This is a genomic window from uncultured Sulfitobacter sp., from assembly GCF_947497275.1.
GTDB lineage: Bacteria > Pseudomonadota > Alphaproteobacteria > Rhodobacterales > Rhodobacteraceae > Sulfitobacter.
In genome coordinates this window covers 1-110,159 of sequence record NZ_CANMFS010000011.1, presented here as the reverse complement: position 1 = coordinate 110,159, position 110,159 = coordinate 1, and the positions used below count along the sequence as shown (strand labels likewise).

Below are 110,159 nucleotides of genomic sequence, written 5' to 3'. Positions count from 1 at the left end.
GACCGAAGAGCGGTTCGGCATCACGCCGGATTGGGTGGCAGCGGATACGGCATACGGGTCTTCTAACAATCTTGTGTGGCTGACGCTAAAGCGGCAAATCCTCCCGTTCATCCCTGTCGTTGACCATTCAAAGCGCAAGGATGGCACTTGGTCACGATCCGACTTCACCTGGGACGATGACAATGACCAGTACATCTGCCCAGAAGGCAAAGAGCTTCGTCATACCCGGCGGAACTACGCGGACCCCGCCCGAAATGCTCCAGGCTTGAAAGCGAAGAACTACGGCGCTCTCAAATCCGATTGCCAGAACTGCCCGTCAAAAGCCAAATGCTGCCCCAACACAGACGCCCGTCGTATCCGCCGCGAGGAATACGAAATTGTTCGGGACTTCGCGCGGTACTGCGTTGCTTCGGAATACAACCCGACGGCCCAGAAGCGCCGAAAGAAGGTCGAGATGCTGTTCGCACACCTCAAACGCATCCTCGGCTTGGGCAGGCTAGGATTGCGAGGCCCATGCGGCGTTCAAGATGAATTTACACTCGCTGCCACCGCCCAAAATCTCCGGAAACTGACAAAACTCAAGCCACTGATGCCCGCCACCGGCTAAAAGCAGCACCAAGCACCGGTCGTCCAACAAAGTCAGCATATTAACTCAACGCCCAACGTCAAAACCAACGGCTTTTTTAACAAAATCGGCCGTCTCCAGCCCTTCGGCGTGGCGGGCATATTGATCGCCCGCTTTGCCACCCAGCCATTTAATTTTGCCGAGAGGGACACCCTCTCGGCGCTCTCCCGGTTTTCCGGCTTCAGCTCAGCCGCGCGTTTGTTGTGACGCGCAGCTGAGTTGAAGCCTTTTGCTTTGGCTTTCCCCGCTGGCGTCGTTTTCACACGCCACAGGAGGCCACTTTGTATCACCATCCCCAACCCTTTTCGGCAGCGGAAGATCACCCCTCGCTTCAACGCGGCGATGTCGTGCTATTCCGCTTTCCTCTCAACAACAAGAACGCCGGACCCGGCGTCCCCAAACGGCGACCGTGTCTGGTACTCAGCACCTTTAGCAGCGGCGGCGACCGCTTTGTCGAGATCGCCTATGGCACCTCGGCGGACACGCGGACCAATCGCAGCTACGAAGTCATCGTCAATCACCCCACCTCGCGTGAGGAGGCGGGGCCGACGAAGCCCACGCGATTTGTCGGCGCACGCCGCATCATCGTGCACGTCAATCACAGCGGTTTTGATGGTCAGGCCGATGGCCCGGAGATCATCGGCAAGCTGGACGCCCCCCTTTTGGAGCGACTGAATGCTGTCCGGGCCCGCATTGAAGCAGAGGCGGACATCGTTGCGCACCACCGCGAAGAAAAGAGCGCGGAACAGGCGCGATGGGAACACGAAGCGCGCGGTTTCCGGTAAGGAACCGCGCTTTCGCGTCCCACACACCAACTCAAATCAAGACAAGGAAAAAACCTATGGAAATGCCATTCAAATCCACCAATGAGATCACCGCTATGGCCGCGTCGTGCTTCCCAGTTGCACGGGCCGCAGCAATCGGGATCGAGCAGGACGTGCTCGAACTCGTTGCCCCAAAGGCAAAGCGTGACGCCAAAGCCCTTCTGTCCACCCTGCACCGTGGCGCGATCTTCGAGAAAGGCGTTCTTGTGATGCTGCACGAGCTGGTCGGTGTTCTGGATGCCCAGATCCTCGAAGGGACTTATGTGGAGACCTACTACGACCACAGCCCCGAGAATGCTTCGAATGAGTGCAGCTGGAGCAAGGAGCGGCTGACGCCAGAAGCCGACCGTCTCGCCAACGCTGTGGCCGTCCTCTTCGAGCTTTATGCAACCCTCGCCGGCGGTGCACGACATCCTGAGTGCCGAGAAGGCCCTGGAAGGGCTGCGCAGCGCCGCCTGACGGAACACGCGGGCCGGAACACCCGTGTCAGGGCGCGCTGATGATACTTCTGCTGCTACAGATGTCGGCGCGTCCGCAAACAGAAGGCCCGTGCAGGTCATCCCCGCACGGGCCCGTCAATCACACACAGAGCACGGTCTCGCCGGTCTGTCGGTTTTCGGTGTCCACAGCCGAAGGAGAAGCCCATGGCCCTCACGAACTTGATCGATCTCATCGCCGAAGTTGCCGCCAAGCGCGCAGCCCGGGAGGCCAACTCGAAGGCGGACTGCACTGAATGTGGCTGCGGTAACCGTATTTTTGGCGAGACTGGACAAACCTGCTGCCAGGCGCAAGACTTCCACGCGCTCCGCCCCATAGAAAGTTTCGAATGCTTCACTCCACCCAGCCTATCCGCGTTGCGATCTATGCACGCTACTCGACAGATCTGCAGAACCCGACATCGATCGATGACCAGGTGCGCCAGTGCCGACAGCACGCGGACCGACAGGATGGCTGGACCGTGGTGAAAGTGTTTCAAGATGTGGCGATCAGCGGCGCGACGCGCGGTCGTGCGGGTTTGGAGGCGTTGGAGAACTTCATCGCCGAAGGCGGTTGCGACATCGTCCTATTCGAACACCTCGACAGGTTGGCGCGCGACCTTGAAGTGTTGATGCTTTTCTACAAACGGGCACAGCACGCCGACGTGGAGATGCACCAGCTTCATCGAGACAAGCTGGGTATCTTTGACATCGGGATTCTCGGCACTTTCGCCCAGCTGTTCTTGGAAGAACTGTCACACAAGACCCGTCGCGGCCTCATCGGCCGTGCAGAAGCCGGCAAGAACACCGGAGGGAGAGCCTACGGCTATCGTTCGAAAGCGCTGCCTCAGCGCGACGGTAAGTCAGATGGCAGTGTCATGGAGATCGAGCCCGAAGAGGCCGCCATTGTCCACCGGATCTTTACAGAATACGCAGCTGGCAAGTCCCCGCGCCAGATCGCTGCCGATCTTAATGCGGCTTCCGTCCCTGCACCACGTGGGCGTGGCGCAGGAAGTGGTCACTGGAAGGCCAACACGATCTACGGCCACCGGGCGAGAGGCACGGGTATTCTTAGCAACGAACTCTACATTGGGCAGCACATCTGGAACCGGCAACGCTATTCCAAACACCCTGAGACTGGCAAACGCGTTTCCAAGCCCAACCCGCCCAAAGACTGGCTGATCACAGAGAAGCCCGAACTGAGGATCATCGATGAGGCCCTCTGGAGCAGGGTCAAGGAACGCCAAGAGGGAATTGACGGACAACGCACACAGGCCGAAGCCAAGGGCGCTCCGGAGCCGGTGCCGCGCAAACTGCGCGCAGACGGAAGTATCTGCTTTCAGGGTTGCTGAGCTGCGGCCAATGCGGTGGCAACCTTACCGTTGCGGGCAAAGGGGCCCGGCGGTGCTACTACTGCGCCAACCATAAGGAGAAGGGCAGGTCTGTCTGCACAGGCATGCCCGGCCTTTCCGAGACCGATGCAGCCGAAAGCATCCTGAGCGGCCTGCGCACAGGCCTGATGCAGGATGCCGCCTATGAGGATTTCCGGAAGAAGTTTGTCGAAAAGATCCATGCCCAAGAGCACGAGACCGGTGAGGCCCTGCGCCGGCACGATGACCGGATCCGGGAGACGGAGAAGACCCACGCCAATTTGGTGCGCGCGGTCGAGGGCGGCACCTTTTCAGAGGCACTGATCGAACGGCTGAATGCGGTGGATACAGAACTGAAGGCACTGCGGGCCGAGCGGGAAGCACTTGTTCCCACTCCCATCGACCTGCCGGAAGACCTGCCCGCCCTCTACAGAAGCTACGTGGCTGATCTCGCAAGCACGCTATCGGATGAGGTAGTTGCCGGTTCAGCGGCTGACGAACTCCACACATTGATCGACACGGTGGTGGTGAACTGGGACGAGCAGAAGGAACATCATGAGCTCGAGATCCAAGGTAAGCTGCTGGAACTGTTGAGCTTTGGGAACAGCAAAAAGGCCGCAACCCTTTCGGGTGCGGCCTGTTCGCTAAAGCTGGTTGCGGGAGCTCGATTTGGACACTGTTTCACAGGCTTGAGAGAGACCCGAATTATACGGTAACTTCTTACCTGCTTCTCACCAACCCAAGGTCAATCCATAGCGGCCCTTCATGCAGTTTGTTGCGAACAGCCCTATCCCGACATTCGCTGGGTCCGATGACATTGCTGGATCGCACCATTCAATTCTTAATCACTAAGTTGGATCTGACATAGTCGGCAAATGTTTACCAAAATAGCCAATGCATATTTTCCGTCCTGCATAGTCAGGGAGAATATGCATCCGTCTTGCATCTGGAAAGTTCTTTACATGAGCTTCAAAACTGGCTGTCTCAAGGGTTGGATGGCTGAACCGTCTTCTCCGCGCAAATTTCCGATTGCCCATAGTCACACCACTTTCACCAGAAATATCCAGCTCAGTATTCTGTGACAATTCATCCAAGGAACCGGAGATCTCGATCCCTTCATTCAACTTTCTCAGCACATCAATTATCTGACTCTGGTATTGAGATACTTCACCCGACTTTTTCAGGGTTTTTAGGACCTCTCTATTAAACTGAATGTTTGGAAAGTTTTTGTTTTCCAACTCCTTTAAGTCATTGAAAAATTTTACATTTCCCTCCCTAATGCCACGAATCTTATCGAGGAATGGCTCGATGTGGCAAACTTTGCAGATATTTTCTATCTTATGTTGAAGAGTTAATTCTTTCCCCGCCTCCGCATACATTTCTGTAATTTCTAAAATCACTTTTCGCCAACGTTCATGTGAGCTGAAGCTTATACTTGTTGCTCCCTTGACTGAAGCAAAGCCAAGAGCATCGGTTGCTATGGCATCGTCCTCCTTCAAAACATAAATTCTATCCCCAATAACTTTTTCAGCTTCTGAGTTAAGTGGGCAAGCTACCTTAGTCATCAAGTTTTTAATTTTCCGACGCTCCTCCTGATCCAATCTGCTATTGAGCCATTCCCCGAAACTAAATTGTTCGGAGTAAATGAGTGCGCTCCAATGGCCTTCCGCCCCAGCCGCACGATCAAGTGAAACTTGCGCATCATTTGCCCTTTGTAAAATGGCAAAGAATTCTTTTAGGTGATCGCCAGGATCAGAATCTGGTGGGAACGGTAAAGAGGCATCATTAAATATTAGGCGCTCAGGCATATTCAATCCTTCAACAGTGCATCCAGACTCTTTTCCCACTCATCAAAGAATCCTGGGGGCCAATATTCAACTCTGCCATCGTTGGTAATAGGTATGGAATAAACGACAGATTTGTGCTGATAGCTGTCTTGGTCGCGCGTAAGGAAGAATGTCTGTATGCTATCTTGCTGAATGACGTTAGATTTTATCGCGTTGCGAACACCGTTAAAAACGTGGTCACTGTGGGTTTCGACAAATATTTGCACACCGTTTTGCGCAGCTATTGAAATCAACTTGCCCATCAGAGACTGTCCTCCTGGATGCAGATGAGATTCTGGATTCTCAATCATCAAAATATCACCACTCCGAGCAGCCAATATAGCAAGCATGACCGGCAGAACATAAGTCAGACCGAAACCAACATTCTCGGGTCTAAATTGTTTAGTCATTTCCGTGGCAGTGGCGAATTGATAGTGTAGACTTGCTTGGTTTATCTCGGGTATTAGCTTTGCAATAACTTTTGTTCCCGGTGTTATTTCTGACATCCAAGCATTTAAGTTATCCATTATTGAATCAGTCGCGGCAGCCGAATGCCTCAGCGCAGAGATGGAAATCTTTCTGTTGCCATTTACGGAGAGAAAGTGCGCTGTATATTCTCCTTTGATACCTAAAGACCGATTTTGATTTACCGCATAATCAGAAACTTCATAGGTCGTTTTAGGGCTAATACGATCTGCCGATAAGTATTGGAACTGCGGAGTGAATAGAGCAGTTTCGAAAGGTGTTCCTGAAGTCTCGCTTGCTTCATTATCCAGAGGCTGCATGTCAGACGCCTCCGAGTATGCGAACTGGAGTTTCAATTCATGGTCTGACCACTCTACGTGAATCGAAATTGCCTCCTTTTCGGCACCAACGTAAAGCAAGTCCTTTCCAGTCCCAATCTGAGTATACGCCCCAGCAAGAGAGATCCCCTTGCCAGGTAGCAAGTGGCTGTCAAACGACTGCCGAAGCAGTAGTAAAGATTGAAAAATAGAAGATTTTCCGGCCCCATTTAGCCCGGAGAATAGATTGAGGTTTTCAAGGTCAAAAACTTTATCTTCAATTGACTTGAAGTTTGTTAGAGTCAACCGCTCAATCACACCAATTGCTCCGATATGAAATCATGAATAAATCCCTCTATTCGTTCAAATCTGTTGGTTACGTGGGTAGTGCTGCTGGTTGAGCGACTAATTGTTTCGTTAAACATATCATCCATCAATAGATTTCTAAACTCATCTTGGAACTGATCCTTATTGATTAAGAGCAGTTCTTGATCATCGTAACTTAGCCGCGCCAAAGAAACAGAGAGTGCTTCAAAGAGGGGCTTGTTGACCAACTTTTTCCCACCAACAAGAGACTTTCTGAAAGCGTCCTCTCCAAACAACTCATCAGCTATTTCCATAGAAACCAAAAAACTACCTTCAAGCTCTCTGAGATTTGCATCAGTCATTTCGGAAAGCTTGATCATAGCCGTATCAAGGAATCTTGGCAGAGATGATCGATACTCTTCTAGTCCAAAAATCATAAATGCCATGTGCCTTAGCACCAGCTCTTGCTGCACCATTCGATTATTTTTACGTCCAACCACCTGAATAAAAATATCGTTATTGACAATTCTTGAAAGAAATTTTGAAGCTGCACCTGAATTCGCAGATTGACTCATAGCATGACGAATTTCTTGAGGTGTGAGCTTCAACCCACCAGTGTTGATCCGATTAAACAAAGAATACTTCATCTCCAACGGCGTTCCAGGCTTAATCAAATATACTGAGGTTTGAAACTCCTCAATACGACGCGTGAGTGGGCGTGGAAGGTCATCATACGAGTATCCTTCGTATTCAGTTAAAAACTCCAAGTTTGTTAATTTCAACGTCTTCTTAAGAACGAAGTTATTGATGGCCGATAGTCGCTGCAGGCCATCTACCACTTGCCATTTATCGTCATCGATTGCGTCAAAGTAGAATGCGGGTATGGGGAGCCGAATTAATATGGACTCGATCAATCGGCTTTGCGCTTGTTTAGTCCATAGATCTCCTGACCTTTGAAAATCGGGCAGAAGATCGATTTCTTCGTGCTCTAGTCTTGTGATTAGAGCGCTAAGATTCGGGGTTGTTATCGATACGTCAACTTTCTTTGGATCGAATGGCTCATCTCTAACGAAACTTTCATCGTCTTGATCAATATCTTCCGATTCAAAATCATCTGCCTCAATCTGATCTTTATTGTTCACCATATCGTTTTCCTCAAACGGCACAAAAGTGCTCCTATGTGGTTCAGTCACTTTCCGCCAACAGTAAAGTCACTACCTGTTATCGGAGGCTACATCAATGTGGTGCAAGTTAAAGCTCGCCCCCTTTAATAGGAAGAATTCTTCTATGTTACTCTTTCGGGCAAGGCTACTTTCTCGCCCGTAACGAAGGTCCGCGTCCCGCCCTTCGTGTTGATGGTTTCTATTCAGGTATAGCTTGCGCTCCGTTCCAAGAGCAGTCTTCCAGAGCGCTTCAACCGCCCAGCTCCGGCCTGTCATCTTGCATCTCCGGTGCGTGGCTATCCTGCGTCCTTTTCGACAACTTGACAACAAGCCTTGTGAAGCCCTTGATCAGCTTGCGGATCGGCGAAGACACCTCTGCTCGGCCTGCACCTGCCATGCGGGAGACGATGTCCGGCCATTGAGGTATCTTAAGCTTGCCATCAACAATCTCAGCCTCGCCGGTTTCGACAGCCTCGAAAATTTCCGCCATGGCCTCAACCGCTTCGGTCAATTCTGCTTCACGATGCGAGAGCTTATTTTCTTTTTCGACAAGTTTTTTCACCCTGATTTCTTGGGCCTTTTTAACTTCAAGCTTGGTCCCGCGAAGCGATGCGCGTTCCTTTTCAAGGGCTTTATTGGCTGCTTCGGTCTCAGTTTCATGTAACGCTTCCCGCTGCACCAAATCAGTTTCTGCCGAAGCAAGTTGGTTCGCCCTTGCCCTAAGTTCGGCTTCCCGTATCGCCTGCTCTTTACGATGCCTTTCCAGCTGCGCGGCTTCCTTTGCCATCCGCTTTGCCTGCTTTTTCTCAGCAGCGTATTCCTTGGTTGATTTACGCGCCAAACGTGGCCCGATACGGAGCAAACCACAGGGCTTGCCAACAAACTTATAATAATCATCTTGCAGCTTTTTCATCGCGTTGACGTAAACTTTGTTGACGGCAGGGCGCCCACGTTCTTTGCGCGCCTCGTTCAAATGCACCTTGTTCTGTGCCGTCCATTCAGTGGTCAGCGCCGCGTTACAGACGTTAATTTCCTCACATTCCGCCTCCCAAGTTGCCACAGCGACCGCATGGTGGGCATCGTTCTTTTTCTGTGTGGTGCGGTTCTTAGACGGGCGGGGTTTCTTTGGCTTTTTCGGGCGCTTGGCCAAATCAGGCTTCGGCATTGACACGATTGCATCCGAAGCATTCTCCTCCCGATGCCGCGCCGCCGCTACCTTCCCGGCATGCAGCTTGTTTGCGTCCAGCTTGGGGTCTGCCGTGTTCATCGCCAAAATATGAATATGCACATGCCCTTCGTCGAGGTGCAGCACCGATGTAAAATCGATGCCATCAGGCATCCGAGTTTGAAAATCTGCCAGAACACGCACCCCCCAAGTGTTGAGACTATCCCGGTGTGCATCTTGATCCGCCAAGAACTCCGCTGATGTCAGCGGATGTGAATGGATCTCGGTATAAAGCGTGGCCGCGTCTTTGCGCAGGCCGCGATTGTATGTGTTGCCATTTTTGAGGGTAACGGTCTCTGTGATACCCGCGAGCAACCGTGCGCGTTTTTCACGAAACTCTGCAATTGTGAGTGTTCCGTGCAATTGCTTTGGCGGCAGTGGGTTTTCAACATGCTCCGAATAGATCGGATCACGTGACGCTTCGCCCTCAACCTGTGCCGCACAGTTGAAATGATCTTTTGAGCCTTTAACAGATTTGGGTTGCTCACTGTATGTCTCGATGTGTATGAATTGATAGGCCATGGCGTGTCCTTTTTATGATACCCATGGACAATCACTTATGGTCTATCGCTGAAACTCAGAGAGGGTTTCTGATGGTAGGCTGCATTATCACGTGGATAACTTTCAATCCTATCCGCCTGAAAATATGCACTAAAATTTATCCCCTTCCTTTCCCCCCCCCTTGCAACACGCACCTTATCTTCGCTCTTAAGCCACCACCTTTCCACCACCCCGACCTCAAAACCTTAATCGGTTCCTGCTGCTGGCCTTGCTTGCAAGGACTGCCTCACTTCCTCGCGTGCCCCTCTTAACCACGCGCCAAAACATGCGTGGAACCACGCATCTAGGCCGGGCCAATGGCACGGCAAAGAACGCTAAACGAATATGAAAAACGGTATTCGTCTTCGACCAAATTTGTTATATTTGATTGTCGTATCTTCTGTGTGCCCGCTGCTGATACAGCAGACGGGAAAGCTATGCATAGAGACAGACTATAGGTAGCTAAAGCTATCTGGTCTGCCCCTAACGCCGGGGAGGCGCTCCATCACCTTCGGTAATTGCGCAGATCATGCCTTGGGGGCCTGATCCTTGCTTTGGTGCAGCCCTTCGGAGCTGGATTTTACCCTCTTGCATCTGTCGCGAGCATGCGGATATGATTCGAGGCATGAACGCACACCTTTCCATTCGAATTAGTCGCATAGGCTCATAAGACCCTTTCCGGGTCCATGACGCCTGCTGCTCTCTAATCGAATGCTGCCCCTTACGGGGCGAATGAAAGGCCCTCCCAAATGACCACCTCTACCGTTCCCGCCCGTTTCCTCGGGTGTGACTTGCCCACATCGCCAGAGGATTCCGTCGATAAGGTCCGTGATCGTCTGATGCGCAGCCAGCAAGTCCGCTCAGTGCGGCGGCCCGCTGCGCCCGCGAACACAGCAACACCGGATTGTCTGGACGCTCTTCTCGATGATCCGCTCGATACGCCACCAAGCAATACCTCTACGGCCCGTCCATCTTCCGATGGGACATCGAGCCGCGCGATCACTTGGAGCCGCCGCTACATGCGCCGCCGCGCGGCGAGCCTTGAGCGATTGTGCCATTTCAAACCCGACGACCGCGATTCACTGCTTGCAGCCGCCTGCGGTGCCCGTGCCGTTGGCGTGGTTGACCGTGACCGAATGGAAGAGCGGATCGCAGAGCTCCACGCGATCTATCCTTGGCTGGCTTCGGCCTCCACGGCGGTCATGAAGCATATGCGGCTGCGCACCTTTACCGGACCCGCGCCTTTGCATACGCCGCCGCTGATCCTCCTTGGACCGCCCGGCATCGCAAAATCAAGCTGGGCGCGTGATCTTGCTCAGGTGTTCAATGTGCCATCGGTTGATATCGACGTGGGCTCAAGTAACGGCGCGACCTTTTCTGTGTCCGGCGTTGAGCGCGGTTGGGGCTCCGCCACGCCCGGTCGCGTAGTGAGGACCATGCTGCGCGAGCGTCTGGCGAACCCGCTGGTGATCCTCGACGAGATCGACAAAATCCCGGAACAGGTGACGACCAGCGGCGGCGGCAAACTGCCCGGCGCTTTTGAAGTGTTGAAAAGCATGATCGAGCCGACCACGGCCCGTGCATGGTCCTGCCCGTTTTACCAACTCCCATTCGACCTCACGCGAGTAAGCTGGATCATGACCACGAATTCAATCGACCGGATGCCCGCTGCCTTTCTGGATCGCTGCAAGGTCATCCGCCTGGAAACCCCCAACTTTAACCATCTGGCTGCCGCCGGACGTCAACTATTGCGTGACAGCTTGCCAGAAGATCAACGCGAACTCGGAAACGCTCTATTCTGTGAGGCGCTGCACAAGCTTGAGAAAAAGCATGTTCGCGTTTCTCTGCGACAGGTCGAACGGATGGCTAAAACTGTGGTCGAAGGTCTGAGCAGCCCGATGCTGATGTAAGCTTATATGAAGGCCGTATTTTCGGGGTTGGAAGGGAATTGTCCAACCCCGCGCTCAGATGGGTATTCCAGCGAATCATTCGATACCTTTATTGGACGAAAAATATGGATTTTTCTGGAGTGCGAAAATCAACGATTTGTTATGGCGATTATTTTGCTTCAGGTCCGCGTCAGAAGAATTGGGCAAAAAATTTGGCATCCGGCTTATCCACATATTCAACGCCTAAATACCTGTATTTCATAAATTTTCGCTAAGCTAGGAGCCACCTCATGCTTTATCTTCAACTTCAGGCAGCCGGATCAAATCCGGGCACAAAACATATCATTTTAAACCGTCCTGCGCATGGCTGGAACGGACAGGAGACCTCGGCCGATGGCACGAGAACGGAAGAGACATACATGCGAAAGGGAGGTGCCAAATGCATCGCCTCTTGCCGTGTCTTCCGACCATGGCATAGGCGGGCAGCGGGAACATTTCTTCGCCATGATCCGGGCTCTAGCCCGCGAAGCCGCCAGAGCCGATCACGAAACAGGCCTAGATAATACACCTGACTCGAAGCATTTTACCAATTAAGCTACATTTCAGGAGTGGATATTCCCATGACACAACCTCTTCGTGCCGTAATCTATGCCCGTTTTTCGACTGACATGCAGCGTGACGCGTCCATTGACGATCAAATCCGCTCTTGTCGTGAGCATGCCAAACGACAGGGTTTGCACGTGGTCGAGGTTTATGCCGACAAGGCGATCTCCGGTGCCAGCCTAATGCGCAGTGGCATACAGAAGCTGTTGCGGGATGCACACGGCAACGCCTTTGATGTCGTATTGTCAGAAGCTCTTGACCGCCTGTCCCGCAATCAAGCGGATATCGCGGCGATCTATCAGAAGCTGCAGTTTCGAGGCGTCATGATCGAGACTGTAAGCGAAGGCATGATCTCGGAAATGCATATCGGCCTGAAGGGCACAATGAACTCTTTGTTCATTAAAGACCTCGCGGTCAAAACTCATCGTGGCCTCAAGGGCCGTGCCCTTGCTGGAAAATCAGCTGGAGGGAAGGCCTACGGCTATCAGAATGTCGTTCATTATGACCCCAGCGGTGAGCCGATCAGGGGGGACCGCAAGATCGACCCTGTCGAGGCAGAAGTGGTGCATCGCATATTCACCGATTACGCATCGGGCCTTTCCCCGCGCAAGATCGCGGAAACCTTGAACGGTGAAGGCATTGCTGGGCCAACAGGACGTGGCTGGGGCACATCGACCTTGCACGGCAACCGCGAACGCGGCACCGGCATTCTAAACAACGAGCTCTACATCGGGCGGCAGATCTGGAACAGATTGGCTTATGTGAAGGACCCCGAGACAGGCAAGCGCGTGTCACGGCTCAATCCAGAGGCCGACTGGGTGATCACCGAGGTTCCGGAGCTGCGGATCATCGACGATGCCCTTTGGGACGCGGTAAGAGCCAGACAGGGGACCATGAAGGTAAAGAATACGGACGTTCCAATCTGGGACAGGCGCAGGCCCCGGACCCTGTTCTCTGGCCTGATGGCCTGTGGGTGCTGCGGCGGCGGGTTCTCGAAGGTAAACAAAAATAGCTTTGGCTGCTCGACAGCCCGCAACAAAGGCAAGGCCTATTGCACTAATATGGCTATGATCTCACAGGTCGAACTGGAGGAACTTGTCCTCAACGCCTTGCAAGACAACTTGATGGATGAAGATGCCCTGAAGGTGTTTTGCCAAGAATACGCCAAAGAGCGCAACCGCCTGCAAGCGACAGCATCGCAAAACCGTAGTGCGTTGGAAAAGGAGCTGGCTAAGACAAAGGCAGACCATGCAAAGCTGGTCGATGCCATCATCGCAGGCGTGCCCGCCGATCAGGTGAAGGACAAGATGATCGCGTTGGATGCCCGCCGGATCGAGCTTGAGGCGTTAACGGACCGTGATCCGGCCCCGTCGCCCATCCGGATACACCCGAAACTGGCAGAGACTACCGCGACAAGGTCGCTACGTTGATCCGGCAACTTCAAGAGCCCGACGGCATGCTGGAGGCAAAAGACGCATTGCGCGGCCTGATCGACCGCATCGTGCTTCAGCCAGAAAAGCCCGACGGCAAACTCGCGATACATCTCGAAGGCGCATTGGCGCAGCTACTGATCCTGAGTCTGGGGTCCAAAAGCAATCAAGGCCCGAGAAGTAAATCTCAGGCCATTGATAACATTGACGAATTATTGTTGGTTGCGGGAGTAGGATTTGAACCTACGACCTTCAGGTTATGAGCCTGACGAGCTACCGGGCTGCTCCATCCCGCGCCAATGTCGTGCTGATACCGCTTGAATTCACGGGCCGCAACCCCGAATTGGCGTTTTTTTCCTTCCCTGATCGGCGAGGCTACAGTTTTGATGCTCGCCAACGGTAGAGAAAACAGCGAACCTGCCGCAAGGGTGTATAATACGGACCGGGCTGTTCGCTTTTTTGTTCAGTGGATTGTAATAAGGCGGCACGGACAAGTCTCTGTAAATGTTCCACGACCCGATTGGATATTGCGGCGGAAGTCTGGCTGAAAAGAGCGATCTCTTCCAAGCCGCGCGGTATCGCGGACCCCGGTGTTCATCACATCTGATGAACATAAGTCCCCGGTGCGTCGCAAAGTGGGGGCAGGCCTGCTTGGGGGGCGCCTGTCTTTGGGGGGGCTATGCGCGATCCGGACTGCGCGGCCAACCATTTTGCGTAGTCCGGCCACCAGGAGCCGTCTGTCGGATCGGCATCCGCTAACCACGGATCTGGACCTTTATAGTGCGCGCCGACCCGTCGGTTGGCGATACGGTAGTGTCGGTTGGCATGTCCGGGTTCGCTGATGATGCCCCCGTTGTGGCCACCTTTCGTCAGCACGAATGTAAGGTCACAGTCGGTGAACAGAGCGGTTTTGTAGACCGATCGCCAGGGTGCGATGTGATCCGCCTCTGTTGCGATCACGAACAGGGGGGCCGCAATGTCTTTCAGGGCGATCACCCGCCCCTCGACGGCGAAACGACCCGCGGTCAGGCGGTTTTCCAGAAACAGACCGCGCAGATATTCGGAATGCATGCGTGCGGGCATTCGGGTCGTGTCGCCGTTCCAGACCCCGATGTCAGTCGGCAGATCAGGTTTGTTCAGATAATAGCGGTTGACCGCACGAGTGTAGATCAGGTCTTCGGCACGGATCGACGCGAACGTGCGCGCCATTTGCGGTCGGTCGAGATACCCTTGTTCCCACATCATATCCTCGACGAATGCCACCTGGCTTTCATCGACAAAGAGCAGGAGTTCGCCGGCTTCGGCAAAATCGACCTGTGCTGCCATTAGCGTGATCGACGCAAGCCGCTCGTCGCAGTCCCTTGCCATCGTTGCCGCCGTGATGGCCAACAGCGTACCGCCAAGGCAATAGCCGTTCGCATGGATTTTCTCGCCCGGCACAATCGTCTCTATCGCATTCAGAGCCGCGAGAATGCCCGATTTGCGGTAATCTTCGAGAGACAGCTCCGCCTGGTCTGCCTTCGGATTGCACCAAGAGATCATGAAGACGGTAAAGCCTTGGGATACCAGATAATTAACCATCGAATTCTGTGCAGAAAGATCCAAAATATAGTACTTCATGATCCATGCAGGTACGAACAGGACGGGTTCCGGATGCACGGTTTCCGTTTGCGGTGTGTACTGGATAAGCTCGAATAGCGCGTTGCGGAATACCACGCTGCCCTTGGTACGGGCGAGGTCCGTACCGATCCGGTATCCTTCCGGCGCCGGTTTATGTGCCTGCGTTAGGGTTTGGATCATGTCGTCCGCGAAAACGCTGGCTCCTTCGATAAGGTTCTTTCCACCTGTCTTGACGGACTGGTCGATGATTTCAGGATTCAACCATGGAAAATTGGAGGGGGAGAGTAAATCCAAGCCCTGGCGCACCTGAAACTGCATCCGGTCGGCGTCCTGTTTGCGCAAGCCGCGCATGTTCTGCGTTGCATGAAACCACCAGTCCTGCGTGGCAAGGAAACTTTGCTGCCACAGGTTGAATGGTGTTTTGCCCCATAGCGGATGCACGAATCGGTGATCGTAGTGGCGCGGAGAGAAAGGCGCGTTCACCTCCTTGTCGGTAGTCGCACCGGCAGCGTAGGCCAGCAACTTTAACGCGTTCGCCTGCGCGCGCTCGGTCAGTTCCAGTTGGCGCCCGGGGGACCGGGCGAGGTGCAGCGCCCAGTCGCTCCACGCTTCGAACACCGAATGCGGAGAGATGCCACCGGTCAGACGCGCCATCGCGGCGCGCATCGCGCGGTCAAGGTTCTCGTGGGTGGGCGCGACCGGCGCGGCATCCTCCGCCGGTTGCGGACCGGGGATCACCACGGGAAGCGATCTGTCTGCAGCGGTTCTTTTTTCGGTCTTTTGATCGGTATTCATCTGTCGGCAGCACCTTTGCAAAACGCATTTCCCGGATCAGTAGCAGGAAAGAAGTGCCGCGCATTTGATCCACATCACGGGATTTCGACAAAGCTGGCGTGCCCGTTCAGGTCAGGGTTGCTTGCCCGTACGCGTTTTTGCAATGGCTGCGGACCCAGTTCAGTGCACCGTGGATCTTCTGCGGCATTCCCTTGCGTGCAGCGTGCGTCGCCGAGGCTTGCGGCATGTCCACTCAGACGAATTTTTCGAATGTGTTCGGTCGAAGCTATCCGCTCAGATCCACCTATGCAGAGATGATCGCCCGGTAGGAGCACCATCTTGGCGACGACGGTGTGCCGGCGCTGGTGGCTCGAAGGTAGACGTATCGGCCCGACGACAACAGAGTTGCACATTCCTTCGAATGACGTGGGCCTTGGGTAATGTCGCGGCGCTGCGACGTCGCCGCAGGTGGTCGGCTTCGCTGGGTATTGTCGCAAATCCTTTCCGGAGCCAAGTCCTGCTGACCCCGTTACGCCACGCACTCAAGGGCCGATTCTCGCCCCGTCCTCTTGACTTCAAGGGCTGTGCGCGGTGTAGCTGCGCGCAACATTTGCCCAACGAAAGGGACCGCCATGCACGCCTACCGAAGCCAGACCTGCGCCGAACTCAACGCCGATAACGTGGGGGATAGCGTTCGCCTGTCGGGGTGGGTCCACCGCGTACGCGACCACGGCGGCGTCCTGTTCATCGACCTGCGCGATCATTACGGCATGACGCAACTGATCTGCGACCCGGATTCCCCGGCCTTCGCCGAGGTCGAAAAGGTCCGCGCCGAATGGTGTATCCGCATCGACGGTACGGTCAAGGCGCGCGCGCCCGAGCTGGTCAACGCGAAAATCCCGACTGGCGAGATCGAGGTGTTCATCCGCGAGATTGAGGTGCTCGGCCACGCTAGGGAATTGCCTTTGCAGGTGTTCGGCGATCAGGAATACCCCGAGGAAACGCGCCTACGCTATCGTTACCTTGATCTGCGCCGGGAGAAGATGCAGGACAACATGATCCTGCGCTCCGACGTGGTCGCGTCGATCCGCAAGCGGATGTGGGATCAGAAGTTCCGCGAATTTCAGACACCGATCATCACCGCGTCGTCGCCCGAAGGCGCGCGTGACTTTCTGGTGCCCTCGCGCCTGCATCCCGGCAAATTCTACGCCCTGCCGCAAGCGCCGCAGCAGTTCAAACAGTTGCTGATGGTGTCGGGGTTCGACAAATATTTCCAGATCGCGCCCTGCTTCCGCGACGAAGACCCGCGCGCCGACCGCTCGCCGACGGATTTCTACCAGCTCGACATGGAGATGTCCTTTGTCACACAACAGGATGTCTTTGACACGATCCAGCCGGTCATCGGCGGCATCTTCGAGGAATTCGGCGGCGGTCGAAAAGTCGATCAGGAGTGGGAGCAGATCTCCTACAAGGATGCGGCCCTTTGGTACGGCTCCGACAAGCCCGATCTGCGCAACCCAATCAAGATGCAGGTCGTGTCCGATCACTTCGCGGGCTCCGGTTTTGCCATCTTCGCCAAGCTGCTGGAGCAGGACGGCACGGAAATCCGCGCGATCCCCGCGCCGACCGGCGGCAGCCGCAAGTTTTGCGACCGCATGAACGCATTCGCCCAGAAGGAAGGGCTGCCCGGCATGGGATATATCTTCTGGCGCGATCAGGGCGAAGGGATGGAGGCGGCAGGACCGCTGGCCAAGAACATCGGTCCCGAGCGCACCGAAGCGATCCGCCAGCAACTGGGCCTTGGCGTGGGCGATGCGGCGTTTTTCCTCGGCGGCAAGCCGAAAGCGTTCGAAAGCGTTGCGGGCCGCGCGCGCAATGTCATCGGGGAAGAGCTTGGCCTTACCGACAAGGACCGGTTCGCCTTTGCCTGGATCGTCGATTTTCCGATTTACGAGAAAGACGAAGAAACCGGCAAGATTGATTTCGAACACAACCCATTCTCGATGCCCCAAGGCGGCATGGAAGCCCTTCAGGGCGATCCGCTTGAGGTTTTGGGATACCAGTACGATCTGGCCTGCAACGGGTACGAGCTGGTGTCTGGTGCGATCCGGAACCACAAGCCCGAGATTATGTTCAAGGCCTTTGAGATCGCCGGATACGGCGAGGATGAGGTGCGCAAGCGGTTCGGTGGCATGGTAAATGCGTTCCAATACGGGGCCCCGCCCCACGGCGGCTGCGCGGCAGGCATCGACCGGATCGTCATGCTGCTCGCGAACGAGCAGAACATCCGTGAAGTCATCCTGTTCCCGATGAACCAGCGCGCCGAAGATCTGATGATGAACGCGCCGTCCGAGCCTGCGTCGGATCAGCTGATGGAATTGGGCTTGCGGGTGATCCCGCAAGATTGACGCATACAAGTCTGATTTAAAAAGCGCCGCAGGAAACTGCGGCGCTTTTGTTTTGGCAAACAGAATTCAATCTTCGAGACTGTCTTTCCTCTTTTCGTCGATCAAGGTGCGCTCTTCCTTCTTGCGTGCCTCGAACCGTTTGGCAAAACCTTCGATCTCACCTTCGTCAATGACCTGGCGCGCACGTTCGAAGACCTCGTTTTCTTCTTCGTCGATATGATGCTCGTAATCGTGCTTGAGCGTGTTGAACCGGTCCAGCCAGTCGGATGATGACATGTCCATGTCGTTCAGCTCTTCCATCAGATCATCGAGTTGCTGATGTTCGTGCACCGAGTGACGCGCCGCATCCTGGCCCCAGGTCTCTGAAATGAGTTTGGAATAGAATGTCTCCTCCTCCGCTGCTGCGTGAGATTTGACATCGTGGTAAAATTCGTCCCACTTCTTGCGCCGCGCATCGCTGTCGCCGTTCGTGTCGGCGATGGCATTCAACAGGTCCCGGTGTGTATCGTGATCGGCTTTGATCGCATCGTAAATGGAAGGCATGATCGAGGCTCCTTTGCCGTGAAATATACGAGCCTAACACGCGGGTTCGCACTGCGGTTCCCGGCGGGTCGCGGGCGGTTGCCAAATTACGCGCCGCCGCCTCCGGCGTTCTGGATAAACGGCTCCTGCGTGGTCAGAAACCTGTCGATGTTACTCCCCAAGTCCATGTCCCCGTCCTGACGCTGCCGATCGGTGTGAATGCCAGATCGACGACCGCGGCTGTCAACACGACCCAATCCACGACTGCCGCAGCGGGAGGCATCTTTGAAGAATGTGGTAAGGCGTTGACGCATCTGGGGACTGCCCTTTTTTGCTCTCCCAAGAGCTACCGGCGAAGTGTGGCAAGGGGGGCCGTTTAGTGTCTCCAGTGTCATGTGATTGACCGCGACCATTCGAGGCTTGGCCTCGGCACCCGCGCGGCCTATCACTTAATCATGAAAACGCTAACCCCTTCCGGTGCCCCCATTGGTGCAACCGTCAAAGACTGGACCCCGCCGCCACTGCCGAACTGGGGTGCGCGGTCCGGACGGTTCGCGGCGTTGGAGCGGCTGGATGCCGATGCACACGCGGCGCTTCTGTATCGTGCCTTTGCCGGGGCGGATGCTGTTTGGGATTACATGCCCGACGGACCGTTTTCTTCGGCGGCGCAGTTCTACCGCTGGGTGCGGGACGTCGCGACGCGCGAGGATCAGACGTTCTACGCAATCCGAAACCTGCAAACCGACAGGTTCGAAGGTATGGCAAGCTACCTGCGGATGAACCCGCAGGCGGGATCGATCGAGGTCGGCAACATCAGCTTCAGCCCCGCATTACAGCGCACCCCCGCCGCGACAGAAGCGATATTCCTGATGATGGAGTGGGTGTTCGAAGCAGGCTACCGTCGCTTTGAATGGAAGTGCAACGCGTTGAACGCGCCTTCGCGCCGCGCGGCAGAACGCTTTGGCTTCAGCTACGAAGGAGTGTTCCGGCAAGCGACCGTCGTCAAGGGGCGCAGCCGGGATACCGCATGGTTTGCCATAATCGACGCGGAATGGCCGGCGCTCAAGGAAGCCTATACGGCATGGCTGTTACCGGCGAATTTCGATTCCGCGGGCCAGCAACACGAGCGGCTGGGCGATATGACCAGCCTCGTGCGCGCGGCAAGTGATCCAAGCCTGTAAGGCCCTGCAATCAGATCGCGACCTTGCCCGTGAGGCGTTCCTGTATCAACCCCGCGATTTGCGCTGTTTCGGATCCTGCCGCTTCTCCTGCGGCACGTCTGCGCGCCAGCGCCTTTGCCGCGTCCGCCATGCTTTCGTCATTCGCCGACCGCGCGACACCGCCGAGAAACTGCGCGATGTAATCGAGCGTCGCATCATCGGGCGGGCTGTCGAGCATTTCTGCGGCATGGGTGATGTCGTCGTGATACGCAATCCGTTCCGGCGCGATCTCATCGTCGACCACCATGCGCAGTCCTTTGGGTTGCCGATCCGCAGGCAGCTTGGCCAACACCATCTGCTGGAAAACCGCAAGGGAGGTGATGGGTTTCGCCAAGAACCCCTGCGCACCGGCCGCAAGTGCGTCAGCTTCGCGTTCAGGCTCGCCGGACGTTGCCAGAAGGATGCTTTCAGACCCTTCGACATCGCGCAACTCGGCGATGAGGTCCGCGCCGTTACCGTCGGGCAACCCCATGTCGACCAACACGACCGAAGGGCGGTACACCTGCAGATGACGCCGCGCGGAGCGGATGCAATCGGCCCGCCGCACGCGCGCACCTGATCGCAAACATAAGAGGCGCACCGCTTCGCAGGCATAGCGGCTGTCCTCGACAACGAGGACGGTGAGGCCCAGAAGCGGGCGCGCGGCGGTCGGTGTCGGGTATTTGGCCGAGAAGGGGTCAGGCGTGTCCATGAGAGTTCTCCGATTCCTGTGCTGTCTGCCGACAATGGGCCACGCATGGCTAACGACGGGTTAATGCGCCGCATTGCCCTTGGACGCGCGCCGTCGCATAAGGGGGCGCAAATCAGCCAGAGAGGAAACCCCATGATTGGACGTCTGAACCATGTAGCCATTGCCGTTCCCGATCTGGAGGCCGCCGCCGACCAGTACCGCAATGCGCTGGGCGCGAACGTGGGTGCGCCGCAAGACGAACCCGATCACGGTGTCACGGTCATTTTCATCGAATTGCCCAATACCAAGATCGAGCTTTTGTACCCACTGGGCGACGATTCGCCCATCAAAGGCTTTCTGGAGAAGAACCCATCGGGTGGGATCCACCACATTTGCTATGAGGTCGAAGACATCATCGCCGCGCGCGACCATCTTAAAACCACCGGCGCACGGGTTCTTGGTACCGGCGAGCCCAAGATCGGCGCACATGGCAAACCGGTTCTGTTCTTGCATCCCAAAGACTTCAACGGCGCGCTCGTCGAGCTTGAACAGGTCTGAGCGATGGGGCTGACATCCGCAATCGTTCTTTTCGCCGTCGTATGGTTCCTGACGTTCTTCATCGCGCTGCCGATCCGCGTCAAGACGCAGGGTGATCTGAAAGACATCGTGCCGGGCACCCATGCGGGCGCGCCCGAACACCATCATCTGAAGAAAAAGGCGATCTGGACGACCATCGTCGCGATCCTGATCTGGGGGTTCTTCGTGACGGTGATCCTGTCGGGCTGGATCAGCGTGGATGATCTGGAGAACTGGATGGGGCGGGGCGCCCCTGCGGCAGCATCTGGTACAGGTGGGTAAAGGTCGCCGCCCCCAGGATCGGCACCACCAAGTTGAGAAGCGGCACCGACAACGGAATCGCCATCAGCGTTCCCGCCGCCCAGATCGTCAGGGCGTGTTTACGACGTAGCTCTCTTGCACGGGTGCGACCCACCCGGCGCATCGCAGCCAGCGTGTAATACTCCCGGCCCAGAAGATAACCGTTGATCGCCCAGAAAATGAAAAGCGCCACGGGCGCGAACACCAGATACAGTATCAGAGCGAGGATATTGACGCCTACGATCACGCCCAGAAAATTCACCGAATCGCGCAGCGCCTCCCAGAATGGGGTGCGCGGACCTTGGGGGATCGCCGGGTAATGCACCGCCTCTACCGCATCGGCCACATCGTCGAGAAACAATGACGTGATGGCAGATGCAACCGGTACCATCAGAAACACCGACAACACCATCAGGACCAGTGCCGCGCCCCAGCTGAACACATCGTCGAGCCAGTTAATCTCTCCCACCAGCGGCAGCGACGCGGTGTCGCCCGCCAGCCAGTCGATCAGCCAGATCAGACCCGCTGACGCCCCCACCAAAAGCGCCAGTGCAAGGCCCACGCCCACAAGCAGGACGCGGGTAAAGCGCGGATCGCCGATCTGTCCGATCGTCAGGCCAAAGGCACGGAAAATTGTCGTCAAAGCCATGTGGTGATCGCATCAATGTCGGGGCGCGGGCGTTCTGGCGGCGCAGAGGTTTCGGTGCCGATGTGGATGATCCCTGCGACACGTTCGTTCGGCGCGAGGGCAAAGGCCTGCGCGACGAAACTGCGATCATGGCTTGGCCATCCGCTGAGCCAGTTGGCTCCCCAGCCCGCCGCAAGCGCCGCGTTGAGCAGCGCGAGACAGACAGCGCCGGCGGAGTAGGTCTGCTCGATCGCGGGAATTTTCGGCGAGGCGCGCTGCACTTCGATCACTGCAACGGCAAGATTGCCCTGATCGAACTGCGTGCGGCCCTTCGTGATCTGCTCGGCATCGAGATCAAGAGCCGTGCCCCGCGCCGTGGCCAGATCCGCAAGCTGTGCCATCGCGGCCCGGTCGATGACGATAAATCGCCACGGCTCCAGTTTGCCATGATCGGGCGTGCGCGCGGCGGCTTCGAGCAGCATCATCAGTGTATCGCGGTCCGGCACCGGCATGGTCAGTGTTTTCGCCGGCCGCGAGCGGCGGGTTTGCAGGAACTTCAGGGCGTCGGGATTGGGTACGGGCATCGGTTACAGTCTTGCCTCCTGTGCCATCTCATCGATCATCCGGGCGTGAAACGCGCCGAGGCGGGAATTGGGTTGGCGTCTGGCAAATCCCACAGCCATCGGATCTTGAGCGTGGGCGGTGCTGCCCGACAGTGCTTCGATCGCCGCGTGTCCGCAGAACGGCACGTAGACTTCGGAATACCCTCCCTCGTGCACCAGCACGAGCTTCCCGTCGCACAAACGTGCTGCGGCGTCTTTCAGGCGCTCCGTCATTCGGCGGTAGGTATCGGCAGTGGCCAGCATCGAGCTGAGCGGATCGGAGCAAGCCGCATCATATCCGCAGGCGACGATAATGATATCGGGCCGGAACGCTTCGAGCTGCGGCACGACGATGCTGTCGATGGCGTGCAGGTATCCGGCGTGGCCGAGCCCGGCAGGCAATGGCAGATTAAGGTTGTATCCCTCGCCCGCGCCGTGCCCGCGATCGTGCAGCGCGCCGGTATCCAGCGGATAGTTCCCCTCCTGATGCAGGGAAATGGTCAGCACATCGTCGCGGCCATAAAATACGGCTTCGGTGCCGTTACCGTGATGCACGTCCCAATCGACGACGGCGGCGCGTAGGATGTGGCCCTCGGCGCGCGCCGCCTCGATGGCGATGGCAATGTTGGCGAGCAGACAAAACCCCATCGGTGCGTCCGGTTCGCAATGATGACCGGGCGGACGGCTCAGCGCATAGGCGTTCTCCAGAGACCCTTCCGCCACAGCACGGACCGCAGCGGCGCACAGACCCGCAGACAGCGCGGCGATCTCGTATCCGCCCTGTGCGAACGGCGCGTGATGTCCCAGCTCACCGCCACCGGAGTCCGATGCCGCCTTGAACGCATCGAGGTAGGATGCGGGGTGCACACGCAGCAGCTCGTCGCGGCTGGCAGGATCGGCGCTGCGCATCTCCAGATCGCGCGATAGGCCGGTCACGTCCATCAGGTTTTTCAAGCGGCGCTTCGTTTCGGGACTTTCGGGCAAACCGCCCGCCGCGAGCGGCTGCACCAGCCCCCCTAACGGCAGCGTGAAGGCATAATTGCCGCCAGCGTGCCAGAAGGTCCGTTCGTCCCAGAAAAACCCGGTGCTCATGCTGCGTCCCCTCGTGTTGGCGTCCCAATGCGCAAGATGGGGGTGCGGCCCCTGTTTGTCTATGGCGGCGCCTGTCTCAGCCAACCATCCCGACGATGTCATAGGTTTTCCGCAGGATCGGAGCGGCGATTTCCCGTGCCTGTCCGGCACCTTTGGCAAGGATCCGGTCGATCTCCGACTGGTCGGCCATCAGGTCGGACATCCGCGCGCCGATCGGCGCCAATTTGGCGACGGCCAATTCCGCGAGTGCGGGCTTGAACGTGCCGAACTGCTGCCCGCCGACATCTGCCAGCACTTGCGCGACTGTCTGTTCGTTCAGCCCGGCGTAGATGTTCACCAGATTGCGCGCCTCTGGCCGGTCCTTCAGCCCCTCTTCCTCGGAGGGCAGGGCGTCGGGATCAGTCTTGGCCTTGCGGATCTTTCTGGCGATGGTGTCGGCATCGTCGGTCATGTTGATGCGACTGGCGTCCGAGGGATCGGACTTCGACATCTTCTTGGACCCGTCGCGCAGCGACATCACCCGCGTCGCCGCCCCTTCGATCACGGGCTCCGTGAGCGGAAAGAAATCGACACCGTAATCGTGATTGAACTTGGTCGCGATGTCGCGGGTCAGCTCCAGATGCTGCTTCTGGTCCTCGCCCACAGGTACATGAGTCGCGTGATAGATCAGGATATCGGCGGCCATCAGCGCAGGGTATGCGAAAAGACCCAAAGACGCCGCCTCGGCGTTCTTGCCCGCCTTGTCCTTCCACTGCGTCATGCGTCCCATCCAGCCCATGCGCGCGACGCAGTTGAAGATCCACGCCAGTTGCGCGTGCTCAGGGACCTGGCTCTGGTTGATCAGGATCGATTTGTCGGGATTGATGCCGGCGGCGATGAACCCGGCGGCAAGCTCGCGCGTGTTGTGGCGCAGGGTCGCAGGGTCCAGCAGCTTGGCCGTGATCGCGTGCAGGTCGACCATGCAATAGACGGTCTCGAAGTCGCCCTGGTCCTGCATGTCGACGAATCGCTTGATCGCCCCGAGATAGTTGCCAAGCGTCAGACCGCCGGACGGCTGGATGCCGGAAAATACGCGCGGCGTGAATTGTGTCTCGGTCATGGGGGGCTCCGATGGGGCTGGATATATCGTTGCGATGGGCTTACCCATGGCGCCAGCGAGCGTCAACCGACCCCATCAGTGAAAGCATCCCCCGCCTGTGTCAGACCGATCTCCGGACCCATCCTTCGAGCCGCCCTTCAACACTCTTCCTCCGGTCTTGCTTGCCCTCTTCGTGATCATGGCGGGGATCGAGGGCACGCTGTCCCTTGCCGAAGGCGGTCTGGTCGGCGGTCCTGCGGCAATCGGCTGGCGTCTGGCGCTGGTGCGCGACTGGGGCTTTTCGGGTCAGATCTTCGATGCGATGTGGGCGCAAGGGTATTTCCCCGCTGAACACCTGCTGCGCTTTATCACCTATCCGTTCATCCATCTCAGCTTTACCCACGCGCTGATCGCGATCGTGCTAATGCTCGCGCTGGGCAAGATGGCCGCCGAGGTGATGGGACAGCTTGCCATGCTGGCGCTTTTCTTCGTCTCGGGGATCGGCGGCGCGCTTGCCTATGCGCTGCTGCTGAACGATCCGGTCTGGCTGGTCGGTGCGTACCCCTCCGTTTACGGGCTGATCGGCGGCTACAGCTTTGTTCTGTGGCGCAAACAGGCGGACACCGGCGGGCCGCAATGGCAGGCGTTCAGCCTGATCGCCTTGCTGATGGGGCTGCAACTGATCTGGAGCCTGTTCGCCAGCGTCGGCAACGGTTGGGTGGCCGAACTTGCCGGGTTCTTCTGCGGCTTTTTGCTCAGCTTTGTCTGCGCGCCGGGTGCCTGGGCGCGCATCCTGTCGCGCCTGCGGCCGCGCTAGCGACGCAGGGCGCGGCGGAACTCGGACAACTGGAACGCGCCCAGCATCTGGCCGCTGCCAAAGTAGGCGACCGCGCCCAACAGCAACAGGATCAGCAGGCCAAAGCTGCGCCACCACGCGAGCGCCAGCAGCGTGTTGAGCTGTACGTTGAAGAACCACAGCACCGCACCCATGATTGCGCTGGCCAGCAGGATACGCCAGATCCGCTTGTGAAACCGCGCATCGAACCTCACCGCATCGCCGTAGCGCCGCGCTCCGATGGCCAGCATTGCAAACATCGCCCATCCTGCCAGCGTCGCCGCGATCGCGGGGGCCAACCAGCCGACGATGGGTGCGAGACCCACGGCGAGGCCTGCGTTCACCACCATCGCGGCAAGCGCGAAATAGAACGGCCTGCGTGTGTCCTCGCGCGCGAAATACACCGGTTGCAGGATCTTTTGGAGAACAAAGGCGGGCAGCCCGAGGCCGTAGATCATCACCGCCGTCGCGATCGCGGCACTGTCATCCACCGATGCCGCGCCGCGCTGGAACAGAACGGACACCAACGTCAGCGGGATCACCACGAGCGCCACCGCCGAGGGGATCGTCAATGCCAGCGACACCTCCGCGGCCCGGCTGAGCGCGGTTTGCGCGCCGCTGTCGTCGCCCGCGCGCAGGCGCCGCGACAAATCCGGCAGCAAGACGATGCCGACCGCGATGCCAACGACGCCCAGCGGCAGCTGGTACAACCGGTCCGCGGCAAAAAGCCAGCTTACGGCCTTGTCATATTGCGAGGCGACAAGCTGGCCCACTACCAGGTTGATCTGCATGACACCGGAGGCCATGGCGGCGGGCAGGGCGATGACCACCAGATCGCGCATCTGACGATTCCACCGTGGCATCTTCGGCCGCAAACTGAACCCCGCCGCCGACACGGCCCGCCACGTCAGCGTCAGCTGGGCGATGCCGGCAACCGGGATCGCCCAGACCAGCCAGAGGATCGCGGGGCCGCCGGTGACATTTGCGATGACCAGTGCCGAGATGACGAATATGTTGAGCAGGACAGGGGCCGCCGCCGCGACGGCAAAGCGTCCCGTGGCATTGAGGATCCCCGAGAACAGCGCCGAAAGCGACATGAACAGGATGTACGGGAACACGATCCGCCCGAAACCCACGGTCAGATCAAAGCGTTCATCGCCGCTGAACCCTTCCGCCGTGGCCCAGACCAGCGCAGGCATGAAAATCATGCCAAGCCCCGTCAGCAATAAAACGACGAAGAACAGCCCGCTGAGCGCATCGCGCGCGAAGGCTTCCGGATGCTCTCCGCCTTCAAGGCGCTTGGAGAACATCGGAACAAAGGCGGCGTTGAACGCCCCTTCGGCAAAAAAGCGGCGGAACATGTTGGGCAGCCGGAATGCGGCGACGAAGGCGTCCATCAGCGGCCCCGGACCGATCAGCGACAGGATCATCACCTCGCGCACGAAGCCCAGAACCCGGCTGAGCAGGGTCCAGCCGCCGACCGTAAAAAAGCCGCTCATCAATCGGATCGGTTTCATCTCATGCGCGCCTTTTCTGCTTTGCGCATTGGCTAGCGATTGCCGCAACGGCGCGCAATTGCATTCTGTGCGCAGCCTGCGGCGCCCATCGGGCGTCTCGCCGGTTTCGTCATCGTCCTGCCGGGGCAAATAGGCAAGCTCTTCCTTATGTTAGGAGGCGGACACTTGACAGCGTGCAAACCGATCACTCTGTCTTTTGAGCGCCGGGTTCCAGCGCAATTCCCCTTGACGTAAACGCCAAAAGCCCGAGGCAGACCAGACCGCCGATGCAATAGACCGCAAGGATCCGCTGAAGGTCTTCGGTAGGCAACAGCCCCGCCCGCGCTGCACCGCTTGCCGCGAAAATCAAGGTGGCCGCAAAGGCCAGCTTGCCCGCGAGGCTTTGCAGCGAAAGATATGTCGCACGGCTGCTGTCGGTCAAAAGCGGCTGAATCCGGGCGGTAATGAACGGCGTCGCAAGTGAATCCGGTACCATCCGCAAAAAAAGTATACCGATCGCCAGTACCGATGTCGTCATGGCAAGTGTACCGGCCAGTCCGATCTGCAGGGCGAATGCCCCCAGCAGGATCAGCGGAAGACCGGCAGCCTTGCGCAGCCGCACCGCGACAACAGAGGCCGCGGCGGACACCAGCATCATCACGCTCGTCACCGCACCGCTGACCAGCGGGGTTTGCGCGCCCAGACCCACATCTTCGAGCGCACGCAGAATAAACGGCTGCCCGAAGATGAAGGGCAGATGGCTGAACCCGTACATCAGCACCGCCAGCGCGAAAAGCCACGCCAGCACCGGATGGCGAAGGGCCGCACGCAGCGTGCGCAGCAACTCCGGCAGGCTTTGCGCTTCGTCGGTGGTGTGGCGTTCCGGCTCTACCATGCGCCATGTGAGCGCGACGGCGATGCCGAAGGCGGCGGCGGATGCAAAGAAAGGCGCGGCAGGAAACCACATCGCCAGCGCGCCGCCACTGACGGCGGACATGGCGAATCCCGCCAGCGAAAACCGCCAGACGCGCACTTCCTGCGCTTCGACCTCTCTGGCGCGCCCCGCTGCGGTAAGGGATTCGAACATCAGCGAGGTATCGGTGCCGGATTTGAACGCAGTGCTCGCGCCCAAAAGCGACTGACCCAGTGCGAAAACCGCGAAACTGCCGCCAAATGCGATGGCAAGGCACCCCAGCACCCCGAACGCCGCCGAGATCACAAGCGTGCGCCTGCGACCGACCCTGTCGGAGAAATAACCTGACGGGACTTCGAGAACGGTGGTCGAGATGTCGTAGACTGAATAGAGAAAGATCGCTTCTGCGCCAGACAAATTGGCCTGAAAATACAAAAACCAGATCGCCTGCCAGAACAGCAGGCTGTCGAACAGCCGGTACCACGGGATCAGCCTGATGTTTCTCTCGACGCGCACGCGCTTTTTCCTTCGGCGGGAAACGCTGACCCTAGGCGGATTTTACGTGCCCGCAAAGGTGTTTCGCCGATGCCTGTGCAGGCGATCTCCCCCGCCGGCGCGCAGACACACAGACTGCGCATGACTGACGGGATCACAACCTGCATCGCCTGGCCGGTTCTCAGGTGTCGGCCCGTTCGGCCCCTTCGGTGATCGCCTTGCGCAGCCGCTTTTCAAGCAATCGTTGCTTGGTTTCTGAATAGTATTTCAGCCCGAACATGTCCTTGACGTAGAAGGTGTCGACAACCTGCTCGCCATAGGTGGCGATCACGGCGTTTGCAATATAGACGTTGGCCCCTGCCAAGGCGCGCGCCAGATCATACAGCAATCCGGGCCGGTCACGGGTGTCCACCTCGATGATGGTATAGATTTCGGATCCGTCGTTGTCGAAACTGATCGCAGTCGGAACGCGGAACGCTTTCTCGCGCTTCTTGACCTTGTCGCGGCTTTTCAGGGCGTCTCGGGCGACGACCTCGCCGCGCAGGGTCTTCTTGATCATCTGGCGCAGCCGGGGCAGGCGGGAGGCCTCATAGGCGTTACCTTCGGCGTCCTGTATCCAGAACGCGTCGGTCACATATCCGTCCTTGGTGGTGTAGCTGCGCGCATCGACCACATTCGCGCCGACCAGGGCCAATGCGCCGGCGAGCCGTGAAAAGATACCGGGATGATCGGCCATAACGAAACACGCGCGCGTCGCGTCACGCTCTTCGTCGGGGTGCAGATCGATCAGTATCGCGTCCTCCGTCACTTTGCGCAGCATGTTCGCAAAAGCCACATGCGCGGTAACGTGCATCCCCTGCCAATACGGATCGTAGTGCCGCGACGTTTCGGCCTTGAGCTGTTTCTTGGACCAGTCGTGCAGGGCCACGCGCAGGGCCTTTTTCGCCTCCGTCCCCCGATTCTGACGGTTGAGATCCTCAAGACCGGTTTTCAGCCCGCGCTCGGTCTGGCGGTAAAGGCCGCGGATGAGGGTGGCCTTCCAGTTGTTCCAGGTGTTCGGCCCGACGCCGCGGATGTCGCAGACCGTCAGGACGCACAAGAGATCCAGCCGCTTGACCGTCTTCACCGCCTTGGCGAAATCGCGCACCGTGCGCGGGTCCGCGATGTCGCGTTTCTGCGCCATGTCCGACATCAGCAAGTGATAGCGTACCAGCCATTCGACCGTGTCTACCTCGTCTTGCTTGAGCCCCAGACGCGGCGCGACCTTGCGGGCGATCTGAGCACCGAGGATCGAGTGGTCTTCGCGCCGGCCCTTGCCGATGTCGTGCAGCAACAGCGCCACATACAGCACCCTGCGGTTGACGCCACGCTGCAAAATGGAAGAGGCGACAGGCAGCTCCTCGTCCAGCTCGTGTTTTTCGATCCGTGCCAGGTTGGCGATCGTCTGAATGGTGTGCTCGTCCACCGTATAACTGTGATACATGTTGAACTGCATCATCGCGACGATCGGTTCGAATTCGGGGATAAAAGCGGCCAGAACGCCCAATTCGTTCATCCGGCGCAAAGCACGTTCGGGGTTGCCGTGTTTGAGCAGAAGATCGAGAAACATGCGCTGCGCGTCGGGCGTGTTGCGAAAGGTATCGTCGATCAGATGCAGGTTCGCCTTTACCGTGCGCATTGCATCGGGGTGGATCAACATGCCCGTGCGCAGGGCTTCCTCGAACAGGTGCAGCAGGTTGAGCGGTTCCGACAGGAACACGGCCTCATCCGCAATGGCGATGCGGTTGTGCACCACGACATAGCCGTCCTTGATGCGCGGCTTGCGGCGAAAGATCCGCTCCAACAACGGCTCGGATTTGACGTGCATGTCTTCCAGCTTGGTCAGGAAGATGCGAGTCAGATCGCCCACGGCGGTCGCATGGCGGAAATAGGCCTGCATGAACACTTCGACGGCACGACGGCCATCGCGATCCTTGTACCCCATGGCTTCGGCCACGGAGACCTGCATGTCGAATGTCAGCTGTTCGGAAGCGCGTTTCGTCAGCAGATGCAAATGACCCCGCACCGCCCATAGAAAATTTTCCGCGTCCTTGAATGTCTCGTATTCGTCGGCGCGAAAAACGCCCTTGCCCACCAGATCGGCTGAATGTTCGACACCGTGGATATATTTGCCGATCCAGAACAGCGATTGCAGGTCACGCAATCCACCCTTCCCCTCCTTGACGTTCGGCTCCACCACATAGCGCTGGTCGTACTTGAGGTGCCGGTTGTCGCGCTCGTTCAGCTTTGCTTCGATGAAGTCATGTCCCGAACCGCTGAACAGATCCCGCTTGAGCGTTTCGTCCAAGCGTAACGCGAGGTCACGGTCGCCGCAAACATAGCGGTGCTCCAACAGGGCGGTCTGGATCGTGAAATCCTCGCCGCCCAAGCGCACGCAGTCGCGGATGGTTCGGCTCGAATGGCCGACCTTGAGCTTCAGATCCCACAGGATATAGAGCATCGCCTCGATCACGTTCTCAGCCCAGGGCGTCATCTTGTTGGGCGTCAGAAACAGCAGATCCACATCGGAAAACGGCGCCATTTCTCCGCGGCCATAGCCGCCCACTCCAAGCACGCTCAGCGTTTCGTGCGGGCCGTTTTCTGCGGGCGGGTAGAGATAGCGGGTCACGGCGTCCAGAACCACTTTGACCATCCCGTCGGTCAGGTAGGTATAGGACGCCGTCATGGCCGTGGCGTCGAACGGATTCTGGGCAAAGTTCGCGGCAATCGTCTGACGCCCGCGGCTTTGGGCGGTTCTCAGGATGCGGACGATTTCAGATTGCAGCGCATCGGGCGCATCCCGGGCGGCCTTCGAAATCTGCGCCGCTGCATCGTCACGGTCGAGGATATCGGTCGGATTGGATAGCAGACGCGGCTCAAGTGCCGCGTCTGTATCACGTGATTCGTTGGGAGTGGTCACTTTCGTGCTCAGAAGCCCGCGCCGCCAAAGGCTTTTGGCGCGCCTTCCAGCAAAACGACCCGGTTGTTCTGAACGGCGGCGACGGCAAGGCCGCGCTCATTCGTGCCGTTCGGTCGCAGCCGGAAGATGCCGCTCGCGCCCCGAAATCCTGCATTTTGGGTCAAGGCACCGGCCGTGAGCGCGGTCGCTTTCCCGCTTTTGACCAACGATCCGATCGCCGCAATACCGTCAAAGGCCAGTCCGGCAATATCGAGTGGGCGGTCGCCGTAGGCCGCGTTGTAACGCTGCGCGAAAGCGGCGCTCGCGCCGGGATCAGGCAAGGCAAACCACCCGCCCTGGATGCCCGGCAAGGCCAATGTCTGTGGGGGAATGTCCCAGCGGCTCAGACCGATGTACTGTGTCGAGGCCGCTGTCACACCGGCGGTGGGCAACAGGTTGGCAAACAGGGGCAACGCAGTGGCCGAATTGGCCGTCAGGAACAGTGCGTTCGCGCCGCTGGCGTCCATGGTGGCCTTGACGCGCGGAATGGCCGCCTGCACGGATTCTTGGCTAAGCGCATAATCGACGGAGCCCGCAAGCGTCGCGCCGTTCGCAGCGATGGCCTGCTGGATCGCGTTGCGTCCCAGCTGTCCGCCGATGTCGTTCGCATGCACCACGACAATCTTGTCCTTGCCGGCACGTTTGGCATAGCGCACCAGCCGGTTTGCGGTATTGTCGAATGTCGGCCCAAGCACGAAGACGTTGCCGCCCGCGATGGTGGTATTGTTGGAGAACGACAGCACGTTGACCCCGGATGCCGCAACCGCCACGCCGGCGGCGTTCGCCGCCTCGCCGTAGACCGGGCCGAGAATGATCTTGGCCCCATCCGCGACCGCCTGCGACGCAGCATTCGCTGCCGTTGCAGCCTGACCAGCCGTGCCGTACACGCGCAGGTCGATCTGCACTCCGCCCAGATCCCGGATCGCCAGCCGCGCCGCGTTCTCAAGGTTCTGTGCCAGCAGATTGTCGGACGCGGAACCGCCACGCGGTACCAGAAGGGCGACAGGCACCGGCGCGCTCGTGTCGATCCGGGGTCCGCCACCGCCACCGGCCATCATGGCGGGATCGCACGCCGCGAGAAACAGGGCCGCGACAGGCAGCAAGGCGATCCGCAAAGGCTTTCGGATGGCGCGTAGGATGGCAAACATGGTAACGGTTCTCCCCAATCAAGATGCGGTGCAGATACCGCAAGTACCGAGGCAATCATACCCTTCGAAAAAGGCGGGTCCAGCGTTGAATGTGAATAAGCAGAAGTTAGCGCCCGGCATTACCTTCGTCGGGGTGCCCATCGGTACAGCCCGCGACATCACGCTGCGCGCGCTCGACGTGCTGGCAAGCGCCGATATCCTTGCCGCCGAAGACACCCGCACCTTGCGCAAGCTGATGGACATTCACGGCGTCCCGCTGGAAGGACGCAAGGTTATCGCCCTGCACGACCACAGCAAAGCAGGCGTTGTGGAGCGTCTCATTGATGCGGTGCGCGAGGGTCAGTCCGTGGCCTATGCCTCCGAGGCTGGCATGCCGCTGATCGCCGATCCGGGGTTCGAACTGTCGCGCGCCGCGGCACAGGCTGGCGTGCCCGTCACCTGCGCGCCCGGTCCATCCGCAGTTCTGACGGCGCTGGCGCTGGGCGGGCTGCCGACGGATGCCTTTCACTTCGCGGGATTTCTGCCGAACGCGAAGGCCGCGCGTCTTGCCTCCCTCGCGGCGCTGCGCGAAATCCGCGCGACGCTGGTATTCTACGAATCGCCAAACCGCCTGGGCGCGATGCTGCGCGATGCGGCTGCGGCGCTGGGCGAGGACCGCACCGGTGCCGTGTGCAGGGAGCTGACGAAGAAATTCGAGGAGGTCCGGCGCGGCACGCTGGCGGAACTCGCCAAACACTACGCCACACAAAAGCCCAAAGGCGAGATCGTCGTGCTGATCGACCGCGGGGATTTACCGACTGTTAACGAAGGGGATCTAACCTCTGATCTGAAATCGGCTTTGACGGAGATGTCGATGCGCGATGCGGTCGACATGGTGGCCCAAGTGCATGCACTGCCGCGCAGGCAGGTCTATCAAACGGCGCTCGCGCTGAGCCAGGAACAGAAATGAGGGTCAATGTCCGTACAAAGTGCAAGACGCGACAAGGGTGCCATGGCCTTTCACGCAGGTCTCGCCGCAGAAGGGGGTATCGCACGGGACTATGCGCATCGCGGGTTCGCGCCGGTCAGCCGCCGATGGCGCGGACAAGCGGGTGAAATTGATTTGATTGTGCGCAATGGCGACGGTTTCATCTTCGTCGAGGTCAAACAAAGCCGTGCCTTCGAGGATGCCGCGCACAGTCTTGGCCGCGCACAGATGCGACGCATCTATGCCTGCGCCGAAGAGTTTTTAAGCACGCAACCGCAAGGCGCCCTGACGGAGGCGCGTTTTGATGTCGCGCTGGTGAACGGGCAGGGTGCGTTCCAGATCATTGAAAACGCCTTCGGCCACGGCTGAGGCATTGCGTTGGATCGTTTGCTTTGCCATCAAGATGGCAACAGCAAGGATACGCACATGAAAATCGCCTTTCAGATGGACCCGATCGGGGCCGTGGACATCAACGCCGACAGCAGTTTCCGCCTCGCCGAAGAAGCCCAGTCGCGCGGCCATTCGCTTTTCTTTTATACGCCGGATCATCTGGCCTATCAGGAAGGACGGATCACGGCGCGCGGTCACGATATGACCGTCCAACGTGTCGAGGGCACACCCGCCGTATTGGGAGAATTGCGCGAGGTCGATCTGGCGGATTTCGACGTCGTATGGTTGCGGCAGGATCCACCGTTTGACATGCATTATATTACATCGACGCATCTGCTCGATATGATTTCAGAGACAACGCTGGTGGTGAATGATCCATTCTGGGTCCGCAACTATCCCGAAAAACTGTTGGTGCTCCGGTTTCCCGACCTGACGCCGCCGACCACCATCGCGCGTGATCTCGGCACGATCCGCGCGTTTAAGGAAAAGCACGGCGATGTCATTCTCAAACCGCTCTACGGCAACGGTGGCGCGGGCGTGTTCAAGCTGACCACCGATGACCGCAACCTCAGTTCCCTGCATGAGCTGTTTACCGGCTTTTCGCGCGAACCGCTGATCGTGCAGAAATTTCTTCCTGCCGTGTCCAAGGGCGACAAGCGCGTGATCCTTGTCGACGGAGAGGCCATCGGCGCGATCAACCGCGTGCCTGCAGCGGGCGAGACGCGGTCGAACATGCACGTCGGCGGCCGGCCCGAAAAGGTCGGCATGACGGAACGGGATCTGGAGATCTGTGCGAAAATCGGGCCTCTTCTGCGGGAGAAGGGGCAGATTTTCGTCGGCATCGACGTGATCGGCGAATACCTGACCGAAATCAACGTGACATCGCCGACGGGGATACAGGAACTTGAGCGATTCGATGGCACCAATGTCGCGGCGAAGATCTGGGAGGCGATTGAGGCGCGGCGCGCATGAGCCACCGTCAACGTTGGCTAAATCTGTATCTGCGCAATTTTGAAAAGCAGCGGATGCGCCATGGCACGCCCGCAACCCTGCGCCGCACGTTCGAAAACCAGGCGCGCCTGTTTTTCCATCCACCGCGCGGCACCCGGCGCAAACGGACTGCCCTGGGCGGTATCGACTGTCTTGAGATCAGCACCCCCCGGCGCAGACCCGACCGCATTTTGTTCTATCTTCACGGGGGCGGTTTCGTGTTCGGAAGCCCCGACAGCCACAGCGCGCTGGCGGCGCAGATCGCGCACCGCATCGGCGCCCGCGCGATCCTGCCGCGCTATCGGCTTGCGCCCGAAGCCCCTTTTCCCGCCGCGCCAAACGATGTTGCGGCGGCGTGGCGCGGACTGGTGGCGCAGGGCGTGGACCCCGCCGATGTCGTGGTGGGCGGTGACAGCGCGGGCGGCGCGCTTGCCTTTGGTTTGCTGGCGACGTTATTGGGCGAGGGTGCCGCACTGCCCGGAGCGATGTTCGGCTTGTCGCCGTTGACCGATTTGACGTGCCGCAGTGCCAGCTTTCAAAACAACGCGGGCCAGGATGTCCTGTTGCCGGCGGAACGGGCGCAGAGCACCATTCGTCTTTATTTGCGCGCGCGGCCTGCAAATGATCCAGCCGCCAGCCCGCTTTTCGCAGATCTGGCCGGGGCGCCGCCTGTCTGGATCACGGTGGCGGATACGGAAATCCTGCGTGAAGATTCGCGCCGTCTTGCGGAGAAGCTGCGCCGTGGCGGTGCCGACGTCACGTTGATCGAGCGGCATGATCTGCCGCACGTTTGGCCGATGTTCCACAACGTGTTGCCCGAAGCGCGCGAAAGCCTCGACGCGCTGGCGGCCTGGATCAGGCAACGGCAAGACTGGCAAGCCGAAAGCTGACCGCTTCGGCGACATGGGGTTTGCGCACGGAATCCGATCCGTCCAGATCCGCAATCGTGCGCGCCACTCGCAACACACGGTGGTACCCGCGTGCCGACAGCCGGAACCGATCTGCCGCGCGCAACAACAGATCGCGTCCTTCCGCGTCCGGTGCCGTCACTGTTTCCAGCAGATCGCCCTGAATGTCGGCGTTGCAAAGCACATCGCGCGCCCCGGCATAGCGCGCCTGCTGTACCGTGCGTGCCGCCGCGACCCGCGCCGCAACCTCGGCTGATCCTTCGCCTGCGGCAGGCAATTCGAGATCCGTATAGCTCACCGGTGGCACGTCGACGCGCAAATCGAAGCGGTCCATCAACGGGCCTGAAATGCGGCCTAGGTAGTCGTCGCCGCAGTCGGGCACGCGGGCACAGGCCCGCGCGGGATCTGTCAGATAGCCGCATTTGCAGGGATTGGCCGCAGCGACAAGCATGAACCTGCAGGGGTATTTTACATGCGCATTGGCGCGCGCGATCATCACCTCACCGGTCTCGATGGGCTGGCGCAACGTTTCCAGAACCGTGCGCGGGAATTCGGGGAATTCGTCCATGAACAGAACGCCGTTGTGGGCAAGGCTCACCTCACCCGGTTTAGCGTGGCGTCCGCCGCCGATGATCGCGGCCATGGACGCGGTGTGGTGCGGCTCGCGAAAGGGCCGCTCGCGCGAAATGCCGCCTTCGTCAAGAAGCCCGGCAAGCGAATGGATCATCGAGGTTTGCAAAGCCTCCGCAGCCGATTGCGGTGGCAGGATCGTCGGCAGACGCGCGGCAAGCATGGATTTGCCAGAACCGGGCGTGCCGACCAGCATCAGGTGATGCCGCCCGGCGGCGGCGATTTCCAGCGCGCGCTTGGCCCGTTCCTGCCCCTTCACATCGCGCAGGTCGCGGATGTGTGCCGGTGTCGTGACCTCGCCCGGTTCGGCGGGTGGCAGTGGCACCTGGCCGGTATAGTGGCGCACCACATCGCCCAGTGATCGGGCGGCGATGACCTGACAGGCATTGACCCACGCCGCCTCCGCGCCCGAACCTTCGGGGCACAGCAGGCTGCGCTCGTCCTGTGCTGCGGCCATCGCCGCCGGCAGCGCGCCAACCACGGGAACCAGCGTGCCGTCCAGAGACAGCTCTCCGAGGGCGACGACCGTCTCGACCACATCCGCAGGCAGGATTTCGAGTGCAGCAAGCAGCGACAGCGCAATCGGCAGATCGAAATGGCTGCCTTCCTTTGGCAGGTCTGCGGGGCTGAGGTTGATGGTGATGCGTTTCGAAGGCAACGCGATGGCCATGGAAGTCAGCGCCGCGCGCACGCGGTCACGCGCTTCGGACACGGCCTTGTCCGGCAGTCCGACGATGGAAAACGCGGGCAGGCCCGGCGTCACGGCGCATTGCACCTCGACCGACCGCGCCTCAACGCCTTGAAACGCAACGCTGTACGCGCGTGATACCATTCGGATTCCCCAATTCCACCCGTATGGTTAACGATAGGGCGAGGAGTGTTTAAGAATGGTTAATGCGGGCGTGCGACCGGTCCGGTCAGGCGGGCCAGTTTTCCGTGCGCCCGACCGGAGGATAGGGGAACGGATCGTACTGAACTTTCAAGCCGTCGGTGCGCCACGCTTTGAAATCCGGATCGTCAAGAACCGTCTCGCAATAGCCCCGCGCGGCAGTGGAAACCGGCAGCGCATACCCGACGATCCGCGCGCACACCGGAGCATAGAAGACGTCAGCCAGCGAATACGCTCCGAACAGCCAGGGCCCGTCCGGTGCGCGTTCTCGTGCAAAGGCCCAGAGGGTTTCGATCCGGTCCAGATCTGCCAGCACCGCCTTGTCCGGGGCGAATTCCACGTCCACATGGGCAAGCTGCATCGGACAGGCGCTGCGCAGGGCACCGAAACCTGCGGCCATCTCGGCACAGAGCCATCGTGCACGGCTGCGCAGGACGGGATCGGTGGGCCACATGCCGGCATCGGGGTGCATTTCCGCCAATGTCTCGGCCATTGCCAGCGTTTCACCCACCACCTCACCCTCTGGCGTGCGCAGCGCGGGTACCAGACGGGCGGGCGCAAGGGCGGCCAGATCCGCTGCCATCGACCCGCTGTACAGACCGACCAGATGGACCCGATGCGGCAGGCCGAATTTTTGCAGCATCAGCCAGCCGCGCAGGGACCAGCTCGAAAACAGGCGATCACCGATGTATAGATCATAACTCATGAAGTGACGCTACGCACCGTGCGATCCGGGAATCAAATATAATCTTGATTCGACCCGTCTACGGAAGGTGATTTATGGCTTCGGTCCGCCATGCACCCGCGTTGTGATGCAACGTAGTGACGGAAATGTTGTCGATCTTGTGCGCCATCGCTTGGGTCGCGCTGACGCCAAGCGCGCGTTGTACCTGTGTCAGGATCACACCGAAATGCGCGACCGCGATGATCTGTGCGTCGGGATGGCGGGTATTCAGTCGGTCCACGACCCCGTCCACCCGCGCCCGCGCCTGGTTCCAGCTTTCGCCGTCGGGGGCCTGCACATCGCCGGGCTGCTCCCAGAACGCGCGGCTCAGACGCGGATCGCGCGCGGTGATGGCGTCGAAGTGCATCCCGTCCCAGATCCCGAAGTCGATCTCGCGCAGATCCGTTTCGTGCGGCAGGCGGTGGTGATCGGGGTGCGCCAGCGCATCGGCGGTGGCGACAGACCGGATCAGATCGGACGACACAAGCAACGCGCGCCGCGGCAGATGCGCGCACACGCGCGCGATCAGGGCCGCATCGGAGAGGTCAGCGGGCACGTCGCGCCATCCGACAAAGGTCTTCTCGTGTGTCGGGCCGTGGCGGACCCAATGCCAGACGGTCATGGCAACGCGCCTTTCAGAACCTGGGGTAAACCGGCGACAATCAGAACGGCCAGATCCGCCTCTGCGGCAAGCGCGATGTTCAACCGCCCCTGCGCCTCGCGAAACCGCCGGGCGAGCGCATTGTCCGGCACGATCCCGTGGCCAACTTCGTTCGAGACGATGACCCAGGGGGACGCGCACGTCTGCAACGACGATAGCAACTCCGATTGCGCTTGCTCGACATCCGCGTCCTGCATCATCAGATTTGTCAGCCACATCGTCGCGCAATCAATCAGCACCGGCGTGTGCGCACCCAACGATGTCAGAACCGGGGCGGGATCCAGCGGTGCCTCTACCGTGTCCCACCGCGCGTCGCGCCGCGATTTGTGAACATCGACCTTAATCCTTGTTTCGGAATCGTAAATACGGCCAGTCGCCAGATAAACCGCGTTCAAGGCGCTGCTTAGAATAAGGTTTTCGGCCCATTGCGATTTGCCCGACGCGGCTCCGCCTAGAACGAATGTGCCTCTGGGCAACATTTTCGCAAACCTTTTATGAACCAAAGTGCGAACCCATGCGTACCTATTACAATCGACTACCACAAGGCGGCGATTGGTCAGGGAGACGGATAGAATGGCTTTGAATACTTCGCAGGACTTTTCACTTACCCGCACCGCGATGAAGGCGGAGCTTTTGGATGCCGACACCGAACTGAAGCTGGCCTATGCATGGCGCGACGAGCGGGACGAGGCCTCACTGCACCGTTTGATCACGGCCTATATGCGCCTCGCCATCTCGATGGCTTCGAAATTCAAGCGGTACGGCGCCCCGATGAACGACCTGATACAGGAAGCGGGCTTGGGACTGATGAAAGCGGCGGACAAGTTCGACCCTGATCGCGGCGTCCGTTTTTCGACCTATGCCGTCTGGTGGATCAAGGCGTCCATTCAGGACCACGTCATGCGTAATTGGTCGATGGTGCGGACGGGATCCACGTCGTCGCAAAAATCGCTTTTTTTCAACATGCGCCGTGTTCAGGCGCGGCTGGAGCGCGAAGCTGCCGCACAGGGTGAAACCCTCGACCGGCATCAGCTGCGTCAGCTTATCTCGACCGAAATTGGCGTTCCCCTGCACGATGTCGAGATGATGGAAGGTCGTCTGTCTGGTTCCGATTACTCCCTTAATGCGACGCAATCCGCTGAGGATGAGGGCCGCGAATGGATCGACGCATTGGAAGACAATAGCGCGCAGGCCGCCGAGCGTGTCGAAGACAGCCACGACACCGCACAACTGCGTGAATGGCTGCTTCTGGCTCTCGGTGCGTTGAACGACCGTGAACAGTTCATTGTCCGCGAGCGTAAATTGCGCGATACGCCGCGCACGTTGGAAAGCCTTGGTCAGGAGTTGAGCCTGAGCAAGGAACGGGTGCGACAGCTGGAGGCAGCGGCTTTCACCAAGATGCGCAAATCTCTTGAGATGCAGTCGCAAGAAGTGTTTCATTTTCTGACGTGATGACTTTACGCCCCGTATTTCGTGACTTGAGCGCAGCCCTGACGGCTGCGTTTTTCGCATTGCCTGTCTCTGCGGACATCCCGGCACAGGCGCTCGCCGCGCAGATACTGATTTTGGGCGAGCAACATGATAACCCTGCGCATCACGCCCAACAAGCAATATGGGTGGCCGCGACCGCGCCGAAGGCATTGGTGTTCGAAATGCTGACCCCCGCGCAGGCGGCGCGCGGAAATGTCGCAAACCGGTCCGATCAGCGCGCGCTCGACACTGCACTTGGCTGGAGCCAGAGCAATTGGCCATCGTTCGATATGTATTTTCCGATCTTTGCGGCTGCTCCCGAGGCGCGCCTTTACGGCGCACTCGTCCCGCGAGAGGCGCTGGGGACGGCACTCGAAAGCCCGCTTGCGTTCCATCCGCTTGCGGCACCATTTGGCATGGACCGTGCGCCGGACCAAGCGGAGCAGGCACAGCGCGAGGCGCTTCAGGCCCGCGCCCACTGTGACAAGCTGCCCGCAGAAATGCTGCCGGTAATGGTCGACATGCAACGCCTGCGCGACATGACACTTGCCGATACAGCAATGCGGGCGTTGCGCGAAACCGGCGGGCCTGTCGCTTTGATCACCGGCAACGGTCACGCGCGACCCGACTGGGGGGTGCCTGCACTGATCGCCCGCGCCGCGCCCGATCTGCGTGTTTTCGCGTTGGGGCAGTCCGAAAGCGGCGATGATCTTGCCGGCGGCTTCGCGATGACGCTCGACGCGACTGCGCCGGAGCGAGGCGATCCGTGCGAGGCGTTCGACAACTGACCGTCGGGGCTGGCGCCCTGCGGGTGCGCCGCTTATGCTGATGCACCAGAACATCTGGCAGACGGGGGCATCATGCTGGCAGGCAAACACATTCTGCTCATCATCGGGGGTGGTATCGCGGCGTTCAAATCGCTCGACCTGATCAGGCGTCTGCGCGAGCGCGGTGCACAGGTGACGCCCGTGCTTACCCGCGCGGGAGAGGAATTCGTCACGCCGCTTTCCGTGTCCGCGCTGGCGGGCAACAAGATTTACCGCGACCTGTTCGATTTGGGAGACGAAGCCGAGATGGGTCATATTCAGCTGAGCCGTGTGGCCGATCTGGTGCTGGTGGCCCCCGCGACCGCTGATCTGATGGCCAAGATGGCGACCGGGCTTGCGCAGGATCTGGCGTCCACACTTTTGCTCGCCACCGACACGCCGGTCATGATCGCGCCTGCGATGAACGTACGAATGTGGGATCACCCGGCGACACAGCGCAATCTGACGCAATTGCGTGGCGATGGCATTCATGTCGTCGGCCCGAACGAGGGCGACATGGCTTGTGGCGAACATGGACCCGGTCGCATGTCGGAACCGCTCGAAATCGTTGCGGCGGTCGAGGCGCATTTTGCGCAAGGCCCGTTAAAAGGACGTCGCATTCTGGTGACTTCCGGCCCGACGCACGAACCGATCGACCCTGTTCGCTATATCGCCAACCGCTCGTCGGGCGCACAAGGTACCGCCATCGCCCGCGCGCTTGCGGCATTGGGGGCCGAGGTGGTTTTCGTCACCGGTCCCGCAGAGATCCCGCCACCTGACGGTGTGTCCGTAATCCGCGTGCAAACGGCGCAGCAGATGAAAGAAGCTGCCGAGGCGGCGCTGCCGGTAGATGCTGGCGTGTTTGCCGCTGCGGTGGCCGACTGGCGCGTGTCCGCGACCGACCGGAAACTGAAGAAGTCAAAGGACGGGCTGCCGGTCCTGGAATTCGCCGAAAACCCGGACATTCTGCGCACGATCAGCCAGAGGGACGCAGACCGCCCCGCTCTGGTTGTCGGGTTCGCCGCCGAAACCAACGACGTCATCGAAAACGCGACCGCCAAGCGGTTGCGCAAGGGCTGCGACTGGATCGTGGCCAATGACGTCTCGCCGGCGACCGGCATCATGGGCGGGGCGGAGAACGCCGTGACCCTGATCACCGACGCAGGCGCAGAGGAATGGCCGCGTATGTCCAAGGATGCCGTCGCTCAAGAACTCGCCGCGCGTATCGCCGCACATATTACAGGCTGACGAAACTGCGCGCGTATCTGGACGCTTGGGGCTTGCCGTGCTTTGTCCACGGGCAAGGCCGCGAAACGAGAAAACCGGAAAACAGATGACGATAAGAGTGAAATTCAAACGGATCAGCGGCAACGACCTGCCGCTGCCCTCCTACGCCACAGAAGGCGCAGCGGGAATGGATTTGCGCGCATTTCTGCCGAACGGGCCGATGCGCATCGAGCCGGGCACGGTGACGTTGATATCGACCGGTTTCTGCGTGGAACTCCCCTTGGAAGCGGAAATGCAGATCCGCCCGCGCTCCAGCCTTGCGCTCAAGCGCAGGATCATCATTCCCAACAGCCCCGCGACAATCGACTCAGATTATCGCGGCCAAGTATTTGTCGGGCTATATCAGCTTGGCGAAGAGACGACCGTCATCGAGCACGGCGACCGCTTTGCGCAGGCTGTCATCGCACCGGTCATCCGCGCGGATGTCGTCGAAGTCGAGGTGCTGTCGGACACGGCACGAGGAAGCGGTGGCTTTGGCTCGACCGGGCGGACATAGGTGCCTGTGGCGCAATCTCATGTAGGGCAAAAGGGCAGCGGCAAACCCCGAACATTCCGGGCTATAGCGGTCGCTGCAGTGCAGGGCTGTGGTGTGGGATCGGTTGCCGGGTCTGTGACGCAGGCTAGCTTAAGCTCCATGTCGCCTGATTGCCGCAGCGGCGGTTCCATCGCAAACCGAACGGAGTAAACCATGCTGGTGATCATTCTCGCTGCCGCCCTTTGGGGGCTAGGTGCCCTGATGGGGACCCCGCGCACCGCGCGCTGGATCATGATCGGCCTGCTGATCGTCGTGGCTATCGGCATCCAGTTGGTGTTTCCCGACGGGCATCCGCTGCGCGAGGCGACCGGGGGCTCGGCGGCGCTTTGGCTGATCGTGGTGGGCATCGCAGCTTTGGTCTGGGCGTATGGCGCGCTGATCGCGCGGCTGCGGCACCGTACGGGGGCCGACGACGAAAAACCGCAAACACCCGATAAGCGATCCGGCAGCTTTTCGGACGCGGAGCTTAACCGCTACGCCCGCCACATCGCGCTGCGCGAGGTGGGCGGCGCGGGCCAAAAGGCACTGAAAGGCGCCAAGGTGCTGGTGGTCGGGGCAGGCGGTCTTGGCGCGCCGGTGTTGCAATACCTCGCCGCCGCAGGCGTGGGCACCATTGGGGTGATCGACGACGATGCCGTCGAGAACACCAACCTGCAACGGCAGGTGATCCACAAGGACGCCGCCATCGGCATGCCAAAGGTGTTCTCCGCGCAGCGCGAAATGATGGCGCAGAATCCCTTTGTTACCGTGCGCCCCTATCACCGCAGGCTTGACGCCGAGGTCGCATCTGACTTGATCGCGGAATACGATCTGGTGCTGGACGGTACCGACAATTTCGACACACGTTATCTCGTCAACGCGGCCTGCGTCGCTGCCGGTGTGCCGTTGGTCTCTGGCGCGCTCAGCCAATGGGAGGGACAGATCAGCGTGTTCGATCCTGCGCAAGGGGCTCCGTGCTATCAATGTATCTTTCCGCAGGCACCCGCGCCCCATCTCGCGCCCAGCTGTGCCGAGGCCGGGGTCGCGGCCCCGCTGCCCGGCGTGATCGGCGCGATGATGGCGGTGGAGGCCGTAAAAATCATTACCGGCGCGGGCACGCCCCTGCGCGGCCAGATGGTGATCTACGACGCGCTGTACGGTGAAAACCGAAGCATCCGTATCACCCCGCGCCCCGATTGCCCGATTTGCGCAGGCGTGCCGCGATTGTAACCCGTTACCTGCGCCCTTACCTTGAGCGTCAAAGGAGACACCCGTATGACATCCCCGCAAAACCCGCTGCTGCAAGAGTGGCAGACCCCCTTTGGCCTCGCCCCTTTTGACGCGGTCGCTGACACCGATTTCGCGCCCGCGCTGGACGTAGCCCTTGCCGCGCACCGCGCCGAGATCGACGCCATCGCCGACAACCAGGAGACGCCGACCTTTGCAAACACCGTCGAGGCGCTCGAAGCAGCAGGGCATCTGCTGGACCAGGTTCTGGGCGTTTTCTTTACGGTTGCGGGCGCCGACAGCAATCCCGCGCGCGAAGCTTTGCAGCGTGACTTCTCGCCGATCCTGTCGGCGCATTTCTCCGAAATATCGTCCAACAAGGCACTGTTCGAGCGGATCAACGTGGTGTGGGAAGGCCGTGACAGTCTTGATCTGAGCGACGAACAGGCCCGGGTTCTGATGCTGACGCACCGCGGCTTCGTGCGCGCCGGCGCGGCGCTGAGCGGTGCGCAGGAGGAACGGCTGAAAGAGATCAAGGGGCGGTTGGCCGTGCTGGGCACCCAGTTCACGCAGAACCTGCTGGCGGACGAGCGCAGCTGGTTCATGAAGCTGGAAGAGGCCGATCTGGAAGGTCTGCCCGATTTCGCAATCGACGCGGCGGTCGCTGCGGGCGAAGAAAAGGATGCGGGCGGTCCCGTCGTCACCCTGTCGCGCTCGCTGATTACCCCGTTCCTGCAATTCAGCCCGCGCCGCGATCTGCGCAAGCGCGCCTTCGAGGCGTGGGAAGCGCGCGGCGCCAATGGAGGCGAGACGGACAACCGTGCCATCGCCGCGGAAACCCTCGCGCTGCGCGACGAACGTGCCAAGCTGCTGGGCTACGAGACATTTGCGGACTACAAGCTGGAAACCGAGATGGCAAAGACCCCGCAGGCGGTCCGTGATTTGCTGATGGCCGTGTGGAAACCGGCCCGCGCGCAGGCCGAGGCCGATGCGCAGATCCTGCAGCGGATGATGCAGGATGACGGCGTCAACGGCGATCTCGCGCCGTGGGATTGGCGTTACTACGCCGAGAAACGGCGCGCGGCCGAGCACGATCTCGACGAGGCGGCGCTCAAACCCTATTTTCAGCTTGACCGGATGATCGAAGCCGCGTTCGCCTGCGCGAACCGGCTGTTCGGGCTGGAATTCAAGCCGCTCGATGTGCCGCTGTACCATTCCGATTGTCGGGCCTGGGATGTGACACGCAACGGCGAACACGTGGCGGTGTTCATCGGCGATTACTTCGCGCGCGGCTCGAAAAGATCGGGCGCATGGTGCTCGGCGATGCGCGCGCAGGCGAAATTCCCGCAGCGGCAAACGCCCGTAGTGATAAACGTATGCAACTTCGCCAAGGGCGATCCGGCGCTGCTGTCCTACGACGACGCGCGCACGCTGTTTCACGAATTTGGCCATGCGCTGCACCAGATGCTGTCGGACGTGACTTATGAGAGCGTATCGGGCACCTCTGTTGCGCGCGATTTCGTCGAACTGCCCAGCCAGCTTTACGAACATTGGCTCGAAGTGCCCGAAGTCCTGGGCGAATTTGCCACGCACGCCCGCACCGGCGCGCCGATGCCCAAGGAGATGCTGGACAAGGTTCTGGGCGCCGCGACCTTCGACATGGGGTTCCAGACGGTGGAATATGTCGCCTCTGCGCTGGTTGATCTGGCGTTTCACGAGGACGGCGTGCCCGAAGATCCGATGGCCAAACAGCGCAAGGTGCTTGACGATCTGGGCATGCCCGACGCCATCACCATGCGCCACGCAACACCGCATTTCGCGCATGTCTTTTCGGGCGACGGCTATTCCAGCGGCTACTACAGCTATATGTGGTCCGAGGTCATGGACGCAGATGCGTTTCAGGCGTTCGAGGATGCGGGGGGTGCCTTTGATTCCGAACGTGCCCGCGCTCTCGAAGAAAACATCCTCTCCACCGGCGGCAGCCGCGACGCGGCAGAGCTGTACACCGCGTTCCGGGGGCGCCTGCCGGGGGTTGAGGCGTTGCTCAAGGGCCGTGGTCTGATCGCGGCGTGAACGCGCGGGCAGGGCGTCACGCGCGCCTCGCCCGCCCGGCGGTCAGTACCCCAATGCGCGGTCGACCAGATTGAGGAAAGGCTCGCCCGCCTCACCGCGCCGGATATTTTCCACGACCGCCTCCGATGCCGTCACTGCGCGCGTCTCTGCCGCGATGTGCGGTGTCACAGTCACCTGGGGATGCGCCCAGAAGGCATGATCCTGCGGCAAAGGCTCAATGCGGAAAGCATCGAGCGTAGCGTGGGCGATTTGCCCGTCGTCCAGCGCCGCGATCAGCGCGTCGTCGTCGATCAGCGGTCCGCGACCGGGATTGATAAGGTAGGCGCCGCGCGGCATCTGCGCCAGCGTGTCGGCGTTCAAAAGGTCCGTGGTGGCGGGCGTATCGGGCAGCAGCGTCACCGCGATCTGCGCCTGCGACAAGGCCTTCGACAGTCCCGCATCCCCGTGCAGACAGGTCACGCCCGCCACATCCTTGGCGCTGCGCGACCATCCGGTCACGCGAAACCCAAGCCCCAGCAGCGCCTGCGCGCAGGCCGTGCCCAGTGCGCCGAGGCCAAGGATCACCACATCACGTTCGCGGGCAAGCGGCGGTGCTTCCGGCTCCCAACGGTGATCCGGGTTCACGATGTGGGCGTCCATTCCCAGATGATAGCGCAGCACATGGCCCGTGACCCATTCGACCATCCCCGTCGTCAGCCCCGGATCGACCATCCGCGCCAGCGGAATTTTCAACGTCTCATTGCCGGTGATCTTTTCGACACCCGCCCACAGGTTGAGCACCGCCTTGGCGTGGGTGTAGGGGGTGAAATCCTGCAGATCGCTGTTGGGCGCGTAGACGATGTAATCCACCTCCGCCGGAGGCAGATCGGTGGCAAGATTGGCCTCTATCCCGGCGTTTGCGAGCGCCCTGCGCAGCGGTGCCTCATAGGTTGTCCAGCGTTCGGGACGGGCGGCGAACAGCACGTTGATCATCGCGCGAACGCGCTCGCCATACTGGCCAGCCCCTTGATCTCGATTGGGTTGCCCGCCGGATCGAGGAAAAACATCGTCGATTGTTCGCCGGGTTCCCCGGCAAACCGTGTGTGCGGGGCCAGCACGAATTCGACGCCCTGCGCCGTCAGACGGTCGGCAAGTGCGCGCCAGTCGTCGTGTTCCAGCACCACGCCGAAATGCGGCATCGGTACCTTGTGCTCTCCGACAAGGCCCGTCGCAGCGACCTCCATCGGCTGGCCCAGATGGCACGACAGTTGATGCCCGAAAAAGTCGAAGTCCACCCAGGTGTCGGTGCTGCGTCCTTCGGAGCAGCCCAGAAGCGCGCCGTAGAATGCGCGCGTCTCGTCAAGGTCGGTGACGTTGAAGGCGAAATGAAAAATCGACATGAAGTGCCTTTCGGAATGGATATTTGCGCGATCCTACCCTGCCACGTCACCGGTGCCAATCGCGTCAACGCGGCCTGTGGACATGCGCCGATTGCACCAACCCGAAGGCCAGCAACAACACCAGCATCGCAGAGCCGCCATAGCTGACCAACGGCAGGGGCACGCCGACGACGGGCGCAAGCCCCATCACCATCGACATGTTGACCGCGAAGAACAAAAAGAAGTTGAGCGCGATACCCAGCGTCAACAGCGAGGCGAAGCGATCCTTGTTCATCACCGCCGAGACGACGCAAAACACGATGATCAGCGCATACAGCGTCAACAAGGACACCCCACCCACGAATCCGAATTCCTCGGCCAGCGTGGTAAAGATGAAATCGGTGTGCTTCTCGGGCAGGAAGTTCAGCCGAGATTGCGTTCCTTGCATAAAGCCACGCCCGGTCCAGCCACCCGATCCCAGCGCGATCTTGGACTGCGTGATGTGATAGCCCGCGCCAAGCGGGTCCGAGCTTGGATCCAGAAAGGTGTCGATGCGGCGGAACTGATAGTCCTGCAGCATCTGCCACGAGGTACCGCGCGATTTGAAAACGGTTGTCACCAGCCCGATGCCAGCGGCAAGCACCGTTGCGAAATAGGCCCAGTGTACCCCCGCCAGAAACATCAACCCGCCGCCTGCTGCCAGCAGCAGGATCGCCGTACCCAGATCCGGCTGCTTGAGCACCAGCGCGGTCGGCACAACGATGATCAGCAACGGCAGCAACACCCACAGGGGCCGCGACGTCTTTTTCGCGGGCAGCCAGTCATAGTAAGCGGCTAGAAACATCACCAGCGTGATCTTGGTCAGCTCCGAGGGCTGCAACCGCATGAAGCCCAGGTCGATCCAGCGTTGCGCGCCCATCCCGATGGACCCGAAAAACTCGACCGCGATAAGCAGGGCGATGGAGATGCCATAGGCCACCCCCGCCAGGTTGCGCCACAGCCAGATCGGCACCAGCCCAACGCCGATCATCAGCACCAGACCAATGGCGAACCGTTTCATCTGCGGTTCGGCCCACGGCCCATAACCGCCGCCCGCAACCGAATAGAGCATCAGAAAACCGGTTCCCGCCACGGCTGTCAGCAACAGGACGAGTGGCCAATTGAGATAGAAGATCTTGCGTAATCCGGTCGGGACGGATTTGACCGTGTACTCAAGATAGCTCATGCTTGATCTTTGCCCTTGTTGATGCGCGCCTGCGGCGGCACGTCGCGCAACTGTTTCTGCTGCGTCTCAATCCGGCCCCGGTCCGCCGTTGGATAGGCATCGAGCGGCGGTTCGCCTTCGTAGAGGGCTTGCAGCATGACATCGCGCGCGATGGGCGCCGCCGCGGTGGAACCTCCGCCGCCGTGCTCTACCAGAACGGCGCAGGCATAGCGGGGCGCATCATAGGGCGCGAAACTGACAAACAGCGCATGGTCGCGCTGTTCCCACGGCACCTCGTTGTTGTTCACCACGGCGGACCGCACCTGCGACGTGCCCGTCTTGCCCGCCATGCGCATCCCCTCGGCGATGATTCGGCTGCGGTAGGCCGTGCCGCGACGGTCGTTGACGACCGCGTTCATCGCACGGCGCATGCGGCGCAGGTTCTGCTCGTTCATGTTCAATGACCCGTTACCCAACACGGGCTCTTCCACGCCATTGACCGATTTGACGATGCGCGGCGTCACGTCGCGACCCGTGGCGATACGCGCGGTCATCACCGCCAGCTGCAAGGGCGAGGCCAGCATGAAACCCTGCCCGATGGAGGCGTTCACCGTATCCCCGATCACCCAGGATTCACCACGCTGGCGCAGCTTCCAATCCTTTGTCGGGGTCAGGCCGGAATTGACCGAACTCAGCGGTAGGTCGTGCCGGATGCCAAGGCCGAACCGTTGCGCCATCGCCGAAATCTTCTCGATCCCGACTTTCAGCGCCAGATCGTAATAATAAACGTCGCACGATTTTTTCAGTGAGTTTTCCAGATCGACCCAACCGTGACCGGCCCGCTTCCAGCAGTGAAACCGACGGCCCCCGACCTCAAGATGACCCGGGCAATAGACGGTTTCGTCTGGCCCGATGATGCCTTCCTCGATGGCGGCCATCGCCGTCATCATCTTGAAGGTCGAGCCGGGAGGATAGGCGCCCTGCACCGTCTTGTTGACCAGCGGGCGATACTCCGAATTCAACAGCGGATCATAATTCTTGGAGGAAATGCCGCCGATAAACAGATTGGGATCGTAGGACGGGGCCGACGCGTTCGCCAGAACGTCGCCCTTTTCGCAGTCGATGATGACGACTGCGGCGCTTTCGCCGGACAGGCGCGCCTGCACATAGTTTTGCAGTTTTGCATCCAGCGTAAGTTGCAGATCGGCGCCCGATTGACCCTCACGGCGCGCCAGTTCACGCATCACGCGGCCCGTCGCGTTGACTTCGACCTGTTTGGTGCCCGCAAACCCGCGCAACAGCGCCTCTTCGCGGGCCTCGACGTTGATCTTGCCGATCTGGAACCGTGGGATGCGCAGCACCGCATCGGGGTCCTCCAACGCATCGAGATCCTTTTGGCTGACCCGGCCCACCCGTCCCACGACATGCGCGAAATCCGATCCGCGCGGGTAAACGCGTGTCGAGCCGACTTCGGGCGACACACCCGGCAGGGCAGGGGCGTTCACTGAAACCGCGCTCACCGCGTCCCAGCTGACATCCTCGGCGATGGTCACGGGCAGGAACGGCGCGGATCGGTTCAGCTCGGCCAGCGCGCTTTCCGTCTGCTCGGGCGTCAGATCAATCAGCGTTGCAAGGCGCGACAGCACATCTTCCACATCGCCCGCATCCTCACGCACGATCACGATGCGGTAGCTCGGCACGTTTTGCGCCAGTTGCACACCGTTGCGGTCGAAGATCTCGCCCCGCTTCGGCGGGATCAGGCGAATATTGATGCGGTTTTCTTCGGCCAGCAGGCGAAACTGGTCCGCCTGATCGACTTGCAGATACCGCATCCGCGCGGCCAGACCGCCCATGAACAACAGCTGCGCACCGCCCAGAAGAGCGGCACGGCGGCTCAGCTTGACGTGGCTGGCGTCTGTCTCTGCTCTGCTGCGTCTCATGCAAGCGATCCTTTCGTCATGCGCGCGGCCCTGCGGCGTCAAGATCTCCGGGTGCCGCCTTGCGCACGCCCATCAGCGTCTGAGTGACAAGGACGACGACAGGGTACGCCAATATCGTCATGCCCAGTTCAAGCAGGCTGAGTCCAAGTGTTGGCGGCGGTACCAGCATTACCGATAGCACAATCCGGTTGACCAGCAAAATCCCCGCTAGCAACAGCGTCACAGTGACCCACTCCGCGCCGAAGGTGCTGTCGCGCAGCGTTCGCCCACGCATCTTGAGGTTCTCACAGGCCAGAAGCGCCAGCACAGCCCACAGCCCCGGCGGGCGCTGCAACAGCAGATCGGTCATCAAGAAAACAACCGCCAGCAGCAAGGCCGGCACGTAATCGGGCCGCCGCAACGACCAAGCAAAGGCAAAGCAGATCAGTAGATCGGGGGCGACCCACATGCGTACGCGGCCGTGGTTCAACAGATCGCGCAGCCGCGCTTCTGCCGGATCTATCGCGGCCAGCGGCGGTGACAGTTCCGGCGCGAACAGCCCGACGGGCTGTGTTTCGAGCGGGAGAAGGTGGAAGAAGGCATTCACCAGCGCCAGAGCGACGAAGGCGATGCGCATTAGCCAAAGCCGCGCGGAGGACAGATCATCCATCGCTCAATCCGCCGCACGTGGCGGAAGATCGGGCAACGGGGTGCCCGTGACGGCACCGATACGGTCGCGGATCACCGCAGGCTGATCCGCAACGCTTTCGGTGCCATGATGCCGCAGCACACGCAGAAATTCGAGCCGCTCGAAATCGGCTGCGAGCCGGACCCGCAGCCGCCCGCCGGGATCGGCGGCGATCTGCCCGATCAGCAAACCTTCGGGAAAGACGCCGCCATCGCCCGAACTGATGATCCGGTCGCCGGGACGGACCAGATCGGGGTTTTCAAGAAAGTCGATGGGCGGTGCGGCTGAGTTGTCGCCGGCCACGATCGCCCGCTGTCCCGATGGCTGGATGATCGCGGGAATACGGCTGGACGCGTCGGTCAACAGGATCACCCGCGCGGTGTTCTCGCCCACCCCAGAAATCCGCCCGACAAGGCCGATTCCGTCCATCGTCGCCCATCCCTCGATCAATCCGTCGCGCGCACCGACGTTGAGCAGCACCGATTGACGGTAGGGCGAGCCGCTGTCAGCCATGACCACGCCGGTAACATACGTCAGGCGCGGATCGAGACGCACATTGTTGAGATCGAGAAGCCGCGCGTTTTCCTGTTCGAGTTGCAGCGCAGCTTCCTTCCACGTCTGCATCCGGCGCAATTCCGACCGCAACTCCTGGTTCTGCTCGCTCAGGCGCTGGTAGCTTTGGAAATCGCGCAGCAGGTTGATCGTGCCGGTGACGGGTGCCATTGCCCAGTCAAGATTGGGGACCAGCTGATCCGTGATCTGCGCGCGAAAACGCTCTACGCGGGGGCTGTCGATCCTCCAAAGAACAAAGATCCCCGCCAGCACCAGCGCCAGCACAGCCAGCAGAAGCCGCCGCAGCGGGCCTGTGTAGTCGCTGGACTGTGAACGGTCTCTGGCCATCGCGGCGCGGTGCCCTCCGGTGCGGTCTTAGCTGTCGTAGTCTATAGCGTGGCGCAACTGCTTCTCGTACTCAAGCGCCTTGCCAGTGCCGAGCGCCACACAGTTCAGCGGCTCATCCGCCACCGAGATGGCAAGCCCGGTCTGCTCGCGCAGCGCCAGATCCAGATCGCCCAGCAGCGCGCCGCCACCGGTCAGCATCACACCCCTGTCGACGATGTCCGCCGCCAGATCCGGCGGTGTCGTTTCAAGCGCGGTCATCACCGCTTCGCAGATTTGCTGCACAGGTTCGGCCAGCGCCTCGGCGATCTGCGCCTGTGTTACTTCGATCTCTTTCGGCACCCCGTTGAGCAGATCGCGTCCGCGGATCTGCATTGACGTGCCGCGCCCGTCGTCGGGCATGCGGGCCGTGCCGATGGACGTCTTGATCCGCTCGGCCGTGGTCTCGCCGACCAGAAGGTTCTGCTGGCGGCGCAGATAGCTGATGATCGCCTCGTCCATCCGGTCGCCGCCGACGCGCACCGACCGCGCATACACGATATCGCCCAGCGACAGCACCGCCACCTCGGTTGTGCCGCCGCCGATATCGACGACCATGTTCCCGGTGGGGTCGGTGATCGGCATGCCTGCCCCGATTGCTGCCGCGATCGGCTCCGCGATCAGGCCCGCGCGCCGTGCACCCGCGCTCAGCACCGACTGGCGGATCGCGCGTTTCTCGACAGGGGTTGCACCGTGCGGGACGCAGACGATGATCTTGGGTTTGGAGAAGGTCGAGCGTTTGTGCACCTTGCGGATGAAATGCTTGATCATCTCTTCGGCGGTGTCGAAATCGGCGATGACCCCCTCGCGCATCGGGCGGATCGCTTCGATGGAACCGGGCGTGCGCCCCAGCATCAGCTTGGCATCCTCGCCCACGGCGAGCACCTTCTTGACGCCGTCCTTGACGTGATAGGCCACGACGGACGGCTCGCTCAGCACGATGCCCTTGCCCTTGACGTAGACCAGCGTGTTTGCTGTCCCCAGATCGATCGCCATATCCGACGAGAACAAACCGCGCAGGTTTCCAAAGATAGACATATGGGGCATCACCTTGCAAAAAATATCGTATCGCCCCGCGACTCTGTCGGAGCGCGGGTTTGCGCCGCTTATAGGGAGGTGTAGGATCGGATTAAAGGGGGGTGATCCGCACGGTTCGGCGTGTTGTTGCCGCACCCCCCGCCGGATGTATCGCGGGCGGCAGGATGCCCAAAGGAGAGAAGGACGGGATGAAAAAAGTTCAGACACTTGGTGTACATCACATCACCATGACCGGTGCGGATCGGCAGACTAGCATTGATTTCTGGGAGGGCGTTCTGGGGATGCCGTTCCTTTTTGACCAACCCAATCTGGACGATCCCGACGAGGGGCATCTGTACTTCGATCCCGGTGACGGGCGATTGATCACCATCTTCACCAACGAAAACCGCACAGGTACCCCTGACCGCACGCCGATGGATCCCGGCTGTGTCCACCATGTCGCGTTCGAGGTGGACCGCGCCATGTTCGATCAGGTGCTTGACCGGCTCAAGGCGCGCGGCATCGGCAATTCGGGCGTCAAGGATCGCGGCTTCATGCATTCGATCTACTTCAAGGATCCGCTGGGTCTTTTGATCGAACTGGCCTGCTACACCTTCATTCCGCCGCGCGGGTCAAGCCATGCGGAAGTGATGCTGGAGGCGCACAGAATTCGCGTCGCGCGCGGTGACAAGGCGATTGACCGCGCGCATCTGGCGGATGCGAGCGTCACGATCGTCGAACGCTCGCAAGGATCGCTCAGCGACGACCGAGGCCCGAAGAACCCGTATCGCGGCGGATAATCGCCGGTGCAAAGCGGCATAACCGACACCGTACGCCGCGCCCTTGCCCGCTTGATTGACTTGCCCGCCCAGAAGGTGCTTGCTTGGTCCGGACCCGACGAAAAACGATCGGGTGAATCCTTGCGGATCATAAACAGAGGCATCGAGTAATGACTAAACTTCTTTTGACAACCGCGCTGTGCTGCGCGGCCTCCGGCGCTGCGGCGGAGTTGACCTATGGCGCGGCCTTCGCAAAATATCACAACCTGGACGGCGGCGGTGACGATCTCGACGCGCGCACACTGGGGGCCGCCGCCGAATACCGGTTCGGCGCCTTCCTCTTCTCCGGCGAAATTGGGCGCATCGATCTGGGCGGAGAAGACCTTGATCTGGCGTCTGTCGGTTTCGGGTACGAGATGCCCAACGGCGTGATGCTGGGGCTTGATTACACCGAATTTGACGTCCTGGGAGATGATGCAGGCGTCGCGTCGGCCTATGCGGCCTACACGTTCGGCGAATACACCCTTGGCCTGTCTGTCGGCGACTCGTCCGACCTGAGCGAGACAACCTATTCCATCTTCGGCGCGTGGGATGTGACGCCCGGCGGCACGGTGGGCCTCGATGCGGTGCGCATCGAAGGCGAGACGCTGCTTGCGGGCTACGCCGACTACGAACTCGACAGATATGACGTGCAGGCCGATCTGGTCTCGACCGAAGGGCTGGACGTGTTCGCGGTGGCGGGCGGCTACGATCTGGGCAACCGCTTTTCGCTGATCGGGTCGTTGGGCTATTTGGACCTTGATGGTACGCAGGCCAAGGCGCTGACTGTAGGGGGCCAGTATCAAATCACCCCGGGTGCCAATGTCGAGCTGGCGGTTGGCCGCATCGACGTTGACGGCGGCGACAATATTGATCTGGTGACATTCGGCGTCGGCTTCGAGACGGGCAAGCGCACGTCGAAGCGCCGGACACTGGGCAACATTTTTACCAGTGCCACAGGCTCGGTCATCGGCCTTACCAATTTCTGACACAGCGCGACGAACGCCGCATGGTACAAGAAAGGGCTGGTCCCATATGTTGGCCCTTTCCGGCAAGTGGCGAAGGGCCGACATTGTACGGTTTCGGCTTTCCACCGAAAGATTGCTTTTCTAGTGGTCGCGTTAATCCGCGCGCCCCGAGAAAACGATGCTCGGCATCGGTATCCTGTAGGATCCGTCCGACCAGTATTGTGCCGCTCGGGCGTCTATCTCGTTTCGAATTGAAGCCTGTATGGCTGGCTCTTGCCGCTCCAGGATCAGCGGAACACGCACACCGAAATTCATGAAAAAATCGAAGAAGCTGGGTCCTTGAGCATGAAGCACGTTCTCGACAACATCTGACCTGATGTCGCGGAAACCGGCAGTCTGCAACATATCGGCGACTTCAGTTTCGTCTGACAGTAGAAAGGCGTCTGGAGCCGGATCCGCACGCGACATGTCTGCGTGCTGTCCAAGGACGTCGAACAATAGCTTGTAGCATTCAGACCGATCCGGACCGAGCCACTGGCTGAAGACAAACCTGCCGTCTTTTTTAAGCACGCGCCACGCCTCGGACATTGCACGCAAGGGATCTGTAACGTGGAACAGGACGATGTTGCTCAACACAATATCGAAGGTTCTGTCCTGCGCAGGCAATTCTTCGACATCGGCGACAGAGAATGCGATATCGGGAAAAAGAGAACGTGCCTTTCGAACCATGCCTTCGGAAAAGTCGATGCCCTCGACATCAGCTCCCAGCAGCCTGGCACAGGCCGCCACGTAGCCGGGTCCGCACCCCGCATCGAGCACCCGCGCACCCGGAAAAACACGAGCATTGTGCAGAAGCATAGGAATAGTTTGGAGGGTCGCCCGCGCTGTTGCGGCATCGTAGACATCGGCACGCGATGACCACCCATCACGTTCTCCAAGCCTGAAAGCCGAATAATCCATCCTAGCCTCCCCGTTAGGCGCAACTCAACACCAAGTCTTGAATGTTGGCAACCGTTGTGGGGAGGAGATCATTTCACGAAAACCGAATGTCAGCTTTGTTTTCGCGTCGCGAACCTTGTGATGATCATGAAACAGTGCGCGCTTCGGCTCTCGGAAATCGCTTTGCTTCAACAACGAACCTAACCGCGCAATCTGTACCCGGTAAAGCAAAGGCCCCGGCAGATGCGGGGCCTTCTTTCGTTTTGCGTATCAGCGCACATCCTTGTAGCTGACTTCGCGCTTGTCGGTGCCGCCTCTCTCGCGGCGCACCAGCAAGCGGTTGAGCGCGTGGATATAGGCGCGGGCGGAGGCGACGACGGTATCGGTGTCTGCTGACTGGCCGGTAACAATCCGCCCGTCCTCTTCCATGCGCACGGACACGGTTGCCTGCGCGTCGGTGCCTTCGGTCACGGCGGCCACCTGATAAAGCTGCAACCGCGCGGTGTGCGGCACCAGCGCCTTGATACAGTTGAACGATGCATCGACCGGGCCGTCGCCATTTTGCTCGGTGCTGTGCTCGGCCTCGTCCACGGTCAACGTCATCTTTGCCACGTTCGGACCTTCGGTGCCGCAGACGACATGCATGGATTTCAACTTGATCCTGTCCGCTTCGGGGTCCGTCGCAATCCGCATCAGCGCGATGAGGTCCTCGTCGTAGATCTCTTTCTTGCGGTCGGCCAATTCCTTGAACCGCACGAACACGTCCTTGAGCTGGTTGTCGCCCAGTTCGTAACCGAGATTTTCCAGCTTGGACCGCAACGCCGCGCGCCCAGAATGCTTGCCCATGACGATATTCGTCTCCGTCAGGCCGACGTCCGCGGGGCGCATGATCTCGAACGTTTCGGCGTTCTTGAGCATGCCGTCCTGGTGGATGCCGCTTTCGTGTGCAAAGGCGTTCTTGCCCACGATGGCCTTGTTGAACTGCACGGCAAAGCCCGACACGGACGCCACCCGGCGCGAGATGTTCATGATCTTGCTGCTGTCCACGCCGGTCTTGTAGGGCATGATGTCACTGCGCACCTTGAGCGCCATCACGACCTCTTCGAGCGCGGTATTGCCCGCCCGTTCGCCCAACCCGTTGATCGTGCACTCGATCTGCCGCGCGCCGGCTTCAACGGCGGCAAGGCTGTTGGCCGTGGCCATGCCAAGATCATTGTGGCAATGGGTGGCAAAGATGATCTCGTCCGCGCCGGGCACTTTCTCGATCAGCGTCCGGATCAACGCGGCGCTTTCGCGCGGTGCGGTATAGCCGACGGTATCGGGGATGTTGATCGTGGTCGCGCCTGCCTTGATTGCGATCTCGACAGTGCGGCACAGATAATCCTCTTCCGTGCGCGTCGCGTCCATCGGCGACCATTGCACGTTGTCGCACAGGTTGCGCGCATGGGTCACCGTCTCGTGGATCCGGTCGGCCATCTCGTCCATCGTGAGGTTCGGAATAGCACGGTGCAGCGGCGAGGTGCCGATAAAAGTATGGATACGTGGCCGGGGCGCGTGCTTGATCGCCTCCCAGCAGCGATCGATATCGCCGAACTGGGCTCGCGCCAGCCCGCAGATCTGCGCGTTCTTCGATTGCCGGGCGATTTCCGATACGGCGGCAAAGTCGCCTTCGGACGCAATCGGAAATCCGGCCTCAATGATATCGACGCCCATCTCGTCGAGCAGCTGCGCGATCTCGAGTTTTTCGGCGTGGGTCATGGTGGCGCCGGGCGATTGCTCTCCATCGCGCAACGTCGTGTCGAAAATCAGGACGCGGTCCTGGGGTGTGCCGGAGCCGCGGGCGGGAGAAGTCGTGTCTGTCATGTGATTGGCTTTCTGTCTTGCTGCTGTTGCTGGTTTGTCTTTGGCGCGCGGCACGGTCCCCTGAGCGGGCGCGCCGGATGGCACGCTCAGAGGCGGGTTAGCAGCAGCAGGGCACGCGGCAGCGACGCAGGGATCTGCGCGGGGGTCTGGGTATATGCAGCGTTGTTCATGCCGACAGTTATAACGGAGGTTTTCAAGATGGGAAGGGGGGTATTCGCAGGTTTTGTATCCGCCACTCCGATGCCGTGAATGAAGCGTTGAAGGCCGCGCAGCCCGCTCTAACTGCTGCTGTATGGAAAATGTGCTATTGATCGGAGCGTCGGGCGGCATCGGCTCGGCTGTGCGGGAACTGCTCATCGGGCGGGGCGCAAAGGTAACGGGCCTGTCCCGCTCCGCAGAGGGATTCGACATCACCGACGAGAACAGCGTCGAGCGGCATCTGTCGGCGTTCGACGGTCCGTTCGAGACGATCATCGTGGCGTCCGGTGCGCTTGAGATCGACGGTGCCGCGCCGGAAAAGACGATCCGCGCCGTGACCGCGCGGGCGATGGCCGACCAGTTCGCGGTCAATGCAATTGGCCCGGCCCTGGTTCTGCGCCATGCAGCGCGCCTTTTGCCGCGCAGGGGGCGCAGCGTGTGCGCTGTGCTGACGGCGCGTGTCGGCTCCATCGGCGACAACAGGGCCGGCGGCTGGACAAGCTACCGCGCGGCGAAGGCAGCGGCGAACCAGATCGTGCACACCACCGCGATCGAACTTGCGCGCACTCACCCGGATGCGGTCTGTGTGGCCTATCACCCCGGCACGGTCGCGACACCGTTTACGGAGGATTATCTTAGCCGCCACCCGTCCGTGACCCCGCAGGAGGCGGCGGAAAACTTGGTTGACGTGCTGGGCGGGCTGTCGCCGGACCAGACCGGTCGGTTCTTCGATTGGGACAACAAGGAGATCGTCTGGTGAGCCGGCTTGTTCTTGTCTTGGGCGATCAGCTGTCCGAGGGGCTGAGCGCGCTGCGCGAGGGCTGCAAGGACAGGGATACTGTCGTCATGGCGGAGGTAGTGGAGGAGGCGACGTACGTACGCCATCACCCCAAGAAGATCGCGCTGATCTTTGCCGCGATGCGCAAGTTCGCCGCAGCCCTTGAGAACGACGGCTGGACCGTCGCCTATACCCAGCTTGATGATACCGACAACGCAGGATCTATTGTGGGAGAACTCCTGCGCCGGGCCGAACAGACGGCGGCGGAAAGCGTGATCTGTACCGAGCCGGGGGAGTGGCGGCTGATCAACAAGCTGACCCATGCGCCGATCAAAACGCGGATCCTGCCGGACGACCGCTTTCTCGCCACGCACGCCGAATTCGAGGGCTGGGCGAAAGGGCGCAAGTCGTTGCGTATGGAGTATTTTTACCGTGAGATGCGGCGCAAGACGGGTCTGTTGATGGACGGGGACAACCCGGCGGGCGGTCAGTGGAATTTCGACCATGACAACCGCAAGCCCGCCCCGGGCAGCATCGCGCCCGAGGGGCCGTTGACCTTCGAGCCGGACAACGTGACGGGCGATGTTCTGGCGCTCGTAGAGGCCCAGTTCGGGGATCATTTCGGCACGCTGCGACCGTTCACTTTCGCCACCACCCGTGCGCAGGCGCTTGATGCGCTGGCGCATTTCGTCAAGCATTCCCTGCCGACATTCGGGGACTATCAGGATGCGATGGTGACGGGCGAGCCGTTCATGTTTCACGCGATCCTGTCGCCCTATATCAACATGGGGCTTTTGGGGTCCATGGAGGTCTGCGAGGCGGCGCAGGAGGCTTACGACAACGGCGATGCACCTATCAACGCGGTGGAGGGCTTCATCCGCCAGATCATCGGCTGGCGCGAATATGTGCGGGGCATCTATTTCCTCGAAGGGCCGGACTATGCGTCCCGCAACGTATTGAAACAAAAGCGTGATTTGCCCGCAATGTACTGGGGTGGTGAGACGGACATGGCCTGCATGGAGGCCGCCGTGGGTCAGACGCAGGAGCATGCCTATGCCCATCACATCCAGCGTTTGATGGTGACGGGCAACTTCGCGCTGTTGGCCGGGATCGACCCGCAGCAGGTGTCGGAGTGGTATCTTGAGGTCTACGCGGACGCGTATGAATGGGTCGAGGCACCCAATGTTGTGGGCATGAGCCAGTTCGCCGACGGCGGTGTGATTGCGTCGAAACCTTATGTGTCTTCAGGGTCTTACATCAATCGCATGTCGGACTATTGCAAGGGCTGCGCCTATAGTGTCACCAAGAAAACGGGCGAGGGGTCGTGCCCGTTCAACACGCTTTACTGGCACTTTCTCGACCGGCACCGCGACCGGTTTTCCGACAATCCGCGCATGGGGAACATGTACGCCACATGGGACCGGATGGACGAAGAAAAGCGCGAAACCGTGTTGTCGGATGCGCAGGCGGTTCTGTCGAAGCTCGATGCCGGCGAGGTCGTTTGAGAGGCGGCACAGACTGTACACCGGACGTACACCGCCCGTACCGCAGCGTCAGCCGTGCAGCGCCTTGCTGTCTGCGGGGGCTTCTTCGCGGTCGGTCATGCCGTAATCGCGCATGACGTGGGCGATGCGCAGGCGGTAATCTGCGAAAAACACGTTCCGCCCGGCCTTCTGGGCAGAACGGTGCTGCGACAGCCGCCGCCATTCATCCAGCGCCGCTTCGTCGCGGAAAAACGAAAGCGATAGGAGTTTGTCGGGGTTTGTCAGGCTCTGGAATCTCTCGACCGAAATGAAACCGTCGATCTGGTCGACCAGTGGCCGCATCTGGGCGGCCATGTCGAGGTAATCCTGTTTGCGGTCGGGATGCGGCATGACTTCGAAGATGACGGCGATCATGATGTGTCTCCATGCGGGCCAGAGGCGAGGGTAAGGAAGGTTCTGTCCTCGCGTAGCAGGAATTTCTCCGACTGCGCAAAGGCATAATTTTCCCGGCCCAGCGGATCCTCCGCCAGCCGGGCGCGATAGGCCTCGTAGGCGGCGAGCGACGCGATGTTGTAGATGCCGTAGGCCAGCGTCGACGATCCTTCGTGCGGGGCGTAATAGCCGATCAGATCCGCGCCGCAGCGCGGGATTGCTTGGCCCCAGTTGCGGGCGTATTGCGCGAACTGCGCGTGTTTCGTCGGGTCGATGTGATAGCGGATGATGCAGGTCAGCATGGCGGGTCCTTTCGATATGCAACGTGAAGATAGCGTGTTGCGCGGCGCGAATGCTTCGCTTACGGTCGAACTATGAAAGAAGGCCCTGACATTTCCCGCATCGCGGCGCTCATCGGTGATCCGGCGCGCGCCAATATCCTGACGGCGCTGATGAGCGGCAAGGCGTTGACAGCGACCGAACTGGCCGCCGAGGCGGGTGTGACCGTCCAGACCGCGAGCGCGCATCTGGCCAAGCTGGAGGCGGGCGGCCTGACGCAGGCGCGCAAGTCAGGGCGGCACAAGTACGTCTCGCTGAGCGGTCCTGAGGTTGCGGCGGTCCTTGAGGCGCTGATGGGGCTGGCCTCGGGCGAGGGGCATTTGCGCACCCGCACCGGCCCGCGCGACGCCGCGCTCCGCGAGGCGCGCGTGTGCTACAACCACCTTGCCGGTGCGCGCGGCATCGCGATGTTCGACGCAATGACGGCGCGTGGGCTTTTGAACGTGCACGATGACGAGGTCACGCTGACCGATGCGGGGAAGCAATTTGTCGCGGATTTCGGTGTGGATCTGGCGGCATTGACGCGGGCCAAGGCGCCGCTGTGCCGAGCCTGTCTGGACTGGAGCGCGCGGCGCAATCATCTGGCGGGGTCGGTCGGCCGGGCGATGCTGGCGCGGATGGAGGCGCTGGGCTGGGCCAGCCGCGCGCCGGGCAGCAGGGTCGTTGCCTTTACATCCTTGGGGCGACAGTCGTTCGACACGCTGTTCGGCGTGTGACGGATAGACCGAAGGCTGCGGCCTTGCGTCCGGCGCGGGCGTCTGTACGGTGTGCGAAACGATCATAGGCGCGCAGAATACCGTGGCAGACCCTGTTTCAGACTTTCCCCATCTCAAGGCCGTGAACCAATACGGCTTCTATTGCATCCCAGAAGAATTCAGGACCCGAGAGGTCGCCAAGCTGTTGCTTGCGGGCAAGGTGAACGAGCCGCGCACGCTGAAAATCATGCAGCAGTTCATGGACAATGGCGATGTCATCAGCGGCGGTGCGTTCATCGGGGATTTCCTGCCGATCCTGTCGCGCACGGCCACGCGGGGTGCGTTCATTCATTCGTTCGAGCCGAACCCGACGGGATTTGCCGCCACGACGCACACGATTGCCTTCAACGGGCTGAAGAACGTCAAGCTTTCGCCGGTTGCCGTTGGGCGGGAGGCGGCGGTGTTGCCGTTGAAGATCGCCAAATCGGGCGGCGCACCGTTGGGCGGGATGTCACGGATCGTGGATGCGCCGATCGAGGGGCAGACCGTGGATGTGCAGATGCGGCGGTTGGATGATCTGGTGCCGGAGGGGCGCAAGGTCACGATCGTGCAACTGGATGTGGAAGGGCACGAATGGCCCGCGCTGGAGGGGGCGCGGCGCATTATAAGCGACAGCCAGCCGCTGATCGTTCTGGAAACGCTTGTCGGGCAGGAGCCCGAAGAGACCGCGCAAAACCTGCGCGAAATGTGTCCCACCGCAGGTTATCAATTCATGGGCATGATGGAGCGCAACGCGTTCTACCGACCGCTGGACCGCTGATCGGAATTACTCGGGCGCCGGTGCCTCGGCGTCGGAGCCGTCCGCCGGTGCCGCATCGGTTGCGTCTTCGCTGGCTTCCTGCAGGGTACCGTTGTCCCACGCGCCCGCCGCCTCTTCGCCGGTGGCGTAGCGCATCGTGCCCTGTCCCTGCCGCTTGCCCGCCACGAACGTGCCTTCGTAGACATCGCCGTTGGCGTAGGTCGCGGTGCCCTGACCGTCAATTTCGCCCTGTGACCATGCGCCCTCGTAGACGAAACCGCTGGGCATGGTGATCTTGCCCTGTCCCTCGCGGCGGCCATCGACGAATTCACCGACGTAGACGGTACCGTCGGGATAGGTCGCAGTGCCTTTGCCGTGGCGTAGGCCGTCTTTCCAGTTGCCGACGTAGGTGCGCCCGTCCGCGTAGGTGAGCGTGCCCTGGCCTTCGTTGCGCGCGTTCACAAAGCCGCCCTCGTAAACCATGCCGTTGGGATAGGTCGCGGTGCCTTGACCCTCAATCACGCCGCCGACCCAATCGCCAGTGTAGGTAGAGCCGTCGGGATAGGTGATCTTGCCCTGTCCCTGGGCGAGATTGTCGATGAACGTACCCGACTGGACCGAGCCGTCGGGGTAGGTCACGGTGCCTTCGCCTTCGGCACGGCCCTCGACCCACTGGCCTTCGTAGACATAGCCGTCCGCACCGGTGAACTTACCCTGCCCGTAGCGTTGGTCGTTCAGGTAGGCGCCCTCGTAGACGTCGCCCGAGGTGGTGGTGGATTTGCCGATGCCCTCGCGGCGGCCGTCCACCAGATCGCCTTCGTAGGTGTCGCCGTTGGCCTGAAGGATCGTGCCCGTGCCGTTCAGCTGCCCGTCGGCCCAGGTGCCTTCCAGCGTGAAGCCTTCGGGATGGGTCAGCTTGCCCAGCCCCGAGCGCGCGCCGTTGACGACGGTGCCTTCATAGACCGCGCCTTCGACGTCATCGATGACGGCCTGTCCGGTGGCCACCCCGTCGACCCAATCGCCTTTGTATTCATAACCGTCCGCCGTTTGCAGCACGCCTTTGCCGTGGCGCTTGCCATTGCGGAAGCCGCCCTCGTAGCGTTCGCCGGTGGCGTGGATGGCGACGCCCTGTCCCATGATGCTGCCCGCTTCCCACTCGCCCTCGTAGGTGCCGCCGTCGGCCATCGTGATCTTGCCGATGCCGTCGGGTTTGCCTTTGGAGAAGTCGCCCTCGTAGACCGAGCCGTTGGGAAAGCGCGCGACGCCCTTGCCGCGGATCTCGCCTTCAACCCACTGGCCGGAGTATTCGTATCCGTTGGGTAGCCGGTAGGTGCCGGTGCCGTGTTGCAGGCCGTCCTTGAACGTGCCTTCGTACACGCCGCCGTCGTCGTATTGTTTGCTCAGCACCTGCGTGTTCTGCGCGAACGCGGGGGTGCCGGCGAGAAGCGGCGCAAGGGCGGCGGCGAGGATCAGGCGGGAGAAGGGCATGGCGGTCCTGTCGGGTTGGGCATCGGTCCGGCACAGCCTAAGGGGCGGTGGAACGGGGGGCAACGACCTTTTGCCGGTATCGGCGGGCTGCGGCACCCGGTGCCAATACGCGCGCGGATTGCGGGCTTTCCCTCGGACGGTGATCTGCTACATCACAGACATTGCAGGAAAAGGGGCCTTGATAATGGCAGAGCGGTTTCGCATCACACTGGGCCAGTTGAACCCCACGGTCGGCGATCTGGCCGGAAACGCCGCCCTGGCGCGCAAGGCGTGGGAGGCGGGGCGCGCGGGGGGTGCCGATCTGGTGGCGCTGCCGGAGATGTTCCTGGCCGGGTACAACGCGCAGGATCTGGTGATGAAGGCCGCGTTCCAGACCGATGCGATGACCCATCTCGAAGCACTTGCCGTCGATTGCGCGGACGGCCCGGCGCTGGCCATCGGTACGCCTTGGGCAGAGGGGGCGGAGTTGTTCAACGCCTACGTTATTCTGAAGGGCGGCAATATCGCGAGCCGGGTGCTCAAGCATCATCTGCCCAACGAGACGGTGTTCGATGAAGTGCGCGTGTTTGACAGCGGGCCGCTGGGCGGGCCCTATTCGGTGGGCGATACGCGGGTCGGATCGCCCATTTGCGAGGATGCGTGGCACCCGGACGTGGCCGAGACGCTGGCCGAAACGGGTGCGGAATTCCTGTTGGTGCCAAACGGTTCACCCTACTATCGCGGCAAGCACGACACCCGGCTCAATCACATGGTGGCGCGGGTGATCGAGACGGATTTACCGCTGATCTATCTCAACATGGTGGGCGGTCAGGACGATCAGGTGTTTGACGGCGCGAGTTTCGGCCTGAACCCTGGTGGCAAGCTGGCGTTCCAGTTTCCCGAATTTGACGAGGTGATCCGCCACGTCGATCTGGAACGGGGGCCGGACGGCTGGCGCATCGTCGAGGGTGACAAAGCCGTGCACGACAGCGCCTATGCGCAGGATTACCGGGTGATGGTGCTTGGATTGCGCGATTACATGCGCAAGACCGGGTTTACGAAAGTGCTGCTGGGCATGTCGGGCGGGGTCGATTCGGCGATCGTGGCGACCATCGCCACGGACGCGCTTGGCCCTGATAACGTGCGCTGTGTAATGCTGCCGTCGGAATATACATCCGATGCGTCCCTGAAAGATGCCGAGGAGTGCGCCCGCGCTCTGGGCGTCCGCTATGATTATGTGCCGATCACGCAAGGCCGCGATGCGATTACCGCGACGCTCGCGCCGCTGTTCGAAGGGACCGCGCCGGACATCGCCGAAGAGAACATCCAGAGCCGCCTGCGCGGGCTGCTGTTGATGGCGATCAGCAACAAGTTCGGCGAAATGCTGTTGACCACCGGTAACAAGTCCGAGGTGGCGGTGGGCTATGCCACGATCTATGGCGATATGTCGGGCGGCTATAATCCGATCAAGGATCTGTATAAGATGCGGGTGTTCGAGACGTGTCGTTGGCGCAATGAGAATTACGCGGACTGGATGATGGGGCCGCAGGGCGGGGTGATCCCCGAGAACATCATCACCAAGGCGCCTACCGCCGAGCTGCGCGCGGACCAAAAAGACAGCGACAGCCTGCCCGATTATCCCGAGCTGGACGCGATTCTGGAAATTCTGGTCGATCAGGATGGATCGGTCGCCGATTGCGTCGCAGCAGGCTTTGCCCGCGAGACGGTCAGGAAGGTCGAGCACCTGATCTATATCTCAGAGTACAAACGCTTTCAGTCCGCACCGGGGCCGCGCCTGACCAAGGGTGCGTTCTGGCTTGACCGGCGCTATCCCATTGCCAACCGCTGGCGCGATCCAAGCTGATATGCGCGTGCTCGCTGCCGCTGCGTTCAGGTCGGGCGGGGCAGCTTTGGGCCGCCCCGCGCCGGGTTACAGCAAAAGCTGGTAGGTGTGCGGCATGTAGGAATAACCGCTGCCGTCCGTTTCGACATAGCCGAACGCAGGCCACGGCATGTGGTAGCCGACGAACGGTATCTTGTCGGCGCTGAGCATGTCGAGCATCCGGCGGCGGGTCGCGGCGGCGGTGGCCTTGTCCATGTCGAACTGTACTTCCCAATCGGGATGGGCCAGCGACCAGACATAGTGGTTGGCGAAATCCGCGCCCAGCACCAGCTGCTTGCCATCGGATTCGATCATATAGGCCATGTGGCCGGGCGTGTGACCGAAAGCCGCCATCGCGGTGATCCCGGAGGCGACGCTGCCGCCGTCCTTCAGCATTTCCATCTGCTCGGCCAACGGCTTGACCTTGGTATTGAACCCTTCGTCGCCGGTCTGGGACCACGCATCGAATTCGGTGCTGCCGGTGACGTAGCGCGCGTTGGGGAAGGTGACGGTGCCGTCGGTGCTGAGCCCGCCGATGTGGTCGCCGTGCATGTGGGTCAGGACCACCACGTCGATCATCCCGGCCGCGTATCCCGCCGCCTCAAGTGCTGCGGTGGTCGCCGCCCCGTTCAGCCCGGTGTCGAACAGGATAAGCTCTGCGCCGGTGTTCACCACCGTGGGGGTAAAGAAGAATTGCGCAGCGTCGGTGGGCAGATTGGCGGCAGCGGAGGCTTCGGCAAATGTCTCGTCATCGACGTTCTGGCCAAAAATGCTGTGCGGGTTCTCGACGGTGCGGGTGCCGGCAAGAATGGTGGTCACATCGAACTGGCCCAGTTTGACGCGCTGGTAGGGCGCAACGCTGAAGCCGCTAAGTGGGGCGGACGCGCGGGCGGTTCCCGCAGCGGTGGCGGCGAAAGGCAGCGCGGCGGCACCGGACAAGGCCGTGCGGCGGCTGATCAGGGGGCTTTTTCTCATGGGTTTTTCCTCTCATACGTTGGACGTGGAAAACAGATAGACCGCACGCAGCGAAAATCCTGTCGGAACGTCCGTCAAATTCTTGCGAGCGGGCGTGAGGGTGCGCCATAACTGGACAATCGCGCGATGCTATGACACTCAGCGCGCTAACAGGAGTCACATATGTCCGACAACACCATTACACGTTTCGCGCCCTCTCCGACCGGTTGGATCCATGTGGGCAACCTGCGGACGGCGCTGATGAACTACCTGATTGCGCGCAAGGCGGGCGGCACGTTTATCCTGCGCATCGACGACACGGACCCGAACCGGTCGAAGGAAGAGTACGTCGACGGGATCAAGCGCGATCTCGACTGGCTGGGCCTGCACTGGGATCGGGTAGAGCGTCAATCGCTGCGGCTGGAGAAATACGAGGAAGCGGCGCAGAAGCTGCGCGAGATGGACCGGTTTTACGAGGCATTCGAGACGCCGACCGAACTGGACCTCAAGCGCAAGAAGCAGCTCAACATGGGCAAGCCGCCGGTTTATGACCGCGCCGCGCTGAAGCTGGATGCGGCGGAGCGCGATGCCCTGCGCGCCGAGCGGGGGCCGGGCGTGTGGCGGTTCAAGCTGTTGCAGGAGCGCATCGTGTGGGACGACGGTATTCTGGGCGATGTGTCCATTGACGGGGCGTCGGTGTCGGATCCGGTGCTGATCCGGGGCGACGGCCAGATCCTGTATACGCTGGCGAGCGTGGTGGATGACACGGAGATGGGTGTGACCCATGTGGTGCGCGGATCCGATCACGTCACCAACACCGGCACCCAGATCCAGATCATGCAGGCGCTGGGCGGCACCGTGCCGCAGTTCGCGCATCACTCGTTGCTGACCGGTCCGCAGGGCGAGGCGTTGTCGAAACGCCTTGGTACGCTGGCGCTGAAGGATCTGCGCGAGGCGGGCATCGCCCCGCAGGCGTTGTTGAGCCTGATGTCGCGTCTGGGATCGAGCGATCCGGTCGAGTTGCGCACCGACATGCAGACGCTGATCGACGGCTTCGACATCTCGCGCTTTGGCTCCGCGCCGACGAAATTCGACGCCGAGGATCTCAAGCCGCTGACGGCGCATTACCTGCAGACCCTCGATCTGGAAGACGTGGCCGAAGATATCCGCGCGCTGGGCGTGCCGGACGATCAGGCCGCGCGGTTCTGGAGCGTGACGCGCGAAAACATTACCACGCTGCACGATCTGGAGGGCTGGTGGAAGATGTTCACGCAGGGCGCCGAGCCGGTGATCGATGACGAGGACCGCGAGTTCATCGCCCAGGCGATGGCGCTGCTGCCGGAAGGCGCATTCACCGATGAAACGTGGAGCACGTGGACGGCGCAGGTGAAGGAACAGACCGGGCGCAAGGGCAAGAGCCTGTTCATGCCGCTGCGCAAGGCACTGACCGGACAGGCGCACGGGCCGGAGATGGCCACGCTCATGCCATTGCTGCAGGTCGTCAAAGCACGCCGATAAGGCTGTTGCGAAGCGGTTGGATCAAAAGGGCCGGGCGCGGGGTGCGTCTGGCCCTTTTTGCTGTTCCGTGCACCGGATCGCATGGTCGGCTTATGGAGGCGCAGGGCCTCAGAACCAGAGACGTCCCGAAGATATCTGCGTGATATTTGCCGGACTGTTTCTGCGCTTTCGTCCGAGTTCGCTGTGCGGACAAAGCACCATTTCTTTGTCGATGAGATGATCGAAAGTCCGCTATTAGAGTAACTTTAGAGCCCCGCTTTTGTCTCTGCTACAAAACGAGTGCGCCATGCTAGGTTCGTTTCATCCGCAAGTTTTGCCGTCTTCAAAGGGACATTTTCAGCAATCGATGCGTCTAAACCAAGGCTTGTCAAAATAACTGACAAAAACGCCTGTGGCCTCCGGGAGAGCTCTTCGTAAGTGATCGTAATTGGCGCAATTGACTGTTTAGCAAACCACTGCACCCATTCTTCATTCTGCTCGACGGCCTGTTGCGCAAAGGCTTGTATCTTACCGTAGTCATATCCCGCTTCGTAAGTGGGTTCTTTTCGTTCCAAGTCAGTGCCGTCAGCATTCCGGTGCCACAGACCAGTCTGCTCTGCACGGAGGCGCGATATCGCTTGGTCTAAGTGGCTTTCCCGCTTCAAATAGATGAACTGAGTATTGCCAAAAACTGCCTCCATTCGTTCTCGGTCAGTCGCCTTGCATGGATGTAAAAGCTTAATTTGATCCGCAAAGAACTGAAAGCTGTCTCGTTGAAGTCGTAAACCGAAGATTCCGGTTCCGCCTTGCCCGACCCTAAAAGCGGCTGCAAAGATTGCATTGAGCGCGGCTTGTTCTGACGCAAAGCTATGCTTGTTCAGGTCGTAGTATCCGAACCACGCATCAATTGACGGCTCGTGAAAGTGTGACGCCGGATTTCCAGCAATTCCTGTTGCGGACAAAAGCTTGCATAGCATTGTGCTTCCGCTGCGAGGAGACGTGCAAATTACGTATGACATTTGGGTGCATAACGGCACAGGCGCACTTCTCCTAAATTTGAACAGCGTGATAGCACCTTCTTGCAAGATGTAGCATCAGTTACTTTGGGATTTAGGTTGCCGTTCGCCGCACCGTTTACTGTAAATGGCTGGCTCCTGCGCGCGCTTTTTCATGCCGGGAGGACGGTGGCCGAGCGCAGGGCGAGATGCTGGTCCACCAGCGCGGTTTCCTGTGCGCTGAGGGTCAGTGCGCGGGGATAGCGGGGGGCGGTGCGGTCGTTCAGGATGGGGGTGTCCCAGCCGTCGGTGGTGTCGAAGAACTGTGCGACGCCTTGCGCGCCGTATTCGCGCAGATAGCCTTGCACCACCACGTCGAGATAGCTGAGCAGAATCCGGTGATCGCCGTCCGCGACCCATGTCTCTTGCGGCACGGAGTAGTGAGAAATCTGCGTGGCGGGATCGAGATCATGGTGCACGGCGCGGTCGGACGGCAGGCGGGCGTAGCCGGTTTCGCGGGTGTCGAGCGCGATCCAGTCGGCGTTGGGCACTTGCGCGATCAACCCGTCGATCACGCTGTCCTCATCGGGCACCACGCTGAGGAACGCCAGTTCGCGCACCGGTGTGCGCACCCAGGCGCGGCGCCAGCCCTTGAGCTGCGCGCGCGCGGCGTTGGTATAGCCGTGGGTATCGCGGTTCACGAGGCTGCCGTAGCCAAAGAAAAAGGGATGCATCAGGGGCCTTTCGTATCGAAATTCCGCGCTACCTAACCATCGGTGCGAAAGCGGCACAACCGGTCAATCGGCGGATTGTCAAACGCCGGTGTGTTTGGCAGAAAAGCGAAGATGCGAAAGGAAGCGTAGATGAGATTCACCGAAGAGCACCTGTGGCTGCGCAAGGAAGACGGCGAGGATGATGTGATCATCGGTCTGAGCACCTATGCGATCGACGAACTGGGCGAGGCGAAATTTGTCGAACTGCCCGAAGAGGGTGATGTTCTGGTTGCCGATGATCCCGCAGTGGTGATCGAGGGGGAGGATACGCTTGACGTGCTCGCCCCCCTCGACGGTGAGGTAACGGAGGTGAACACGCGGCTGGTCGAGAACCCCGAAGTGATCTCGGACGATCCGATGGGCGACGGCTGGCTGTTCCGGATGACGTTGGACGACCCCGATGCATACGATGAATTGATGACCGAAGCCGCCTATCAGAAATACATCCGCTAGGCGGGCTTCGCTGCGCTACGCTACGCTACGCTTCCTGCGTGTCGGGTTCTGCGATCAGGAAGTTGAACACTTTTTTCAGGCGATTCCACGTCGTCTTGTCGGGCGCCACAAGCAGGTGCCCGGTCTGCCGGTTGGCGGTATAGGGCCCTCCGTCGAGCATTTCGACGTGCGCACCGGCGCGCGCGGCCACCAGCGCACCGGCGGCGTGATCCCACGGATGCATCGACGCGGTGAGCAGGAAATCCATGTGGCCCTGTGCCAGCAGCCGGTACTCATGTGCCGAGCAGCGCATGTTCGTTACCCGTTTGAACGAAGGAAAGCTGGCGGCAAGCTGGTGCTGCATGTCCTTGGCGAACATGTGCAGCGGGATATTGCCGGACAGCTCTTCGAGCGGTTTGCCCATCGCAACCCTGAGCGCGCGGGTGGCGCCGAAGGGGCGGGCAAGCTCTGCCACGCCGTCCTCTTCGGCGATGGCCCAGTCATCCGCGACAGGGTCGTAGATCATCCCGAACACTGGCTTGCCGTACCGCGTGGCCGACACGATCACGCCGAACAGCGCGATACCGTGCGCGAAGTTCCAGGTGCCGTCGACGGGGTCTACCAGAAAGGCGAGCTGGGCTTTTTCCATACCTTCGAGCAGGCCGGGATCGGCGGCGGCGGCCTCTTCGCCGATCACGATCGCGTCGGGAAAGGCGATTTGCAAGGCGCGGGCGATCATGGCTTCGGCCATCGTGTCGGCATCCGTGACCAGATCGTCCGCATGGGATTTCGTGCGGATGTCGCTGGAGGAAAGCTGCCGGAAGCGCGGCATGATCTCGGCACGGGCGGCGCGGCGCACGACGTTGACGACGCCTGCACGCTGTGCCGCGCTGAGGGCGGGGGGCAGCGGGGCGGGAAGGTTGGACGGTGGCGCTTGCTCTTGGTCGGACATGAAAGCTCTCCTTACTGGCCAAAGGTGTGACGCCTCGCGCGCGGCGAGGCAAGGGGGGTGGGGCAGGCGGCCGGGCTATTCGCGGGCGCGCAGGACGGCGGCGGGGCGCGCATCGAGCGCGCGGCGGGCAAACCCCAGTCCGGCCAGCACAGTTGCTGCGATTCCGCCGAACACGATCATAAGGGCGGATGACCAGATTATGCTGTAGTCGGTTTCCATCACCCGGGTGCTTACGGCCCAGCCGCCGAGGATCCCGACGAGCAATGCGACGCCGCCTGCGGCCAGGCCCAGAAGGGCAGCGCGCAAGATGAAGCTGGTGGCGATGGCACGGCGTGATGCGCCCATGGTCTTGAGAACGGCGGCCTCGTAGGTGCGTGCATCCGCGCCTGCGGCGGCGGCCCCGATCAGCACCAGAAACCCGGTCAGAAGCGTCGCCGCCGCCCCGTAGGAGGTCGCGGCGGCAAGCCCCTCCAGAACATCCGCCACCCGGTCGATCGCGTCCTTGACGCGGATCGCGGTGACGTTTGGATAGGACGTCGCCAGATCGCGCAGGATCGCGGCCTCCGCTTCCGGTTCGGCATAGACGGTCGAGATGAAGCTATGCGGCGCGCCCGACAGTGCGGAGGGGTTCATCGTGAGGATGAAGCCGATGCCGGCGGTCGAAAAATCAACCTCCTGAAAGCTCGCGATGGTGCCGGTGATGTCGCGGCCCAGCACGTTGATGGTAAGGGTGTCGCCCAGGCTGAGGCCGATTTCACCGGCCTCTTCGGCGGCAAAGCTGATCAGCGGCGGGCCGGTATAATCCTCGGACCACCATTGGCCGGCGGTGATATTGGCATCGGGGTCGGGACGCGCGGCGTAGGTCACACCGCGATCGCCCGTCAGTACCCAGTGATCGCCGCCCACATCGCGCGCCGGGCGGCCGTTGATCTGCGTTATGACGCCGCGCAGCATCGGCGCGCTTTCGACCTTGTGCACCGCCGGGTCATTGTCGAGCCGCGCGGAATAGCCTGCCATCTGGTCACGCTGGATATCGACAAAGAAATAGGACGGCGCGACATCGGGCAGGTTGTCGGAGATCGCACGGCGCAGGTTACCGTCGATCTGACCGACGGCGGCGAGCACCGACAGGCCGAGGCCCAGCGACAGGACGACCGCGCTGGCCCCTTCGCCGGTGCCGCCGATCGCCGCCATCGCCCAGCGCAGGCGGGGTCGCCCGCGCGCCAGCCGCGCCATGTGACGCGCCGTGATGCGGATGAGCCACGCAGCGACGACCAGCAGCGCCAACGCACCGGTGATGCCGCCCAGCGTCCACATCGTCAGCGACCAGCTGCCGTTGAACCAGCCCGCGAGGCCGACCAGAAGCACGAGCGCCAGCGCCGTTGCCGCAACGAAATACCACGACGGCCAGCGCGGAGCGCCGGCCCATGCGTCGCGGAACAGCGTCGCGGCGCGCACCTGCTCGGTGCGAGCCAGCGGCCACAGTGTGAAGATGAAGGCGGTGAGCAAGCCATAGATCGCCGCCTCGAACAGTGGTGCGGGGAAGATGCCGAAGGCGGCGGGAACGGGCAGGCGCGCCTCGAGCAAAGGCGCGAACAACAATGGCACGCCGCCGCCAAGGATCACGCCGATGCCCACGCCCAACAGCGACAGCAGACCGATCTGCATGAAGTAGGTCTGGAAGATCGTTGCCCGGTCAGCGCCCAGCGCGCGCAGGGTTGCGATGACTTCGGTCTTGCGCGCCAGATAGCTGCGCACCGCCGCCGATACGCCGACGCCGCCCACGGCGAGGCCCGATAGCCCGACGAGGATCAGAAACGCGCTCATCCGTTCGACGAATTGCGCGACACCCGGTGCGCCGTTGCGGGCGTCGCGCCAACGCATGCCGCTGTCGGTAAAGAGCGCCTTTGCCTCGGCCTCGACCTGCGTGATCACCGCCGTATCGGGCAGATCGAGGCGGTATTTGCTGTTGAACAGTGTTCCCGCAGAAAGCAGCCCCGACCCCGCCAGACTGTCGCGCGTGACCATCGTACGCGGGCCGAGCGCGAAACCGGCGGCGGCGCTGTCGGGTTCGCGGGTGATTTCGGCGCTCAGGCGAAATTGCTGCGTGCCGAGTGTGAATGTGTCACCGGGCTGCAGGCCAAGACGGGCGATCAGCGCACGTTCCATGACTGCGCCGGGCAGTCCATCGCGCCCGGCCAGCGCGTCCGCCAACGGCATGTCGGGCCTCAGCGCCACCGACCCGATCAGCGGATAGGCGTCATCGACGGCCTTCACCTGTGTCAGCGCGCGGTCTTCGCCCACCGTCGCCATCGAGCGGAATTCGGCGATTTCAGACACTTCGAGCGCCTGCGATTCCATCCAGGCGCGCTCCTGCGCGGTGGCGAAGCGATAGGTGAGGTCCAGCTCCCCGTCGCCGCCGAGCAGGGAAGCGCCTTCGCTCGCGAGCCCGGCCTCGATGCCCGCGCGCACCGATCCGACGGCGGCGATGGCGGCGACGCCGAGGGCAAGACAGGCGAGAAACAGGCGAAACCCACGCAAACCGCCGCGCAGCTCGCGGCGGGCGAAGGTGGCGGCGAGGCGGAGGCTCATACGATACGCCCGTCGCGCAGGGTGATGATCCGGTCGCAGCGTTGTGCGAGCGCGTCTGAATGCGTCACCAGCACCAGTGTCGATCCGTGTTTGTCACGCAGATCAAAAAGCAGGTCCATGATCGCGTCGCCGTTGACGGTGTCGAGGTTGCCCGTCGGCTCGTCCGCCAGCAAGATCGCCGGGCGCGGTGCGGTGGCGCGGGCCAGTGCCACGCGCTGCTGTTCGCCGCCCGACAGCTGCGCGGGATAGTGATCGGTCCGTTGACCCAGACCCACCGTGCGCAGGGCGTCGGCGGCGCGGTCGAACGCATCCGTGTGACCGGCAAGCTCCATCGGGGTGGCGACGTTTTCAAGCGCGGTCATCGTCGGGATCAGGTGAAAGGACTGGAACACGATGCCCATCCTGTCGCGGCGGAATCGCGCCAGCGCGTCTTCGTTCATGGCCGTCAGATCATGGCCCATCGCGGACACGGTGCCGCCCGTCGCCTGTTCGAGCCCGCCCATCACCATCAGCAGCGAGGATTTGCCCGACCCCGACGGCCCGATCAGACCGACACTTTCGCCTTCCGTTACGTCGAAGGTGATCCCTTGCAGGATATCGACAGGTCCCGCATTGCCATTCAGTCGCAACGCTGCATCTTTGAGGGAGAAGATTGGGTCGCTCATCGGGCAGGCCTTTGTCTAGGGTGTTCCTTTGGGATATGGAGGAAAAGTGACGATGCGCAAGGCTTTGGGATTAATTGTTGTTCTGTTCACCGCGATGCCGGTGTCCGCGCAAACGGTGATTGCAGCACTCGGTGACAGTCTGACGCAGGGCTACGGTTTGCCGGTCGAAGATGGCTTTGTGCCGCAGCTTCAACGCTGGCTGGACGCGCAGGGCGCAGACGTGCGCCTGATCAACGCGGGCGTATCGGGCGACACGACGTCGGGGGGGCTTGCGCGGGTGGACTGGACGCTGACGCCGGAGGTGGACGGCATGATCGTTGCCTTGGGCGGAAACGATTTGTTGCGCGGTCTGGCCCCGGAACAGGCGCGCGCCAATCTGGAAGGTATCGTACAGGCAGCGCAGGCGGCGGATGTCGAGGTGTTACTGATCGGCATGCAGGCGCCCGGCAACTTCGGAGCGGGCTACAAGGCGCAGTTCGATGCGATGTACCCCGAGTTGGCCGAGACCTATGGCACCGGCTATTTCGAGAGCTTTTTTGCAGGGCTGACGCAGGACGATGCGGAGCCAGACCCGAGCGCATTGCGGGCGTGGTTCCAGGCCGACGGCATCCACCCCAACGCCGACGGTGTTGCACGGATTGTCGAGGCAATCGGGCCTGCGGTTCTGACACTCGCGCAGGACGCGGCGGAGTCCTGAATGCTGCTGCCCGATTATTGGGCAGCCCGCGCAGGAGGCGTGCGGGCGGTGACAAATCCATTGCCGGAGATAAATTTTACCAGTTGATAAAAAAATGGACCTGTGCCAGCGTTTTCCCATCAGGGGACGGATTTGGCAGAGGAGCCACGCATGGCAGACAAGATTTACGAGGCAGGAGTGCAGGCTGGGCGGCTTTCTGCGGAGGTCTACGACACCCATTTTTCGGATTTGCATCCGGCCCTGGACATCCACGAAGCCCATGTGGCGGCGGACCGGTGCTATTTCTGCCATGACGCGCCTTGTATCACGGCGTGTCCGACAGACATCGACATCCCGCTGTTCATCCGACAGATCGCGACCGGCACGCCGGATGCGGCGGCCAAAACGATCCTGACCCAGAACATCCTTGGTGGCATGTGCGCCCGCGTGTGCCCGACCGAACAATTGTGCGAACAGGCCTGCGTGCGCGAGGCTGCCGAGGGCAAGCCCGTGCTGATCGGACAGCTGCAACGCTATGCGACGGATCATCTGCAGAAACAGGGCATTCATCCGTTCGAACGCGCAGCCGAGACCGGTAAGCATGTCGCGGTTGTCGGCGCGGGGCCTGCGGGGCTGAGTGCGGCGCACAGGCTGGCGATGTTGGGCCACACGGTTACGGTCTACGACGCACGGCCCAAGCCGGGCGGTCTGAACGAATATGGCATTGCGGCGTACAAGACGCCCGATGGTTTCGCGCAGGAGGAGGTCGATTGGCTGCTCGGGATCGGAGGCATCACGATCCGGAACGGATCCGCATTGAGCCGTGACATCACCCTGGACGAGCTGCGCGGCGATCATGACGCGGTTTTCCTTGGCGTGGGGCTGGGCGGTGTCAATGCGCTGGATGCGAGTGGCGCGGATAAGGCAGGCGTGCTGGACGCCGTTGATTTCATTGCCGACCTGCGCCAGGCGCGCGACATGGCGGCCGTGCCGGTGGGCCGCGACGTCGTGGTGATCGGCGGCGGCATGACGGCGGTGGACGCAGCGGTTCAGGCCAAGCTTCTGGGCGCGCTGAACGTGACGCTGGTGTACCGCCGGGGGCGCGAGCGCATGAACGCGAGCCCCTTTGAGCAGGATCTTGCGGCGTCCAAGGGCGTGCGGATCGTGACGCACGCGGTGCCCAGGGCCGTGCACGGCAACGGGTCCGTGCGCGAGATCGAGTTCGATTACGTCGATGCCGACATGATGCCCACCGGTGACACCCTGCGCCTTGCTGCGGATCAGGTGTTCCGTGCCATCGGCCAAACGCTTGAGGGGGATCATTTGCCCGCGCTGGAGCACCGCAAGATCAAGGTGGACGGCACGGGGCGCACATCGGTCGAGGGCGTATGGGCCGGGGGCGATTGTGCCAGCGGCGGCGATGACCTGACGGTGACGGCCGTGGCCGAGGGGCGCGATTCGGCGATGGATATTCATGCCGCCCTGACCGGCGGCAATGCCTGAGCTGCCCGAAGCGGAGGCGGCGCGCCGGCGGATTGCCGATGGCGCGCTGAACCGCACGATCGAAGGATTCGAGCTGGGCGAGGTCAGCCATATGGATCTGCCGGACGCGGAAGCGTGTGCCCGACTGATCGGTACGCAGTTCACGCGAACGCACCGGCACGGGAAGTACATATTCGTAGGCTCGGTCGAGGGTCCGTGGCTTCATATTCATCTGGGCATGTCGGGATCGATCCGGGTTTGCGAGGCCGGGGAGGATCTGCCCCGGTACATCCGCTTTACAGTCGTCTTCGAGGGCGAACACCGGCTGCATTTCCGCGATCCGCGCAAGTTCGGCCATATCGAGCTGGTCGAAGATGTGGACGCGTTTGTCGAGGACAAGGGCTTGGGTCCGGATGCGCTGCGTATCGGTGACAACGCGTTCGTAAAGGCGATCGGCGGCACGCGGGGCGCCGTGAAATCCGCGCTGCTCAGCCAAAGGAAACTCGCCGGGATCGGCAACCTCTGGGCGGATGAGACGCTGTACCGGACTGGCATAGACCCCGAAACGCGGGCTTGCGATCTGGATACGGCGCGGATCGGCGACCTGCACAGGGCGTCCCGCGATATCCTGCAGGCGGTCGTGGACACGGGGGCCAACTATTCGAGACTTCCGGACGACTGGCTTATCCATCACCGCAATGCCGGTGACGACTGCACCCGCTGCGATGGCACGATCGAGAAGAAAACCGTGGGCGGGCGAAGTTCCTACTTCTGTGCCGGCCATCAAACGACCGCTTAAGGGAGAGCTGACAATGGCTGATCTGACGACAGAATTTCTGGGCATCAAGAGCCCCAACCCTTTCTGGCTGGCTTCCGCGCCGCCGACGGACAAGGAATACAACGTCCGCCGCGCCTTTGAGGCGGGCTGGGGCGGGGTGGTGTGGAAGACGCTCGGTTCCGAAGGGCCTCCCGTGGTCAACGTCAACGGGCCGCGCTACGGGGTGATCCACGGGGCGGACCGGCGGGTGCTGGGCCTCAACAATATCGAGCTGATCACCGACCGCGATTTGCAGACCAACCTGGATGAGATCACGCGTGTGAAGGCGGATTATCCGGACCGCGCGATGATCGTCAGCATCATGGTGCCCTGCGAGGAGCAGGCGTGGAAGGACATCCTGCCCCGCGTCGAGGCGACGGGTGCGGACGGGATCGAGCTGAACTTCGGTTGTCCGCACGGCATGAGCGAACGTGGCATGGGCGCGGCTGTGGGGCAGGTGCCGGAATACATCGAGATGGTCACGCGTTGGTGCAAGCAATATTATTCGAAACCGGTTATCGTGAAGCTGACGCCGAACATCACCGACGTGCGCAAACCGGCGGAAGCTGCGCGGCGTGGCGGGGCGGATGCGGTGAGCCTGATCAACACGATCAATTCCATCGTCTCGGTCGATCTGGACAGCATGTCGCCGCACCCTTCGATTGACGGCAAGGGGACGCATGGCGGTTATTGCGGCCCGGCAGTCAAACCCATCGCATTGAGCATGGTCAGCGAGATCGCGCGCGCGCCCGCGACGGCGGGAATGCCGATCAGCGGCATCGGTGGCGTGACCACATGGCGCGACGCGGCGGAATACATCACGCTGGGCTGTGGCAATGTACAGGTGTGTACGGCGGCGATGACCTATGGCTTCAAGGTGGTGCAGGAGATGATTTCGGGCCTGAGCGAGTGGATGGATGAAAAGGGCCACCGCTCGATCAGTGATTTCATGGGCGCGGCGGTGCCAAACACGACCGACTGGCAGTATCTCAATCTGAATTACATCTCCAAGGCGTCGATCAATCAGGACGATTGCATCAGCTGCGGCAGGTGCTACGCGGCTTGCGAAGATACCTCGCACCAGGCCATTGCCATGTCGGAGGACCGCACCTTTACCGTCATCGACGAGGAATGCGTCGCCTGCAACCTGTGCGTCGAGGTGTGCCCGGTGGAGAATTGCATCACGATGGTGCAGATGGCACCCGGCACGACCGATCCGCGCACCGGCAGGGTTGTCGAGGAGACATACGCAAACTGGACGACGCACCCGAACAACCCGTCGGCCACCGCAGCGGAGTGATCAGGCCCTTTCGTCCGAGAGATGTTTGAGAATGGGCGCCGTCGGCAAGGGATCCGGCGGCGCGACCTCGTCGAAGGGGTTGTGGATCTGCAACGGCGGTTTGTCATCCGCGACCTGCGCATCGACGACGGAGGCGGAGACGGCGCCGCTTGGCTGCGGGAGTGTTCGGCGGGTGCGGGCGGCGGCCTGCTGCTCGAAGCTGGCGCGCGCCTGATCGTCGCTGCCGCCCGAGGCCATGCCGCCGCTGCTTTTGCCACTGGCACCCATCGTCGTGACCGTTAACGTCGGCGCGAGCACGGTAGTTGTTGCCTGCGTTTGGCTGGCCGGACCGGTTGTGGGGATACCCGATACCACGGGTAGGGGAGTGGAAAACGGCATGAACGTTCCTTTCGAGAAAGTCGAAACGCCCGCCACCCGGTGATCATCCTCTGCCCCAACCCTTTACAGCGTCTTAACGTACCGGATTTGTTGCGCGGGATTTTAACGGAATCTCAAGGGGTCAGAAGCTGCCGGTACATCTGTTCGAGATGGCGTGCGGCGCGTGGAGTCGCCGCGCTACCTTCGAGCAGAACGGCAATCTGCGCTTCGAAATCAGCATAGTGCTGCGTCGTCGACCAGATCGAAAACAGCAGATGCGCCGGATCGACGGGCGCGAGCCTGCCCTCGTTGATCCAGACCTGAATGGCGGCGCATTTCTCGTCGAAGAGCGGCTTGAGGTCACTTTCGAGGCGCGGTTTCATCTGCGGTGCGCCTTTGATGATCTCCCCGGCGAAGAGCCTGCTTTCGCGCGGCAGATCCATCGACATGTCCAGCTTGCGCCGGACGTAGCCCAGAAGCTCTTCGACCGGATCGCCGTTTGAATCCAGTTCGACCAGCGGATCGAGCCAAGTCTCCATCAGCTGACTCAGCAGGGTGACGTAGATTTCCGTTTTACCGTCAAAGTAATAGAGCAGGTTCGGCTTGCTCAGCCCGGCGGTTCTGGCGATGGCATCGAGGGTTGCGCCGCCAAAGCCGTCACGGGAGAATACGTCGAGCGCGGCATCCAGAATCAGATGTCTGTTGCGGGTCTGGATGCGGCTTTTCTTCTTTGGTGTGGTCTGTGGCACGCGGCCTCCGAATGTCTGCCCGCAAATGAGGCACCTGGGAAATCGGGCATTGCATCTTTTTCACGCAGTTCTTGACAGATACCCGGCGAGCCGCAATCGTGACTTTACCAAATGGTAAAAATTTGATCGCCTGAACGCAAGATTATTCGACAGCAGAGGATCCCCTGATGCCAGCGCCCGGACAGAACCTGAAAACCAACCCTGACCGTCTTTGGGACAGCCTGATGGAGATGGCCAAGATCGGTCCCGGCGTGGCGGGCGGCAACAACCGCCAGACGCTGACGGATGCGGACGCCGAAGGCCGGGCGTTGTTCCAGCGCTGGTGCGAGGAGGCGGGATGTAGCATGGGGCTCGACCAGATGGGCAATATGTTCGCGCGCCGTGAAGGCACGGATCCCGAGGCGCTGCCGGTTTATGTGGGCAGCCATCTCGACACCCAGCCGACGGGGGGCAAGTACGACGGCGTGCTCGGCGTTCTGGGCGGGCTGGAAATTTTGCGCACGCTTAACGATCTGGGCATCAGGACGAAACATCCGATCGTGGTGACGAATTTCACCAATGAGGAAGGCACCCGGTACGCGCCTGCGATGTTGTCGTCGGGTGTGTTCGCAGGCATTCACACGCAGGACTGGGCCTATGCGAAGACCGATGCCGAAGGCAAATCGTTCGGTGATGAGCTGAACCGGATCGGCTGGCGCGGCGAGGAAGAGACCGGCGCGCGCAAGATGCATGCGTTTTTCGAGCTGCACATCGAACAGGGGCCGATTCTGGAGGCGGAGGGCAAGGGTATCGGTGTTGTCACGCACGGGCAGGGGCTTAGCTGGACGCAGGTGACGGTAACGGGCAAGGATGCGCACACGGGATCGACGCCGATGCCGATGCGCAGGAACGCGGGCCTTGGCATGGCGCGGATATTGGACAAGGTGGACGAAATCGCCTGGAGCCATGCGCCGCACGCGGTGGGTGCCGCGGGGCATATCGACGTCTATCCGAACTCGCGCAATGTGATCCCCGGCAAGGTGGTTTTCACGGTTGATTTCCGGTCGCCCGAATTGAGCGTGATCGAGGATATGGAGGCGCGCCTGCGTGTGGAAGGCGAGAAGATCGCCGATGAGATGGAGCTGAAGGTTGAATTCGAGAAGGTGGGCGGGTTTGATCCCGTGGCCTTTGATGAGGGATGCGTGACAGCGGTACGCAGCGCGGCGGAGCGGTTGGGATACAGTCACATGGATCTGATTTCGGGGGCAGGCCACGATGCCTGTTGGATCAATCGCGTGGCACCCACGGCGATGGTGATGTGTCCTTGTGTGGACGGGCTGAGCCACAATGAAGCGGAAGAAATCACGAAGGAATGGGCGATGGCGGGCGCGGATGTTCTGATGCATGCCGTTGTGGAGACGGCGGAGATTGTCGGGTGAACTCTGTGCAGGAGGTCCTTGCCGGACTGGGGCCAGCCCCAGACCCCGGGATATTTAAGGCCAAAGAAAATAGACTGGGAGATATGGCATGAGCAAGGTGATCAAGGGTGGAACGGTCGTTACGGCGGACCGGACATGGAAAGCGGATGTGCTGATCGAGGGTGAGAAGATCGTGCGCATCGGCGAGGACCTGAAGGGTGACGAGTATATTGATGCAGAGGGGGCGTATGTGATCCCCGGCGGGATTGATCCGCATACGCATCTGGAAATGCCGTTCATGGGGACCACGGCGGCGGAGACTTTTGAAAGCGGGACATGGGCGGCAGCCTGCGGCGGGACGACGATGATCGTCGATTTCTGTCTGCCGGGGGCAGATGGGTCGATCAAGAATGCGATCAATGAATGGCACCGCAAGAGCGCGCCGCAGATCTGTTCGGACGTCGGCTATCACATGGCGATCACCGGGTGGGACGAGGATGTCTTTAACGAAATGAAGGACGCCGTGGACATGGGCGTCAACTCGTTCAAGCATTTCATGGCCTACAAGGGTGCCTTGATGATCGAGGACGACGAGATGTTCGCCTCGTTCAAGCGCTGTGCGGAGTTGGGTGCGTTGCCGATGGTGCACGCGGAGAACGGCGATCTGGTGGCCGAGTTGCAGCAGAAATATTTCGACGAAGGCATCACCGGGCCGGAGGGTCATGCGTTTTCGCGTCCGCCGGAACTGGAGGGGGAAGCGGCGAACAGGGCGATCACGATTGCCGATACTGCCGGCGTGCCGCTCTACATCGTGCACGTGTCTTGCGAGCAGACCCACGAGGCGATCCGGCGGGCGCGGCAAAAGGGGATGCGGGTGTATGGCGAGCCGCTGATCCAGTTTCTGACGCTCGACGAGGGCGAGTATTTCAACAAGGACTGGGACCATGCGGCGCGGCGGGTGATGTCGCCGCCGTTCCGGTCGAAGGATCATCAGGACAGCCTTTGGGCCGGGTTGCAGGCGGGATCGTTGCAGGTGGTCGCGACGGATCACGCGGCGTTCTCGACCGAGCAGAAGCGGGCGGGGCGCGATGATTTCAGGATCATCCCCAACGGATCGAACGGGTTGGAGGAGCGTCTGGCGGTGCTGTGGACCGAAGGGGTGGAAACCGGGCGTTTGACGATGAACGAGTTCGTGGCGGCGACCTCGACCAATGTGGCGAAGATTCTGAACATCTATCCACGCAAGGGGGCGATCGTGGAGGGGGCGGATGCGGATATTGTTGTCTGGGATCCGAAGATCAGCAAGACGATCTCGCCGGCGAACCACCATTCGGTGCTGGATTACAACGTGTTCGAGGGGTTCGAGGTGCGCGCGCAGAGCCGGTTTACGCTGAGCCGGGGCGAGGTGATCTGGGCTTGGGGGCAGAACAGCCAGCCCAATCCGGGGCGCGGCAAGTTCATTCCGCGACCGGCGTTCCCGTCGGCGAATGTGGCTTTGAGCAAGTGGAAAGAGCTGAATGCGCCGAAGATGATCAAACGCGATCCGTTGAACATTCCGGCGGGGATTTGAGTGCGCGCATGAATTTTCAGACGGAGAACGGATTGGCGCGGATCAGTGGCGCGGGTGCAAACGCGGGTATGTTCGTGCGGGATCGAGGTGAGTGGCTGGCAGGTGATGAGTCGTGCCGTAGCAGATCGGACGCGCATGCCGGCGCAGATGGTGACAACGACGCGGTCCTGCCTGTTTGGTGTACCGAGGCATGAGCGCGGTTATCAGCGCCAGTGATCTGGATTTGACGTTCCAGACCAACGATGGCCCGGTTCATGCGCTCAAGGGCGTGGATCTGGACATCGCAGCGGGGGATTTCGTCAGTTTTATTGGGCCGTCGGGCTGTGGCAAGACCACTTTCCTGCGGGTGATGGCGGATCTGGAGCAGCCGACGGGCGGGGGGATTACCGTGAATGGCGTGTCTCCCGCCGAGGCCCGCAAATCGCGCAGCTATGGCTATGTGTTTCAGGCGGCGGGGCTTTATCCCTGGCGCACGATTGGCGGCAACATCCGGCTGCCGCTGGAAATTATGGGGATTCCGAAGGCGGAGCAGGCGGAGCGTGTGGCGCGGGTGCTCGAGTTGGTCGAATTGGGTGGATTCGAGAAGAAATTTCCCTGGCAGCTATCGGGGGGGATGCAACAGCGTGCGTCCATCGCGCGGGCGCTGTCGTTCGATGCGGATATTTTACTCATGGACGAGCCATTCGGCGCGCTCGACGAGATTGTGCGTGACCACCTCAATGAACAGCTGCTCAAGCTATGGGACCGGACCGGCAAGACCATCGCGTTTGTCACCCATTCGATCCCGGAGGCGGTGTATTTGAGCACGAAGATCGTAGTGATGAGCCCGCGACCGGGGCGGATCACCGATGTCATCGACAGCCCGTTGCCGCGTGCGCGACCGCTCGATATTCGCGATACGGCGGAGTTTCTGGAGATTGCGCACCGCGTGCGGGAAGGGCTGCGCGCGGGGCATGCGGATGACTGAGGCGGCTGTGCGACATGCGCCCGCGGCGACATCCCGCCCACCCTCCCGCAGGGGGATGTTTCTGTGAAGTCTGTGGTTCCGGTACTGAGCGTCATCGCGGCGATAATCGGGTTCTGGCTGCTGGCGGTGATCCCGATGAACATGCATCTGGTCGCCGATCAGGCACAGCGCGACGGGGCGGTTGTGATGCCGGACACGCCGATTGCGCGTCAGGAGGTCAGCGGCATTGCGCTCGCGGTGAAGAATCCGGATCTGATACCGCTGACTTATGATTTCAATCGTCCGCGCCTGCCCGCGCCGCAACAGGTGGCGAAGGAGATGTACGACACGATCATCGGCCAGAGGATCACCTCGAAGCGTTCACTGGTGTATCATGGCTGGGTGACGCTGGCGCCGACGCTGTTGGGGTTTGTGATCGGGACGGGGCTTGGGGTATTGCTGGCTGTCGGGATCGTTTACAGCCGGGTGATGGACCGGTCCGTGATGCCCTGGGCGATCGTGAGCCAGACCATTCCGATCCTTGCGCTGGCGCCGATGGTGATTGTGGTGTTGGGATCAATGGGCGTACAGGGGCTGTTCCCCAAATCCATCATCGCGGCGTATCTTTCGTTTTTTCCGGTCGTCGTGGGAATGGTCAAAGGTCTGCGCAGCCCCGATGCTATGCAGCTTGATCTGCTGCGCACGTACAATGCGTCGAAGTCGCAGGGGTTCTGGTCTTTGCGGCTTCCGGCCTCGGCGCCCTATTTGTTTGCTTCGTTTAAGATCGGGATCTCGGCGTCGCTGGTGGGTACCATCGTCGCCGAATTGCCGACCGGCGCGCGGGCGGGATTTGGTGCGCGGATGCTGGTGGGCGATCAATACGGGCAACCGCTTGTGTCCTGGGCGGCGCTGTTCGCGGCGGCGCTGACGGCGGCGGCACTGGTCGGGCTGTTTGGCCTGATCGAGCGGATCACGCTGCGCAGGATGGGGATGCAGGCGACATGATGATGGTGGTTCTTGCATGTGTCCTCTGGGCGCTGGGCTGGTGGTTGAACGTGCGGCTTGCCAATGGGCCGGGGTCGGAGCAGATGGCCGTGAAATTGGCAATTCCGCTGATTTTCGGCATCACGATCCTGATCGTGTGGGAGCTGCTGGTGCGTGGCTTCGGGGTGAATCCGGTGATCCTGCCCGCGCCGTCCTCGGTGATTTCGCGAATGAGCGGCGAGGGCGCGATCTTGTGGGCGGATTTCCGGCAGACGATCCTGAAAGGGGCGCTGAGCGGGTATGTGATTGGCGCGGGGGCGGCATTGGTTGTGGCGGTGATTGCGGACCGGTCGGATTTCTTGACACGGGGCATCCTGCCGGTGGGCAGCTTTATGGCGGCGCTTCCGATTGTTGGCACGGCACCTATTTTTGTCAAATGGCTGGGCAGCGATTGGGAATCGAAGGCGGCCGTTGTGGCGGTGATGGTATTTTTTCCAATTCTGGTGAACACGGTCGCGGGGCTGAAGGATACGACGGTCATGCAGCGGGATCTGATGCGGACCTATGGCGCAGGTTATTGGCCGACGCTCTTGAAGCTGCGCCTGCCCGCCGCGATGCCGTTCATTTTCAATGGTTTGAAAATCGGTACGACACTGGCGCTGATCGGGGCGATCGTTGCTGAATTTTTCGGCTCTCCGACCGTGGGGATGGGGTTTCGGATCTCGACGAGCTTTGGCCAGCTTGCGCTGGACATGGTATGGGCGGAGATTGTCGTTGCGGCGCTGGCGGGCAGCGCGCTTTATGGTCTGATGACGCTGGCGGAGAAGCGGGTGACGTTCTGGCATCCGTCGCAAAGATGAAATGACCCCGCAAACGGGGCAGAAGACACAACCAACCGACTTGGAGGTCAAAATGAAGAAACTGATGATGGCGGCGGCCTGTGCCGCGACGATGGCAACGGGACCGGTGTTTGCGGACGCCAACGAGGTGACACTGCAGCTGCAATGGGTCACGCAGGCACAATTCGCGGGGTATTACGTCGCCCTTGAAAAAGGGTTCTACGAGGAAGAAGGGCTGAACGTGACTGTTCTGGCCGGGGGGCCGGACATCGCGCCGCCGCAGGTGCTGGCGGGCGGTGGCGCGGATGCGATGCTGAACTGGATGCCGTCGGCGCTTGCCGCGCGCGAAAAGGGACTGCCGGTGGTCAACATCGCGCAACCGTTCAAGACATCCGGTTTGATGCTGACCTGCTGGAAGGATACCGGGATCAGCACTGTCGAGGATTTCAAGGGTAAGACCATCGGCGTATGGTTCTTTGGCAACGAGTACCCGTTCCTGAGCTGGATGAGCCAGGAAGGGATTTCCACCGATGGCGGCGAGGATGGCGTGACCGTGCTCAAGCAGGGTTTCAACGTCGATCCGCTGTTGCAGCGTGAGGCCGATTGCATCTCGACGATGACCTACAACGAATACGGTCAGGTCCTTGATGCGGGGGTGAATCCGGATGAGCTGATTACCTTCAAATACGAAGAGCAGGGCGTCGCGACGTTGGAGGACGGCATCTATGTGCTGGAAGAAAACCTTGCCGATCCGGTGTTCGAGGACAAGATGGTGCGGTTCGTACGGGCGTCGATGAAGGGCTGGAAGTACGCCGAGGAGAATCCGGAAGAAGCAGCTGGCATCGTTCTGGAATACGACGAGACCGGCGCACAGAACGAGGCGGCGCAGGTGCGGATGATGAACGAGATCGCCAAGCTGACCGCCGGGTCGAACGGCGCGCTGGACGAGGCCGATTTTCAGCGGACGGTGGACACCCTGCTGGCGGGCGGGTCCGATCCGGTGATCTCCAGGCAGCCAGAGGGCGCATGGACCAGCGTGATTACGGACAAGGCGCTGAACTGACGCGCGTCTGACAGCGTCTCAGGAGGGATCGGGCCGGTGTGCAAACACCGGCCCTTTTTCATGACATTCGGTGACTGGAAAACAAAAAGGGCCGGCGTTGCCACCAGCCCCGATTGCGTTCGAACAATCCGGTCTTAAAGAACGGTCACTTTGGTGCCGATCGGCACGCGCTCGTACAGGTCCTTGACGTGCTCGTTCAGCATCCGGATGCAACCGCTGGACACAGAGCGGCCAATGGACTGCGGTGCGGTGGTGCCGTGAATGCGGAAATACGTGTCTTTGCCGCCCTGAAAGAGATAAAGCGCCCGCGCGCCCAGCGGATTGCTCGGGCCGCCCGGCTGGGCTTCGGTGTTGCCGATGAAACGGCTGTACGCGGATGGGTCGCGTTCGATCATATCGTCGGTGGGGCGCCATGTGGGCCACTCTTTCTTGACCGAGATCGTGGCGGTGCCGGTGAATTCCAATCCGGCCTTGCCGACACCCACGCCATAGCGCATCGCCTGGCCGGGTGCGGTGACGTAGTAAAGGTAATAGCTGCGCGGCAGAATCAGCAACTGACCGGGCGCATATGACTGCTTGATCCGGACAACCTGAGGCGTCGGGTCAAACGCGGCGGTTTGTGCGGAAACGAATTGAGGCAGCGCGGCGGCAGCCAGGGTGCTTGCAATGAATGTACGGCGGCGCATGGGACGCTCCTTCTAACAAATTGAATTGTTTCTAATGTCGCAAATCCGAAGCCTATATCAAGCCCGGAACGAAAAAACCGGCCATTCCTAACAGAAAGGCCGGTCAAAAATTCGTGTTCTGCGGCATTCAGGTCACCCTGAGCGCCGTATCAAAACTTACGCAAGTGCGATGTTTGTCGCAGATTCGCGGCCATCACGGCCTGCTTCGATGTCGAAAGTCACTTTCTGGTTGTCGGCCAGACCTGTCAGGCCTGCGCGCTCAACGGCAGAGATGTGCACGAACACGTCTTTGCTGCCGCCATCGGGTGCGATAAAGCCGAAGCCTTTGGTAGTGTTGAACCATTTTACGGTGCCAGTAGCCATTCCGTAGTCTCCTCAATAGGTGCCATCCGCGAGAGTGCGATGGCTTGGCGTAGTCGGTCGTAGATCGAAGACTGAGCGCCGCTTACGGGAGACAGTGGGTCGAAATAGAATAACGTCTGCTAGGTCGATATGGCAGCTTGCAACGATTCGTACAAGAGGTGTGAAAGGCGTGGCGTCAATTCGGCGGAGGAACGCTCAGACCTGCAGAAACAACGCTGTTTTTCGTTGGATCACCATGTTTGCAAGGCCCTTTCAGGACTATTCGACCCTGAAATACCCCATGGATCGACCGGATTGACCCCATTTACGCCACGGCCCGGCCACTTTTGAGGGCCAATGTCCTGTGAAGATATTTTTCGCGCTATCCGTGTGCGGAACGGTAACGAGGAACGAGAAAATGAGAATTCTGGCTGTCGATGATGACCCGCTGATCCTTGATCTTTTGCGGACGGCGCTTGAGACGAGCGGTTTCGGCGATGTGACCTTCGCGTCGAGCGCGGAGGAAGCTTTCGAGGTGCTGGACTGGACGCAGACGCCTTTTGACGCATTTCTGCTGGATATCTTGCTGTATGAAACGAATGGAATCGAACTGTGCCGGCAAATTCGGGGTCGAAAGGAATACCGCGCGACGCCGATCATCATGATGACGTCGAGCCGGGCGCACGATATGATGGCACGGGCGTTCGCGGCAGGTGCAACTGATTTCGTGCAGAAACCGTTCGACGGTCTTGAACTGGGTACGCGCGTCAACATGGCTGCGATGCTGAGCGAAAGCCTGCGCCGCGAACAGATTGCGCGCCATGAAATGACCGAACTCAGCCGGCGTTCTGCAATTTCGTTCGACGAGCCTTTTACCCTTGGGTCGGCAAACGGTGCTCAACCGCTTCTCGCTCTCGAAAATAACCTTTTGCGCAAGGGGGATGCGCTTTATGCGATGACGCTGTTTTGCGTGCGGATTGACGAGGCTGTTGCGCTTTACCGCAGTACGACGCCGGCGCAGTTCCGCGAGATCGTGGAGGGCTTTGGGGCGGCGCTGTCCTGTGCCATCGACACCGACACCATTCGGTTTGCCCATGCGGGACGGGGCGTGATCGTGGCGGTGGCTTACCGGCGCGAACGTCTGAACCTCACCGAGATGATGGCGGGGTTGCAGCAGGCGCTTGATGAGAATTGGGATGCGCATGCGACCGGTCTTGAGGCTAACGTGCCATTTACCGTTGAACAAATGGGCCACCAACGGCTTTGGTCCGGAAAATCCGCGGCGACAGCGTTGCGCGGTGTCCACGGACAAGCGGATTTGCGGGCGCAAAGCGATCCCGATGAAGTGGATAATCTGTTTACCAAGTTGTCCAAGCGGATCAAGGCGCGATAACGCGAAGGCCGTGCCGGTTGTTCATTGAAAAGGGCGGCCCGCTGTGGCCGCCCTTGGTGTTCGTCCAAAGTGTATCAGCGCGCGAACTTCTTGTGCTTGAGGCGTTTTGGTTCCAGAGCGTCGGCGCCCAACCGGCGTTTCTTGTCCTCTTCGTAATCCTCGAAGTTGCCTTCGAACCATTCCACATGCGCCTCGCCCTCGAAGGCGAGAATATGCGTGCAGATCCGGTCGAGGAAGAAACGGTCGTGCGAAATGACGACAGCGCATCCGGCAAAATCGACCAGCGCATCTTCGAGCGCGCGGAGCGTTTCGACATCGAGATCGTTCGTCGGCTCGTCAAGCAGCAGGACGTTGCCGCCCGATTTCAGCAGCCGGGCCATGTGCACGCGGTTGCGCTCCCCGCCCGACAGCAAGCCCACTTTCTTTTGCTGGTCGCTGCCCTTGAAATTGAAGGACGAGCAATAGGCGCGCGAATTGACTTCGGCATCGCCGAGCGCGATCAGCTCGGCGCCGCCGGTGATCGCTTGCCAGACGTTGTCATCAGCGTTCAGATCGTCGCGCGATTGGTCGACGTAGGACAGATCGACCGTTTCGCCCACTTCGATGGTGCCGGCATCCGGTTTTTCCTGACCGGTCAGCATTTTGAACAACGTCGATTTGCCGGCGCCGTTGGGGCCGATAACGCCGACGATGCCACCGGGTGGCAAGGAAAAGTCCAGGTTTTCGACGAGCAGCTTGTCGCCCATCGCCTTGGTCAGCCCTTCCACGTCGATCACCTTATTGCCAAGACGCTGACCGTTGGGAATGACGATCTGGGCGTTGGCGAGCTTTTCACGCTCGGATTGATCGGCCATCTCGTTGTAGGACTTGATCCGTGCCTTTGATTTCGACTGGCGGGCCTTGGCCCCCTGCCGCATCCATTCCAATTCGCGCTCCAGTGTTTTCTGGCGCGATTTGTCCTCGCGTGTTTCCTGCGCAAGACGCTTGGCCTTCTGCTCCAGCCAGTCGGAATAATTACCCTCGTTCGGGATGCCGCGACCGCGGTCCAGTTCGAGAATCCAGCTGGTGATGTCGTCGAGGAAGTAGCGGTCGTGGGTGACGATCAGGATCGTTCCCTTGTACGCCATCAGGTGCTGTTGCAGCCATGCGATGGTTTCCGCATCAAGGTGGTTGGTCGGCTCGTCGAGCAGCAACATTTCGGGCGCTTCGAGCAGCAGTTTGCACAGCGCCACACGGCGCGCCTCGCCGCCTGACAACTTGGACACGTCGGCATCGTCGGGCGGGCAGCGCAAGGCTTCGAGCGACACGTCGATCTGGCTGTCGAGATCCCACAAGTTCTCAGCATCGATCTGGTCTTGCAACGCGGCCATTTCGTCGGCCGTTTCATCCGAGTAGTTCATCGCCAGTTCGTTGTAGCGATCAAGGATCGCCTTTTTTTCGGCCACACCCAACATGACGTTTTCGCGCACCGTAAGTGCCGGATCCAGCTTTGGCTCCTGCGGCAGATAGCCGACCTTCGCGCCCTCGGCGACCCAGGCCTCGCCGGTGAAATCCTTGTCGATTCCCGCCATGATCTTCATCAGCGTGGATTTACCCGCGCCGTTGACACCGACGACGCCGATCTTGACGCCGGGCAGGAAATTCAGGTGGATGTTTTCAAAGCACTTCTTGCCCCCGGGATAGGTCTTGGAGACGCCTTGCATGTGATAGACGTATTGATAAGCGGCCATGGCAGAGAATCCTCGCGCGTGTCAGGGTTTGGACTGCCATATCTGCCGGTGCGGGCAAGATCAACGTGGTGCGTCTGCCGCGCCGGGTCGTTGCCGGTCCGGTCAGCGGTCTTTGGATGTCAGATTGACAAACGGCTGCAAAGACAGTCCCTTCTGCCCCTGAACAACCTCAGGGGCCGATTTTCGTTTTGCGCTATGATTTGCCATTCGCGGCCCGCGGCCAGACGATTGGCCTGCTGGGCGGGTCTTTCGATCCGGCCCATGCAGGTCACGCCCATATCACCCGCGAGGCGCTCAAACGGTTCGGGCTGGATGCGGTATGGTGGCTTGTCAGCCCCGGTAACCCGCTGAAAACACACGGACCCGCACCGATGCAGGAGCGCCTGATCCATGCGCGTTGCGTCATGAACCACCCGCGCGTGACAGTAACGGATATCGAGGCGCGGCTGGGCACCAGATACACAGCCGAAACGCTGCGCCATATCCAGCGGCTGTACCCCGGACGGCGGTTCGTGTGGCTGATGGGGGCTGACAATCTGGCCCAGTTCCACATGTGGCAGGATTGGCGCGGCATTATGCACCGGGTGCCCTTGGGTATTCTCGCGCGACCGGGGCAGCGGATTTCGGCGCGGATGAGCAAGGCCGCGTCGGTTTATGCCCGCGACCGCGTCCCGGCGCGGGCAAGTCAGTTGCTGGCCCGCGCGGATCCACCGGCGTGGTGCTTTGTCAACGTTCCGATGATGGATGTATCCTCGTCCGCAATCCGCGCTGCGGGCGGTTGGTCATCGCAGGCGGGTTGAGGCGATGCCCGCGCCAAGGATGACAACCAGCCCGGTCCACGTCCAGATATCCGGCAGATCGCCGAACACCAGCCATCCCAGCCCGACAGCTGCAATCAGTTGAAAATAGACCAGTGGCGCCAGTCGCGTGGCGGGCGCATGGGCATAGGCGAACAGCAACAACAGGTTGCCCAGCATCGAGCACAGCGCGGACAGGCTTGCCAGACCCGCCACCGTCGCTGTCGCGGGCGGTGCATTGGCAAGGCCCAGAGGCAGCAACAGGATCGCCGCGATCACAAGCTGCGTAAAGGTTAGCGACAAGGGGCTGCCGAGATGGCCAAGCCAGCGGGACATGGTCAGAAACACGCCGTAACAGACCCCTGCGAGCACCGCCCAAAGCAGACCGGCACTTGCCCCCATGCCGGGACGTACCACGATCAAGACCCCGAGAAAGCCAACCAGGATCAATGCTGATCGTAATCGTGTCACGGTCTCGCGCAGGAAGACGGCGGCCAGCACATAGCTCATCAACGGTCCGATGAAGAACGCGGCGAAGACGGTCGCGATCTGTTCGGTGCGCAGGGCCGTCTGTATCGCGCTGATCCCTGCGGCGAGCGTCGCGGCGCGGACCCAGATCCGCCAGTCGCGCAGAAGTCGCCAGGCACCGCGCGGCACGAAGGGAAGGACGATCACCGCCCCGACGGCAAAGCGCGACCACGCCACGAAAAGCGGCGCAACACCAAGCTGTTGCGTCAGCACCTTTCCCGCGCTGTCCCCCGCAGGGATCAGCGACATGGCGACGAACATGATGAAAACGGCGCGGCGCATCCGGCAGTGGCTATCACTTGATGGTGCGGGAGGTAATCCCCGTTTTTACGGCCCTTGTCGTCGAGGGGGATCATGCGATACCTCTTGGCCATGAAGAACAGTTTTTCAAGACGCCGCTTTCTGACGACTGCCGCCGCTGGCCTTGTCGCCGCGCGCGCGGCGCACGCCGCGCCCCCGGAAGCATCGCTGCGCCCCGTTCTGCGCGGGGAGGATTTTTTCAAACGCGCGGTGCGCAGTGTCGATGAGATACTCTCGGACGCACGGTTGGCGGGTAAAGTCTCTTTCGCTGTCGCCGATGCCGCGACGGGCCTGCCGCTCGAAACGCACAGCTCAGAGATCGCCAGACCGCCCGCCAGCGTCGCCAAGGCACTGACGGCGCTGTACGCACTGGACGCCCTCGGTGCGGAACATCGTTTCGAGACCCGCCTGTTTGCCACCGGCGGTGTCGTGAACGGCGAAATCGAGGGCGATCTTGTGCTCGTCGGCGGCGGTGACCCGACGCTTGATACGGACACGCTGGCCGGTATGGCCGCCGATCTCAAGGCGGCGGGGATCATCGGCGTGAAGGGCGGGTTCAAGATCTACGAAGGTGCGTTGCCCACAATGCCCCGGATCGATCCCGAACAACCCGATCAGGTCGGCTACAATCCCGGCGTTTCGGGGCTGGCGCTTAATTACAACCGGGTGCATTTTGAATGGAAACGCGCGAACGGAAAATACAGCGTTACGATGGAAGGCCGGTCCGCCAGATACAGACCCGCCGTTCGGATGGCCGCCATGCAGCTGCGCGACCGGGCCGCGCCCGTGTACACCTACGAAGATCAAGGCGGCGTAGATGTCTGGACCGTCGCGCGTGGTGCGTTGGGCAGCGGCGGGGCACGATGGCTTCCGGTGCGCAAGCCGGGTCTCTACGCCGGCGAAGTATTTGCCAGCGTTGCCGGTTCGCACGGCATCAGGCTCAAAGCCCCCGAACTGGTGGAATCCCTGCCCAAGGGCGAGACGCTTGTGCGCCACCAAAGTGCCGATCTGCGTCGGATCCTGCGCGACATGCTGAAATGGTCGACCAATCTGACCGCCGAAATGGTCGGCCTGGCCGCGACCAGGGCGCGCGATGGAAAACCGGACAGCCTGCGCGCCTCCGCAGATGCCATGAACGCTTGGGCCAGACACTCGCTCGGCATGCAAAGCGTGGCTCTGGTCGATCATTCGGGCCTCGGCGACGATAGCCGTCTGACCGCTGCGGACATGGTTACGGCACTGGTAAAGGTGCACGGCAGTGGCCTGCGCGAGATCCTCAAGCCGATCGCATTGCGTGACGAAAAATACCGTGTCGTGAAAGATCACCCGATCAAGGTGGATGCCAAAACCGGCACGCTCAATTTCGTCTCCGCCCTCGCAGGCTACCTGACGTCGCCGGACGGCACCGTGATGGCCTTCGCGATCTTCGCCGCAGACCAGGACATCCGCGCCACGATCAGCCGCGCGGAACGCGAGGGGCCTCCGGGAGGCAAGGCCTGGAATGGTCGCGCCAAACGCATGCAGCAAGCGTTGCTCGAACGGTGGGGCGTGCTCTACGGCGCTTGAGCCATGCCCCCCTATTTCTTTTGGCCGAAAATATCCCGGGGGAATCGCCCGTCAGGACGATGGGGGCTGGCCCCCTGGCTGGCCTGATCAGTCCGCGTTACGTCAGATGTCGCGCCCTGGCGCCCCGTTCGATCGCTGCAGCATGCAGCCGGTCGATCGTCAGCTCATAGCGCATCTCTTCGAGCAGGCGCAGTTCGGTTTCCTCAAGCCTGCCGTCCGCCGCTGCTACATCGCAGGCCAGCGCATAGGCGGTCTCATGCAATCGTTCGGGCAAGGCATTGCGCACGAGGCCGAAGAGCGCGTCGAGCCCATCTTCCTGTTCGAACAGATCGAATACCATCTGGCTGACCGTCTTGATCCGGTCCACGTCGAATTCCGCGAAAATCGGCAACAGGTTCACGGCGGCCTGTATCTTGATCAGTTCCGTCGTGCCGATGTTCTCGTCCGATGCGGAAACGGCGACCATGACGGCAACGAGGCAATCCTGTGCGCTGAGCGAAAATGAGGTGTCATCTGTCATCGGGTGATCCTTTGGGCGTGCGGTGATACCGTGCAGATTATTGACGCCAACAGGGTGACGCAATAGACGACCCTCACCTGCGCGCTGGGGCGCGGGCAGTTATCTTCGGGAAGTTTGACATGACTGAGACGCGGGATGCAGCGATGCAGAGCAAGGCGTGGCCCTTTGAAGAGGCGCGCCGGGTACTGAAACGCTATCAGTCGAAACCGCCCGAAAAGGGTTTCGTGCTGTTCGAAACCGGCTATGGCCCATCGGGGCTGCCGCACATCGGCACGTTCGGCGAGGTTGCGCGCACCACGATGATCCGCCGCGCCTTCGAAGAGATCAGCGATATTCCGACCAAGCTCATCTGTTTCTCCGACGATCTGGACGGAATGCGCAAGGTGCCGTCGAACGTGCCGGATACAGAGGCGCTGGCGGCGCATCTGCACAAGCCGCTGACATCGGTGCCCGATCCGTTCGGCAAATACGAAAGCTTCGGCCATCACAACAACGCCATGCTGCGGCGGTTCCTCGATACGTTCGGGTTCGAATATGAATTCATCTCCGCCAAGGATTTCTACGGCGATGGGCGATTCGACGAGATCCTGTTGCGCGCGGCGGAAAAATACGACGAGATCATGGAGGTCATGCTCAAATCATTGCGCGAGGAGCGGCGGCAAACCTATTCCATCTTCCTGCCGATCCACCCTGAAACAAGGCGTGTCATGTATGTGCCGATGAAAGAGGTAAATGCGGAAAAAGGCACGATCACCTTCGACACGCCCGAGGGGGAGGAAATGACGCTGCCGGTCACTGGCGGACATGTGAAGTTGCAGTGGAAGCCCGATTTCGGTGCGCGGTGGGCGGCACTTGGCGTCGATTTCGAAATGTACGGTAAGGACCACTCGACCAACACCCCGATCTACGACGCAATCTGTCGGATCCTCGGTGCCAAGGCGCCCGAGCATTTCACCTACGAGCTGTTCCTCGACGAGAACGGTCAGAAAATCTCGAAATCCTCTGGCAATGGCCTGACGATCGACGAATGGCTGACCTACGCCAGCACAGAATCGCTGTCGTATTTCATGTATCTCAAACCCAAGACGGCGAAACGGATGTATTTCGATGTCATCCCCAAGGCGATGGATGAATACGACCAGCAGTTGCGCGCCTATCACACGCAAGACATCAAGGCGCAGCTTAACAATCCGGTGTGGCATATCCACGGCGGTGACGTGCCGCAGTCGGACATGGTGGTACCGTTTTCGATGCTGCTCAACCTTGCGTCCGTGTCGTCGGCGCAGGATAAATCGCAGCTTTGGGGATTTATACAACGCTACGCGCCGGATGCGACACCCGAAAGCAACCCCGGCATGGACGCCGCCGCCGGATATGCGGTGCGGTATTTCAACGATTTTGTGAAGCCGAAAAAGCAGTACCGTGCGCCTGGCGATTTGGAGCGCGAGGCGCTGGAGGACCTGCGTGCGCGGCTGGTCGCCTGGAAGGGCGGGCTGGACGCCGAGGCGCTGCAATCCGAAGTCTTCGCTTGCGGGCGCGAGCGGTTCGAACCGCTGCGCGATTGGTTCACGGCCCTGTATGAGGTGCTGCTGGGGGCCAGCCAGGGGCCGCGCTTTGGCGGGTTCATCGCACTGTATGGCGTCGACGAGACTATCGCGTTGATCGACGACGCGTTGGCCGGAAAGCTGATCACGGCGTGAAACTCTTGCCCTTTGTCCGGCGTGCCTTAGCATCAGGTGGGTCGGACAATGGGAGTTGCGCGATGAGAACAATGCTTCAGGCAGCGGCGTTTTGCCTTGCAGGAACGGCGAGCGCGTTCGGGCAGGGCGCCGAGATCACGGACACGATCAATCGGCAGTTCGAGGCGTTCAAGGCAGATGATTTCGCCACGGCTTTCGACTTCGCCAGCCCGACGCTTCAGCGGTTTTTCCAGACCCCCGAAAACTTCGGTCAAATGGTCACGCAGGGCTATCCGATGGTATGGCGGCCGGCGCGGGTGCAATACCTTGATCTGCGCCAAGAAGGCGGGGTGTGGTGGCAGAGGGTGATGATTACCGATCAGAAGGGCGCGTTTCACGTCCTGGAATACCGCATGGAGCAGACCGATGCGGGCTGGCGGATCAGTGGTGTTCAGATCCTCGATGCACCGGGCGCCGCCGTCTGAGGCGCAACGCCACCGTGACGGTGCCATAGCGGCACTTTAACCGCACGTTGATATTTCCCAATCCTGTTCCGGCACCTGCGCCGGAGAAGCGCAAAGGGATATGATATGAACAAGGCGATCACCGACGGCATCACATTCACGCCGACCCCCTATTCGGAGGGGCTGAACGTATACTCGAGCGGGGATGGCACGCCGGGCTCGCCAAGCTATGCCACATCTGGAAGCGGCGCCTATGTGCCGGCGGATCAGGATTTCGGCGGTGCGCTCGAGATTCAGAAAACACAAAACACGCAGCGCCTGCGCTATAAAGGCGAGACACCGATCATTCCGGGCTGCTATTTGCAGATCAAGGTGCGGATCAAGGCGGTCAGCGGCAACCTTCCCAGCGTTCGTATTGCCGCCTATGCAGCGCGGGCGAACGGAAGCGCAGTACCGGGTGTGAGCACGGTCGGCAATACCGTGCCACTGACCAGCTATGGCGAAGTTGTCGAAGTCAGCGCGATTGTCGGCATCGGCAACCGGACCGGCGTTGACATGGTTTGGGGTGCGTCTGCGGATTATGGCCATTTCGGCATCGACCTGATCGGCCAGAATGGCGGGGTCGTCCGGGTGGACGATATCGAGATCAATGACATCTCGTCGGTGTTTCTCGGCGATGCCGTGGCGACAGTCGACGTGCGCGACTACGGTGCCATTGGGGACGGCACGACAGATGACACGGCAGCGTTCGAGGCGGCGAACTCTGCCGCGAACGGCCGCACCGTCTTCATCCCCGATGGTGTTTTCCGGCTGAACGGAAGCGTGACCTTCGATGCGCCGACGCATTTCACGGGCACGGTGACAATGCCGACAGCGGCGGTGCTGTTGCTGCGGCAGAATTACGATCTGCCCAACTATATCAGCGCATTCGGCAACGAAGAACTGGCGTTTCGCAAGGCATTCCAGGCGCTGCTGAACAACTCCGATCACGATTCTCTGGATCTGGGCGGCCGCAAGGTGGCGCTGACCGGGCCGGTGGATATGAAGGCGGCGGTGCCGGATCTGACGCGCTATGCGACGCGGCGGGTGATCCACAACGGTCAGCTTCTCGCGCTGTCGGACGGGGATTGGGCCACGACGACGATCAACGCCCAGGCGACGTACGATCCGGACAATCCGCGCACGCTTACCAATGTGGCCAATGTCGCGAACATCCCGATCGGGTCGCGGGTCAGCGGTGCGGGCGTCGGGCGCGAGATCTATGTGCGCGGCAAAAGCGTGGCGCGCGGCGAGCTGACGATGAACGCCCCGCTCTACGATGCCGCCGGTACGCAGAACTTCACCTTTCGGCGCTACAAATACATTCTTGATTTCAGCGGCTTCGAGGTCCTGAGCAAATTCGTGCTGCGCGATATCGAGTTTCAGTGTTCGGCGGTCTGTAGCGGCATCATGCTGGCGAACGCAGGGACGATTTTTACGGTGCGGGATTGCTTTATCACGACACCGAAGGACCGTGGTATCACGTCGATGGGCGGCGGCTGTCAGGGGATGTTTGTAGAGGGGTGCAATTTCCTGTCGAACGAGGATTCGCTGGGCGTGGCGCAGCGCAGCAGCATCGCGATGAACGTCAATGCCAACGATGCCAAGATACGGCAGAACCGGGCGACACGATTCAAGCATTTTGCCGTGCTGTCGGGCAAGAACCACCTGCTGACGGGAAATCACTTCTTTCAGGGCGACACCGTTGAGAACGGGATACGCTCGGCCGGGGTGGTTCTGTCGGAGGCCTATGCGTCCTGCATCTTTTCCGGGAACTACTGTGACAACGCCTATTTCGAGTGGACGAACGAGCGTGACCCCTCGCCGCGTTTCACCAGCGGATATTCGTTCAGCGCAATGGAGATCACCAGCAACGTGTTCCTGTCGGGCGAGGTCGAACCGAGCTTCAGCTATCTCGTGATCAAACCTTACGGCGCGGACCATTTCATCACCGGGTTGAATGTCACCGGCAACCAGTTCCGCAGCATCAACGGATTCATCAACCGCGCAGAGCATGTGGACACCAGTATCGCAGACCTCGATTACAGCAGGATGCGCAACATCCGTTTTGAGGGGAACGCGTTCTTTGGTGTGGCGCAGCCTGTTGCCAGCCCGCTGCACATCGAACACACGGAGAATTCACACGAACAGACATGGGTTGTCGATACGGGGACCGGTCTGCCGTTCGGGGCGCGGTCGCTGAGTGTTGATGCGGTGGTCGTGCGCGGCGGGGTGCGCAATACCAATAATGCGCTGGTGTTCAGCAATCCGTTCGTGCGGGCGCAGCAGGGGCCGAATTCGGATCGGGTTCACGTCGTGTGGAACACGCCGGTGAAGGGCAAGATCGGCGTAACGGTGCGGATGGACAACGATCTGGTGTGACCTTTCCGGCCCCGGCGTCTTGCGTCGGGGCCTGTTTCAGAAATCCCGCCAAAGGCCGATCTTGACCGCGCTGTTGCGCAGGTTCCCGATCTCGCTTTCCGTACCGATCTGAATGCGGAATTTGGTGAACTTCGGCGACAGAACCAAAGACGGTGCAAATGTGCCGAATGTATCTCCGTTCAGATATCCGGAATAAAGCTGCACCATTCCCGCGGTTGTTTCTGTAAAATTGATACCGACCGTGGTATCGATTTTACCCAGATGCAGCGCATAAGTCAGATCCCAGACAACCGCCGCGTCGACCGCGATCCAGCCGGTTTTTTCGGTGATCTCAATACCGCGCCCCCAACTGAGCCCGGTGCGGATATGCGGCAGGACGACATCACCGGCCCAGTTGGCACCGATACCCACATCGTAGGCCCATTTCGATTTTCGATCCGTCGGCCCCAGCGCGCGCCGGATGGACAGCGTGGCATAGCCGCCGTGCGGACCATAGCGCGGGCGCAAGAAACCGATATCGGCGATTATGGTCGTTTTGGATGTCAGGCCATATTCAAGGTAAGTCTGACTCGTGGTATCGAGGGAGTGGGTGCTGGTAAACGAGGTCGAATTGAAGCTTGCTCCTTTGTCGCGTAGCCATGCACCAGCATCCGCTTGGCCCGCACAGCAACAAACAAATAGCAAAGCGACAAGGCGAGGCAGCACAGGCAAGGTTCTCCTGTGTTCGAAGTTGATTAACTATGGTTAATAAACGGTTACCCTGAAGGGGCCTCCCAAGAAAAAAGGCCCGGCAAATGCCGGGCCCTCGTCAATTCAGATACGGATGCTGTTACGCGTTGACACTGCCGCCACGCGGGCCGGCGATCAGCCAGACGATAAAGCCGACGACCGGGAACACCAGGATACCAATGGTCCACAGGATCTTGCTCAGGCCCGAGGCGCTGGAGGTGAAGACCTGGTAGATCGCGTAAATGTCGGCGATGAGGATGATGAGTCCGAGAAGACCATATTCCATTTGATGTTCCTTCTTTGCTGCATTTGCTATTGGGGACTGAACACGTGACCCTCGGAAATTGTTCCGCAGAGTTGCGACATTTTGTCATGGGGAGCGGTATATCGGTGCGCACACTGCTGGTGGATGGGTCCAACGTCCTGTATTGGCGCGGCGCTGGGCCGGATATGGAAACTGTGCGGCTGGTGACCGATGCGCTGCGGATGCGCGGCCATGTACCTTTGGTTCTTTTCGATCACAGTGTGGGACGGATAAGGGGGGACCGGGCACTGCATGATGCGCTGGATCTGCGCGCGGACGCGGTCAGGGTCATGCCACGCGGAACCCCTGCCGACGGGGCGTTGCTGGCTCATGCGGACGCCGAAGGGCTTCAGATCGTGAGCCGTGACCGATTTCGGGTCTGGGCATCAGAGGTCCCGAATCTGCGCAGGAATTGGCTGGTTACCGGACGGATTGAAAAAGGCGGGCGCGTCAGCCTGTCGAAAAAGCTGCGGCGCCCGCCCGTTTAGCGTGCCGGTTTAGCGGCCTTTGCGGCGTTTGACTCCGCCGCGCATCCCGCCGCGTCCCATGGTGCTGCGCCCGGACGCCTTGTGCGCGTCGTCCACGGCCTTTTCCACCGCGTACTGGCGTGCCATCGGATCATCGGCAACCGCCAGATCGACAGTCTCCAGCCGCTTGACCTCATCACGCAGGCGCGCGGCCTCTTCGAATTCGAGGTTTTCGGCGGCCTTTCGCATGTCGGTGCGCAACCCGTCGAGCACGGCCTGCAGATTGCCGCCCGCCAGCGGATTGTCGACTTTTGCTGTCACACGGTTTTGATCGGTATCGCCCTTGTAGAGCCCGGCGAGGATGTCCTCTACGTTCTTCTTGACTGTCGTCGGTGTGATGCCGTGCTCTTCGTTATAAGCAACCTGCTTGGCGCGGCGCCTCTCGGTCTCGCCCATCGCCCGCTCCATCGAGCCGGTGATGCGGTCGGCGTACATTATGACGCGCCCGTCGGCGTTGCGCGCGGCCCGTCCGATGGTCTGGATCAGCGACGTTTCCGAGCGCAGGAAACCTTCCTTGTCCGCGTCCAGAATCGCCACCAGCCCGCATTCGGGAATATCCAGACCCTCGCGCAGAAGGTTGATCCCGATCAGCACGTCGAAGGCCCCCAAGCGCAGATCGCGCAGGATCTCGATCCGCTCGATCGTGTCGATGTCAGAGTGCATGTAGCGCACGCGAATGCCCTGTTCGTGCATGTACTCGGTCAGATCCTCGGCCATCCGCTTGGTCAAAGTGGTACACAGCGTGCGGTAGCCGTCGGCGGCCACGCGGCGCACCTCGTCCAGCAGATCGTCGACCTGCATCTCGACGGGGCGGATCTCGATCCTGGGGTCGATCAGGCCTGTTGGTCGAATGATCTGTTCGGTAAAGACGCCGCCCGCCTGTTCCAGCTCCCACGCGGCGGGGGTGGCGGATACAAACACCGATTGCGGGCGCATGGCATCCCATTCCTCGAACTTCAGCGGACGGTTGTCCATGCACGACGGCAGGCGGAAGCCGTGTTCGGCCAGCGTCATCTTGCGCCGGAAGTCACCTTTGTACATACCGCCGATCTGCGGCACGCTGACGTGGGATTCATCGGCAAAGACGATTGCAGTGTCGGGAATGAACTCGAACAGGGTGGGGGGCGGCTCACCGGGTGCGCGGCCCGTCAGATAGCGCGAGTAGTTCTCGATCCCGTTGCACACGCCGGTGGCCTCCAGCATCTCCAGATCAAAGTTCGTGCGCTGTTCCAGTCGCTGCGCTTCCAGCAGTTTGCCGTCGCCGACAAGCTGGTCGAGCCGCTGGCGCAGCTCTTTCTTGATGCCGATGATCGCCTGATTCATCGTGGGCTTCGGCGTCACATAGTGGCTGTTGGCGTAGATGCGGATCTGTTCCATCGTGCCGGTTTTCTCGCCGGTCAGTGGATCGAATTCGGTGATCGCCTCAAGCTCTTCCCCGAAGAACGACAGCTTCCAGGCCCGGTCATCGAGGTGCGCGGGAAAGATCTCGAGGCTGTCGCCGCGCACCCGGAATGCGCCGCGCTGGAACGACGCGTCGTTGCGCCGGTATGCCTGTGCCACCAGATCCGCGATCACCTGCCGCTGGTCGTAGGATTGTCCGACCTTGAGATCCTGCGTCATCGCGCCGTAGGTCTCGACCGAGCCGATGCCGTAGATGCACGACACGGACGCGACGATGATCACGTCGTCGCGCTCCAACAGCGCGCGGGTGGCGGAGTGGCGCATCCGGTCGATCTGTTCGTTGATCTGGCTTTCCTTCTCGATGAAGGTATCCGAGCGCGCGACATAGGCTTCAGGCTGGTAGTAATCATAGTAGCTGACGAAATACTCGACCGCGTTGTCCGGAAAGAACCCCTTGAACTCACCGTACAGTTGTGCGGCCAGCGTCTTGTTCGGGGCGAGGATGATCGCGGGGCGTTGTGTTTCTTCGATCACCTTGGCCATGGTGAATGTCTTGCCCGTGCCCGTCGCCCCCAGCAGCACCTGATCGCGCTCGCCTGCATCCACACCCTCGGACAGTTCCTTGATCGCCATCGGTTGATCGCCCGCCGGCTCGAACTCCGTCGCGAGGCGGAACCGCTTGCCGCCTTCCAGCTTGGGACGGTTGCGCACGTCGGGAGCAGGGTTGGCCAGAACGGTGGTCGCTTCGCTTCTGTCGGAGTGGGCGTAGGGCATGGCAGGACTTTCTCTCAGGCGTCCGCTATAGGTGTCATCTTTGGGGCCGCGTTCAAGGGCTGTGTGGTATGTGCTGACAGAAACTGTCAGGTGGGCCCGCAGTCGCGCTCTTGATCGTGTGGCACCCGCGTGCCATATCCGGTGCATCAACTGACGGAGAGTGTCCGATGCGCGCCAGAATCTACCAGCCAGCCCGAACCGCCATGTCCTCCGGTACGGCAAAAACCCATAGATGGATTCTCGAGTTCGCGCCCGCCGAGGCACGTGAGGTCGATCCGTTGATGGGCTGGACCTCTTCAACGGATACGCAAAGTCAGGTTAGATTGCAGTTCGACACCCGCGAAGAGGCGGTCGAGTATGCCAAGGAGCACGATATTGACGTGCAGGTGCAGGATCCGAACCGCCGTAAGCCCAATATCCGGGCAGGAGGCTATGGCGAGAATTTCGCGACCGGCCGTCGGGGGGCGTGGACGCACTAGTCGGTCCTATTGGATTGAGCCAGAGTGTTCGCGGAGTTGAAGAGATCGAGTGAAATACCTTTTCGAAAGGGTTCAATGCAGTCGTTTTGCACGTCTCCGTACCGGTCTGGTGCGGTAGATGACGCGGGAGAAGGTCAGAATGGCATGATCGTGCGCCCGTTCGCTGTTCTGATATCGTCAACGCCCAGCGGAGCCCGCACGCTATGACCATCGCCTATCTCGTCACCCATTCCGGCAGTTTTCATGCGGATGAGCTTTTGTCTTCTGTCATTCTGGCGCGTCTGTTCCCCTTGGCCGAATTGGTGCGCACGCGGGACAAAAGCTGGACTGCACCGGCCCCGGACAGGATCATCTTCGATGTCGGGGGCGGGTTTAATGCGGCGGCGCAAATTTTCGACCACCACCAGCGGCCCAACCCCTTGCGGACCGATGGCCGGCCCTACAGCTCGTTCGGTTTGATCTGGGCGCAGTATGGCCGCGACTACCTGCTTGCGATGGACGTGCCAGAGCACGACATTGAAGCGATCCACAACGGGTTGGACGACGGGTTCGTCTTGCCCATCGATTTGCTTGACAACGGGGCCGTGAATGCCGCCGAGGCGGGGCCGTTGTTTGCAGGGCTGACCCTTCCGGTGCTGCTGGAGAGCCTCAGGCCCGTCTTTGATGTCCGCGAGACTTTCGCCGACGACCGCGCATTCCGGGACGCGCAGCCCATCGCCGGCGCGCTCTTCGAGGCGCAGGTCAGGCACCGGGCGGCGGAACACCGGGCGCTTTCCGTGATCCAGACGGCGGTCGCGGCCGCCGGTGACGGGCGTGTTCTCGAGTTGCCGATGGGCATGCCATTTCGCGCGGCCGTCGAAGCGATGGGCGCGGATCACCTGCTGTTCGTGGTCCACCCGCGCGGCACCGACTGGGCGCTTACCACGATCCGCACGGGCGACGACACGTTCGACAATCGCGCGGATCTACCTGCGGCCTGGGCCGGATTGACCGATGAAGCACTCGAAGCGGCAAGCGGGGTCGCCGGGGCGCGGTTCTGTCACAACGGACGGTTCATCGCGGTGGCGGCCACGCGCACGGCGGTGGTCGAAATGGCAGATATCGCAGTCAGGGAAGCCCTGGGTTAGACTGCCCTTTGTCGCGGCGGGCTGTCGGGATGCGCCGCGACCAACCGGGCCGCAACGAACAGTTCCATGGCGTCAGCATAGGATCAGGTGTCGCGGCTGCGCGGCTGTAAGGTTTTCGTCAGGTTGAGGTGGTCAGGAGCACTGTACGCAATAGCGCAGGTTCCGAATTATGATCCCCACACACGCCATTCACGCAGGTGTTGCACGGTTTCGCGGCACGGTCAGTCTGACACCCACGCAGCTTACCGGTCTCTCGGTCTTCTTCATCTTCTGTTTTTACAATGCCACTTTCTGGTCGACGGCTGTCGCAATCTTTGCGGGGCATCCGCTGTCGTTTGCGGGGTATGTCCTCGCGGTTTTCCTTCTGCTCTTCGCGGCCTTCAGTCTTTTTGCCTACCCTTGGGCGGTGAAGCCTTTTCTTGCCTTCATCCTGATTCTCAGCGCCGTTACGTCCTATTACATGGATCGTCTTGGTGTGATCGTCGACCGCGATATGATCCAGAATGCGATGGTGACAACAGTCACGGAATCCAAACATCTGATCACCTTCGATTTCGTGTCCCATGTGGTTCTCTGGGGTATTGTGCCCGCCGTGTTGGTGGCATGCGTGCGGATCCGGCGGCACGGGGCGCTGCGAACGGTTGTCGGGCCGGTGGTGGCGTTCGCGGCAAGCCTCGCGCTGGCGGCGGGTCTGCTGATGGCGGATCTGAAATCGTATGCGTCGATCCTGCGCGAGCGCAAGGATTTGATGAGCAGTTTTCAGCCCGGTGCACCGCTGGTGGGTGCGATCCGCTATGCCCGGATGATGTCGCGCACGGCGAATGTACCCGTTGCATCGATTGGCGAGGATGCACGCAAGGGGGCGTCCCATCCGGACCGTGGCAAACCGCTTCTGGTCCTCGTCGTCGCTGGCGAAACTGCCCGCGCGCAGAACTTCAGCCTCAATGGCTATGCACGAGAAACAAACCCAGGGCTTGCCGCCCTGCCGGTTGTCAGTTTCGCCAATGTGGCATCGTGCGGGACCGCGACGGCGACATCTTTGCCCTGCATGTTCTCGAAATTCACCCGCAGAGGATACTCGTACGAAAAAGGCATATCGCACGAGAATGTTCTGGATGTGCTGAGCCATGCGGGGCTGCATGTCGAATGGTGGGACAACAATACCGGTCATAAGAACCTTGCGGACCGCATCGCGTCGCGCTCTTTCACCAACACCCGCAACGATACCTTCTGTGCAGCGGGTGAATGCATGGACGGCATCTTCATGCAGGCACTGGAAGACTACGCAAGCACGATAACCGAGGATACCGTCCTGGTCCTGCACCAGATCGGCAGCCACGGCCCGACGTATTATTTGCGCTATCCGCAGACGTTCGAGCGGTTTGCGCCTGCCTGCCGGACGGCGGAATTCAAGGATTGCGCGACCGCCGAGATCGTCAACGCCTACGACAACACAATCGCTTATACAGATGAGATTCTGGCGCAGACCATCGCGGTGCTGCAATCGCACGCCGAGCTTTCCACCGCCATGCTCTATATCTCCGACCATGGCGAGTCGCTCGGCGAAGGAGGGCTGTACCTGCACGGATCGCCCTATTTCATGGCACCTGAGGTTCAGACCAAAGTACCGATGATCCTGTGGATGTCGCAGGCCTATCAAACCGGGTTTGCGATCAACCGGGATTGTGTCGCGGCCAAGAAGGACGCAGCCCTGTCGCACGACAATTTATTCCATTCGCTGCTCGGGATGCTTGATATACAGACGGTTGAGCATGATGCCGCCCTGGATATCTTTGCGTCGTGCAAGACTGCTATGGGAAAGGTACTGAATTGACACATCACAACCAACCGCCCCGCCCGAAGCCCGCGCGGATCACCGGCGTTGCACATGTTCTGGCAGCGACCGGGTATTCCCTGAGCGGTTTGCGCCGGTTATGGCGTGAGACCGCTTTTCGCCACATCGTGCTGGCCCTTGCGATCAGCGCGGGCGTCTTTGCGGTGGTCGGTGCGGGTATGGTCGAATTTGCGATCCTCGCCGTGATGTTTCTCTTGCTCGTTGCAGTGGAGGCACTGAACACCGCGATTGAGTGCATCGTCGATCACCTTGCGCCGCACTGGGCCGAATTTGCCCGTGACGCAAAAGACCTGGGGTCGCTCGCGACCATGTGCCTGGTGTGCGCGAACGGCGTGTTCATCCTTGCGGTGATCGCCCGGTCCATGGCGGCGACATGAGGCGGCGCAGATGAGCCAGCCATTCCGCAATCGGATGCGCCGCGTGGCGCCGAGTGTCGTCACTGCCCTGGCAATCTGTGCGGGCATGGCCGCCCTTCGGATGACCCTTGCGCATAACATCGAGGCGGCTTTGTGCTTTGTGTTGCTCGCGGTGGTTCTGGATGCCGCCGATGGCAGGCTGGCGCGTCACCTCGGAGCGCAAAGCGCGTTTGGCGCGGAACTGGATTCCCTCGCGGATTTTTTCAACTTCGGCATCGTTCCGGGGATCATTCTGTACACCAGCCTCTATAGGGGCAGCGCTTGTGACAGCATCGGATGGCTGGCAGTGCTCATGCTTGCCGTCTGCTGTGCGCTGCGCCTCGCGCGGTTCAACGTGTCGGCCAAAGAAACCGCGAGCGGGCAGAACAAGAACACCTGTTTCGCCGGGGTGCCCGCGCCTGCACTCGCCAGTCTGGCGCTGATGCCGGTGTTCGTGCGCCTGTCGGGCTGGCACAGCATCGACCTGCCGCTTGCGGGCGCCGTCTTTGTGATGGCCGTGTCGCTTCTGGCCATCAGCCCGTTCGCAACGATTTCGGTCAAACATGTGCGTATCGGAGGCAGGCGCCTGCCGTTCGTCTTGTCGGCCATGGCGGGTTTGGTCGTTTGCCTGACGCTGTACCCATGGCCGACACTCATCGTAGGAAATTGTCTTTACATGCTGTCCCTGCCGTTTTCATATCTGTCCGACCACAAACACACCAAAGCCTTGCGGGATATTCATGCGCATTCTGCTGATCGAGGATGAAGCGGCGCTGGCCCGACCGCTGAAAGAGCATCTTGAGGCCGATCTGAACATCGTCGAATGGTTCGGCACCCTCGACGAGGCCGCAAGTGCCATCCGTGCGCTGGACTATGATGTCGTTCTGCTGGATCTGCGCCTGCCGGACGGCGACGGGTTGTCGTTTCTGAGCGATGTGCGCAGCGCCAATATCCGCACCCCGATCATTATCCTGACCGCCCGTGACAAGATTTCGGACCGGATCGACGGGCTCAATCGCGGGGCGGATGACTATGTGATCAAACCTTTCGATCTCGACGAGGTGACGGCGCGCATTCACACGGTGTGCCGCCGCAGCATGGACGAGATAAGCCAATCAGTCGTGATCCGTGATCTTGACGTGTCTATGTCGGCGCACAGCGTGACGCGGGGCGGACAGACGATCCGGCTGACCGCAAAGGAGTGGGGCGTGTTCGAGGTGCTGTTGCGCCGAAAGTGCAAGGTCGTCCCGAAAGAAAGCCTCGAAGCGGCGATCTATGCGTACGGTGAAGAAGTCGAGAGCAACGCGCTTGAAGCCCACATCAGCAGGTTGCGCGCGAAGCTCGGCAAGGATCTGATCGTGACGCATCGCGGTATGGGCTACATGCTGCAACCATGACGCGTCGCCCTGCCAGCCTTTTGCGGAGCCTGACCGGCGCATTGATCCTGCCGGGAGCCATCGTGGTATTGTTGGGCGTTTTCATCGTCTACACCCTTGTCCGGGAGGAATATGACGAGTTGCAGGATCTGGCGCTGACCAGCAAGGCGAACCTGCTGTTGAACATCTGGACGACGTCGGCCGGCGGTGCAGTGGTCCCGGACTATGCGACATTGCTAGATTTCGAACTGGACACGTACGAGCCGGACGAACGGACGATGTTCTGGTTTGTTGATGCAGCAGGCGGGATCGTGAAACAGGCGCGCGGTGCGGATCCGGCGTTGTTCCCGGAAAGGATCGCCGCAGGCATGGCAACCGCGCGGCACCACCGCTATGCGATCGTGCGCGGCGAAGACGGCAGGGCCGTCATCGTGGCGACCCCGATGATCGAACGCAACGAGGCGATCCGCGATGTGCTGGCGGGCGTGGTTGTGGGCTTTGCCCTGCTTGGTCTGCTGTTCGCGGGGGCCGCGTACCGCGCAGTGCGCCGTTCCGTTAGGGTGATCGCCGATTTGAGCGCCGACATCGCCGCCAGAAACGAACATGACCTGTCACCCATCGAACGCGGCAACTCCTTTGCCGAATTCGAACCCGCCATCGACACCCTCGATGCGCTGATGGTCAGGCTCGACGCAGTGCTGGCGGCCGAGCGCGCATTCGCAACCAACGCGGCCCATGAGTTGCGTACGCCCATTGCGATCTGCCTCGCGCACGTGCAGCGGCTGAAATCGAAACTCCCAGACCCGGCCATGACCCGCGACGCGGCCGAGATCGAATTGGGGCTGAAGCGCCTGGTGCGGTTGGTCGAACGGCTGCTGGAGATGGCACGCGCGCAGTCCGGTCTGGGGCGAAACGCGGCCGAGACCGATATGCGACCGGTGATTGCCATGCTTTTGAAAGAACTGCGCGCGCGCGCACCGTCGCCTGACAGGTTGGTCATCGCGCAACCCGCCGCAGAATGGCGGAGCCGTGCCGATCCCGATGCGATCGGCATTATTCTGAACAACCTGTTCGATAATGCGCTAAAATACGCAGCGGAGGGCACGCCGGTCATCGTGGATGCCAGTCGGGTCGGGCGCGTAGAAATCTCCAACGACTGCGCCCCGCTCAGCGCCGGTGCGCTGGGACAGATCAAACAGAGGTTCACCCGTCACGAACTCGGTGGCGATGGTTTCGGCCTTGGCTTGTCGATCGTGCAGGACCTGTGTGACCAGTCGGGGTGCAGGCTTCAAATCTATTCGCCGCGACCAAAAGGGACGCGGGGATTTATGGCGGTCCTGACATTGCCGCCTCATTCGGGCGTATTGCGGGAATGAAGGGTCGGACGCACGGCGGCCATGCAACCGGGGGCGTCCGTCGTGAGAGTACCGTTCAAGGTCTGTGCATCGCGTTCCACAGCATACCCGAGCAAGGGTAGATAGACGGCGCATACCTGCAGGAACGTACCGAAATCTTCCCGTGCTGGATGCGGTGGCGCTGAAACCCGGACCACTGACAGGGCTGGAGCCATGCGGGGGCTCAATGCCGGGGGTGATCTGGTCTTAGGACATCTGCCAGTCAGGGGAATCATCTGTACGGGAAACGCACAACGCGCCGATTGGAAAAACAGACGCCTGATTCCATCAAACGACTCGCCCAGAATCGCAGTCGGAGGCGAAAAGGGGGGGGGCGAGAGGCAAATTTTCTGCCTCATTTGACGGCAAAGCGGATGAAAACGGGGCAAATCTTGGGGTCGGTGAGAAAAATTGCTTTGACCGCCAATCCGAACGGATCATAAAAATAAGGTGCTTTGCCAGTTTCTGGCGCGCCTGATCGTAAAAAATGGACCCTTTGGTCATTTTCTATGAAGAAAGGTGTTGCGGGAAATGTGTGTTAGGCCTAGAACCCCCTTCACCGGCGGCGCAGTGATGCA

The 110,159-nt window shown here is 60.8% G+C and carries 102 protein-coding genes, 1 tRNA gene and 1 pseudogene; 56 read left to right on the top strand and 48 right to left on the bottom strand.

Features of this window, described 5'->3' with window-relative positions; genetic code table 11:
* The 6 genes and pseudogenes from Q1A06_RS18225 to Q1A06_RS18200 form a co-directional block, all read left to right on the top strand.
* A partial coding sequence (locus tag Q1A06_RS18225; RefSeq protein ID WP_299566944.1) for a transposase occupies positions 1-607 on the top strand: 607 nt, incomplete at its 5' end.
* A 299-nt stretch (positions 608-906) separates the two neighbouring features.
* On the top strand, positions 907-1,410 hold the full coding sequence (locus Q1A06_RS18220; protein ID WP_299566942.1) for a hypothetical protein: 504 nt from the start codon (positions 907-909) through the stop codon (positions 1,408-1,410).
* 56 nt (positions 1,411-1,466) lie between these two features.
* On the top strand, positions 1,467-1,949 hold the full coding sequence (locus Q1A06_RS18215; RefSeq protein ID WP_299566940.1) for a hypothetical protein: 483 nt from the start codon (positions 1,467-1,469) through the stop codon (positions 1,947-1,949).
* A gap of 326 nt (positions 1,950-2,275) precedes the next feature.
* The gene (locus Q1A06_RS18210; protein ID WP_299566938.1) at positions 2,276-3,277 is read left to right on the top strand and encodes a recombinase family protein; all 1,002 of its coding nucleotides are present in this window, start codon (positions 2,276-2,278) and stop codon (positions 3,275-3,277) included.
* Positions 3,271-3,369: pseudogene (locus tag Q1A06_RS18205) on the top strand (hypothetical protein); the annotation flags it as partial. The gene Q1A06_RS18210 and the pseudogene Q1A06_RS18205, both read left to right, overlap by 7 nt.
* Before the next feature lie 12 nt (positions 3,370-3,381).
* The gene (locus Q1A06_RS18200; protein ID WP_299566951.1) at positions 3,382-4,011 is read left to right on the top strand and encodes a hypothetical protein; all 630 of its coding nucleotides are present in this window, start codon (positions 3,382-3,384) and stop codon (positions 4,009-4,011) included.
* Between the two features lie 132 nt (positions 4,012-4,143).
* Here the strand turns inward: Q1A06_RS18200 and Q1A06_RS18195 are convergent, their stop codons facing one another.
* From Q1A06_RS18195 to Q1A06_RS18180, 4 genes are all read right to left on the bottom strand, one after another.
* A complete protein-coding gene (locus Q1A06_RS18195) occupies positions 4,144-5,103 on the bottom strand; it encodes a hypothetical protein (protein WP_299566936.1) in 960 nt (319 codons plus the stop codon).
* 2 nt (positions 5,104-5,105) lie between these two features.
* Positions 5,106-6,221, bottom strand: a complete 1,116-nt coding sequence (locus Q1A06_RS18190) for a DUF3696 domain-containing protein (RefSeq protein WP_299566934.1) — start codon at positions 6,219-6,221, stop codon at positions 5,106-5,108.
* Positions 6,218-7,375, bottom strand: a complete 1,158-nt coding sequence (locus Q1A06_RS18185; protein WP_299566932.1) for a DUF262 domain-containing protein — start codon at positions 7,373-7,375, stop codon at positions 6,218-6,220. The genes Q1A06_RS18190 and Q1A06_RS18185 overlap by 4 nt, the downstream gene beginning before the upstream one ends.
* Positions 7,376-7,622: 247 nt before the next feature.
* Positions 7,623-9,119, bottom strand: coding sequence for a Mob protein (locus Q1A06_RS18180; protein ID WP_299566930.1), 1,497 nt, complete (start codon positions 9,117-9,119; stop codon positions 7,623-7,625).
* A 1,154-nt stretch (positions 9,120-10,273) separates the two neighbouring features.
* Here Q1A06_RS18180 and Q1A06_RS18175 point away from each other — a divergent pair.
* Together Q1A06_RS18175 and Q1A06_RS18170 are read left to right on the top strand one after the other, a co-directional pair.
* Positions 10,274-11,047: an AAA family ATPase gene (locus tag Q1A06_RS18175; RefSeq protein ID WP_299566929.1), complete on the top strand. Its 774-nt coding sequence runs from the start codon at positions 10,274-10,276 to the stop codon at positions 11,045-11,047.
* Between the two features lie 587 nt (positions 11,048-11,634).
* Complete coding sequence (locus tag Q1A06_RS18170; RefSeq protein WP_299566927.1) at positions 11,635-13,059, top strand: recombinase family protein; 1,425 nt, start codon at positions 11,635-11,637, stop codon at positions 13,057-13,059.
* 219 nt (positions 13,060-13,278) lie between these two features.
* Here the strand turns inward: Q1A06_RS18170 and Q1A06_RS18165 are convergent.
* Positions 13,279-13,355, bottom strand: a tRNA-Met gene (locus Q1A06_RS18165).
* Positions 13,356-13,656: 301 nt separating this feature from the next.
* The gene (locus tag Q1A06_RS18160) at positions 13,657-15,474 is read right to left on the bottom strand and encodes an alpha/beta fold hydrolase (protein WP_299566925.1); all 1,818 of its coding nucleotides are present in this window, start codon (positions 15,472-15,474) and stop codon (positions 13,657-13,659) included.
* A 611-nt stretch (positions 15,475-16,085) separates the two neighbouring features.
* Here Q1A06_RS18160 and aspS point away from each other — a divergent pair.
* Entirely contained in the window at positions 16,086-17,861 is a 1,776-nt protein-coding gene (gene aspS, locus Q1A06_RS18155) for an aspartate--tRNA ligase (protein WP_299566923.1), read from the top strand.
* A 66-nt stretch (positions 17,862-17,927) separates the two neighbouring features.
* On the opposite strand, the gene Q1A06_RS18150 is transcribed toward aspS, so the two are convergent.
* Entirely contained in the window at positions 17,928-18,404 is a 477-nt protein-coding gene (locus Q1A06_RS18150; RefSeq protein ID WP_299566921.1) for a hemerythrin domain-containing protein, read from the bottom strand.
* Positions 18,405-18,838: 434 nt separating this feature from the next.
* On the opposite strand from Q1A06_RS18150, the gene Q1A06_RS18145 reads away from it, so the two are divergent.
* Entirely contained in the window at positions 18,839-19,564 is a 726-nt protein-coding gene (locus tag Q1A06_RS18145; RefSeq protein WP_299566949.1) for a GNAT family protein, read from the top strand.
* A gap of 10 nt (positions 19,565-19,574) precedes the next feature.
* Here Q1A06_RS18145 and Q1A06_RS18140 read toward each other — a convergent pair whose 3' ends face one another.
* Entirely contained in the window at positions 19,575-20,294 is a 720-nt protein-coding gene (locus Q1A06_RS18140) for a response regulator (RefSeq protein ID WP_299566919.1), read from the bottom strand.
* 132 nt (positions 20,295-20,426) lie between these two features.
* Between Q1A06_RS18140 and mce the strand changes: the two genes are divergently transcribed.
* Together mce and Q1A06_RS18130 are read left to right on the top strand one after the other, a co-directional pair.
* Complete coding sequence (mce, locus tag Q1A06_RS18135; RefSeq protein WP_299566917.1) at positions 20,427-20,831, top strand: methylmalonyl-CoA epimerase; 405 nt, start codon at positions 20,427-20,429, stop codon at positions 20,829-20,831.
* 3 nt (positions 20,832-20,834) lie between these two features.
* A complete protein-coding gene (locus tag Q1A06_RS18130) occupies positions 20,835-21,131 on the top strand; it encodes a DUF1467 family protein (protein WP_299566915.1) in 297 nt (98 codons plus the stop codon).
* Here the strand turns inward: Q1A06_RS18130 and Q1A06_RS18125 are convergent.
* The 4 genes from Q1A06_RS18125 to trpS form a co-directional block, all read right to left on the bottom strand.
* Positions 21,061-21,798 carry an EI24 domain-containing protein gene (locus tag Q1A06_RS18125; RefSeq protein ID WP_299566913.1) on the bottom strand — a complete coding sequence of 246 codons (738 nt, stop codon included), beginning with the start codon at positions 21,796-21,798 and terminating at the stop codon, positions 21,061-21,063. The genes Q1A06_RS18130 and Q1A06_RS18125 overlap by 71 nt on opposite strands.
* Positions 21,789-22,361 carry a nitroreductase gene (locus Q1A06_RS18120; protein WP_299566911.1) on the bottom strand — a complete coding sequence of 191 codons (573 nt, stop codon included), beginning with the start codon at positions 22,359-22,361 and terminating at the stop codon, positions 21,789-21,791. The genes Q1A06_RS18125 and Q1A06_RS18120 overlap by 10 nt, the downstream gene beginning before the upstream one ends.
* Before the next feature lie 3 nt (positions 22,362-22,364).
* Positions 22,365-23,471, bottom strand: coding sequence for a class II histone deacetylase (locus Q1A06_RS18115; RefSeq protein ID WP_299566909.1), 1,107 nt, complete (start codon positions 23,469-23,471; stop codon positions 22,365-22,367).
* A gap of 76 nt (positions 23,472-23,547) precedes the next feature.
* A complete protein-coding gene (trpS, locus tag Q1A06_RS18110) occupies positions 23,548-24,570 on the bottom strand; it encodes a tryptophan--tRNA ligase (RefSeq protein WP_299566907.1) in 1,023 nt (340 codons plus the stop codon).
* Between the two features lie 157 nt (positions 24,571-24,727).
* Here trpS and Q1A06_RS18105 point away from each other — a divergent pair, with 157 nt between their 5' ends.
* Positions 24,728-25,366: a rhomboid family intramembrane serine protease gene (locus Q1A06_RS18105; RefSeq protein WP_299566905.1), complete on the top strand. Its 639-nt coding sequence runs from the start codon at positions 24,728-24,730 to the stop codon at positions 25,364-25,366.
* On the opposite strand, the gene murJ is transcribed toward Q1A06_RS18105, so the two are convergent.
* From murJ to Q1A06_RS18085, 4 genes are all read right to left on the bottom strand, one after another.
* Positions 25,363-26,901 carry a murein biosynthesis integral membrane protein MurJ gene (gene murJ, locus Q1A06_RS18100; protein ID WP_299566903.1) on the bottom strand — a complete coding sequence of 513 codons (1,539 nt, stop codon included), beginning with the start codon at positions 26,899-26,901 and terminating at the stop codon, positions 25,363-25,365. The two genes, Q1A06_RS18105 and murJ, sit on opposite strands and share 4 nt — an antisense overlap.
* A 184-nt stretch (positions 26,902-27,085) precedes the next feature.
* Positions 27,086-28,309, bottom strand: coding sequence for an MFS transporter (locus Q1A06_RS18095; protein WP_299566901.1), 1,224 nt, complete (start codon positions 28,307-28,309; stop codon positions 27,086-27,088).
* A 160-nt stretch (positions 28,310-28,469) separates the two neighbouring features.
* Complete coding sequence (locus Q1A06_RS18090) at positions 28,470-31,196, bottom strand: [protein-PII] uridylyltransferase (RefSeq protein ID WP_299566947.1); 2,727 nt, start codon at positions 31,194-31,196, stop codon at positions 28,470-28,472.
* A 59-nt stretch (positions 31,197-31,255) separates the two neighbouring features.
* Positions 31,256-32,434, bottom strand: coding sequence for a penicillin-binding protein activator (locus Q1A06_RS18085; RefSeq protein WP_299566899.1), 1,179 nt, complete (start codon positions 32,432-32,434; stop codon positions 31,256-31,258).
* A gap of 85 nt (positions 32,435-32,519) precedes the next feature.
* On the opposite strand from Q1A06_RS18085, the gene rsmI reads away from it, so the two are divergent.
* The 4 genes from rsmI to Q1A06_RS18065 are packed head-to-tail and all read left to right on the top strand — an operon-like array spanning position 32,520 to position 35,671.
* Positions 32,520-33,383: a 16S rRNA (cytidine(1402)-2'-O)-methyltransferase gene (gene rsmI / locus Q1A06_RS18080; RefSeq protein ID WP_299566897.1), complete on the top strand. Its 864-nt coding sequence runs from the start codon at positions 32,520-32,522 to the stop codon at positions 33,381-33,383.
* 6 nt (positions 33,384-33,389) lie between these two features.
* The gene (locus tag Q1A06_RS18075; protein ID WP_299566895.1) at positions 33,390-33,770 is read left to right on the top strand and encodes a YraN family protein; all 381 of its coding nucleotides are present in this window, start codon (positions 33,390-33,392) and stop codon (positions 33,768-33,770) included.
* Positions 33,771-33,827: 57 nt separating this feature from the next.
* Entirely contained in the window at positions 33,828-34,763 is a 936-nt protein-coding gene (gene gshB / locus Q1A06_RS18070; RefSeq protein ID WP_299566893.1) for a glutathione synthase, read from the top strand.
* On the top strand, positions 34,760-35,671 hold the full coding sequence (locus Q1A06_RS18065; protein WP_299566891.1) for an alpha/beta hydrolase: 912 nt from the start codon (positions 34,760-34,762) through the stop codon (positions 35,669-35,671). Before gshB ends, Q1A06_RS18065 begins: the two co-directional genes overlap by 4 nt.
* Here Q1A06_RS18065 and Q1A06_RS18060 read toward each other — a convergent pair.
* The 4 genes from Q1A06_RS18060 to cobU all read right to left on the bottom strand — a co-directional run bounded on the left by Q1A06_RS18060 (position 35,637) and on the right by cobU (position 39,072).
* A complete protein-coding gene (locus Q1A06_RS18060; protein ID WP_299566889.1) occupies positions 35,637-37,151 on the bottom strand; it encodes a YifB family Mg chelatase-like AAA ATPase in 1,515 nt (504 codons plus the stop codon). The two genes, Q1A06_RS18065 and Q1A06_RS18060, sit on opposite strands and share 35 nt — an antisense overlap.
* Before the next feature lie 85 nt (positions 37,152-37,236).
* Positions 37,237-37,914: a glutathione S-transferase gene (locus Q1A06_RS18055; protein ID WP_299566887.1), complete on the bottom strand. Its 678-nt coding sequence runs from the start codon at positions 37,912-37,914 to the stop codon at positions 37,237-37,239.
* A gap of 58 nt (positions 37,915-37,972) precedes the next feature.
* On the bottom strand, positions 37,973-38,554 hold the full coding sequence (locus Q1A06_RS18050; RefSeq protein ID WP_299566886.1) for a histidine phosphatase family protein: 582 nt from the start codon (positions 38,552-38,554) through the stop codon (positions 37,973-37,975).
* The gene (gene cobU / locus Q1A06_RS18045) at positions 38,551-39,072 is read right to left on the bottom strand and encodes a bifunctional adenosylcobinamide kinase/adenosylcobinamide-phosphate guanylyltransferase (RefSeq protein WP_299566884.1); all 522 of its coding nucleotides are present in this window, start codon (positions 39,070-39,072) and stop codon (positions 38,551-38,553) included. The genes Q1A06_RS18050 and cobU overlap by 4 nt, the downstream gene beginning before the upstream one ends.
* Positions 39,073-39,166: 94 nt before the next feature.
* Here cobU and Q1A06_RS18040 point away from each other — a divergent pair, with 94 nt between their 5' ends.
* The 6 genes from Q1A06_RS18040 to Q1A06_RS18015 all read left to right on the top strand — a co-directional run bounded on the left by Q1A06_RS18040 (position 39,167) and on the right by Q1A06_RS18015 (position 45,970).
* Positions 39,167-40,045, top strand: coding sequence for an RNA polymerase factor sigma-32 (locus Q1A06_RS18040; protein ID WP_299566883.1), 879 nt, complete (start codon positions 39,167-39,169; stop codon positions 40,043-40,045).
* A complete protein-coding gene (locus Q1A06_RS18035) occupies positions 40,045-40,851 on the top strand; it encodes a ChaN family lipoprotein (protein ID WP_299566881.1) in 807 nt (268 codons plus the stop codon). The genes Q1A06_RS18040 and Q1A06_RS18035 overlap by 1 nt, the downstream gene beginning before the upstream one ends.
* 72 nt (positions 40,852-40,923) lie before the next feature.
* Entirely contained in the window at positions 40,924-42,117 is a 1,194-nt protein-coding gene (coaBC, locus tag Q1A06_RS18030) for a bifunctional phosphopantothenoylcysteine decarboxylase/phosphopantothenate--cysteine ligase CoaBC (RefSeq protein WP_299566879.1), read from the top strand.
* An 85-nt stretch (positions 42,118-42,202) separates the two neighbouring features.
* Complete coding sequence (gene dut / locus Q1A06_RS18025; protein WP_299566877.1) at positions 42,203-42,652, top strand: dUTP diphosphatase; 450 nt, start codon at positions 42,203-42,205, stop codon at positions 42,650-42,652.
* Positions 42,653-42,844: 192 nt separating this feature from the next.
* Entirely contained in the window at positions 42,845-43,900 is a 1,056-nt protein-coding gene (gene moeB, locus Q1A06_RS18020; protein WP_299566875.1) for a molybdopterin-synthase adenylyltransferase MoeB, read from the top strand.
* Positions 43,901-43,945: 45 nt separating this feature from the next.
* Positions 43,946-45,970, top strand: coding sequence for a M3 family metallopeptidase (locus Q1A06_RS18015; protein WP_299566873.1), 2,025 nt, complete (start codon positions 43,946-43,948; stop codon positions 45,968-45,970).
* Between the two features lie 42 nt (positions 45,971-46,012).
* Here the strand turns inward: Q1A06_RS18015 and Q1A06_RS18010 are convergent, their stop codons facing one another.
* From Q1A06_RS18010 to Q1A06_RS17980, 7 genes are all read right to left on the bottom strand, one after another.
* Positions 46,013-46,942 carry a glyoxylate/hydroxypyruvate reductase A gene (locus tag Q1A06_RS18010; protein WP_299566872.1) on the bottom strand — a complete coding sequence of 310 codons (930 nt, stop codon included), beginning with the start codon at positions 46,940-46,942 and terminating at the stop codon, positions 46,013-46,015.
* Positions 46,939-47,349 carry a VOC family protein gene (locus Q1A06_RS18005; RefSeq protein ID WP_299566870.1) on the bottom strand — a complete coding sequence of 137 codons (411 nt, stop codon included), beginning with the start codon at positions 47,347-47,349 and terminating at the stop codon, positions 46,939-46,941. The genes Q1A06_RS18010 and Q1A06_RS18005 overlap by 4 nt, the downstream gene beginning before the upstream one ends.
* A gap of 64 nt (positions 47,350-47,413) precedes the next feature.
* Complete coding sequence (rodA, locus tag Q1A06_RS18000) at positions 47,414-48,553, bottom strand: rod shape-determining protein RodA (protein WP_299566868.1); 1,140 nt, start codon at positions 48,551-48,553, stop codon at positions 47,414-47,416.
* Positions 48,550-50,472, bottom strand: a complete 1,923-nt coding sequence (mrdA, locus tag Q1A06_RS17995) for a penicillin-binding protein 2 (RefSeq protein WP_299566866.1) — start codon at positions 50,470-50,472, stop codon at positions 48,550-48,552. Before mrdA ends, rodA begins: the two co-directional genes overlap by 4 nt.
* 16 nt (positions 50,473-50,488) lie before the next feature.
* Positions 50,489-51,121 (bottom strand): rod shape-determining protein MreD, encoded by a 633-nt coding sequence (locus Q1A06_RS17990; RefSeq protein ID WP_299566865.1) that lies wholly within the window; start codon positions 51,119-51,121, stop codon positions 50,489-50,491.
* Positions 51,122-51,124: 3 nt separating this feature from the next.
* Positions 51,125-52,039 carry a rod shape-determining protein MreC gene (gene mreC / locus Q1A06_RS17985; protein WP_299566863.1) on the bottom strand — a complete coding sequence of 305 codons (915 nt, stop codon included), beginning with the start codon at positions 52,037-52,039 and terminating at the stop codon, positions 51,125-51,127.
* 27 nt (positions 52,040-52,066) lie between these two features.
* Positions 52,067-53,113, bottom strand: coding sequence for a rod shape-determining protein (locus tag Q1A06_RS17980; protein WP_299566861.1), 1,047 nt, complete (start codon positions 53,111-53,113; stop codon positions 52,067-52,069).
* Positions 53,114-53,301: 188 nt separating this feature from the next.
* Between Q1A06_RS17980 and Q1A06_RS17975 the strand changes: the two genes are divergently transcribed.
* Together Q1A06_RS17975 and Q1A06_RS17970 are read left to right on the top strand one after the other, a co-directional pair.
* Positions 53,302-53,892, top strand: a complete 591-nt coding sequence (locus tag Q1A06_RS17975) for a VOC family protein (protein ID WP_299566859.1) — start codon at positions 53,302-53,304, stop codon at positions 53,890-53,892.
* Between the two features lie 149 nt (positions 53,893-54,041).
* Positions 54,042-54,899, top strand: coding sequence for a 2-isopropylmalate synthase (locus tag Q1A06_RS17970; protein WP_299566857.1), 858 nt, complete (start codon positions 54,042-54,044; stop codon positions 54,897-54,899).
* 132 nt (positions 54,900-55,031) lie between these two features.
* On the opposite strand, the gene Q1A06_RS17965 is transcribed toward Q1A06_RS17970, so the two are convergent.
* Together Q1A06_RS17965 and Q1A06_RS17960 are read right to left on the bottom strand one after the other, a co-directional pair.
* On the bottom strand, positions 55,032-55,838 hold the full coding sequence (locus tag Q1A06_RS17965; RefSeq protein ID WP_299566855.1) for a class I SAM-dependent methyltransferase: 807 nt from the start codon (positions 55,836-55,838) through the stop codon (positions 55,032-55,034).
* Positions 55,839-56,087: 249 nt separating this feature from the next.
* Positions 56,088-57,680 (bottom strand): 2-isopropylmalate synthase, encoded by a 1,593-nt coding sequence (locus Q1A06_RS17960; protein ID WP_299566853.1) that lies wholly within the window; start codon positions 57,678-57,680, stop codon positions 56,088-56,090.
* A gap of 292 nt (positions 57,681-57,972) precedes the next feature.
* Here Q1A06_RS17960 and Q1A06_RS17955 point away from each other — a divergent pair, with 292 nt between their 5' ends.
* Positions 57,973-58,638, top strand: a complete 666-nt coding sequence (locus Q1A06_RS17955) for an SDR family NAD(P)-dependent oxidoreductase (RefSeq protein ID WP_299566851.1) — start codon at positions 57,973-57,975, stop codon at positions 58,636-58,638.
* Complete coding sequence (locus Q1A06_RS17950) at positions 58,635-60,161, top strand: cryptochrome/photolyase family protein (protein ID WP_299566848.1); 1,527 nt, start codon at positions 58,635-58,637, stop codon at positions 60,159-60,161. Before Q1A06_RS17955 ends, Q1A06_RS17950 begins: the two co-directional genes overlap by 4 nt.
* Before the next feature lie 48 nt (positions 60,162-60,209).
* Here the strand turns inward: Q1A06_RS17950 and Q1A06_RS17945 are convergent, their stop codons facing one another.
* Both Q1A06_RS17945 and Q1A06_RS17940 read right to left on the bottom strand, forming a co-directional pair.
* Positions 60,210-60,554: an antibiotic biosynthesis monooxygenase gene (locus tag Q1A06_RS17945; protein ID WP_299566845.1), complete on the bottom strand. Its 345-nt coding sequence runs from the start codon at positions 60,552-60,554 to the stop codon at positions 60,210-60,212.
* Positions 60,551-60,874: an NIPSNAP family protein gene (locus Q1A06_RS17940; protein WP_299566842.1), complete on the bottom strand. Its 324-nt coding sequence runs from the start codon at positions 60,872-60,874 to the stop codon at positions 60,551-60,553. The genes Q1A06_RS17945 and Q1A06_RS17940 overlap by 4 nt, the downstream gene beginning before the upstream one ends.
* A 72-nt stretch (positions 60,875-60,946) precedes the next feature.
* Here Q1A06_RS17940 and Q1A06_RS17935 point away from each other — a divergent pair, with 72 nt between their 5' ends.
* Both Q1A06_RS17935 and Q1A06_RS17930 read left to right on the top strand, forming a co-directional pair.
* Entirely contained in the window at positions 60,947-61,627 is a 681-nt protein-coding gene (locus tag Q1A06_RS17935; protein ID WP_299566839.1) for a winged helix-turn-helix domain-containing protein, read from the top strand.
* A gap of 82 nt (positions 61,628-61,709) precedes the next feature.
* Positions 61,710-62,426, top strand: coding sequence for an FkbM family methyltransferase (locus Q1A06_RS17930; protein ID WP_299566836.1), 717 nt, complete (start codon positions 61,710-61,712; stop codon positions 62,424-62,426).
* 6 nt (positions 62,427-62,432) lie between these two features.
* Here Q1A06_RS17930 and Q1A06_RS17925 read toward each other — a convergent pair whose 3' ends face one another.
* Entirely contained in the window at positions 62,433-63,893 is a 1,461-nt protein-coding gene (locus Q1A06_RS17925) for a 2-isopropylmalate synthase (RefSeq protein WP_299566832.1), read from the bottom strand.
* A gap of 184 nt (positions 63,894-64,077) precedes the next feature.
* Between Q1A06_RS17925 and Q1A06_RS17920 the strand changes: the two genes are divergently transcribed.
* A complete protein-coding gene (locus tag Q1A06_RS17920; RefSeq protein ID WP_299566829.1) occupies positions 64,078-65,736 on the top strand; it encodes an NAD+ synthase in 1,659 nt (552 codons plus the stop codon).
* A gap of 66 nt (positions 65,737-65,802) precedes the next feature.
* Here the strand turns inward: Q1A06_RS17920 and Q1A06_RS17915 are convergent, their stop codons facing one another.
* Positions 65,803-66,729 (bottom strand): MBL fold metallo-hydrolase, encoded by a 927-nt coding sequence (locus tag Q1A06_RS17915; protein ID WP_299566827.1) that lies wholly within the window; start codon positions 66,727-66,729, stop codon positions 65,803-65,805.
* 162 nt (positions 66,730-66,891) lie between these two features.
* On the opposite strand from Q1A06_RS17915, the gene gltX reads away from it, so the two are divergent.
* Positions 66,892-68,226 (top strand): glutamate--tRNA ligase, encoded by a 1,335-nt coding sequence (gene gltX, locus Q1A06_RS17910; protein ID WP_299566825.1) that lies wholly within the window; start codon positions 66,892-66,894, stop codon positions 68,224-68,226.
* Positions 68,227-68,471: 245 nt separating this feature from the next.
* On the opposite strand, the gene Q1A06_RS17905 is transcribed toward gltX, so the two are convergent.
* Complete coding sequence (locus Q1A06_RS17905) at positions 68,472-69,224, bottom strand: Stf0 family sulfotransferase (protein ID WP_299566946.1); 753 nt, start codon at positions 69,222-69,224, stop codon at positions 68,472-68,474.
* A 149-nt stretch (positions 69,225-69,373) separates the two neighbouring features.
* A complete protein-coding gene (locus tag Q1A06_RS17900) occupies positions 69,374-69,934 on the bottom strand; it encodes a gamma-glutamylcyclotransferase family protein (RefSeq protein WP_299566823.1) in 561 nt (186 codons plus the stop codon).
* A 129-nt stretch (positions 69,935-70,063) separates the two neighbouring features.
* Here Q1A06_RS17900 and Q1A06_RS17895 point away from each other — a divergent pair, with 129 nt between their 5' ends.
* A complete protein-coding gene (locus Q1A06_RS17895; protein ID WP_299566821.1) occupies positions 70,064-70,426 on the top strand; it encodes a glycine cleavage system protein H in 363 nt (120 codons plus the stop codon).
* A 25-nt stretch (positions 70,427-70,451) separates the two neighbouring features.
* Here the strand turns inward: Q1A06_RS17895 and Q1A06_RS17890 are convergent, their stop codons facing one another.
* The 3 genes from Q1A06_RS17890 to Q1A06_RS17880 form a co-directional block, all read right to left on the bottom strand.
* On the bottom strand, positions 70,452-71,357 hold the full coding sequence (locus Q1A06_RS17890) for an inositol monophosphatase (RefSeq protein ID WP_299566819.1): 906 nt from the start codon (positions 71,355-71,357) through the stop codon (positions 70,452-70,454).
* Between the two features lie 75 nt (positions 71,358-71,432).
* Entirely contained in the window at positions 71,433-73,949 is a 2,517-nt protein-coding gene (locus Q1A06_RS17885) for an FtsX-like permease family protein (RefSeq protein WP_299566817.1), read from the bottom strand.
* Positions 73,946-74,614 carry an ABC transporter ATP-binding protein gene (locus tag Q1A06_RS17880; protein WP_299566815.1) on the bottom strand — a complete coding sequence of 223 codons (669 nt, stop codon included), beginning with the start codon at positions 74,612-74,614 and terminating at the stop codon, positions 73,946-73,948. The genes Q1A06_RS17885 and Q1A06_RS17880 overlap by 4 nt, the downstream gene beginning before the upstream one ends.
* Before the next feature lie 52 nt (positions 74,615-74,666).
* Here Q1A06_RS17880 and Q1A06_RS17875 point away from each other — a divergent pair, with 52 nt between their 5' ends.
* The 4 genes from Q1A06_RS17875 (at position 74,667) to preA (ending at position 78,889) form a co-directional block, all read left to right on the top strand.
* Entirely contained in the window at positions 74,667-75,311 is a 645-nt protein-coding gene (locus tag Q1A06_RS17875) for an arylesterase (protein WP_299566813.1), read from the top strand.
* A 150-nt stretch (positions 75,312-75,461) separates the two neighbouring features.
* Positions 75,462-76,793, top strand: coding sequence for an NAD(P)-dependent oxidoreductase (locus Q1A06_RS17870; protein WP_299566811.1), 1,332 nt, complete (start codon positions 75,462-75,464; stop codon positions 76,791-76,793).
* Positions 76,786-77,571 (top strand): DNA-formamidopyrimidine glycosylase family protein, encoded by a 786-nt coding sequence (locus tag Q1A06_RS17865; RefSeq protein ID WP_299566809.1) that lies wholly within the window; start codon positions 76,786-76,788, stop codon positions 77,569-77,571. The genes Q1A06_RS17870 and Q1A06_RS17865 overlap by 8 nt, the downstream gene beginning before the upstream one ends.
* Before the next feature lie 13 nt (positions 77,572-77,584).
* A complete protein-coding gene (gene preA, locus Q1A06_RS17860; protein WP_299566808.1) occupies positions 77,585-78,889 on the top strand; it encodes an NAD-dependent dihydropyrimidine dehydrogenase subunit PreA in 1,305 nt (434 codons plus the stop codon).
* Here preA and Q1A06_RS17855 read toward each other — a convergent pair whose 3' ends face one another.
* Together Q1A06_RS17855 and Q1A06_RS17850 are read right to left on the bottom strand one after the other, a co-directional pair.
* A complete protein-coding gene (locus tag Q1A06_RS17855) occupies positions 78,890-79,267 on the bottom strand; it encodes a hypothetical protein (protein WP_299566806.1) in 378 nt (125 codons plus the stop codon).
* A 113-nt stretch (positions 79,268-79,380) separates the two neighbouring features.
* Positions 79,381-79,995: a TetR family transcriptional regulator C-terminal domain-containing protein gene (locus Q1A06_RS17850; protein ID WP_299566804.1), complete on the bottom strand. Its 615-nt coding sequence runs from the start codon at positions 79,993-79,995 to the stop codon at positions 79,381-79,383.
* 167 nt (positions 79,996-80,162) lie between these two features.
* Here Q1A06_RS17850 and Q1A06_RS17845 point away from each other — a divergent pair, with 167 nt between their 5' ends.
* The 6 genes from Q1A06_RS17845 (at position 80,163) to Q1A06_RS17820 (ending at position 86,794) form a co-directional block, all read left to right on the top strand.
* Positions 80,163-81,413 (top strand): Zn-dependent hydrolase, encoded by a 1,251-nt coding sequence (locus Q1A06_RS17845; protein WP_299566802.1) that lies wholly within the window; start codon positions 80,163-80,165, stop codon positions 81,411-81,413.
* An 88-nt stretch (positions 81,414-81,501) separates the two neighbouring features.
* Positions 81,502-82,962, top strand: a complete 1,461-nt coding sequence (gene hydA / locus Q1A06_RS17840) for a dihydropyrimidinase (RefSeq protein ID WP_299566800.1) — start codon at positions 81,502-81,504, stop codon at positions 82,960-82,962.
* 190 nt (positions 82,963-83,152) lie between these two features.
* Positions 83,153-83,929, top strand: coding sequence for an ABC transporter ATP-binding protein (locus tag Q1A06_RS17835; protein ID WP_299566798.1), 777 nt, complete (start codon positions 83,153-83,155; stop codon positions 83,927-83,929).
* Between the two features lie 63 nt (positions 83,930-83,992).
* Positions 83,993-84,913: an ABC transporter permease subunit gene (locus Q1A06_RS17830; RefSeq protein ID WP_299566796.1), complete on the top strand. Its 921-nt coding sequence runs from the start codon at positions 83,993-83,995 to the stop codon at positions 84,911-84,913.
* Entirely contained in the window at positions 84,910-85,752 is an 843-nt protein-coding gene (locus tag Q1A06_RS17825; protein ID WP_299566794.1) for an ABC transporter permease, read from the top strand. The genes Q1A06_RS17830 and Q1A06_RS17825 overlap by 4 nt, the downstream gene beginning before the upstream one ends.
* A 52-nt stretch (positions 85,753-85,804) precedes the next feature.
* Entirely contained in the window at positions 85,805-86,794 is a 990-nt protein-coding gene (locus Q1A06_RS17820) for an ABC transporter substrate-binding protein (protein WP_299566792.1), read from the top strand.
* Positions 86,795-86,928: 134 nt separating this feature from the next.
* On the opposite strand, the gene Q1A06_RS17815 is transcribed toward Q1A06_RS17820, so the two are convergent.
* A complete protein-coding gene (locus Q1A06_RS17815; protein ID WP_299566790.1) occupies positions 86,929-87,480 on the bottom strand; it encodes a L,D-transpeptidase in 552 nt (183 codons plus the stop codon).
* Between the two features lie 156 nt (positions 87,481-87,636).
* A complete protein-coding gene (locus tag Q1A06_RS17810) occupies positions 87,637-87,843 on the bottom strand; it encodes a cold-shock protein (protein WP_007117950.1) in 207 nt (68 codons plus the stop codon).
* A 397-nt stretch (positions 87,844-88,240) separates the two neighbouring features.
* On the opposite strand from Q1A06_RS17810, the gene Q1A06_RS17805 reads away from it, so the two are divergent.
* Positions 88,241-89,215 carry a response regulator gene (locus Q1A06_RS17805; protein ID WP_299566788.1) on the top strand — a complete coding sequence of 325 codons (975 nt, stop codon included), beginning with the start codon at positions 88,241-88,243 and terminating at the stop codon, positions 89,213-89,215.
* 74 nt (positions 89,216-89,289) lie between these two features.
* On the opposite strand, the gene ettA is transcribed toward Q1A06_RS17805, so the two are convergent.
* Positions 89,290-90,945, bottom strand: a complete 1,656-nt coding sequence (gene ettA / locus Q1A06_RS17800) for an energy-dependent translational throttle protein EttA (protein ID WP_299566786.1) — start codon at positions 90,943-90,945, stop codon at positions 89,290-89,292.
* A 188-nt stretch (positions 90,946-91,133) separates the two neighbouring features.
* On the opposite strand from ettA, the gene Q1A06_RS17795 reads away from it, so the two are divergent.
* A complete protein-coding gene (locus Q1A06_RS17795) occupies positions 91,134-91,745 on the top strand; it encodes a nicotinate-nucleotide adenylyltransferase (RefSeq protein ID WP_299566784.1) in 612 nt (203 codons plus the stop codon).
* Here the strand turns inward: Q1A06_RS17795 and Q1A06_RS17790 are convergent.
* Entirely contained in the window at positions 91,728-92,552 is an 825-nt protein-coding gene (locus Q1A06_RS17790) for a DMT family transporter (protein ID WP_299566782.1), read from the bottom strand. The genes Q1A06_RS17795 and Q1A06_RS17790 overlap by 18 nt on opposite strands.
* A 90-nt stretch (positions 92,553-92,642) precedes the next feature.
* Here Q1A06_RS17790 and dacB point away from each other — a divergent pair, with 90 nt between their 5' ends.
* Positions 92,643-94,136, top strand: a complete 1,494-nt coding sequence (dacB, locus tag Q1A06_RS17785) for a D-alanyl-D-alanine carboxypeptidase/D-alanyl-D-alanine-endopeptidase (protein ID WP_299566780.1) — start codon at positions 92,643-92,645, stop codon at positions 94,134-94,136.
* A 97-nt stretch (positions 94,137-94,233) separates the two neighbouring features.
* Here dacB and Q1A06_RS17780 read toward each other — a convergent pair whose 3' ends face one another.
* The gene (locus Q1A06_RS17780) at positions 94,234-94,656 is read right to left on the bottom strand and encodes a tellurite resistance TerB family protein (RefSeq protein ID WP_299566778.1); all 423 of its coding nucleotides are present in this window, start codon (positions 94,654-94,656) and stop codon (positions 94,234-94,236) included.
* Positions 94,657-94,775: 119 nt separating this feature from the next.
* On the opposite strand from Q1A06_RS17780, the gene Q1A06_RS17775 reads away from it, so the two are divergent.
* The 3 genes from Q1A06_RS17775 to Q1A06_RS17765 all read left to right on the top strand — a co-directional run bounded on the left by Q1A06_RS17775 (position 94,776) and on the right by Q1A06_RS17765 (position 99,220).
* A complete protein-coding gene (locus Q1A06_RS17775; RefSeq protein ID WP_299566776.1) occupies positions 94,776-96,356 on the top strand; it encodes a lysine--tRNA ligase in 1,581 nt (526 codons plus the stop codon).
* 62 nt (positions 96,357-96,418) lie between these two features.
* Complete coding sequence (locus Q1A06_RS17770) at positions 96,419-96,820, top strand: DUF4864 domain-containing protein (RefSeq protein ID WP_299566774.1); 402 nt, start codon at positions 96,419-96,421, stop codon at positions 96,818-96,820.
* A 105-nt stretch (positions 96,821-96,925) separates the two neighbouring features.
* Positions 96,926-99,220, top strand: coding sequence for a glycosyl hydrolase family 28-related protein (locus Q1A06_RS17765; RefSeq protein WP_299566772.1), 2,295 nt, complete (start codon positions 96,926-96,928; stop codon positions 99,218-99,220).
* A gap of 36 nt (positions 99,221-99,256) precedes the next feature.
* Here the strand turns inward: Q1A06_RS17765 and Q1A06_RS17760 are convergent, their stop codons facing one another.
* Positions 99,257-99,904, bottom strand: coding sequence for a hypothetical protein (locus Q1A06_RS17760; RefSeq protein WP_299566770.1), 648 nt, complete (start codon positions 99,902-99,904; stop codon positions 99,257-99,259).
* Positions 99,905-100,049: 145 nt separating this feature from the next.
* Entirely contained in the window at positions 100,050-100,235 is a 186-nt protein-coding gene (locus Q1A06_RS17755; RefSeq protein ID WP_299566768.1) for a PLD nuclease N-terminal domain-containing protein, read from the bottom strand.
* Positions 100,236-100,321: 86 nt separating this feature from the next.
* Here Q1A06_RS17755 and Q1A06_RS17750 point away from each other — a divergent pair, with 86 nt between their 5' ends.
* Positions 100,322-100,741, top strand: a complete 420-nt coding sequence (locus tag Q1A06_RS17750) for a hypothetical protein (protein ID WP_299566766.1) — start codon at positions 100,322-100,324, stop codon at positions 100,739-100,741.
* 9 nt (positions 100,742-100,750) lie between these two features.
* Here Q1A06_RS17750 and uvrB read toward each other — a convergent pair whose 3' ends face one another.
* Complete coding sequence (gene uvrB, locus Q1A06_RS17745; protein WP_299566764.1) at positions 100,751-102,955, bottom strand: excinuclease ABC subunit UvrB; 2,205 nt, start codon at positions 102,953-102,955, stop codon at positions 100,751-100,753.
* Between the two features lie 167 nt (positions 102,956-103,122).
* On the opposite strand from uvrB, the gene Q1A06_RS17740 reads away from it, so the two are divergent.
* The 7 genes from Q1A06_RS17740 (at position 103,123) to Q1A06_RS17710 (ending at position 109,563) form a co-directional block, all read left to right on the top strand.
* Positions 103,123-103,434: an ETC complex I subunit gene (locus Q1A06_RS17740; RefSeq protein ID WP_299566762.1), complete on the top strand. Its 312-nt coding sequence runs from the start codon at positions 103,123-103,125 to the stop codon at positions 103,432-103,434.
* Positions 103,435-103,637: 203 nt separating this feature from the next.
* On the top strand, positions 103,638-104,561 hold the full coding sequence (locus Q1A06_RS17735) for an MYG1 family protein (protein WP_299566761.1): 924 nt from the start codon (positions 103,638-103,640) through the stop codon (positions 104,559-104,561).
* A gap of 169 nt (positions 104,562-104,730) precedes the next feature.
* The gene (locus Q1A06_RS17730; protein ID WP_299566759.1) at positions 104,731-106,395 is read left to right on the top strand and encodes a phosphoethanolamine--lipid A transferase; all 1,665 of its coding nucleotides are present in this window, start codon (positions 104,731-104,733) and stop codon (positions 106,393-106,395) included.
* Positions 106,392-106,793: a diacylglycerol kinase gene (locus Q1A06_RS17725; RefSeq protein WP_299566757.1), complete on the top strand. Its 402-nt coding sequence runs from the start codon at positions 106,392-106,394 to the stop codon at positions 106,791-106,793. The genes Q1A06_RS17730 and Q1A06_RS17725 overlap by 4 nt, the downstream gene beginning before the upstream one ends.
* Before the next feature lie 10 nt (positions 106,794-106,803).
* Positions 106,804-107,577, top strand: a complete 774-nt coding sequence (locus Q1A06_RS17720; protein WP_299566755.1) for a phosphatidylcholine/phosphatidylserine synthase — start codon at positions 106,804-106,806, stop codon at positions 107,575-107,577.
* Complete coding sequence (locus Q1A06_RS17715; RefSeq protein WP_299566753.1) at positions 107,552-108,208, top strand: response regulator transcription factor; 657 nt, start codon at positions 107,552-107,554, stop codon at positions 108,206-108,208. The genes Q1A06_RS17720 and Q1A06_RS17715 overlap by 26 nt, the downstream gene beginning before the upstream one ends.
* Positions 108,205-109,563, top strand: coding sequence for a HAMP domain-containing sensor histidine kinase (locus Q1A06_RS17710; protein ID WP_299566751.1), 1,359 nt, complete (start codon positions 108,205-108,207; stop codon positions 109,561-109,563). The genes Q1A06_RS17715 and Q1A06_RS17710 overlap by 4 nt, the downstream gene beginning before the upstream one ends.
* The last annotated feature ends 596 nt before the right edge of the window (positions 109,564-110,159 follow it).

Excerpts from the sequence above, each read along its gene's own strand:
- Q1A06_RS18005 (WP_299566870.1), bottom strand. The coding sequence starts at position 47,349 with ATGTCGATTTTTCATTTCGCCTTCAACGTCACCGACCTTGACGAGACG.
- Q1A06_RS18150 (WP_299566921.1), bottom strand. The coding sequence starts at position 18,404 with ATGCCTTCCATTTACGATGCGATCAAAGCCGATCACGATACACACCGG.
- Q1A06_RS17720 (WP_299566755.1), top strand. The coding sequence starts at position 106,804 with ATGAGCCAGCCATTCCGCAATCGGATGCGCCGCGTGGCGCCGAGTGTC.
- Q1A06_RS17715 (WP_299566753.1), top strand. The coding sequence starts at position 107,552 with ATGCGCATTCTGCTGATCGAGGATGAAGCGGCGCTGGCCCGACCGCTG.
- dut (WP_299566877.1), top strand. The coding sequence starts at position 42,203 with ATGACGATAAGAGTGAAATTCAAACGGATCAGCGGCAACGACCTGCCG.
- Q1A06_RS17975 (WP_299566859.1), top strand. The coding sequence starts at position 53,302 with ATGAAAAAAGTTCAGACACTTGGTGTACATCACATCACCATGACCGGT.
- mreC (WP_299566863.1), bottom strand. The coding sequence starts at position 52,039 with ATGGCCAGAGACCGTTCACAGTCCAGCGACTACACAGGCCCGCTGCGG.
- Q1A06_RS17770 (WP_299566774.1), top strand. The coding sequence starts at position 96,419 with ATGAGAACAATGCTTCAGGCAGCGGCGTTTTGCCTTGCAGGAACGGCG.
- Q1A06_RS18140 (WP_299566919.1), bottom strand. The coding sequence starts at position 20,294 with ATGGACACGCCTGACCCCTTCTCGGCCAAATACCCGACACCGACCGCC.
- Q1A06_RS17865 (WP_299566809.1), top strand. The coding sequence starts at position 76,786 with ATGCCTGAGCTGCCCGAAGCGGAGGCGGCGCGCCGGCGGATTGCCGAT.
- mrdA (WP_299566866.1), bottom strand. The coding sequence starts at position 50,472 with ATGAGACGCAGCAGAGCAGAGACAGACGCCAGCCACGTCAAGCTGAGC.
- Q1A06_RS18075 (WP_299566895.1), top strand. The coding sequence starts at position 33,390 with ATGTCCGTACAAAGTGCAAGACGCGACAAGGGTGCCATGGCCTTTCAC.
- Q1A06_RS17835 (WP_299566798.1), top strand. The coding sequence starts at position 83,153 with ATGAGCGCGGTTATCAGCGCCAGTGATCTGGATTTGACGTTCCAGACC.
- coaBC (WP_299566879.1), top strand. The coding sequence starts at position 40,924 with ATGCTGGCAGGCAAACACATTCTGCTCATCATCGGGGGTGGTATCGCG.
- Q1A06_RS18040 (WP_299566883.1), top strand. The coding sequence starts at position 39,167 with ATGGCTTTGAATACTTCGCAGGACTTTTCACTTACCCGCACCGCGATG.
- Q1A06_RS18210 (WP_299566938.1), top strand. The coding sequence starts at position 2,276 with ATGCTTCACTCCACCCAGCCTATCCGCGTTGCGATCTATGCACGCTAC.
- Q1A06_RS17810 (WP_007117950.1), bottom strand. The coding sequence starts at position 87,843 with ATGGCTACTGGCACCGTAAAATGGTTCAACACTACCAAAGGCTTCGGC.
- trpS (WP_299566907.1), bottom strand. The coding sequence starts at position 24,570 with ATGACCGAGACACAATTCACGCCGCGCGTATTTTCCGGCATCCAGCCG.
- Q1A06_RS17855 (WP_299566806.1), bottom strand. The coding sequence starts at position 79,267 with ATGCCGTTTTCCACTCCCCTACCCGTGGTATCGGGTATCCCCACAACC.
- hydA (WP_299566800.1), top strand. The coding sequence starts at position 81,502 with ATGAGCAAGGTGATCAAGGGTGGAACGGTCGTTACGGCGGACCGGACA.
- Q1A06_RS18125 (WP_299566913.1), bottom strand. The coding sequence starts at position 21,798 with ATGGCTTTGACGACAATTTTCCGTGCCTTTGGCCTGACGATCGGACAG.
- Q1A06_RS18050 (WP_299566886.1), bottom strand. The coding sequence starts at position 38,554 with ATGACCGTCTGGCATTGGGTCCGCCACGGCCCGACACACGAGAAGACC.
- Q1A06_RS17990 (WP_299566865.1), bottom strand. The coding sequence starts at position 51,121 with ATGGATGATCTGTCCTCCGCGCGGCTTTGGCTAATGCGCATCGCCTTC.
- Q1A06_RS18055 (WP_299566887.1), bottom strand. The coding sequence starts at position 37,914 with ATGAGTTATGATCTATACATCGGTGATCGCCTGTTTTCGAGCTGGTCC.
- cobU (WP_299566884.1), bottom strand. The coding sequence starts at position 39,072 with ATGTTGCCCAGAGGCACATTCGTTCTAGGCGGAGCCGCGTCGGGCAAA.
- dacB (WP_299566780.1), top strand. The coding sequence starts at position 92,643 with ATGAAGAACAGTTTTTCAAGACGCCGCTTTCTGACGACTGCCGCCGCT.
- Q1A06_RS17845 (WP_299566802.1), top strand. The coding sequence starts at position 80,163 with ATGCCAGCGCCCGGACAGAACCTGAAAACCAACCCTGACCGTCTTTGG.
- Q1A06_RS18160 (WP_299566925.1), bottom strand. The coding sequence starts at position 15,474 with ATGAATACCGATCAAAAGACCGAAAAAAGAACCGCTGCAGACAGATCG.
- Q1A06_RS17935 (WP_299566839.1), top strand. The coding sequence starts at position 60,947 with ATGAAAGAAGGCCCTGACATTTCCCGCATCGCGGCGCTCATCGGTGAT.
- Q1A06_RS17870 (WP_299566811.1), top strand. The coding sequence starts at position 75,462 with ATGGCAGACAAGATTTACGAGGCAGGAGTGCAGGCTGGGCGGCTTTCT.
- Q1A06_RS17880 (WP_299566815.1), bottom strand. The coding sequence starts at position 74,614 with ATGAGCGACCCAATCTTCTCCCTCAAAGATGCAGCGTTGCGACTGAAT.
- Q1A06_RS17710 (WP_299566751.1), top strand. The coding sequence starts at position 108,205 with ATGACGCGTCGCCCTGCCAGCCTTTTGCGGAGCCTGACCGGCGCATTG.
- Q1A06_RS17775 (WP_299566776.1), top strand. The coding sequence starts at position 94,776 with ATGACTGAGACGCGGGATGCAGCGATGCAGAGCAAGGCGTGGCCCTTT.
- Q1A06_RS17945 (WP_299566845.1), bottom strand. The coding sequence starts at position 60,554 with ATGATCGCCGTCATCTTCGAAGTCATGCCGCATCCCGACCGCAAACAG.
- Q1A06_RS17790 (WP_299566782.1), bottom strand. The coding sequence starts at position 92,552 with ATGCGCCGCGCCGTTTTCATCATGTTCGTCGCCATGTCGCTGATCCCT.
- Q1A06_RS18060 (WP_299566889.1), bottom strand. The coding sequence starts at position 37,151 with ATGGTATCACGCGCGTACAGCGTTGCGTTTCAAGGCGTTGAGGCGCGG.
- Q1A06_RS17815 (WP_299566790.1), bottom strand. The coding sequence starts at position 87,480 with ATGCGCCGCCGTACATTCATTGCAAGCACCCTGGCTGCCGCCGCGCTG.
- Q1A06_RS18145 (WP_299566949.1), top strand. The coding sequence starts at position 18,839 with ATGAAAACGCTAACCCCTTCCGGTGCCCCCATTGGTGCAACCGTCAAA.
- Q1A06_RS18175 (WP_299566929.1), top strand. The coding sequence starts at position 10,274 with ATGGAAGAGCGGATCGCAGAGCTCCACGCGATCTATCCTTGGCTGGCT.
- Q1A06_RS17885 (WP_299566817.1), bottom strand. The coding sequence starts at position 73,949 with ATGAGCCTCCGCCTCGCCGCCACCTTCGCCCGCCGCGAGCTGCGCGGC.
- preA (WP_299566808.1), top strand. The coding sequence starts at position 77,585 with ATGGCTGATCTGACGACAGAATTTCTGGGCATCAAGAGCCCCAACCCT.
- Q1A06_RS17905 (WP_299566946.1), bottom strand. The coding sequence starts at position 69,224 with ATGTCATACGTAATTTGCACGTCTCCTCGCAGCGGAAGCACAATGCTA.
- Q1A06_RS17955 (WP_299566851.1), top strand. The coding sequence starts at position 57,973 with ATGGAAAATGTGCTATTGATCGGAGCGTCGGGCGGCATCGGCTCGGCT.
- Q1A06_RS17780 (WP_299566778.1), bottom strand. The coding sequence starts at position 94,656 with ATGACAGATGACACCTCATTTTCGCTCAGCGCACAGGATTGCCTCGTT.
- Q1A06_RS18215 (WP_299566940.1), top strand. The coding sequence starts at position 1,467 with ATGGAAATGCCATTCAAATCCACCAATGAGATCACCGCTATGGCCGCG.
- Q1A06_RS18035 (WP_299566881.1), top strand. The coding sequence starts at position 40,045 with ATGACTTTACGCCCCGTATTTCGTGACTTGAGCGCAGCCCTGACGGCT.
- Q1A06_RS18065 (WP_299566891.1), top strand. The coding sequence starts at position 34,760 with ATGAGCCACCGTCAACGTTGGCTAAATCTGTATCTGCGCAATTTTGAA.
- Q1A06_RS18180 (WP_299566930.1), bottom strand. The coding sequence starts at position 9,119 with ATGGCCTATCAATTCATACACATCGAGACATACAGTGAGCAACCCAAA.
- Q1A06_RS17980 (WP_299566861.1), bottom strand. The coding sequence starts at position 53,113 with ATGTCTATCTTTGGAAACCTGCGCGGTTTGTTCTCGTCGGATATGGCG.
- rodA (WP_299566868.1), bottom strand. The coding sequence starts at position 48,553 with ATGAGCTATCTTGAGTACACGGTCAAATCCGTCCCGACCGGATTACGC.
- gltX (WP_299566825.1), top strand. The coding sequence starts at position 66,892 with ATGTCCGACAACACCATTACACGTTTCGCGCCCTCTCCGACCGGTTGG.
- Q1A06_RS17825 (WP_299566794.1), top strand. The coding sequence starts at position 84,910 with ATGATGATGGTGGTTCTTGCATGTGTCCTCTGGGCGCTGGGCTGGTGG.
- Q1A06_RS18195 (WP_299566936.1), bottom strand. The coding sequence starts at position 5,103 with ATGCCTGAGCGCCTAATATTTAATGATGCCTCTTTACCGTTCCCACCA.
- Q1A06_RS17820 (WP_299566792.1), top strand. The coding sequence starts at position 85,805 with ATGAAGAAACTGATGATGGCGGCGGCCTGTGCCGCGACGATGGCAACG.
- Q1A06_RS17740 (WP_299566762.1), top strand. The coding sequence starts at position 103,123 with ATGCGCGCCAGAATCTACCAGCCAGCCCGAACCGCCATGTCCTCCGGT.
- Q1A06_RS18010 (WP_299566872.1), bottom strand. The coding sequence starts at position 46,942 with ATGATCAACGTGCTGTTCGCCGCCCGTCCCGAACGCTGGACAACCTAT.
- moeB (WP_299566875.1), top strand. The coding sequence starts at position 42,845 with ATGCTGGTGATCATTCTCGCTGCCGCCCTTTGGGGGCTAGGTGCCCTG.
- Q1A06_RS18115 (WP_299566909.1), bottom strand. The coding sequence starts at position 23,471 with ATGAGCACCGGGTTTTTCTGGGACGAACGGACCTTCTGGCACGCTGGC.
- Q1A06_RS17895 (WP_299566821.1), top strand. The coding sequence starts at position 70,064 with ATGAGATTCACCGAAGAGCACCTGTGGCTGCGCAAGGAAGACGGCGAG.
- Q1A06_RS17920 (WP_299566829.1), top strand. The coding sequence starts at position 64,078 with ATGGCAGAGCGGTTTCGCATCACACTGGGCCAGTTGAACCCCACGGTC.
- Q1A06_RS17900 (WP_299566823.1), bottom strand. The coding sequence starts at position 69,934 with ATGCATCCCTTTTTCTTTGGCTACGGCAGCCTCGTGAACCGCGATACC.
- Q1A06_RS18015 (WP_299566873.1), top strand. The coding sequence starts at position 43,946 with ATGACATCCCCGCAAAACCCGCTGCTGCAAGAGTGGCAGACCCCCTTT.
- mce (WP_299566917.1), top strand. The coding sequence starts at position 20,427 with ATGATTGGACGTCTGAACCATGTAGCCATTGCCGTTCCCGATCTGGAG.
- Q1A06_RS17915 (WP_299566827.1), bottom strand. The coding sequence starts at position 66,729 with ATGAGAAAAAGCCCCCTGATCAGCCGCCGCACGGCCTTGTCCGGTGCC.
- ettA (WP_299566786.1), bottom strand. The coding sequence starts at position 90,945 with ATGGCCGCTTATCAATACGTCTATCACATGCAAGGCGTCTCCAAGACC.
- Q1A06_RS18120 (WP_299566911.1), bottom strand. The coding sequence starts at position 22,361 with ATGCCCGTACCCAATCCCGACGCCCTGAAGTTCCTGCAAACCCGCCGC.
- Q1A06_RS17875 (WP_299566813.1), top strand. The coding sequence starts at position 74,667 with ATGCGCAAGGCTTTGGGATTAATTGTTGTTCTGTTCACCGCGATGCCG.
- Q1A06_RS17730 (WP_299566759.1), top strand. The coding sequence starts at position 104,731 with ATGATCCCCACACACGCCATTCACGCAGGTGTTGCACGGTTTCGCGGC.
- Q1A06_RS17940 (WP_299566842.1), bottom strand. The coding sequence starts at position 60,874 with ATGCTGACCTGCATCATCCGCTATCACATCGACCCGACGAAACACGCG.
- Q1A06_RS17890 (WP_299566819.1), bottom strand. The coding sequence starts at position 71,357 with ATGTCCGACCAAGAGCAAGCGCCACCGTCCAACCTTCCCGCCCCGCTG.
- murJ (WP_299566903.1), bottom strand. The coding sequence starts at position 26,901 with ATGAAACCGATCCGATTGATGAGCGGCTTTTTTACGGTCGGCGGCTGG.
- Q1A06_RS17805 (WP_299566788.1), top strand. The coding sequence starts at position 88,241 with ATGAGAATTCTGGCTGTCGATGATGACCCGCTGATCCTTGATCTTTTG.
- Q1A06_RS18130 (WP_299566915.1), top strand. The coding sequence starts at position 20,835 with ATGGGGCTGACATCCGCAATCGTTCTTTTCGCCGTCGTATGGTTCCTG.
- uvrB (WP_299566764.1), bottom strand. The coding sequence starts at position 102,955 with ATGCCCTACGCCCACTCCGACAGAAGCGAAGCGACCACCGTTCTGGCC.
- Q1A06_RS17925 (WP_299566832.1), bottom strand. The coding sequence starts at position 63,893 with ATGCCCTTCTCCCGCCTGATCCTCGCCGCCGCCCTTGCGCCGCTTCTC.
- Q1A06_RS17965 (WP_299566855.1), bottom strand. The coding sequence starts at position 55,838 with ATGGATTATTCGGCTTTCAGGCTTGGAGAACGTGATGGGTGGTCATCG.
- gshB (WP_299566893.1), top strand. The coding sequence starts at position 33,828 with ATGAAAATCGCCTTTCAGATGGACCCGATCGGGGCCGTGGACATCAAC.
- Q1A06_RS17960 (WP_299566853.1), bottom strand. The coding sequence starts at position 57,680 with ATGACAGACACGACTTCTCCCGCCCGCGGCTCCGGCACACCCCAGGAC.
- Q1A06_RS17765 (WP_299566772.1), top strand. The coding sequence starts at position 96,926 with ATGAACAAGGCGATCACCGACGGCATCACATTCACGCCGACCCCCTAT.
- Q1A06_RS17750 (WP_299566766.1), top strand. The coding sequence starts at position 100,322 with ATGGGGAGCGGTATATCGGTGCGCACACTGCTGGTGGATGGGTCCAAC.
- Q1A06_RS18200 (WP_299566951.1), top strand. The coding sequence starts at position 3,382 with ATGCCCGGCCTTTCCGAGACCGATGCAGCCGAAAGCATCCTGAGCGGC.
- Q1A06_RS18085 (WP_299566899.1), bottom strand. The coding sequence starts at position 32,434 with ATGTTTGCCATCCTACGCGCCATCCGAAAGCCTTTGCGGATCGCCTTG.
- aspS (WP_299566923.1), top strand. The coding sequence starts at position 16,086 with ATGCACGCCTACCGAAGCCAGACCTGCGCCGAACTCAACGCCGATAAC.
- Q1A06_RS17970 (WP_299566857.1), top strand. The coding sequence starts at position 54,042 with ATGACTAAACTTCTTTTGACAACCGCGCTGTGCTGCGCGGCCTCCGGC.
- Q1A06_RS17735 (WP_299566761.1), top strand. The coding sequence starts at position 103,638 with ATGACCATCGCCTATCTCGTCACCCATTCCGGCAGTTTTCATGCGGAT.
- Q1A06_RS17755 (WP_299566768.1), bottom strand. The coding sequence starts at position 100,235 with ATGGAATATGGTCTTCTCGGACTCATCATCCTCATCGCCGACATTTAC.